The sequence below is a fragment of the Streptomyces sp. NPDC001880 genome (assembly GCF_053594575.1).
The window spans coordinates 1-115,343 of sequence record NZ_JBSFET010000015.1 but is presented as its reverse complement, the minus strand read 5'-3'; the positions used below and the strand labels follow the sequence as shown (position 1 = coordinate 115,343).

At 70.3% G+C, this 115,343-nt stretch carries 96 protein-coding genes and 2 pseudogenes (1 of these 98 running past the window's edge); 48 read left to right on the top strand and 50 right to left on the bottom strand.

The genetic code is table 11. From position 1 onward, the window contains the following. Positions 1 to 652: the 5' portion of a succinyl-diaminopimelate desuccinylase gene (gene dapE, locus ACWCQ6_RS12465; protein ID WP_451088229.1), read on the bottom strand. It extends 428 nt beyond the left edge of the window; 652 of the gene's 1,080 nt are visible here — the first part of the coding sequence; the start codon lies at positions 650 to 652; the stop codon falls past the left edge of the window. A gap of 61 nt (positions 653 to 713) precedes the next feature. Here dapE and ACWCQ6_RS12460 point away from each other — a divergent pair, with 61 nt between their 5' ends. Both ACWCQ6_RS12460 and ACWCQ6_RS12455 read left to right on the top strand, forming a co-directional pair. Beyond that, a complete protein-coding gene (locus ACWCQ6_RS12460; RefSeq protein ID WP_451088227.1) occupies positions 714 to 1,661 on the top strand; it encodes a hypothetical protein in 948 nt (315 codons plus the stop codon). A 299-nt stretch (positions 1,662 to 1,960) separates the two neighbouring features. Then, positions 1,961 to 2,371 (top strand): ATP-binding protein, encoded by a 411-nt coding sequence (locus ACWCQ6_RS12455; protein WP_451088225.1) that lies wholly within the window; start codon positions 1,961 to 1,963, stop codon positions 2,369 to 2,371. Positions 2,372 to 2,459: 88 nt separating this feature from the next. On the opposite strand, the gene ACWCQ6_RS12450 is transcribed toward ACWCQ6_RS12455, so the two are convergent. Next, the gene (locus tag ACWCQ6_RS12450) at positions 2,460 to 3,554 is read right to left on the bottom strand and encodes a bifunctional succinyldiaminopimelate transaminase/glutamate-prephenate aminotransferase (RefSeq protein ID WP_451088223.1); all 1,095 of its coding nucleotides are present in this window, start codon (positions 3,552 to 3,554) and stop codon (positions 2,460 to 2,462) included. A 151-nt stretch (positions 3,555 to 3,705) separates the two neighbouring features. After that, complete coding sequence (fdxA, locus tag ACWCQ6_RS12445; RefSeq protein WP_018956287.1) at positions 3,706 to 4,026, bottom strand: ferredoxin; 321 nt, start codon at positions 4,024 to 4,026, stop codon at positions 3,706 to 3,708. Between the two features lie 117 nt (positions 4,027 to 4,143). Between fdxA and ACWCQ6_RS12440 the strand changes: the two genes are divergently transcribed. The 6 genes and pseudogenes from ACWCQ6_RS12440 to ACWCQ6_RS12415 all read left to right on the top strand — a co-directional run. Further along, positions 4,144 to 5,145, top strand: coding sequence for a GNAT family N-acetyltransferase (locus ACWCQ6_RS12440; RefSeq protein ID WP_451088221.1), 1,002 nt, complete (start codon positions 4,144 to 4,146; stop codon positions 5,143 to 5,145). Between the two features lie 18 nt (positions 5,146 to 5,163). Continuing rightward, positions 5,164 to 6,012: a transglutaminase family protein gene (locus ACWCQ6_RS12435; RefSeq protein WP_451088219.1), complete on the top strand. Its 849-nt coding sequence runs from the start codon at positions 5,164 to 5,166 to the stop codon at positions 6,010 to 6,012. A 540-nt stretch (positions 6,013 to 6,552) separates the two neighbouring features. Beyond that, positions 6,553 to 7,470: a hypothetical protein gene (locus tag ACWCQ6_RS12430; RefSeq protein ID WP_451088217.1), complete on the top strand. Its 918-nt coding sequence runs from the start codon at positions 6,553 to 6,555 to the stop codon at positions 7,468 to 7,470. A 187-nt stretch (positions 7,471 to 7,657) separates the two neighbouring features. Next, positions 7,658 to 8,377, top strand: a complete 720-nt coding sequence (locus tag ACWCQ6_RS12425; RefSeq protein WP_451088215.1) for a class F sortase — start codon at positions 7,658 to 7,660, stop codon at positions 8,375 to 8,377. 120 nt (positions 8,378 to 8,497) lie between these two features. Further along, a complete protein-coding gene (locus ACWCQ6_RS12420; RefSeq protein WP_451088213.1) occupies positions 8,498 to 10,009 on the top strand; it encodes a VCBS repeat-containing protein in 1,512 nt (503 codons plus the stop codon). Between the two features lie 190 nt (positions 10,010 to 10,199). Further along, positions 10,200 to 10,378: pseudogene (locus tag ACWCQ6_RS12415) on the top strand (TetR/AcrR family transcriptional regulator); the annotation flags it as partial. Between the two features lie 79 nt (positions 10,379 to 10,457). On the opposite strand, the gene ACWCQ6_RS12410 reads toward ACWCQ6_RS12415, so the two are convergent. From ACWCQ6_RS12410 to ACWCQ6_RS12375, 8 genes are all read right to left on the bottom strand, one after another. Beyond that, on the bottom strand, positions 10,458 to 11,069 hold the full coding sequence (locus ACWCQ6_RS12410; RefSeq protein ID WP_451088211.1) for a response regulator: 612 nt from the start codon (positions 11,067 to 11,069) through the stop codon (positions 10,458 to 10,460). Beyond that, positions 11,066 to 12,262, bottom strand: a complete 1,197-nt coding sequence (locus ACWCQ6_RS12405) for a sensor histidine kinase (RefSeq protein ID WP_451088209.1) — start codon at positions 12,260 to 12,262, stop codon at positions 11,066 to 11,068. Before ACWCQ6_RS12405 ends, ACWCQ6_RS12410 begins: the two co-directional genes overlap by 4 nt. Then, entirely contained in the window at positions 12,259 to 13,014 is a 756-nt protein-coding gene (locus ACWCQ6_RS12400; protein WP_451088207.1) for an ABC transporter permease, read from the bottom strand. The genes ACWCQ6_RS12405 and ACWCQ6_RS12400 overlap by 4 nt, the downstream gene beginning before the upstream one ends. After that, positions 13,008 to 13,946: an ABC transporter ATP-binding protein gene (locus tag ACWCQ6_RS12395; RefSeq protein ID WP_451088205.1), complete on the bottom strand. Its 939-nt coding sequence runs from the start codon at positions 13,944 to 13,946 to the stop codon at positions 13,008 to 13,010. Before ACWCQ6_RS12395 ends, ACWCQ6_RS12400 begins: the two co-directional genes overlap by 7 nt. A gap of 170 nt (positions 13,947 to 14,116) precedes the next feature. Continuing rightward, on the bottom strand, positions 14,117 to 16,165 hold the full coding sequence (locus ACWCQ6_RS12390) for a peptidoglycan binding domain-containing protein (protein ID WP_451088203.1): 2,049 nt from the start codon (positions 16,163 to 16,165) through the stop codon (positions 14,117 to 14,119). Positions 16,166 to 16,504: 339 nt separating this feature from the next. Next, on the bottom strand, positions 16,505 to 16,942 hold the full coding sequence (locus tag ACWCQ6_RS12385; protein ID WP_451088201.1) for a DUF6113 family protein: 438 nt from the start codon (positions 16,940 to 16,942) through the stop codon (positions 16,505 to 16,507). Next, a complete protein-coding gene (gene mshB, locus ACWCQ6_RS12380) occupies positions 16,939 to 17,838 on the bottom strand; it encodes an N-acetyl-1-D-myo-inositol-2-amino-2-deoxy-alpha-D-glucopyranoside deacetylase (RefSeq protein ID WP_451088199.1) in 900 nt (299 codons plus the stop codon). The genes ACWCQ6_RS12385 and mshB overlap by 4 nt, the downstream gene beginning before the upstream one ends. Before the next feature lie 65 nt (positions 17,839 to 17,903). Next, a complete protein-coding gene (locus tag ACWCQ6_RS12375) occupies positions 17,904 to 18,098 on the bottom strand; it encodes a hypothetical protein (RefSeq protein ID WP_451088197.1) in 195 nt (64 codons plus the stop codon). 165 nt (positions 18,099 to 18,263) lie between these two features. On the opposite strand from ACWCQ6_RS12375, the gene ACWCQ6_RS12370 reads away from it, so the two are divergent. Beyond that, a complete protein-coding gene (locus ACWCQ6_RS12370; RefSeq protein ID WP_451088195.1) occupies positions 18,264 to 20,396 on the top strand; it encodes a prolyl oligopeptidase family serine peptidase in 2,133 nt (710 codons plus the stop codon). Between the two features lie 17 nt (positions 20,397 to 20,413). On the opposite strand, the gene ACWCQ6_RS12365 is transcribed toward ACWCQ6_RS12370, so the two are convergent. The 6 genes from ACWCQ6_RS12365 to ACWCQ6_RS12340 form a co-directional block, all read right to left on the bottom strand. Further along, a complete protein-coding gene (locus tag ACWCQ6_RS12365; protein WP_451088193.1) occupies positions 20,414 to 21,415 on the bottom strand; it encodes a hypothetical protein in 1,002 nt (333 codons plus the stop codon). Positions 21,416 to 21,595: 180 nt separating this feature from the next. Next, positions 21,596 to 22,861 (bottom strand): dipeptide ABC transporter ATP-binding protein, encoded by a 1,266-nt coding sequence (locus ACWCQ6_RS12360; RefSeq protein ID WP_451088191.1) that lies wholly within the window; start codon positions 22,859 to 22,861, stop codon positions 21,596 to 21,598. After that, positions 22,851 to 23,828 (bottom strand): ABC transporter ATP-binding protein, encoded by a 978-nt coding sequence (locus tag ACWCQ6_RS12355; protein ID WP_451088189.1) that lies wholly within the window; start codon positions 23,826 to 23,828, stop codon positions 22,851 to 22,853. The genes ACWCQ6_RS12360 and ACWCQ6_RS12355 overlap by 11 nt, the downstream gene beginning before the upstream one ends. A 13-nt stretch (positions 23,829 to 23,841) precedes the next feature. Continuing rightward, the gene (locus ACWCQ6_RS12350) at positions 23,842 to 24,816 is read right to left on the bottom strand and encodes an ABC transporter permease (protein ID WP_451088187.1); all 975 of its coding nucleotides are present in this window, start codon (positions 24,814 to 24,816) and stop codon (positions 23,842 to 23,844) included. After that, positions 24,809 to 25,732, bottom strand: a complete 924-nt coding sequence (locus ACWCQ6_RS12345; RefSeq protein ID WP_451088185.1) for an ABC transporter permease — start codon at positions 25,730 to 25,732, stop codon at positions 24,809 to 24,811. The genes ACWCQ6_RS12350 and ACWCQ6_RS12345 overlap by 8 nt, the downstream gene beginning before the upstream one ends. 199 nt (positions 25,733 to 25,931) lie before the next feature. Further along, positions 25,932 to 27,566 carry a peptide ABC transporter substrate-binding protein gene (locus ACWCQ6_RS12340; RefSeq protein ID WP_451088183.1) on the bottom strand — a complete coding sequence of 545 codons (1,635 nt, stop codon included), beginning with the start codon at positions 27,564 to 27,566 and terminating at the stop codon, positions 25,932 to 25,934. Positions 27,567 to 28,037: 471 nt separating this feature from the next. On the opposite strand from ACWCQ6_RS12340, the gene ACWCQ6_RS12335 reads away from it, so the two are divergent. The 5 genes from ACWCQ6_RS12335 (at position 28,038) to ACWCQ6_RS12315 (ending at position 34,138) form a co-directional block, all read left to right on the top strand. Then, entirely contained in the window at positions 28,038 to 29,066 is a 1,029-nt protein-coding gene (locus tag ACWCQ6_RS12335; RefSeq protein WP_451088181.1) for an ABC transporter permease, read from the top strand. 73 nt (positions 29,067 to 29,139) lie between these two features. Beyond that, positions 29,140 to 30,921 carry an ABC transporter substrate-binding protein gene (locus ACWCQ6_RS12330; RefSeq protein WP_451088179.1) on the top strand — a complete coding sequence of 594 codons (1,782 nt, stop codon included), beginning with the start codon at positions 29,140 to 29,142 and terminating at the stop codon, positions 30,919 to 30,921. An 87-nt stretch (positions 30,922 to 31,008) separates the two neighbouring features. Next, entirely contained in the window at positions 31,009 to 31,989 is a 981-nt protein-coding gene (locus ACWCQ6_RS12325) for an ABC transporter permease (RefSeq protein ID WP_451088177.1), read from the top strand. A 71-nt stretch (positions 31,990 to 32,060) separates the two neighbouring features. Then, positions 32,061 to 33,026: an ABC transporter ATP-binding protein gene (locus ACWCQ6_RS12320; RefSeq protein WP_451088253.1), complete on the top strand. Its 966-nt coding sequence runs from the start codon at positions 32,061 to 32,063 to the stop codon at positions 33,024 to 33,026. 26 nt (positions 33,027 to 33,052) lie between these two features. After that, positions 33,053 to 34,138, top strand: coding sequence for an ABC transporter ATP-binding protein (locus ACWCQ6_RS12315; protein ID WP_451088175.1), 1,086 nt, complete (start codon positions 33,053 to 33,055; stop codon positions 34,136 to 34,138). Positions 34,139 to 34,343: 205 nt separating this feature from the next. Here ACWCQ6_RS12315 and ACWCQ6_RS12310 read toward each other — a convergent pair whose 3' ends face one another. The 7 genes from ACWCQ6_RS12310 to ACWCQ6_RS12280 form a co-directional block, all read right to left on the bottom strand. Continuing rightward, positions 34,344 to 35,495: an ABC transporter ATP-binding protein gene (locus tag ACWCQ6_RS12310; RefSeq protein WP_451088173.1), complete on the bottom strand. Its 1,152-nt coding sequence runs from the start codon at positions 35,493 to 35,495 to the stop codon at positions 34,344 to 34,346. Then, on the bottom strand, positions 35,488 to 36,546 hold the full coding sequence (locus ACWCQ6_RS12305) for an ABC transporter ATP-binding protein (RefSeq protein WP_451088171.1): 1,059 nt from the start codon (positions 36,544 to 36,546) through the stop codon (positions 35,488 to 35,490). The genes ACWCQ6_RS12310 and ACWCQ6_RS12305 overlap by 8 nt, the downstream gene beginning before the upstream one ends. Before the next feature lie 14 nt (positions 36,547 to 36,560). Next, positions 36,561 to 37,514, bottom strand: coding sequence for an ABC transporter permease (locus tag ACWCQ6_RS12300; protein WP_451088169.1), 954 nt, complete (start codon positions 37,512 to 37,514; stop codon positions 36,561 to 36,563). After that, positions 37,507 to 38,433 carry an ABC transporter permease gene (locus ACWCQ6_RS12295; protein WP_451088167.1) on the bottom strand — a complete coding sequence of 309 codons (927 nt, stop codon included), beginning with the start codon at positions 38,431 to 38,433 and terminating at the stop codon, positions 37,507 to 37,509. Before ACWCQ6_RS12295 ends, ACWCQ6_RS12300 begins: the two co-directional genes overlap by 8 nt. Before the next feature lie 150 nt (positions 38,434 to 38,583). Next, positions 38,584 to 40,227, bottom strand: coding sequence for a peptide ABC transporter substrate-binding protein (locus tag ACWCQ6_RS12290; RefSeq protein WP_451088165.1), 1,644 nt, complete (start codon positions 40,225 to 40,227; stop codon positions 38,584 to 38,586). Between the two features lie 540 nt (positions 40,228 to 40,767). Next, positions 40,768 to 42,639 carry a translational GTPase TypA gene (gene typA / locus ACWCQ6_RS12285; RefSeq protein ID WP_397800397.1) on the bottom strand — a complete coding sequence of 624 codons (1,872 nt, stop codon included), beginning with the start codon at positions 42,637 to 42,639 and terminating at the stop codon, positions 40,768 to 40,770. 563 nt (positions 42,640 to 43,202) lie between these two features. Beyond that, entirely contained in the window at positions 43,203 to 45,641 is a 2,439-nt protein-coding gene (locus tag ACWCQ6_RS12280) for an ABC transporter family substrate-binding protein (RefSeq protein WP_451088163.1), read from the bottom strand. Positions 45,642 to 45,998: 357 nt separating this feature from the next. On the opposite strand from ACWCQ6_RS12280, the gene ACWCQ6_RS12275 reads away from it, so the two are divergent. Then, entirely contained in the window at positions 45,999 to 47,051 is a 1,053-nt protein-coding gene (locus ACWCQ6_RS12275) for a LacI family DNA-binding transcriptional regulator (protein WP_451088161.1), read from the top strand. 39 nt (positions 47,052 to 47,090) lie between these two features. Here the strand turns inward: ACWCQ6_RS12275 and ACWCQ6_RS12270 are convergent, their stop codons facing one another. Continuing rightward, a complete protein-coding gene (locus ACWCQ6_RS12270; RefSeq protein WP_451088159.1) occupies positions 47,091 to 48,083 on the bottom strand; it encodes an acetylxylan esterase in 993 nt (330 codons plus the stop codon). Between the two features lie 250 nt (positions 48,084 to 48,333). On the opposite strand from ACWCQ6_RS12270, the gene ACWCQ6_RS12265 reads away from it, so the two are divergent. From ACWCQ6_RS12265 to ACWCQ6_RS12250, 4 genes are all read left to right on the top strand, one after another. Continuing rightward, complete coding sequence (locus ACWCQ6_RS12265) at positions 48,334 to 49,584, top strand: sugar ABC transporter substrate-binding protein (RefSeq protein ID WP_451088157.1); 1,251 nt, start codon at positions 48,334 to 48,336, stop codon at positions 49,582 to 49,584. 5 nt (positions 49,585 to 49,589) lie between these two features. Next, complete coding sequence (locus ACWCQ6_RS12260; RefSeq protein WP_451088155.1) at positions 49,590 to 50,579, top strand: carbohydrate ABC transporter permease; 990 nt, start codon at positions 49,590 to 49,592, stop codon at positions 50,577 to 50,579. Continuing rightward, positions 50,576 to 51,484 carry a carbohydrate ABC transporter permease gene (locus ACWCQ6_RS12255; protein WP_451088153.1) on the top strand — a complete coding sequence of 303 codons (909 nt, stop codon included), beginning with the start codon at positions 50,576 to 50,578 and terminating at the stop codon, positions 51,482 to 51,484. Before ACWCQ6_RS12260 ends, ACWCQ6_RS12255 begins: the two co-directional genes overlap by 4 nt. 82 nt (positions 51,485 to 51,566) lie before the next feature. Beyond that, positions 51,567 to 52,769, top strand: a complete 1,203-nt coding sequence (locus ACWCQ6_RS12250) for a glycoside hydrolase family 1 protein (protein WP_451088151.1) — start codon at positions 51,567 to 51,569, stop codon at positions 52,767 to 52,769. A gap of 339 nt (positions 52,770 to 53,108) precedes the next feature. Here the strand turns inward: ACWCQ6_RS12250 and ACWCQ6_RS12245 are convergent, their stop codons facing one another. Then, a complete protein-coding gene (locus tag ACWCQ6_RS12245; RefSeq protein WP_451088149.1) occupies positions 53,109 to 53,276 on the bottom strand; it encodes a hypothetical protein in 168 nt (55 codons plus the stop codon). 24 nt (positions 53,277 to 53,300) lie between these two features. Between ACWCQ6_RS12245 and ACWCQ6_RS12240 the strand changes: the two genes are divergently transcribed. Both ACWCQ6_RS12240 and ACWCQ6_RS12235 read left to right on the top strand, forming a co-directional pair. Continuing rightward, entirely contained in the window at positions 53,301 to 55,394 is a 2,094-nt protein-coding gene (locus tag ACWCQ6_RS12240; protein WP_451088148.1) for a TPM domain-containing protein, read from the top strand. Positions 55,395 to 55,496: 102 nt separating this feature from the next. Further along, positions 55,497 to 56,210: a PspA/IM30 family protein gene (locus ACWCQ6_RS12235; protein WP_451088146.1), complete on the top strand. Its 714-nt coding sequence runs from the start codon at positions 55,497 to 55,499 to the stop codon at positions 56,208 to 56,210. Between the two features lie 28 nt (positions 56,211 to 56,238). Here the strand turns inward: ACWCQ6_RS12235 and ACWCQ6_RS12230 are convergent, their stop codons facing one another. From ACWCQ6_RS12230 to ACWCQ6_RS12205, 6 genes are all read right to left on the bottom strand, one after another. Beyond that, entirely contained in the window at positions 56,239 to 58,770 is a 2,532-nt protein-coding gene (locus ACWCQ6_RS12230) for a SpoIIE family protein phosphatase (protein WP_451088251.1), read from the bottom strand. Positions 58,771 to 58,963: 193 nt separating this feature from the next. Beyond that, positions 58,964 to 59,392: an ATP-binding protein gene (locus ACWCQ6_RS12225; RefSeq protein ID WP_451088144.1), complete on the bottom strand. Its 429-nt coding sequence runs from the start codon at positions 59,390 to 59,392 to the stop codon at positions 58,964 to 58,966. A gap of 420 nt (positions 59,393 to 59,812) precedes the next feature. Continuing rightward, positions 59,813 to 60,214: an NUDIX hydrolase gene (locus tag ACWCQ6_RS12220; RefSeq protein WP_451088249.1), complete on the bottom strand. Its 402-nt coding sequence runs from the start codon at positions 60,212 to 60,214 to the stop codon at positions 59,813 to 59,815. 142 nt (positions 60,215 to 60,356) lie between these two features. Then, positions 60,357 to 60,539, bottom strand: coding sequence for an SPOR domain-containing protein (locus ACWCQ6_RS12215; RefSeq protein ID WP_451088142.1), 183 nt, complete (start codon positions 60,537 to 60,539; stop codon positions 60,357 to 60,359). An 893-nt stretch (positions 60,540 to 61,432) separates the two neighbouring features. Further along, positions 61,433 to 62,185, bottom strand: coding sequence for a GntR family transcriptional regulator (locus ACWCQ6_RS12210; protein ID WP_451088140.1), 753 nt, complete (start codon positions 62,183 to 62,185; stop codon positions 61,433 to 61,435). 293 nt (positions 62,186 to 62,478) lie between these two features. After that, the gene (locus ACWCQ6_RS12205) at positions 62,479 to 64,065 is read right to left on the bottom strand and encodes a S8 family peptidase (protein ID WP_451088138.1); all 1,587 of its coding nucleotides are present in this window, start codon (positions 64,063 to 64,065) and stop codon (positions 62,479 to 62,481) included. 370 nt (positions 64,066 to 64,435) lie between these two features. On the opposite strand from ACWCQ6_RS12205, the gene ACWCQ6_RS12200 reads away from it, so the two are divergent. Then, on the top strand, positions 64,436 to 67,063 hold the full coding sequence (locus ACWCQ6_RS12200) for a discoidin domain-containing protein (protein WP_451088136.1): 2,628 nt from the start codon (positions 64,436 to 64,438) through the stop codon (positions 67,061 to 67,063). A 171-nt stretch (positions 67,064 to 67,234) separates the two neighbouring features. Here ACWCQ6_RS12200 and ACWCQ6_RS12195 read toward each other — a convergent pair whose 3' ends face one another. After that, a complete protein-coding gene (locus ACWCQ6_RS12195) occupies positions 67,235 to 68,122 on the bottom strand; it encodes a peptidoglycan recognition protein family protein (RefSeq protein WP_451088134.1) in 888 nt (295 codons plus the stop codon). Between the two features lie 219 nt (positions 68,123 to 68,341). Here ACWCQ6_RS12195 and ACWCQ6_RS12190 point away from each other — a divergent pair, with 219 nt between their 5' ends. The 5 genes from ACWCQ6_RS12190 to ACWCQ6_RS12170 all read left to right on the top strand — a co-directional run bounded on the left by ACWCQ6_RS12190 (position 68,342) and on the right by ACWCQ6_RS12170 (position 72,248). After that, positions 68,342 to 69,925 (top strand): SDR family oxidoreductase, encoded by a 1,584-nt coding sequence (locus ACWCQ6_RS12190; RefSeq protein ID WP_451088132.1) that lies wholly within the window; start codon positions 68,342 to 68,344, stop codon positions 69,923 to 69,925. Positions 69,926 to 70,210: 285 nt separating this feature from the next. Further along, positions 70,211 to 70,606: a type II toxin-antitoxin system RelE/ParE family toxin gene (locus ACWCQ6_RS12185; protein ID WP_451088130.1), complete on the top strand. Its 396-nt coding sequence runs from the start codon at positions 70,211 to 70,213 to the stop codon at positions 70,604 to 70,606. Beyond that, positions 70,603 to 70,920: a helix-turn-helix domain-containing protein gene (locus ACWCQ6_RS12180; RefSeq protein ID WP_451088128.1), complete on the top strand. Its 318-nt coding sequence runs from the start codon at positions 70,603 to 70,605 to the stop codon at positions 70,918 to 70,920. Before ACWCQ6_RS12185 ends, ACWCQ6_RS12180 begins: the two co-directional genes overlap by 4 nt. A 249-nt stretch (positions 70,921 to 71,169) precedes the next feature. Beyond that, complete coding sequence (locus ACWCQ6_RS12175) at positions 71,170 to 71,607, top strand: CPCC family cysteine-rich protein (RefSeq protein ID WP_451088126.1); 438 nt, start codon at positions 71,170 to 71,172, stop codon at positions 71,605 to 71,607. After that, entirely contained in the window at positions 71,604 to 72,248 is a 645-nt protein-coding gene (locus ACWCQ6_RS12170) for a HEAT repeat domain-containing protein (RefSeq protein WP_451088124.1), read from the top strand. The genes ACWCQ6_RS12175 and ACWCQ6_RS12170 overlap by 4 nt, the downstream gene beginning before the upstream one ends. 260 nt (positions 72,249 to 72,508) lie before the next feature. Here ACWCQ6_RS12170 and ychF read toward each other — a convergent pair whose 3' ends face one another. Continuing rightward, on the bottom strand, positions 72,509 to 73,597 hold the full coding sequence (ychF, locus tag ACWCQ6_RS12165; RefSeq protein ID WP_451088122.1) for a redox-regulated ATPase YchF: 1,089 nt from the start codon (positions 73,595 to 73,597) through the stop codon (positions 72,509 to 72,511). 274 nt (positions 73,598 to 73,871) lie between these two features. Between ychF and ACWCQ6_RS12160 the strand changes: the two genes are divergently transcribed. Beyond that, entirely contained in the window at positions 73,872 to 74,417 is a 546-nt protein-coding gene (locus tag ACWCQ6_RS12160) for a DUF6542 domain-containing protein (protein WP_451088247.1), read from the top strand. A 211-nt stretch (positions 74,418 to 74,628) separates the two neighbouring features. Here ACWCQ6_RS12160 and ppgK read toward each other — a convergent pair whose 3' ends face one another. Beyond that, positions 74,629 to 75,366: a polyphosphate--glucose phosphotransferase gene (gene ppgK, locus ACWCQ6_RS12155; protein ID WP_451088120.1), complete on the bottom strand. Its 738-nt coding sequence runs from the start codon at positions 75,364 to 75,366 to the stop codon at positions 74,629 to 74,631. 60 nt (positions 75,367 to 75,426) lie between these two features. Further along, positions 75,427 to 76,425 carry a 4-hydroxy-3-methylbut-2-enyl diphosphate reductase gene (locus ACWCQ6_RS12150; RefSeq protein WP_451088118.1) on the bottom strand — a complete coding sequence of 333 codons (999 nt, stop codon included), beginning with the start codon at positions 76,423 to 76,425 and terminating at the stop codon, positions 75,427 to 75,429. Positions 76,426 to 76,549: 124 nt separating this feature from the next. On the opposite strand from ACWCQ6_RS12150, the gene ACWCQ6_RS12145 reads away from it, so the two are divergent. From ACWCQ6_RS12145 to ACWCQ6_RS12130, 4 genes are all read left to right on the top strand, one after another. Next, entirely contained in the window at positions 76,550 to 77,929 is a 1,380-nt protein-coding gene (locus tag ACWCQ6_RS12145) for an APC family permease (RefSeq protein WP_451088116.1), read from the top strand. Positions 77,930 to 78,152: 223 nt separating this feature from the next. Then, positions 78,153 to 79,364: an exodeoxyribonuclease VII large subunit gene (gene xseA, locus ACWCQ6_RS12140; RefSeq protein WP_451088114.1), complete on the top strand. Its 1,212-nt coding sequence runs from the start codon at positions 78,153 to 78,155 to the stop codon at positions 79,362 to 79,364. Between the two features lie 79 nt (positions 79,365 to 79,443). Then, positions 79,444 to 79,707, top strand: coding sequence for an exodeoxyribonuclease VII small subunit (locus ACWCQ6_RS12135; RefSeq protein WP_451088112.1), 264 nt, complete (start codon positions 79,444 to 79,446; stop codon positions 79,705 to 79,707). A 160-nt stretch (positions 79,708 to 79,867) separates the two neighbouring features. Further along, on the top strand, positions 79,868 to 80,458 hold the full coding sequence (locus ACWCQ6_RS12130; protein ID WP_451088110.1) for a malonic semialdehyde reductase: 591 nt from the start codon (positions 79,868 to 79,870) through the stop codon (positions 80,456 to 80,458). Between the two features lie 102 nt (positions 80,459 to 80,560). Here ACWCQ6_RS12130 and ACWCQ6_RS12125 read toward each other — a convergent pair whose 3' ends face one another. Then, entirely contained in the window at positions 80,561 to 81,079 is a 519-nt protein-coding gene (locus tag ACWCQ6_RS12125; RefSeq protein ID WP_451088108.1) for a DUF4245 domain-containing protein, read from the bottom strand. Between the two features lie 141 nt (positions 81,080 to 81,220). On the opposite strand from ACWCQ6_RS12125, the gene glpX reads away from it, so the two are divergent. Further along, a complete protein-coding gene (gene glpX, locus ACWCQ6_RS12120) occupies positions 81,221 to 82,252 on the top strand; it encodes a class II fructose-bisphosphatase (protein ID WP_451088106.1) in 1,032 nt (343 codons plus the stop codon). 137 nt (positions 82,253 to 82,389) lie between these two features. Here the strand turns inward: glpX and ACWCQ6_RS12115 are convergent, their stop codons facing one another. Continuing rightward, the gene (locus ACWCQ6_RS12115) at positions 82,390 to 82,773 is read right to left on the bottom strand and encodes a WhiB family transcriptional regulator (protein ID WP_451088104.1); all 384 of its coding nucleotides are present in this window, start codon (positions 82,771 to 82,773) and stop codon (positions 82,390 to 82,392) included. Positions 82,774 to 83,030: 257 nt separating this feature from the next. Then, positions 83,031 to 83,699, bottom strand: a complete 669-nt coding sequence (locus tag ACWCQ6_RS12110) for a DUF1707 SHOCT-like domain-containing protein (RefSeq protein ID WP_451088102.1) — start codon at positions 83,697 to 83,699, stop codon at positions 83,031 to 83,033. A 352-nt stretch (positions 83,700 to 84,051) separates the two neighbouring features. Between ACWCQ6_RS12110 and ACWCQ6_RS12105 the strand changes: the two genes are divergently transcribed. Further along, positions 84,052 to 85,719: a fumarate hydratase gene (locus tag ACWCQ6_RS12105; protein ID WP_451088100.1), complete on the top strand. Its 1,668-nt coding sequence runs from the start codon at positions 84,052 to 84,054 to the stop codon at positions 85,717 to 85,719. Between the two features lie 79 nt (positions 85,720 to 85,798). Here the strand turns inward: ACWCQ6_RS12105 and ACWCQ6_RS12100 are convergent. Next, positions 85,799 to 85,927 (bottom strand): annotated as a pseudogene (locus tag ACWCQ6_RS12100) (LuxR C-terminal-related transcriptional regulator); the annotation flags it as partial. A 452-nt stretch (positions 85,928 to 86,379) separates the two neighbouring features. Here ACWCQ6_RS12100 and ACWCQ6_RS12095 point away from each other — a divergent pair. Further along, positions 86,380 to 87,681 (top strand): M18 family aminopeptidase, encoded by a 1,302-nt coding sequence (locus ACWCQ6_RS12095; RefSeq protein ID WP_451088098.1) that lies wholly within the window; start codon positions 86,380 to 86,382, stop codon positions 87,679 to 87,681. A 75-nt stretch (positions 87,682 to 87,756) separates the two neighbouring features. Here ACWCQ6_RS12095 and ACWCQ6_RS12090 read toward each other — a convergent pair whose 3' ends face one another. Beyond that, positions 87,757 to 89,286, bottom strand: coding sequence for a ricin-type beta-trefoil lectin domain protein (locus ACWCQ6_RS12090; RefSeq protein ID WP_451088096.1), 1,530 nt, complete (start codon positions 89,284 to 89,286; stop codon positions 87,757 to 87,759). Positions 89,287 to 89,392: 106 nt separating this feature from the next. On the opposite strand from ACWCQ6_RS12090, the gene ACWCQ6_RS12085 reads away from it, so the two are divergent. From ACWCQ6_RS12085 to ACWCQ6_RS12070, 4 genes are all read left to right on the top strand, one after another. After that, the gene (locus ACWCQ6_RS12085; RefSeq protein WP_451088094.1) at positions 89,393 to 90,817 is read left to right on the top strand and encodes a class II fumarate hydratase; all 1,425 of its coding nucleotides are present in this window, start codon (positions 89,393 to 89,395) and stop codon (positions 90,815 to 90,817) included. A 245-nt stretch (positions 90,818 to 91,062) separates the two neighbouring features. Next, positions 91,063 to 91,761 (top strand): cytidylyl-2-hydroxypropylphosphonate hydrolase, encoded by a 699-nt coding sequence (fomD, locus tag ACWCQ6_RS12080; RefSeq protein ID WP_451088092.1) that lies wholly within the window; start codon positions 91,063 to 91,065, stop codon positions 91,759 to 91,761. Between the two features lie 371 nt (positions 91,762 to 92,132). After that, positions 92,133 to 94,052, top strand: a complete 1,920-nt coding sequence (locus ACWCQ6_RS12075) for a SpoIIE family protein phosphatase (protein WP_451088090.1) — start codon at positions 92,133 to 92,135, stop codon at positions 94,050 to 94,052. A gap of 147 nt (positions 94,053 to 94,199) precedes the next feature. Then, a complete protein-coding gene (locus tag ACWCQ6_RS12070; protein ID WP_451088088.1) occupies positions 94,200 to 95,669 on the top strand; it encodes a catalase in 1,470 nt (489 codons plus the stop codon). A gap of 75 nt (positions 95,670 to 95,744) precedes the next feature. Here the strand turns inward: ACWCQ6_RS12070 and ACWCQ6_RS12065 are convergent, their stop codons facing one another. Further along, positions 95,745 to 98,012, bottom strand: a complete 2,268-nt coding sequence (locus ACWCQ6_RS12065) for a transglycosylase domain-containing protein (RefSeq protein ID WP_451088086.1) — start codon at positions 98,010 to 98,012, stop codon at positions 95,745 to 95,747. 221 nt (positions 98,013 to 98,233) lie between these two features. On the opposite strand from ACWCQ6_RS12065, the gene ACWCQ6_RS12060 reads away from it, so the two are divergent. The 5 genes from ACWCQ6_RS12060 to ACWCQ6_RS12040 all read left to right on the top strand — a co-directional run bounded on the left by ACWCQ6_RS12060 (position 98,234) and on the right by ACWCQ6_RS12040 (position 103,119). Continuing rightward, complete coding sequence (locus ACWCQ6_RS12060) at positions 98,234 to 99,205, top strand: SPFH domain-containing protein (protein ID WP_451088084.1); 972 nt, start codon at positions 98,234 to 98,236, stop codon at positions 99,203 to 99,205. Then, positions 99,202 to 99,447 (top strand): hypothetical protein, encoded by a 246-nt coding sequence (locus ACWCQ6_RS12055; protein ID WP_451088082.1) that lies wholly within the window; start codon positions 99,202 to 99,204, stop codon positions 99,445 to 99,447. The genes ACWCQ6_RS12060 and ACWCQ6_RS12055 overlap by 4 nt, the downstream gene beginning before the upstream one ends. Positions 99,448 to 99,515: 68 nt before the next feature. Beyond that, positions 99,516 to 100,040, top strand: a complete 525-nt coding sequence (locus tag ACWCQ6_RS12050; protein ID WP_451088080.1) for a PadR family transcriptional regulator — start codon at positions 99,516 to 99,518, stop codon at positions 100,038 to 100,040. Further along, entirely contained in the window at positions 100,037 to 100,723 is a 687-nt protein-coding gene (locus tag ACWCQ6_RS12045; RefSeq protein WP_451088078.1) for an ABC transporter ATP-binding protein, read from the top strand. The genes ACWCQ6_RS12050 and ACWCQ6_RS12045 overlap by 4 nt, the downstream gene beginning before the upstream one ends. Beyond that, positions 100,720 to 103,119: an ABC transporter permease gene (locus ACWCQ6_RS12040; RefSeq protein WP_451088076.1), complete on the top strand. Its 2,400-nt coding sequence runs from the start codon at positions 100,720 to 100,722 to the stop codon at positions 103,117 to 103,119. The genes ACWCQ6_RS12045 and ACWCQ6_RS12040 overlap by 4 nt, the downstream gene beginning before the upstream one ends. A 49-nt stretch (positions 103,120 to 103,168) precedes the next feature. Here ACWCQ6_RS12040 and ACWCQ6_RS12035 read toward each other — a convergent pair whose 3' ends face one another. Continuing rightward, positions 103,169 to 104,131: a hydrogen peroxide-inducible genes activator gene (locus tag ACWCQ6_RS12035; RefSeq protein WP_451088074.1), complete on the bottom strand. Its 963-nt coding sequence runs from the start codon at positions 104,129 to 104,131 to the stop codon at positions 103,169 to 103,171. Positions 104,132 to 104,262: 131 nt separating this feature from the next. Between ACWCQ6_RS12035 and ACWCQ6_RS12030 the strand changes: the two genes are divergently transcribed. Together ACWCQ6_RS12030 and ACWCQ6_RS12025 are read left to right on the top strand one after the other, a co-directional pair. Then, positions 104,263 to 104,817, top strand: coding sequence for a peroxiredoxin (locus ACWCQ6_RS12030; RefSeq protein WP_189542777.1), 555 nt, complete (start codon positions 104,263 to 104,265; stop codon positions 104,815 to 104,817). 12 nt (positions 104,818 to 104,829) lie between these two features. After that, entirely contained in the window at positions 104,830 to 105,363 is a 534-nt protein-coding gene (locus ACWCQ6_RS12025; RefSeq protein ID WP_451088071.1) for an alkyl hydroperoxide reductase, read from the top strand. A gap of 106 nt (positions 105,364 to 105,469) precedes the next feature. Here ACWCQ6_RS12025 and ACWCQ6_RS12020 read toward each other — a convergent pair whose 3' ends face one another. The 4 genes from ACWCQ6_RS12020 to ACWCQ6_RS12005 form a co-directional block, all read right to left on the bottom strand. Then, positions 105,470 to 106,939: an AI-2E family transporter gene (locus tag ACWCQ6_RS12020; protein WP_451088069.1), complete on the bottom strand. Its 1,470-nt coding sequence runs from the start codon at positions 106,937 to 106,939 to the stop codon at positions 105,470 to 105,472. 126 nt (positions 106,940 to 107,065) lie between these two features. Beyond that, the gene (locus ACWCQ6_RS12015; protein ID WP_451088067.1) at positions 107,066 to 107,770 is read right to left on the bottom strand and encodes an aggregation-promoting factor C-terminal-like domain-containing protein; all 705 of its coding nucleotides are present in this window, start codon (positions 107,768 to 107,770) and stop codon (positions 107,066 to 107,068) included. 390 nt (positions 107,771 to 108,160) lie between these two features. After that, on the bottom strand, positions 108,161 to 109,483 hold the full coding sequence (locus tag ACWCQ6_RS12010; RefSeq protein ID WP_451088065.1) for a PhoH family protein: 1,323 nt from the start codon (positions 109,481 to 109,483) through the stop codon (positions 108,161 to 108,163). 419 nt (positions 109,484 to 109,902) lie between these two features. Further along, complete coding sequence (locus ACWCQ6_RS12005) at positions 109,903 to 110,664, bottom strand: isoprenyl transferase (RefSeq protein ID WP_451088063.1); 762 nt, start codon at positions 110,662 to 110,664, stop codon at positions 109,903 to 109,905. Between the two features lie 200 nt (positions 110,665 to 110,864). Between ACWCQ6_RS12005 and mgrA the strand changes: the two genes are divergently transcribed. Beyond that, on the top strand, positions 110,865 to 111,905 hold the full coding sequence (gene mgrA, locus ACWCQ6_RS12000) for an L-glyceraldehyde 3-phosphate reductase (protein WP_451088061.1): 1,041 nt from the start codon (positions 110,865 to 110,867) through the stop codon (positions 111,903 to 111,905). A 512-nt stretch (positions 111,906 to 112,417) separates the two neighbouring features. Here mgrA and ACWCQ6_RS11995 read toward each other — a convergent pair. The 3 genes from ACWCQ6_RS11995 to ACWCQ6_RS11985 all read right to left on the bottom strand — a co-directional run bounded on the left by ACWCQ6_RS11995 (position 112,418) and on the right by ACWCQ6_RS11985 (position 114,716). After that, the gene (locus ACWCQ6_RS11995; RefSeq protein WP_451088059.1) at positions 112,418 to 112,876 is read right to left on the bottom strand and encodes a hypothetical protein; all 459 of its coding nucleotides are present in this window, start codon (positions 112,874 to 112,876) and stop codon (positions 112,418 to 112,420) included. A 190-nt stretch (positions 112,877 to 113,066) separates the two neighbouring features. Beyond that, positions 113,067 to 113,858 carry a class I SAM-dependent methyltransferase gene (locus ACWCQ6_RS11990; protein WP_451088057.1) on the bottom strand — a complete coding sequence of 264 codons (792 nt, stop codon included), beginning with the start codon at positions 113,856 to 113,858 and terminating at the stop codon, positions 113,067 to 113,069. 51 nt (positions 113,859 to 113,909) lie between these two features. After that, positions 113,910 to 114,716 (bottom strand): prepilin peptidase, encoded by an 807-nt coding sequence (locus tag ACWCQ6_RS11985; RefSeq protein ID WP_451088055.1) that lies wholly within the window; start codon positions 114,714 to 114,716, stop codon positions 113,910 to 113,912. A 104-nt stretch (positions 114,717 to 114,820) separates the two neighbouring features. On the opposite strand from ACWCQ6_RS11985, the gene ACWCQ6_RS11980 reads away from it, so the two are divergent. Further along, positions 114,821 to 115,189, top strand: coding sequence for a DUF192 domain-containing protein (locus ACWCQ6_RS11980; protein ID WP_451088053.1), 369 nt, complete (start codon positions 114,821 to 114,823; stop codon positions 115,187 to 115,189). Positions 115,190 to 115,343: the final 154 nt, after the last annotated feature.

Genomic DNA, 115,343 nt, shown 5'->3' with positions numbered 1-115,343 from the left:
GGCCGTCGATGACCGGACGGCGCGGTTCGTACGCGGCGAGGCGGGCCAGGATCGGGGCGGCGGCGTGGATGGCGTTGGACCCCATCCAGCCGCGCGCGGAGTGGGCCCGCTCCCCCTCGGTACGGAGGAAGACCCGCAGGGTGCCCTGGCAGCCGCCTTCGACCTCGGCGTCGGAGCCCTCCAGCAGGACCGCGAAGTCACCCGTCAGCCAGTCGGGGTGGGCGTCGGCGATGTGGCCGAGCCCGTTGAGGTGCGCGGCGACCTCTTCGTTGTCGTAGAAGACGAAGGTCAGGTCGCGGTTGGGCTCGGGCACGGTGGCGGCGATCCTCAGCTGGACGGCGACGCCCGACTTCATGTCGGAGCTGCCGCAGCCCCACAGCACCCCGTTGTCGTCGAGCCGGGACGGCACGTTGTCGGCGATCGGAACGGTGTCGATGTGCCCGGCGAGCACCACCCGCTCGGCGCGGCCCAGGTTCGTCCGGGCCACGACGTTGTTGCCGTGCCGGTCGACGGTCAGGTGCGGGAGGGTCCGCAGGGCCGCCTCGATCGCGTCCGCGAGGTCCTTCTCCTGACCGCTGACCGACGGGAAGTCGACGAGCCGGGCGGTGAGTGCCGGACCGTCCAGGGTGAGGTCAAGTGTGGTTTCGGGCATGACACCGACCCTAAGGGACAGGGCCCTCGGCTCCGGACGGGTACTCCAGTACGGTGGGCGCGTGCCCCGGACCGTCTCCCCCGCCCGCCGACACACCGGCCGCAGTCGCCTCCTGCGCATCGCCGTCGCCCTTGTCGTGCTCGCCGCGCTCGGCGGCTATCTGACTATTCAGTACATCACCGGCAACAAGATCATCGAAGGATGCATCGTGGAGTCGGCCGACGGTTCGGACGGCGAGGGCCGTACGTACCGGATGAGCCTGGAGCAGGCCGTCAACGCCGCGACGATCTCCGCGGTCGGCACCTCGCGGGGGATGCCGGAGCGGGCCGTGACGATCGCGCTGGCGACCGCGCTGCAGGAGTCCGGGCTGCGCAATATCGAGCACGGCGACCGGGATTCGCTGGGACTGTTCCAGCAGCGCCCCTCGCAGGGCTGGGGCACCGAGAAGCAGATCATGGATCCGGTCTACTCCGCCGGGGAGTTCTACCGGCATCTGGCCGAGGTCCCCGGCTACTCGCGGCTGCCGCTGACGGTCGCCGCGCAGCGGGTCCAGCGCAGCGGTTTCCCGCAGGCGTATGCGAAGCACGAGCCGGACGCGGCCCTGCTGGCAGCCGCGCTGACCGGTCGTACGCCCGCCTCGCTGAACTGCGCGCCGCCGCGGGCGACGGCGGCGAGCCCCGACGCGGCGAAGGTGCGGGCGGAGCTGGTGCGGGCCTTCGGCAAGGACGTACTGCCCGAGGTGACGACGGCGCCGGGGGACGGCAAGCCGGCGGCCGGCGCGGCGGCGTCGAGCACGGTCTCGGTGCCGGTCCCGGCGGCCCGGACGGCCGGGGACGACGGAGCGGCCCGGCGCGGCTGGGAGCTCGCGCACTGGGCGGTCGCGCAGTCCGAGGCGCTCGGGCTGGACGAGGTCTCGTACGCGGGCCGGGTCTGGGAGGCCGGGTCGGGCTGGCGGACGGAACGCAAGGATTCGAGCACCACCGACGTCCGGATCCAGCTCGCGCACTAGTTCAGGCGATCGCCCGCAGGTGCTATCCGGCCCGTTGCTAGCGCCCCCCTCGCGCGCCCCCTCGCGCGCCCCCTCCCGCCGCCCCCTTAGACACCTCAATTGCCTTGCGCAGAAAGGGAAGTGACGGCTCATTCACCTCCCCTGGAATGCCCTGTCCACCCGGGCCCTGCCGTCGCAGATCATGTGACGCATTACCGACTCTTTACCCTGGCCCACCGCAACCTCTCCCGCCCTTTCGACGGTTGTCATTGCGTCCGATCAACGGACAGACCTATTCCTCATCCCGTCGAAGGAGCATCATGTCCCTCCCCCTGACCCGCCGGATCGCCCGTGCCGCACTGCTGATCGCCGCGGGTGCGGCCCCCGTGGTCGGTGCGGCCGGAGCCGCGGGTGCCGCGGAGCTCCCGCAGACCCCGGAGCTCGGCGGGCTGACCACCGTCGACGGTTCCGGTCTCGGCAAGACGGTCGACAGCGCGTCCCGGCAGGGCACCAAGGCTGCGGGCGAGACCGGCGGCAAGATCGTCGGCACGACCCTCCCGGCCGCGGGCAAGACCGTCGGCAAGGCCGACGGCGCCGCCCCCACCGTGCAGAAGGCCGCGGACGGCGCCGCCGGCAGCGCGGGCGAGGTCCTCGGCGACGCCACCGGCGCCGCGACCCAGGGTGGCCTGCCCACCCAGAACCTGCCCACCAAGGGTCTGCCGCTCGGCTGATCCGGCCCGGCCACCGGCCGGAAGCACCACATACGCGCGGGGCCCCGGGAGTGCGCACTCCCGGGGCCCCGCGCGTGTACCGCCGCTCTCAGGACAGCCGCTTGACCGCTGCCGCCACCCGCTCGTCCGTGGCCGTGAACGCCACCCGTACGAAGCGGTCGCCGGCCGGTCCGTAGAAGTCGCCCGGCGCCACCAGGATGCCCAGCTCCGCCAGGTGCGCCACGGTCTCCCAGCACGGCTCGTCGCGCGTCGCCCACAGGTAGAGGCTCGCCTCGCTGTGCTCGATGCGGAAGCCGTGCGCCTCCAGCGCGGTGCGCAGGGCCGCGCGCCGCTCCGCGTACCGGGCCCGCTGCTCGGCGACGTGCTCGTCGTCGCCGAGCGCCGCGACCGTCGCCGCCTGGACCGGGGCGGGCGTCATCATGCCGCCGTGCTTGCGGATCAGCAGCAGTTCGCTCAGCACCGTCGGGTCGCCCGCGATGAACGCCGCGCGGTAGCCGGCCAGGTTGGAGCGCTTGGAGAGCGAGTGGACCGCGACGATGCCCTCGTACGTACCGCCGCAGACGTCCGGGTGCAGCACGGAGACCGGTTCGGCCTCCCAGCCCAGCTCCAGGTAGCACTCGTCGCTGAAGACCAGCACACCGTGCTCGCGGGCCCAGGCGACGATCCGGGTCAGCTCGTCCTTGGCCAGGACCCGGCCGGTCGGGTTGGACGGCGAGTTGAGCCAGAGCAGCTTCAGCCCGGCCGGGTCCAGCTCGGTCGGGTCGTCGTAGACGACGGGCTCGGCACCGCAGAGCCGGGCGCCCACCTCGTAGGTCGGGTAGGCGAGCCGCGGGTACGCCACCTTGTCGCCCGCGCCGAGTCCGAGCTGGGTCGGCAGCCAGGCCACCAGCTCCTTGGAGCCGACGACCGGCAGTACGTGGCCGTGCGTCACCCCGACCGCGCCGAGCCGCCGCTCCACCCACCCGGCGATCGCGTCACGAAGCTCGGTGGTCCCCCACACCGTCGGATAGCCGGGGCTGTCCGCCGCGGCGACGAGCGCCCGCCGGATCAGCTCGGGCACCGGGTCGACGGGGGTGCCGACGGACAGGTCCACGATGCCGTCGGGGTGGGCCGCAGCCGTCGACTTGTAGGGCGCGAGCTTGTCCCAGGGGAAGACCGGGAGACGGGAGGAGACTGCGGACACGGATCTCTGCTTTCTCGTACGGGGGTCACGCGGGAGACGCACGGGGTCGCGAGGGAGCCGCGGCCCGCTCGTCGCCCGGGTGCGAAAACGCCTCGGTCCCGCACGGCGACGAGCCGTACGGGACCGGGGCGGCGCACGTGCTGGCCGCTTGCTACTGGTTCTGCGGCGGCAGCGCGGCGATGAACGCGTGGTCGCGCTCGATCAGGCCCAGCTTGGAGGCACCACCGGGCGACCCGAGGTCGTCGAAGAACTCGACGTTCGCCTTGTAGTAGTCCTTCCACTCCTCCGGGGTGTCGTCCTCGTAGAAGATGGCCTCGACCGGGCACACCGGCTCACAGGCTCCACAGTCGACGCATTCGTCCGGGTGGATGTACAAGGACCGCTGGCCCTCGTAGATGCAGTCGACGGGGCACTCTTCGATGCAGGCCTTGTCCTTTACGTCGACACAAGGCTGCGCGATGACGTAGGTCACGCTGTCGTTCCTCCTCGGTAGGGCGTTGGCTCTCGCGCGGGAGCGCGGCGTCGTCGATGCCCGCCCCTAGTATCTCCGTTCCGGGGCACGAACCGAACAGGAGGGGCGTACAGACCTGTGGAATTCACCATCGGCGGACAACTCAGGGTCCGAATCACACCGGCTGACGTGGGCAAACGGGTATCAGTCCGGCGTGTGTGCGAGACCGACCCACAAGGAGCGAAGTTTGCCGACACGGTAGGGGTTCTCACATCATGGGACGACGGTGTGCTTTCGATCACACCGAAGAGCGGTGAATCCGTCCGGATCCCGGAGTCGGCACTGGTGGCGGGCAAGGTGGTGCCCGCGGCTCCGGCCCGGCGGCGCGGTCCGGCGGCCTCCTTCGAAGAGCTGGCGCCCGTCTGCGCCCGTGCCTGGCAGCCGGTGGAGAGCGAACCGCTGGGCGACTGGCGGCTGCGCGCGGCGCGGGGGTTCACCCGGCGCGCCAACTCCGTGCTGCCGCTCGGCGATCCGGGCGTCCCGCTCGACGAGGCGCTCGGGCACGTCCGGCAGTGGTACGGGGAACGGGACCTGCCCGCGTACATCCAGACCGCGACCGGCGCCGAGGGCACCCAGGAGCTGCTCTGTGCGGAGCTGGAGGAGCGCGGATGGCGCCGCGAGGTGACGGCGGAGGTGCGCACCGCCGGGCTCGCCCCGATCGGCGATCTGGACGCGGATGTGTCCCGGGTGCGGCTGAGCCGGGAGCTCGACGAGACCTGGCTCTCCCGCTACCAGCGCTTCGAGACCCCGGGCCCGCACGTCCTGGCGGTGCTGCGCGGCGGCCCCTCGGTGTGGTTCGCCTCGGTGCCCGGCGACAGCGAGGGCGCGGCGCCGGTCGCGATCGGGCGGTGCGTGGTGGACGGGCGGTGGGCCGGTTTCATGGCCGTCGAGGTCGATCCGGAGCACCGGCGCCGGGGGCTCGCCTCCGCCGTGATGACCGCGCTCGCCCGCAAGGCCCTGGAGGAGGGTGCGTCGGCGGCGTGGCTCCAGGTGGAGACGGACAACGAGGAGGCGCGGGCGCTGTACGAGGGCATGGGGTTCGCAGTCCATCACCTGTACCACCACTTCCGGTCTGCGTGACGGGGACGGACGGGCCCGATGAACCCTGAACCCGCTGAGCGCCCGGACCGGGACGAGCTGCACCGGCAGTTCGCCGAGGAGGCGCGCGCCGAGCGGCCGGACCTCGCGCTGCTCTGCCTGCTGCTGGGTGCGGTGGCCGATCCGGCGCTGGACGCGCACGGGATCGACGCGGCACAGATCGAACTGGACGAGCTGGCGGGCCGGCTTCCGTACGGGATTCGGGGCGGCCGGGCCTGGGCCTCGGCGCTGGCCGAACTGCTCGGCGAACGGTACGGCTTCGCGGGCTCGTCGGCGGACTACCAGCGGCTGGAGTCGTCGCTGCTGCACGAGGTGCTGCGCAGACGGCGCGGGCTGCCGATCCTGCTGTCCGTGGTGTGGATCGAGGTCGCACGGCGGGCGGGCGCTCCGGTGTACGGGGTGGCGCTGCCCGGCCATTTCGTCGTCGGTTTCGGCGATCCGGCCGAGCGGGTGCTGGCCGACCCCTTCGACGGGGGCCGGCCGATGACCGGGCAGGACGCCGAGCTGCTGGTGGCCGGGGCCACCGGGGAGCCGCTGGAGGAGTCGATACTTGAGCCCGCGCGGCCGCTGGAGATCGTGCTGCGGATCCTGAACAACATCAGGGCATGGGCGGCGACCCGCCCCGAGCACACCGATGTGGCGCTGTGGGCGGTGGACCTGTCGCTGCTGCTCCCCTCGCATCCCGCCGCTCTCCGTTACGAGCGCGCGCAGCTGCTCGTCCAGAGCGGGCAGTTCCTGCGCGGGGCGGTGGAGATGGAGGAGTACGCGGACGTGGTCGACCGGGTCGAGCCCGCGGCGGCGGAGGCGATCCGGCACCGGGCGAGGGCGGCCCGGGCGTTGCTGAACTGAGCGCCGTCCCGGAGCCGCCGCCCGTCCCCGCGTCACCGCCCCTCCCCGCCTGAGCCGGTCCTGCGCTCCGTCCGCAGCAGGCCTTGCAGACCGTGCCCGAGACCGGCCCGCCGGAATCGCCCCCACTCGCGGGCAGCGGCTCCCGGCCGACCCGGATCCGGGGCACCCGAGCGGGAGTCCGGCAGGCCACCGGACTCGCCCGACCGGCATACTGCACGGCATGCAACAACTACCTTTTCCACAAAGGCAGTTGATTGGATCCGGAACTCCGCCACAAGGCGCGCGACGACCGCGCCGCCACATGAAGGGGTCGGCAAACGGGTGGGGCCGCGCCGCCCAAACCTCGCACGTCACTGCGTGCAGTCCAACGGGTGATTATCGGCTCCACGCCACCCGAAGAGCCCACCGCGTAGCCCCAATGCTGCGTGCCCCGATGGCGCGGATCCGCATTTTGACTGACGGTGGATCACGTCGCCGCTGCGCCACCCTGAGTCGACATTCCGTCACTCTTCGCAGTTGCGGCGGAAGGAATGTGTTCAGATGCGCTCTGCCCGCACACTGTTCGCTTCGGCCGCTGTCACAGCGGTCCTTGCTATCACCGGCCCGTCCGCCTACGCCATGGTTGTGTCGGGCGACTCGGGCCACGACAACGGTTACTCGTCCTCGCACGGCGACGACGGCGGCTACGGCGGTCGCGGCGGCGACGACGGCGGCGGCTACGGCGGCCGTGGCGGCGACGACGGCGGCGACGACGGCGGCTACGGCGGTCGCGGCGGCGACGACGGCGGCTACGGCGGTCGTGGCGACGACGGCGGCGGCCGCGGCGGCGACGACGGCGGCGGCCGTGGCGGCGACGGCGGCCGCGGCGGCGACGGTCCGCGTGGCGGTGTCCACACCGGCGGCGGCTTCATGGCGACCGTGATCACCAGCGACGAGGGTGGTCGCGGTGGCGACGACGGCGGCCGCGGCGGCGACAGCGGCGGCCGCGGCGGCAACGAGGGCGGCGGTCGCGGCGGCGACGGCGGCGGCGACAGCGGCGGCCGCGGCGGCAACGAGGGCGGCGGTCGTGGCGGCGACGGCGGCGGCGACGGCGGTCGTGGCGGCGACGACGGTGGCCGTCCGAACGGCGGCGTCCGAGCCGGCGGTGGCTTCATGGCCAGCATCATCGCCGACGACGAGGGCGGACGCAGCGGCGACGAGGGTGGCGGTCGCGGCGGCGACCAAGGCGGACGCAGCGGCGACGAGGGTGGCGGACGCGGCGGCGACCAAGGCGGACGCAGCGGCGACGACGGCGGACGCGGCGGCGACCGGCCCAGTGGCGGCGTGCAAGCCGGTGGTGGTGGCATGGCGATGACCGGTGGCGGTCTGGCCGCCGGCTCGGCGCTGCTGCTCGGCGGCATCGGCGTCGGCGCGTACAAGCTGCGCCGCCGCCAGTCGACGGGTGGCGCGATGGTCTGACCAGGCCAGATCCAGCCGGTCGTTTCGCTGTCGCGGTCGCTGCCCCTCGGGGCGGCGGCCGCGGCGGCTGCGTTTCCCCCCAGATAAACCCCGGATAAGCCCCGGACCGGCCGCTCCGCTCCCCCGCTCCCCCCGTTCCCCTCCGCTCCTCCCCTCTCAACACCGCACAACCGAAAGGCACGTTCCCATGGCCGCCCCGCAGTCGACCGGCTCCACCCCCACCCGGCCTGCCCCCCGAACCACGCTGGGCCGCGCCCTGATGTGGCCCGCCGTGACAGCCGGGCTCGGCATGGTTCTCATCTACAACTCAGTCAGCACCTCGGTCGACGACAAGCCGCAGGCCGCGCCCGCCGCCGTCTCGTCCGCCACCCCCGAGATCCTCGGCTCCCATGCCGCCCCCGCCCCCGTCACCTCGTCGAAGGCCACCGTCGGCCCGGCGATGGCCCGTTCCGTCCCGCAACGGCTGCAGATCACGGACATCGCTGTCAACGCGCCGTTCACCGATCTGTCCCTCGGCCCCACCGGCCAGCTGAACGCGCCACCCCCCAACGACAAGAACCTGGTCGGCTGGTACAAGGACGGCGTGACCCCCGGCGAGCGCGGAGCCGCGATCCTGGCGGGCCATGTCGACACGATGACCGGTCCGGCCGTCTTCCTCCAGCTCCGGAACCTCAAGCCCGGAGCCAAGGTCGACATCACCCGCAAGGACGGCTCGGTCGCCACGTTCAAGGTCGACTCCGTCGAACAGTTCAGCAAGGCCAAGTTCCCGGACGACCGGGTCTACGCCGAGACCAACACCGCCCAGTTGCGCCTGATCACCTGCGGAGGCGCGTACAACAAGACCGCGAAGGACTACGAGGACAACGTGGTGGCCTTCGCGCATCTCGACTCCTTCAAAAAGGGCTGACCACCGGCACCCGTCGGCGGTGCGGCACAACCATCCGCCGGGCCGCGAGGTCGTACGGAGCAGTGCGGAAGCCGATTCCGTACTGCCCGGCTGGTCCCCCGCGCACCGGAGTTGATCGACGTGCCTGTTCTTTCCCAACGCCGCCGGCTGGCGATCGCGACCGGAATCGCCCTGGTCGCCGGAGCCGTGGCCGTTCCCACCGGCCATGCCGCCGCGCAGTCGTCCGCCCCTGCGGCGCAGCCGTCCGCCCAGGCAGCGAGCGCGCCGAGCAGCAAGCGACTGCGCGACGACTTCAACGGCGACGGCTACCCGGACGTGGCCGTGGGCGCTCCCATGGCCACCGTCGGCGGCTCGGAGGGGGCGGGCGCCGTGAGCGTCCTCTTCGGCGGCCCCGGCGGCCTGTCCTCCGCCCGCAAACAAGTACTGACCTGGCCGGACCGCTCGGGCATCAACAACCCGGGTGACGCTCGCTACGGCACGAACCTGCGCAGCGCCGATCTGAACAACGACGGTTACGCGGATCTCGTCGGCCGCCTCTGGGCGATCACCACCGACGGCGACCAAGGGACGGTGCTGGCCGTCAACTGGGGTGGGGCGTCCGGTCTTTCGAAGAACGCCACGATCCTGAAGCCCGTGCCCGGCGACCAGAGCGACGCCACCGGCGACCTGGACGTGGGTGACGTGGACGGTGACGGCATCGCCGACATCGCGGTGGGCGACGTACGGCGCGGCGGTCACGTCCTGCACGGCCCGATCAGCCGCACCGGCCAGTGGAGCAGGGTCGGTTCGTTCACGGTCGACGGCACGGCGGTCCTCGACACCTCGGAGATCGCCGTGGGTGACGTGAGCGGCGGCGGCGTGGGCGATCTGGTGATCCTCGGCTTCGGCCCGGACGACCCGTGGCAGCAGCACACGTACCTGCTGAAGGGCAGCCGCACCGGTTTCGCCGCCCCGGTCGAGATCAAGGACGCGGACGGCGCCGGCGTCGGCGGCACCGCCGTAGGCATCGCCGACCTGGACAAGGACGGCCACGGGGATGTCGTCATCGGGCGCGGCGACGAGTGGTCGGAACAGGACACCCCCGTGAAGAAGGGCGGCGCGCTCTTCATCTCGTACGGCGGCCCCGAGGGGCAGAGCACCGCCCGCAAGCCCGTCTGGATCAACCAGGACACCGAAGGCGTCTCGGGCACGGCCGAATTCCACGACCGGATGGGCTACAGCCTGGCGCTGGGCGACACGAACGGCGACGGCTACCCCGACATCGCCACGGGCCTGCCGAACGAGCGGATCAACGGCATCGCGGACGCAGGCCGGGTCCTGGTGTTCAAGGGCGGCCCCAAGGGCGTGAGCGGTGCGGGTTCCAAGGAGTTCGGCCAGTACACGGCCGGTGTTCCGGGTGTCGCCGAGGCGGGCGACCAGTTCGGCCAGGCACTCGCGCTGGGCGACTACGACGGCAAGGGCCGTACGGAGATGGTGGTCGGCGCCCCGACGGAGAACATCAGCAGGGGTGCCCTGTGGATCTTCGGTACGGATGCCACGGGCGTCATCGCCAAGGGTTCCGTCTCGTTCGGCGCGGCCACGATCGGCGCACCGACCGGCCCGTCCCGCTTCAGCGAGACACTGACGGACTGACACAACCGCCCGCCCGCCCGCCCGCCCGTCCTGGGGAGCATCGACCAGATCGCGCAGGACGACTCGCACGCGGTGACCGGGCTGATCTCCCCGCGTCCGCCGCAGCGACTCCGGCCGTGTCGCATCGGGGAGTTGGGCTGTAGCAACGCACCTGCATCGGACTCCGCAGTCCATTTCGAGGAGGCGGATCGTGCGCGGGGAGCTGACGGCAAAGGGAGGGCGACGCGGCGACGCATCGTCCAGGGGGCCTCGGCGGTGCTGCGGGAAAAGGGCGTCGCATCGGCGAGGCTGGACGACATCATGGCGCGGAGCAGCACCAGCAAGAGTCAACTGTTCCACTACTTCTCGGCCGGCAAGGACGAACTGCTCCGACCTGCCCGAGCACCTGCTCCAGCACACCTGGCTCGGCGAATTTCCCACCTGAGCCGGCCGTTCCGAACGGAGCGGGCTACAGCCAGCCCTTCTCGCGGGCGATGCGGACCGCCTCCGCGCGGTTGCGGGCGGCCAGTTTCTGGATGGCCGTGGAGAGGTAGTTGCGGACCGTTCCCTGGGAGAGGTGGAGCGCGGCGGCGATCTCCGCGTTGGTGGAGCCGTCTGCCGCCGTGCGCAGTACGTCGCGTTCGCGGTCGGTCAGGGGGCTGGCACCGTCGGCGAGGGCCGCTGCCGCGAGGGTGGGGTCGATGACTCGTTCGCCGGCGAGCACCTTCCTTACCGCTGCGGCCAGTTGGGAGGCCGGGGCGTCCTTCACCAGGAAGGCGTCGGCGCCCGATTCCATGGCCCGGCGCAGGTAGCCGGGGCGGCCGAAGGTGGTGACGACGACGACCTTCACGGCCGGGAGTTCGCGTTGCAGGGCCGCCGCCGCGTCGATGCCCGTCATGCCCGGCATCTCGATGTCCAGGAGCGCCACGTCGATGTCGTGCTCGTGGGCGGCGGCCAGCACCTCGTCGCCGCGGGCGACCTGGGCGACCACCTCGATGTCGGGTTCCAGACCGAGGAGTGCCGCGAGGGCCTCGCGCACCATGGACTGGTCCTCGGCGAGGAGGATTCTGATCATGCTCATTCCGTGGATCCTAGGCCGGAATCGAGCGGAACGGTCAGGGTCAGGGTGAAGCCTTTGCCCGGACCGGAAGCGGAGCGGGAGCCGGGGTTGCCCGTGGAGGTGATCAGTGTGCCGTCGACGGTGGCGAGGCGCTCGCCGATGCCGGTGAGACCGTTGCCCGGCTTGGTGCCCGAGGGGCCGACGCCGTCGTCCGAGACGGTGAGTTCGAGGACCTTGCCGTCCAGGGTCTGGCGCGGGGCGAGGGTGACCGTGCAGTGGCGGGCCCCACTGTGGCGCACGACGTTGGTGACGGCCTCCCGCAGCGCCCAGGCGAGCACCTCCTCCGGCTTCTCGGGGAGGTCGTCGGGGGAATCGGCCGGGACATCGGCGGTGATGCCCGCGGCGGCGAGTGCGGTGCGGGCGCCCGCGAGTTCGCCGGGGAGGGTCGGGCGGCGGTAGCCGGTGACCGCGCCGCGTACGTCGATCAGGGCCTGGCGGCTGACCTGTTCGATGTCCGCGACCTGGGCGGCCGCCTGTTCCGGGTGGTCGGGAAGCATCCGGCCCGCCAGCTCGCTCTTGAGCGTGATCAGGGAGAGCGAGTGGCCGAGCAGGTCGTGCAGATCGCGGGCGAGCCTGAGCCGTTCCTCGTTGGCGGCGAGCTGGGCGACGGTGGCGCGGGCCTCGCGCAGCTCGATCGTCGTACGGATCAGCTGCCTCACCCCCGTCATCGAGAAGCCGCCCAGCAGCGCGGGAAAGACCAGGGCGGTGATGATCTCGCGGGGGTGGTCGCCGGTCAGGCCCATGAGGACCATGACGCCCGTGACGGCGGGAATCAGCCAACGGGCCGTCCGCAGCGGCAGGGTGGCACCGACGGAGACCGCGACGTACACGAAGAGGACCAGCCACGAGGTGCCGAGCGACAGGGTGAGGGCGACGGACAGTGCGCCGAGGAAGGCGATCGCGGAGTGGACGAGACGGCGGTCCAGGGGCTCGGACGTGTGGCGGAAGACCAGGAGCAGATAGGACCCGACGAAGGTCAGCAGGCCGAGCGCGCCGAGCACCGTCGCCCACGGGGTGTGGTTGTCGTCGGTCAGGTCCTTGACCGGGGCACTCATGAACGCGAGCCAGATACCGATCCAGAGGAGCTTGATCCAGACCTGTTTGCGGTTCGTGGGCGGGCGTCCGATGCCCACGGACGTCTCGTCGTCGTTCACGCCTTCAAGGTGTCCTTCCGGTAGAGCCAGGCAGCGCCGCCGGCGAAGACCAGGAAGTAGGCACAGAGGATGGCGACATCCTTGGCATGCGGCGGACCGCCCATCTCGATCGCTTGGCCGAGAGAAGCGTACGCGTGTGTGGGAAGCCCCTCGGAAACGTTCTGGAGCCACTGCGGGAAGGTCGCGCTGGGCATCCACAGTCCGCCGAGGACCGAGAGCCCGAAGTAGACGATCATGGTGAGCGGGCGGACCGCGTCCCCACTGGCGAGGTAGCCGATGGCGACCCCGAGTGCGGCGAAGACCAGCGAACCGGCCCAGATGACCCCGGCCAGCGCGAACCACTGCCAGGTCTCCACCCGTACGTGCATGACGGCTGCGGCGACCAGGAAGACCACCACGATGCAGGGCAGGGTGACCACCGCCGCGCCGGCGATCTTCGCGAGGACGTAACCGCGGCCGGGCAGCGCGGTGAGCCGCAGCTGGCGGACCCAGCCCTTCTCGCGCTCCTTGGCGATGCGTTCGCTGTTGCCCATGAGGACGGCGGTCAGCGCGCCGAAGGAGGCCATCGAGACCATGAAGAAGGCCTGGAAGGTGAGATCGGTGTGCGGGATCCGGTCGGTGGTGTTCTGGGTGCTGGAGATCAGGAGGTAGATCACCGACGGGTGGATGACCGAGAAGAACATGAACTTCTTGTTCCGCAGGGTGCGGGTCACTTCGAGCCTGATGAGGGCCCACGAAAAGAAACTCAGCATGCGGTCCTGGCCTCCTCGGCCCCGGTGATGGCGACGAAAGCCTGTTCAAGGCCGAGTCCCGCGACTTCGAGTTCGCGCGGGTAGAGGCCGAGTCCGTAGACGGCGTGGACCGTCGCGTCGGCATCGTGCGACTGGATCCGGACCCGGTTGCCGGTGATGTCGAGCGTGGCGAGGAACGGCAGGCCGCGCAGGGCCGCCGCGTCGACCCGGCCCTCCAGCTCGAAGGAGATCCGGCGGGCTCCGGCCTTCGCCTTGATCTCGGCGGCGGTGCCGTCGGCGAGCAGGCGGCCCTTGTGGAGGACGAGGACGCGGTCGGCGATCGCGTCGGCCTCTTCGAGGTAGTGGGTGGCGAACAGGACGGTACGGCCCTGCTCGGCCTGCTCCCGCATGGTGGCCCAGAAGGCCTGGCGGGCGGTGACGTCCATGCCGGTGGTCGGCTCGTCGAGGACGATCAGGTCGTTGGCGCCCGCGGTGGCCAGCGCGAAGCGGACGCGCTGCTCCTGGCCGCCGGAGAGCTTGTTGACCATCCGGTCGGCGATCTGCGCGATACCGGCGCGGGAGAGCACCTCCGTCACCGGGTGGGGCCTGGGGTGCAGTTCGCAGGCGAGGCCGACCAGCTCCTTGACCGTGACGTCCTCCATCAGGCCGCCGGTCTGGAGCATCGCGCCGACGCGGCCGGCGGCGATGGCTTTCTGCGGGGTGGTGCCGAAGACCTGGACCGTGCCGGAGTCGGCGGTGCGCAGGCCCAGCAGCAGATCCAGGGTGGAGGACTTCCCGGCACCGTTCGGACCGAGGAGCGCCACCGTCTCGCCGGGGTGCAGGTCGAGCGAGAGCCCGTCGACGGCGCGTACCGCTCCGTATGCCTTGCTGACGTGTTCGAAACGGACCGCGGCGGTCTTCGCCCCGGTGGCCTCGGCGGCTGTCGTTGTCATGCGTCAAGCGTGGCCGAGAACGGGGTGAGCGCGGCAGGGCCGCGGGTCGTGGAAACGGGATGACAGATGTCATGCCGGGCGTATGACTCCGCTGCCGGGGGCCGTGTCCGCAAACGGCGCCGCCCCCGGCCGGGATGCGGTCGGGGGCGGTCGGTGCGGTGCGGCTGCGGTCAGCCGTTGCCGTCGAGGGGGATGGTGGCGGTCCGCTCGGCAGGGGTCTTCCCGAGCAGTGCGGTCTGCATGGCGTGTGCCACGTCGTCCGCGCCGAGCTGGTGCTTCTTGCCGTCACCCTTGGTGATCATGATGCCGTCGAAGACACCGTCGCAGAGGGTCTCGATGGCCTTCTTGTCGTAGTGCTCGACCAGCCTGCCGTTGACCGGCACCATCGAGAGGATCTGCGGCAGCGACTTGGCGGGGCCGAACTGGATCTGCTTGGCACCCGCCTTGATCGTGACCAGACCGGACATCGCGGGCTTCGCGAACTCCTTCATCGCCCGGTCCAGTTCGGCCTGGCCGATGGTGGGTTCGCGGGTGGTGACGGGCAGTTCGACGACCTTCGTCCGGCCGGTCTGCACCTGGGCACGGTACGCGTCGCGTACCGAGGTCATCGACTGGTTGACGTCCAGCGCCTTGCCCGGCTTCCCGGGTACCGCGACGGCCTTGCCCGGCTCGAACTTGATCGTGCCGTCGTTGGCCGAGCCGGAGACACCGGCCAGGTCCGTCAGCGCGACGCCGAGCTTCTCCTCGTCGACCGGGATCACCGGGTCGACGGCGCGCTTCTTGCCGAACAGGGAACCGATGACGGAGACCGGGTTGTAGTCGCTGCCCGCTGCCGAGCGCACGGTCTCCTGGCTGTCCAGGGCGAGCCCGGCCTTGTCCGGCGCGAGCTCGGTCTTCTTGCCGTCCACGGACAGCTGGAGGGGGGTCACGGCGCGCTTGCCGAGGGCGGCGTCCAGCTTTGTGACGCCCTCCTCCTTCGTGCCGCCGCCGATGTCGACGCCGAGGACGGTGGTGCCCTTGGGGACCTCGGAGTGGTTCATCAGCAGCCCGGCGCCGTACGCGACACCGAGCAGCCCGACGACACCGGCGCCGAGGAGGACCAGCTTGGAGCGGCCCTGCTTCTTCGCCGGAGCCGGAGCGGAGGTGGACGCGGGCTCGGGGCGCGGGGCCGACGCGGCGGCGGGGCCGCCGGGGCCCGCCGGTCCGGTGCCCATCGGGTCGCCCGGGACCCGGGACGCCGGATCGGGGCGACCGCCCGGGGGCGTGCCCGGGAACAGGGACGGCGGCCGGTTCTCCGACGGGACGACGGGGATGCCGCTGGTGAGCGTGTCACCGGAGACGTTGCCGCCGGGGCCGGAGGGTGCCGGGGCCGCGAACTGCGGCGTCAGCTCCGCCGTGTCGTCGGACATCCGCGGCGGGCCGCCGGGGGCACCGGTGCCCTGCGGGCCCGAGCCCATCGGGCCGGAGCCCGTGCCGCCCGGTCCCCCGAGGCTCGGCGTCAGGGACGAAGTGCCGGTGGCCGGGCCCGTGGTGGGCCCGGAGGGGCCCGGTGTACGCACTCCGAGGTTCGGCGTGGGACGCGGGCCACCGGACGCGGGGCCGCCGAAGTCGTCGGGGCGGGATGCGCCCTGGTCGCCCGTGCGCTGCGGACCGTCCGAGAAGTACGGCAGATCGGGGCGGGGCGGGGTGGGCGCGGCGGGCGCGGCACCCCTGATGCCCTCGGCGCCGCCGGCCGTGCCGCCACCGGCCGTCGTACCACCGGCGACCGAGGTGCTCGTGGGGGGCTTGCGCGGGGCGAACCAGTCGCTGCCGCTCTTCTCCCTGGCCGGCTTCTCGGCGGCCGGTTCCGCGGACTCGGTCCGGGCCTCGGCGGCCGGCGCGCTGTCCGGCCCGGCCGGCGCACCGTCCGTCGCGGGCGAACCGGGGCGCGGGATGGTGCTCGTGCGCTCGGCGTCGGCGTTGTCGGTGTCACCCACGGGCGTACGCATGACGACGGGCGGGATGGGACGCGAGCCCGGAATGTTGATCCGGATGCGCGTGGTCAGGGTCGTCTCGGTCTTCGGCTCCTCGGACCGAGACGGGTCCGCAGGCTCCGGGGCATCCTGCGAGGGGTGCAGCGACGGATACTGGCGGGATCCGTACGGCGGCGTCCCCGAGGGGTACGCGGCTCCTCCGCGCCCCTGGGGCCCGGAGGACGAACTGTCAGTTTCACGACTCAAAGCAGGTTCTCCCGATTGGCTCCGCCGCCCGTACTTCCCCCATGCCGCAGGCCTGGGGACGGCCAGAAGGGTGCTGGATGTCTTGGCCGGATCACGCAGCGGCGCCCGGCGCGTGCAGCTGCAGGGCGCCGGAGCGTCCTCATAGCGGAGCTATCAGGGCGTTTCGGTAACGCCGCAGATGTGCGTGCCAGGCGTCGCGAGCCCGGTCAAGATCTTCAGCACCCGGCTAGGCGCGCGAACCACCATACTGGCCGCCGCAGGCAGACACCTCGCGACCGGGGGAAACGGCTGTGCGACCACCGAACGGACAAGGGGCATTACAGGATCGGACATGGCACATTACTTGCCAGGTCGCCTGCTGTCGGCGCCCCGTTGGGGCGACCGCGACATGGTGGCACAGATCACAGCAGTGGCCATCCCGCCCAGCATGAAAAGAGTGAGGCCCAGTTCGTCGCCGAAGACATAGTCGCCTTCGGGGCGCCCACCGAGCAGAACAACGAGCGAAATCAGCCATCCCGCAGCGGGTGCCAGGGTGCCGAGCTGGGTGCCGAAGACCAGGCGTCCGCCGGAGAAGAGCGCGGCGGCGGCCACCAGCGCGAGCAGCAACCCGGCGGGGAACCACGCGGCTTGGACGAGAGCCCCGGCGATCCCGACGAGCGCGCCCAGCACGGCGAGGCCCGTATAGCCGGCGATCCGCCCGGGGTTGAGGGGCGCAGCGAGGCCGGTGGCCGCGACGTCCCTGGAGGGGCGCGGGGCGCCCTGCTTGCCGCCGCTCACCGCTCCGCCCCCGCCACGCCCGCGAACAGGTCGTCCTCCCGGACGCCTTGAGGGGCCCCGGATTCGCCGCGCACCAACTCGTAGCACTCGGTGGTGAAGACGGGCTGGCCCAGGTCGTTGGAGAGGGCGAAGAAGGGGCCCTCCACGGCGATCTGGGTGGCGTGGGCCCGCATCGCCGCGCTCTTGGCGGCGGCATGGGCCGCGCCGTCGATCTGCGCGGTGATCCTGGAGTCGTCGACCACGCCCGGTACGTCGTCGATGGCGGCGATGCCCAAGAAGGCGTCCGGCGCGGTGGCCCGGAGGCGGGCGAAGCCCTCCTCGGCGACCGTGCGGGGCACCCGGTTCCAGTAGATCTTGGCGATGCGGTGCGGGGCGCCGGACCCGGCGCGGTACGCGGGGTCGGCGGCGAGGTCCGCGGCGCGCATCGCGACGCGGTGCGCCTGGATGTGGTCGGGGTGTCCGTATCCGCCGTCGGGGTCGTAGGTGACCAGGACCTGCGGGCGCACCGAGCGGATGACCTCCACCAGGTGTCCGGCGGCGTCGTCCACGTCGGCGGCCCAGAAGGCGCCGGGGCGGTGGTTCTGCTCGGCGCCCATCATCCCGGAGTCGCGGAAGCGGCCGGGGCCGCCCAGGAGCCGGTGGTCGGTGACCCCCAGCTCCTTCATCGCCGCGTCGAGTTCGCCCCGGCGGTACGGGCCCAGGGTGTCGTCCCGGTCGGCCGCGAGATGGGCGAGGGAGGGCGGGATGACCTCGCCCTCCTCACCGAGTGTGCAGGTCACCAGGGTGACCTGGGCACCCTCGGCCACGTACTTGGCCATGGTGGCGCCGTTATTGATCGACTCGTCGTCGGGGTGCGCGTGCACCAGGAGGAGGCGCCGGGCGGGATGGTCCGTCATGGGACCACCCTACGAGCCGCGCGCACCGATCACCGCCCGCGCTCCTTTCGTCGACGAGCCGGGGCTCAGAAGTTGAGGCTTCCGATCATGCCCGCCACATTCGTGGTCAGGTTCGAGATGCTCGGCGCGATCGACGAGTCGGCAAGATAGAAACCCAGCAGTGCGCAGACCACCGCATGTCCGCCCTTCAGTCCGGATTTCCGGATCAGCAGGAAGACGACGATCGCCAGCAGCACCACCGCCGAAATCTTGAGTGCCACGGCGGTTCACCTCCATCGGTACGGTCGGGACGGGCAGCACACATGGAGCCAGCAGGTTCTTACCCACCGAGCGCTACGGATCATAACTATCCGTCGTAACGCATTGATCGGGGCACAGCAGCACGAGGGGCGCACGACCGGGCGGTCGGGGACTAGGTTCGACACATGACTTCGCAGCAGATTTCCTTTCCCCGCCAGCACGCCAGAACCATGCGGTTCACTCTCGGCGCCCCTCGGTCGTTCACCGTCTCCCCCGACGGGGAGCGGGTGATCTTCCTGCGGTCGGGCTCCGGTACGGACCGGTCGGGCCGGCTCTGGGTGCTCGACCTGCCGAAGGACGGGGCGCCGAACGAGCGGGTGGTAGCGGATCCCGAGGCCCTGCTGGGGGGTTCGGCGGAGCGGCTGTCGGCGCAGGAGCGGGCCCGCCGCGAGCGCAGCCGCGAGGGCTCCTCGGGGATCGTCGGCTACGCGGTCGACGCGGCGGCCGAGTTGGCCGCCTTCGCGCTCTCCGGGAAGGTGTACGTCGCCGAACTGCGCGCGGGTACGGCACGTGCGCTGCCCGTTCCGGGCCCGGCGATCGACCCGAGACCTTCACCGGACGGACGACACATCGCATATGTGTCCAAGGGCGCGCTGCGCGTCGTGGGCGCGGAGGGCGACGGGGACCGGGCGCTCGCCGAACCGGAGGCAAAGGACGTCTCGTACGGTCTCGCGGAGTTCATCGCGGCCGAGGAGATGCAGCGTTCCCGGGGCTTCTGGTGGTCGCCGGATTCGGACCGGCTGCTGGTCGCCCGGGTCGACGACAGCCCCGTGCGGCGTTGGTGGATCGCCGACCCCGCGCATCCGGACCGCAGGCCCGCCGAGGTCGCGTACCCGGCGGCGGGAACGCCCAACGCCGAGGTGCGGCTCTTCGTGCTCGGCCTGGACGGCACCCGTACCGAAGTCGTCTGGGACCGGGCACGCCACCCCTATCTGGCTCAGGTGCACTGGTCGTCGGACGGGGCGCCATTGCTGCTGGTGCAGTCCCGCGACCAGCGAAGCCACCTCTTCCTCGGGGTGGACACGGAGACCGGTTCGACGCGGACGGTTCATGCCGACGAGGACCCGGTCTGGCTGGAAATCTTCCCCGGGGTGCCCGCCTGGACCCCGGACGGACGGCTGGTGCGGATCGCGGACGAGGGCGGGGCGCGGGTGCTCGCGGTCGGCGACCGGCTGCTGACCGGGGCGCAGTTGCAGCTCCGGGCGGTGCTGGACATCGGTGAGTCGGACATCCTGGTGGCGGCCTCGGCCGGCGAGGAGGCGGCGGAACCGGAGATCGGCGAGACCCATGTCTACCGGGTCAACGAACTGGGCGTGGAGCGGGTCTCCGAAGGGGCCGGGGTGCACTCGGCGGTTCGCGCGGGCGCGGTGACGGTGCTGGTCAGCAGCGTCCCGGAGCGGCCGGGCGCCCGTGCCGAGGTGTTCCGGGACGGCAAGCCGGTCGCCACCGTGGCGAGCCATGCCGAGGAGCCGGTGCTCTCCGCGCGGGTGCGTCTCGCCGAGGGGGGCGCACGGCGAATTCCGTGCGCCGTTCTGCTCCCCGAGGGGTACAAGGAGTCGGACGGTCCGCTTCCGGTACTGATGGATCCGTACGGCGGACCGCACGGCCGCCGGGTGGTCGCCGCGCACAATCCGCATCTGACGTCGCAGTGGTTCGCGAACCAGGGCTTCGCGGTCGTGGTCGCGGACGGCCGGGGCACACCGGGGCGTTCGCCGGGCTGGGAGAAGGCGGTCAAGAACAATCTCGTGCTCTCCGTGGACGACCAGGTCGACGCGCTGCACGCCCTTGCGGACCGGTTCCCGCTGGACCTCGGCAAGGTCGCGATCCGCGGCTGGTCGTTCGGCGGGTATCTGGCGGCCCTGGCCGTGACCCGGCGGCCCGATGTCTTCCACGCGGCGGTGGTCGGCGCGCCGGTGACCGACCAGCGGCTCTATGACACCCACTACACCGAGCGTTATCTCGGCGACCCGGCAAAGCAGCCCGAGGTGTACGCGCACAACTCGGTGATCACGGACGAGGGTCTCTCGGAGGCCGCCGACCAGGTACGCCCGATGATGATCGTCCACGGTCTCGCGGACGACAACGTGGTGGTCGCGCACTCGCTCCGGCTGTCGTCGGCGCTGCTCTCGGCCGGGCGCCCGCACGAGGTGCTGCCGCTCAGCGGGGTGACGCACATGACACCGCAGGAGCAGGTGGCGGAGAACCTGCTGCTGCTCCAGGTCGACTTCCTGAAGCGGTCGTTGGGACTCGACGGCTGATCCGGCCGGCCTCCCCGTCACCAGCCGGGCGGCGGCTGGGACGGGGGCGGCGGCCCGAAGACGCCGGGCTGCGGATGGCCGTACCCCTGCCCGTAGCCCTGGCAGGGCAGGGGCGGGGGTGCGGCCGGGCCCGGCCGGGCCAGCGCCAGCAGCACCGCGGCTCCGGCGATCACCTCGAAGAAGCCGGTCAGCGCGGTGAGTTGCTCCTCGACGTGCAGGTCACCGAAGTGGTCCAGCAGCTCGTAGTGCACCGCGCGGACCACCCCCAGCACCCCGCCGAACAGCAGCAGAGCGGCGGCGATCAGGCCGAACGGCCGCGCGTGCACGGCGCGCGGGAGCCCGCTCACCCCCGCGAACAGGCAGAGCAGCGCCAGGACCGCCGAGAACCAGCCGGGCGGCGGGTCGATCAGCCCCTGCAGGACCCGGTCCCCGCCCACGAACCAGTCGGGGTAGATGTCGGGGATCCGCACCGCCTGGCGGATCTCCCAGGCGATCACGACCGCTCCCGCCGCACCGAGGAACAGGAAGGCGATCACGCCCGCGCCCTGCCCCGGCCGGGCCGGGAGGCGTTCGGAGAAGTCACGCGCGGGCCTGCGGCCGGCCGCCGCGGCGATGATCAGCGCGATGCCCGCCGCGAGCGCCACGAAGGCGCAGAGCAGGGCGCGGGTGCGCAGGTCGTCGGTGAACCGGGCGTTCATCCGGGGCTCGCCGATGTTCCAGAGCGCGGGCAGCCGCAGGACGATCGTGACCACTCCGGTCGCGACCAGCACCGCGGCGGCCGACGACGAGCGCAGGGCCGCGACGAAGGCGAAGAGATACACCACGAGCAGCACCACGTCGTACGCCGAGGTGGCGGGCAGCAGCGGGAGCCGCGCGTCGTAGTAGCCGGCCCAGTAGCGCCACAGCGCCCCGATGTCGTCGGCCGCCCTGATGTCCCGTACGAGCCAGCCCGCGACGATCAGCGCGAGCACGGCGCAGAGAACGGCACCGGTGACCCTTGCCCCCCGAGTGAGTATCACCCGAGCGATACTCCACCGTGCCTGTCCGCCGGACAAGGGGTTCACCGGCGTGGTGCTCGAACGGGCAACCGGCCGGGAGGACTTGGCGCCCTCCCGGCCGGTACACGGCACAGCGCGGCCGTACCCGGACATGCCGGCCGGTCCGTGTGCCGGACGTGGGACGGCCGGGTTGCCCCCGCGTCAACGTGCCCGGGTGCTCCCGGACGGGGCCGGCCCGTTCTCGCCGTTCTTCCCGTCCGAGCCGTCCTCCCCGTCCGAGCCGTCCTCCCCGTCCGAGCCGTCCTCCTCCGCCGCCGTCTCCCCCGGCGCCTCCAGCAGCCCCTCCGGCGGCACCACCTGCTTCTCCTCCGCGAAGTGGCAGGCCGAGTCGTGTCCGGCCGGCGATTCGGTCAGCCGGAAGACGGCCGGCACCGCCAGCAGCGGCACCTCCAGTTCGCACCGCTCCTGCGCCTTCCAGCACCGGGTGCGGAAGCGGCAGCCCGAGGGCGGGTTGGCGGGCGAGGGGACGTCGCCGTGCAGGATGATCCGCTCCCGGTGCTCGCGGGCCGCCGGGTCCGGCACCGGGACGGCGGAGAGCAGCGCCTGGGTGTACGGATGCGTGGGGTGGTCGTAGATCTGCTCGTCGGTGCCGATCTCGACGATCCGGCCCAGATACATCACCCCGACCCGGTCGGAGATGTGCCGGACGATCGAGAGGTCGTGCGCGATGAAGACGTAAGCGAGCCCGAACTCCGCCTGGAGCCGGTCCAGCAGGTTGACGACCTGTGCCTGTACGGAGACGTCGAGGGCGGAGACGGGTTCGTCGGCGACGATGATCTCGGGGTTCAGGGCCAGCCCGCGGGCGATGCCGATGCGCTGGCGCTGGCCGCCGGAGAACTGGTGCGGATAGCGGTTGATGTACTCCGGGTTGAGCCCGACCACGTCGAGCAGGTCCTGTACCTTGCGGCGCCGCTCCCCCTTCGGGGCCACCTCGGGGTGGATCTCGTACGGCTCCCCGATGATGTCGCCGACGGTCATGCGCGGGTTGAGCGAGGTGTACGGGTCCTGGAACACCATCTGGATGTTGCGGCGCACGGCCTTCAGGGCACGCCCCGACAGCTTGGTGATGTCCTCGCCCTTGTACCTGATCGCGCCGGCCGTCGGCTGTTCCAGATGCACCAGCATCTTCGCCACGGTCGACTTGCCGCAGCCGGACTCCCCCACGATGCCGAGCGTCTCGCCCGCCGCCAGGTCGAAGGAGACCCCGTCGACCGCCTTGACCGCGCCGATCTGCTTCTTGATCAGGATGCCCTGGGTCAGCGGGTAGTGCTTGACCAGATCGCGGACCTCCAGGATCGGCTCGCCGCGCCCCGTCGCGGCGGACCCGGCCCGTGACTCGGCGAGCGGCACGCGGGCCTTCCCGCCCTCTTCGCGCGCTTCCTCGCGCCCCGAGTGGTCAGCGTGCATCGAGCGTCTCCTTCCAGAAGTAGCAGGCGCTCTCGCGGTGCTCGGCCACCTCGAACAGCGGCGGCACCTCGCCCCGGCAGATCTCCTGGGCCATCGGGCAGCGCGGGTTGAAGGCGCAGCCGGGCGGGATGTGCAGCAGGTTGGGCGGCAGGCCCTTGATCGCGTACAGCTCCCGGCCCTTCTGGTCCAGGCGCGGGATCGACTGGAGCAGGCCCCTGGTGTACGGGTGGGCGGGCGCCCGGTAGATCTCGTGGACCGGGGCGGACTCGACGATCCGGCCCGCGTACATCACGGCGATCTTGTCGGCGACGTCCGCGACCACGCCCAGGTCGTGGGTGATCAGGATCAGGCCCATGTTCAGCTCGCGCTGGAGCTCGGCGAGCAGATCCATCACCTGGGCCTGGACGGTCACGTCGAGGGCGGTGGTGGGTTCGTCCGCGATGATCAGCGAGGGCTCCAGCGCCATCGCCATGGCGATCATGATGCGCTGGCGCATGCCGCCGGAGAACTGGTGAGGGTAGTTCCCGACGCGTTCCTTCGCCGCCGGGATGCGGACCCGGTCCATCAGCTCGACGGCCTTCAGCTTCGCGTCCTTGTGGGACATCCCGCGGTGCACGACGAACATCTCGCCGAGCTGTTCCCCCACGCTGAGCACGGGGTTGAGGGAGGAGAGCGCGTCCTGGAAGATCATGGCCATCTCCTGGCCGCGGATCTTCCTGCGCTCGTCCTTCTTCATCTTCAGCAGGTCGCGGTCCTTGAAGAGGATCTCGCCGCCGCTGATCCTTCCCGGGGGCATGTCGAGGATGCCCATGACGGCCTGGGCGGTGACGGACTTGCCGGAGCCGGACTCGCCGAGGACGGCCAGCGTCTCGCCCTCGGCCACCGAGTAGTTGACCCCGTTGACGGCCTTGGCGACACCCTCGCGGGTGTGGAACTCCACGTGCAGATCGCGCACTTCGAGCAACATGGCAGCGGGCTCCTCAGCGCAGCTTGGGGTCGAGGGCGTCGCGCACCGCGTCGCCGAGCATGATGAAGGCGAGCACGGTGACCGCCAGGGCTCCGGCGGGCCAGAGCAGCATGTGCGGGGCGTTGCGGATGTACTGGGACGCGGCGGAGATGTCGATGCCCCAGGAGACGGCCGGCGGTTTCAGGCCGACGCCGAGGAACGAGAGCGTCGCCTCCAGCGAGATGTACGTACCGAGCGCGATGGTGGCGACGACGATCACCGGCGCGATGGCGTTCGGGGTGATGTGGCGCAGCAGCAGCCGCGTGTTGGAGGCGCCGAGCGCCCGTGCCGCCTGTACGTAGTCGTTCTGTTTGGCGGTGATCACGGAGCCGCGGCCGATGCGGGCGATCTGCGGCCAGCCCAGCAGCACGATGAAGCCGATCACCGGCCAGACGGTGGAGCTGGGGACCACGGAGAGGAAGACCAGCCCGCCGAGGACCACCGGGATGCCGAAGAAGACATCGGTGACGCGGGAGAGGACCGCGTCCCCCCAGCCGCCGAAGAACCCGGCGAGGCCGCCGAGCAGGCCGCCGAGCAGGGTGACGCCGAGGGTGGAGCAGACGCCGACGGTCACCGAGTTCCGCGCTCCGTAGACGGTACGGGTGTAGACGTCGCAGCCCTGTCCGTCGAAGCCGAAGGGGTGTCCGGGCTGGGAGCCCTCCTGGGCCTTGCCCAGGTTGCAGTCGAGGGGGTCCTGATCGGCGATCAGGGACGGCCAGATCGAGATGATCACCAGGAAGAGGATGATCAGGGCCGAGATGATGAAGACCGGGTTGCGGCGCAGGTCCCGCCAGGCGTCGGACCACAGACTGCGCGGCTTCTCGGCGGGGCCGGTGCCCTGGGGGCCGCCCGGTGTCCTTTCGAGGGTCGTGCCCTCTTCCAGCGCGAGATCCATCACGCCTCCTGCTCCGGCCGATGAGATGGCCTCGTCCGGTGTCTGCTCAGGCATAGCGGATCCTCGGGTCGAGAACGGCGTACAGCAGATCGACGATCAGGTTCGCCGCCAGGAAGACGAGGACGAGGACGGTGACGAAGCCGACGACGGTCTGGGAGTTCTGGCGCAGGATGCCCTGGTAGAGCTGGTAGCCGACGCCGTGGATGTTGAAGATCCGCTCCGTGACGATCGCCCCGCCCATCAGGGCGCCCACGTCCGTGCCGATGAAGGTGACGACCGGGATCAGCGAGTTGCGCAGCAGGTGCCGGCTGACGACGCGGCGCCTGGGCAGCCCCTTGGCGACGGCGGTGCGGACGTAGTCGGCGCGGGCGTTCTCGGCGATCGAGGTCCGGGTGAGCCGGGTGACGTACGCCAGGGAGACCGAGGCGAGGACGAGCCCGGGTACCAGCAGCTCGTTGAAGGGTGCCTCCGGCGAGACGGAGGGTTTGATGATGCCCCACTGGACTCCGAGGAGGAGCTGGAGCAGCAGGCCGGTGACGAAGGTCGGGATGGAGATGACGACCAGGGTCAGGATGAGCACGGTGGTGTCGACGGGGCGGCCGCGGCGCAGACCGGTGACGACACCGAGGCTGATGCCGATGACGATCTCGAAGACGATCGCGACGACGGTGAGCCGGATCGTGATGGGGAAGGCGGTGGCCATCAGCTCGGTGACCTTCTGCCCGTTGAACGCGGTGCCGAAGTCGCCGGTGAAGACATTGCCCATGTAGGTGAGGTATTGCTGCCAGACGGGCTTGTCGAGGCCGAATTCCGAGCGGAGCTGGGCGGCGGTCGCCGGGTCGCACTGGCGGTCGCCGCAGAGACCCGCGATGGGGTCGCCCATCACATTCACCATGAGGAAGATCAGCAGCGTGGTGCCGAAGAAGACCGGGATCATCTGCAGCAGCCGCCGGATCACATAACGTCCCATGCAGGGCTCCGGGGGTCGCGGGGGCTGGGGTCTTTCATCTGGATCAGGCCGGGTCAGGGAGCCGGGGCACGCGAGCCCGGCCTGACCCGAACGAGAGGCCCTGGGGCTCGGTGCCGGGGAGTGACGTCGGGGGACGGGGAAACCGGGTGGCCGGTGCCAGGAACGCACCGGCCACCCGGCCGCAGGGCCTCTCGTCGGGTCACTTGACCTTGATCTGCTCGTACACCGGAACGCTGAACTGGTTCAGCGACACATTGGTGATCCGGTCCGAGTAGCCGGCGCTGCCGTTCTGGTACCAGAGCGGGATGACGGGCATCTGCTCGACCAGGACCTTCTCCGCGTCCTGGAAGGTCTTCACGGCCTTGGCCTTGTCGGACTCGGCGTTGGCCTTGTCGACGAGCCCGTCGAACTGCTGGTTGCTCCACTTGCCGTCGTTGGACGAGGCGTCCGTGTAGTACACGGGCTGGAGGAAGTTCTGGATGAGCGGGTAGTCCATCTGCCAGCCGGCCCGCCAGGCACCGGTCAGCTTCTGCTGCGAGACCTGGCTGCGGAAGTCGGCGAAGGTGCCGACCGGGGCGCCGACGCACGCCTTGTTGTTGCCCAGCGCCTTGTTGATGCTGTTGCAGACGGCGTCGACCCACTCCTTGTGGGAGCCGGTGTCACCGTTGTACGAGATCTTCAGCTGGCCGCCGGGGATGCCGCCGCCCTCCTGGATCAGCTTCTTGGCGTTCGCCGCGTTGTACTCGCAGGGCGCGCCGCACAGCCCCTTCTTGAAGCCGCCTTCCGTACCGAGGACCGGGGAGGTCCAGTCGGAGGCGGGGGTGCGGGTCTTCTGGAAGATCTGATCGGTGATCTGCTGGCGGTTGATCGCCATCGACAGGCCCTGGCGGACCTTGATGCCGCCGGGGGTGTCCCACTTCTTGTCGTAGAAGGGGAAGGCGAGGGTCTGGATGATGCCGGCGGGGGTGTTGATGTACCGGTCCCCGAGGTCCGCCTTGACGTTCTTCAGCTGGGAGGCGGGCACGTCGTCGACGAGATCGAGGTTGCCGGCCGTCAGATCCGTGTAGGCGGTGTTGTTGTCGGTGTAGACCTTGAGGTCGATGCCGCCGTTCTGCGCCTTGTCGTCCCCGGGGTACTTGTCCCACTTGCGCAGGCTCATCGACGAGCCCTTGGTGTACTTGTCGACGGTGTACGGGCCGTTGCCGATCGGCTTGGACACCCAGGCGGCGTGGTCGGTGAAGAAGGCCTGGGGAAGCGGGGCGAAGGCCGGGTAGCCGAGGGTGTCGGGCCACAGGGAGAACTTCTGCGACAGCTTGACCGTGAACGTCCTGCCGTCGACGACCTCGAGGCCGGAGAGCTTGTCGGCCGTGGCACTGCCGGTGTCGGGGTGGACCTTGTCGTAGCCGTCGATGTAACCGAAGAAGTAGGCGTTCTTCTGATTGTTCTTCAGCAGGGCGCCGTAGTTCCAGGCGTCCACGAACGACTTGGCGGTGACCTTCTCGCCGTTGCTGAAGGTCCAGCCGTCCTTCACGGTGACCGTGAAGTTCTGGTTGTCCTTGGTCTCGATCTTCTCGGCGAGCATGTTGGTGGCCGCGCCGGTCTTCGGGTCGTACCTCTTGAGCCCCCGGAAAATCATGTCGAGGACCTTGCCGCCCTGCACCTCATTGGTGTTCGCGGGTTCGAGCGGGTTCTGCGGGTCACCCCAGGAAGAGCTCACGATTCCGTTCGCCCCACCGCCGCCACCGCCGCTGCTGCCCCCGCCGCCGCATGCCGTCGCCGCCAGGGCGACGACCACCGCACATGCGGCCCACTTGGCCTGTGTGGCTCCGCGCATGAAGTGCCTCCTCGTAGTGCTCCGCCTTACGTAGGGTCAAATATCACCTCATCACGGACATCACGCACATTTACTCCACCCATTCGGGCGCGTCGGAGCCGATTCGAGTGGCACTTCGCGGGCGGAGGAGATCCGGACGAGGGTCTGGCAGACACCGGAGCGATAACGGCCATGCATCGAATACGCATCGACCGCGAGCCGGCCTGATCGGATGTACGAATTCCGAGACAGCAGCGCCCGCATATCGGACTCATTGCCGGACTTCACCCGTTAAGTCGCGAACACGCCTTCGAAAAAGCCAAACGGAAGCAAAGCTACGCCCCTGCAAAGGTCATGAACTGGTCAAGTTTCCAAAGAGCACACCAAGGGCGTCGGACATTCATTGACCCTGCATGAATTGCGTTGAAAAAGTCCGGGTAGCCCGTAGGTGTTGCCCTGCGGAGTCCTTCGACCCTCCGGGCCAGGAGCACCATGACGATTCCAACGCCGCAAGCCGCCACCCCTGTTGAGGTGGAGGACGCGAAGCCGCAGCCCGCAGCGGGCCCGTCCGCGACCAAGGGCGGCGACGGCCGCTCTCCGGGCAAGATGGCCTGGCTGCGCTTCAAGCGCGACCGTACGGGCGTGATTTCGGCCTATGTGGTCATCTTCTTCTTCGTGATCGGCATCTGTGCGCCGCTGATCGCGAAGCTGTACGGCAAGGACCCGTACACGACGTACGGGCAGAACGAACCCGGTCTGCTGGACGACTTCGGCTCTCCGATGCTGCCCAACGGCGGCATCAGCGGCGACTTCTGGTTCGGCATCGAACCCAGCCTCGGTCGGGACGTCTTCACCTTCCTGCTCTACGGGATCCGCAACTCCCTGCTCATCGCCGCGGCAACCACCTTGCTGGTGACGGTGATCGGCATCGCCGTCGGCATCACCGCGGGCTACCTGGGCGGCAAGACCGACTACCTCGTGGGCCGGGTCATCGACATCCTGCTGGCCTTCCCCTCCACGCTCTTCTTCATCGCCTTCTGGCCGGTACTGCTCTCGATCCTGGTCTCCCCGGAGGAGAACACCCCGGTCTGGCTGACCGTCGTCAGCCTCATCTCGGTCATGACCGCCTTCGGCTGGGCGTCCATCGCACGACTGCTGCGCGGCGAGGTACTCGCCCTGCGCGAGCGCGAGTTCGTCGAGGCGGCGAGGGTGACCGGCGCGTCCCCGGCGCGGATCATCTTCAAGGAACTGCTGCCCAACCTCTGGACGCCGATCCTCATCCAGGCCACTCTCGCGCTGCCCGCCTACGTCACGGCGGAGGCGGGCCTCGCCTTCCTCGGCGTGGGTCTCACCGACCCGACACCCGACTGGGGCGTGATGATCCAGCGCGGATCGGACGTCTACCAGCAGGACATCACCTTCATGCTCTTCCCCGGCCTCTCGATGGTGATCTTCGTCATCGCCTTCAACCTGCTGGGCGACTCGGTGCGTGACGCACTGGACCCGAAGACCAAGCGCTGAACCGCACTTCCTCCGGTGGGCGACGGGGCCCACCGGAACGATCGTTTCTCTCCCTCGACCAGAGCAGGAAGCCATGTCCCTTTCCCGCAGAAACTTCGTCATCGCCACGTCGGTCGCGGCCGGCGGTTCGATGGTCCTCTCCGCGTGCAGCAGCGGCAGCACGGCCAAGAAGAGCGGCGGCGCCGGACACGGCGGTGCCGACAAGTACACCGGCTCGGTCGTGGTCGGCACGAAGGCCGACTCCACGGGTCCGGCCGCCGAGGTACCGGGCGCGAAGAAGGGCGGCACGATCCGCGGCCTCGCCCCGGACGACTTCTCGCACCTGGACCCGCAGCGCATCTACTTCTCGTGGAACTCCGCGATCGGTGACCTCTTCATCCGCGCCCTGACCGGATACAAGATCGCGGCGGACGGCTCGATGAAGCTGGTCGGCGACCTCGCCACCGACGCGGGCACCATGTCCGACGGCGGCAAGACCTGGACCTTCACCCTGAAGGACGGTCTGAAGTGGGAGGACGGCAAGGAACTCACCATCGATGACGTGCGCCACGGCATCGAGCGCGGCTTCGCCAGCTTCACCACCGAGGGCGCCGGCTACACCCAGACCGCGCTGACCGGAACGGCCGACTTCCGCTCGAAGTACAAGGGCCCGTTCGGCGGCAAGCACCTCGACTCGATCGTGACCGACGCCAAGGCGAAGACGATCACCTTCAAGCTGGCCGAGGCCCGCCCGGACCTCAACTTCACCCTGGCGATGACCTCCTACGGAGCCGTCCCGGTCAAGGGCGACACCAAGGACAAGTACGACAAGGACCCGGTCAGCTGCGGCCCGTACCGCATCAAGGCGCACTCCATCGACAAGTCGATGACGCTGGTGCGCAACCCCCACTGGGACCCCAACACGGACTCGATCCGCAACGCGTACCCGGACAGCTTCGTCTACGAGTTCGGCCCCGAGGCCCTCCAGGCCGCCGACCGCCTGATCGCCAACGACGGCGACGACCAGTACGCGGTCATGGCGTACAGCGGTGTCCCGGCCGAGCGCATCCAGAAGGTCCTCACCGACCCCGAGCTGAAGAAGCGCACCTTCAACGGCCTGCTGAGCGGCATCTACTACTACGCGATCAACACCAAGCGGATCACGGACCTGAAGGTCCGTCAGGCGATCATCCACGCCTGGCCGCTGGAGCAGATCCGCAAGATCTACGGTGGCCCCTCGTCCGGTGACTACGCGACGTCCATCCTCAGCCCCGACATCGTCGGCTACGCCAAGGACGACGTCTACGGCAAGCTGAAGAAGCCGCAGGGCGACCCGGAGGCGGCGAAGAAGCTGCTGAAGGAGGCCGGCAAGGAGGGCCAGAAGGTCGTCTACGCCTTCCCCACCAGCAACATCTACAACAAGACCAAGGTCGTCATCGAGAACGCCCTCAAGGCGGCCGGTTTCACCCCGGTCATGAAGCCGCTGGACTCCACCAGCTACTACGACCAGATCCAGCAGATCGACAACCAGTTCGACGTGATGTGGTTCGGCTGGTCCCCGGACTGGCCGACCGGCTACACGCTGGTGCAGCCGCTGTTCGACGGCGGCACCGTCGCCAACGGCGCCAACAACATCTCGCAGCTGAACGTCGACTGGGTCAACGAGGCGATCAAGAAGAACGTCACCATCGCCGACCCGGCGGAGGCCGGCAAGGCCTGGGCCGCCCTGGACAAGCGGATCATGACGGAGCAGGCGCCGATCATCCCCGAGACGTTCCAGCGCCGCTTCTACCTCTACGGCGAGAAGGTCGGCGGCGCGATGTTCCACCCGCTGTGGTCCTCGGCCGTCTTCTACAAGCTGTTCGTGAAGGCCTGACGCCGACACTCCCGGGGCGGGGCGCCCGCGTGGCGCCCCGCCCGCTCCTCTCCCCCTCGTCGGCGCCTGCCAGGGAAATCCATCGCCATGTTCCGCTTCCTCATACGCCGGGCAATCGGCGCACTGGTCATCCTGCTGATCATCAGTGTCATCACTTTCGTCCTCTTCTATGTCGCGCCCCGCGACCCAGCTCGTGTGGCCTGCGGCAAGGTGTGCACACCCGAGACGCTGGAGCTGGTCAGGCGCAACCTCGGCATCGCCGATCCGCTGCCCGTGCAGTACTGGCACTGGCTCCAGGGCGTGTTCGTCGGCCGGGACTACACCTCCTTCGGAAACTGCCCGGCCCCGTGCCTGGGCTACTCCTTCCACAACCGTGAGCCGGTCGTCGGCACCATCCTGGACCGCCTCCCCACGACGCTCTCCCTCTCCGTCGGCAGCGCGGTCGTCTTCGTGGTCTTCGGTGTGGGCACCGGCATGCTCGCCGCGGTCAAGCAGGGCAAGGCGCTGGACAAGATCGCTTCCTCGGCGTCGCTGATCTTCTCCTCGATGCAGATCTACATCGTCGGTGTGATCGCCATGTACTACCTCGCGGACCAGTGGCACATCCTGAGCCGCCCCAAGGAGGTCCCCTTCTCCGAGGACCCGGCCGGCTGGTTCTCCGGGCTGCTGCTGCCCTGGCTGGTGCTGGCGCTGATCTTCACCGCCAACTACACCCGTATGGCCCGCTCCCAGCTCGTGGAGAGTCTGAGCGAGGACTATGTGCGCACCGCACGCGCCAAGGGCCTCTCCCGCCGGACGGTGTTCTTCAGATTCGCCTGGCGCGGCGCCATGGGCCCGATCGTCACCATCTTCGGTCTCGACATCGGCCTCCTCCTGGGCGGCGCGATCATCACCGAGAAGACCTTCGGGCTGCACGGCATCGGCGCCCTCTCGGTCAAGGCCGTCTCCGACAACGACCTCCCGCTGATCCTCGGTGTGGTCCTGATCGCGGCAGCGGCGATCGTCGTCTTCAACATCATCGTCGACGCCGTCTACGCCCTCATCGACCCGCGCGTCCGCCTCGCCTAGGGAGAGATCCAGTGAGCACCCCCTTCCTCTCCGTACGTGATCTGCGCGTGCACTTCTCCACCGAAGACGGCATGGTCAAGGCCGTCGACGGGCTGTCCTTCGACATCGAGAAGGGCAAGACGCTCGGCATCGTCGGCGAGTCCGGTTCCGGCAAGTCCGTCACCAACCTGACCATCCTCGGCCTGCACCACCCCGACCACACCGAGATCGAGGGCGAGATCCTGCTCGACGGGCAGGATCTGCTGACCGCCTCGGAGCGTGAGCTGGAGCGGCTGCGCGGCAACAAGATGGCCATGATCTTCCAGGACTCGCTGGCCTCGCTCTCGCCGTACCACACCATCGGCAGGCAGATCGGCGAGACGTACCGCAAGCACACCGGCGCCTCCAAGCGGGAGTCCAGGGCGCGGGCCGTCGAGATGCTCACCAAGGTGGGCATCCCGCAGCCCGATCTGCGGGTGGACGACTATCCGCACCAGTTCTCCGGCGGCATGCGCCAGCGCGCGATGATCGCCATGGCGCTGGTCTGCGACCCGGAACTGCTGATCGCGGACGAGCCGACCACCGCGCTGGACGTCACCGTGCAGGCCCAGATCATGGACCTGCTCAAGGACCTCCAGCAGGAGACCGGCACCTCGATCATCTTCATCACCCACGACCTCGGCGTCATCGCCGACATCGCGGACGACGTGCTGGTGATGTACGGCGGCCGCTGCGTCGAGCGCGGTACGAAGAAGGAGGTGCTGCGGACGCCCCGGCACCCGTACACCTGGGGGCTGCTGGGTTCCATGCCGAGCCTGGACGGCCCGGTCGACGTGCCGCTGTCGCCGATCCCCGGCTCCCCGCCGAGCCTCCTCAACCCGCCGAGCGGCTGCCGCTTCCACCCCCGGTGCTCGTTCACCGAGCAGGTCGGCGGCGGGCGCTGCGCGAGCGAACAGCCGTCGCTGGAGCTCACCGCCGGACGCGGCGCCGCCTGCCACCTCACCGCCGAGCAGCGCGCCGAGTTCTTCGCAGACTTCGCCGGCACCCGGCCCAACTGACGTACAAGAGACGGGACTTCCCCACCATGAGCAGCAAAGATCCCCTCCTGGAAGTCTCCGGACTCACCAAGCACTTCCCGATCAAGGGCGGCTTCCCGATCCGGCGGACGGTCGGCGCGGTCCAGGCCGTCGACGGGCTGGACTTCAGCGTGGCCGAGGGCGAGAGCCTGGGCCTGGTCGGCGAGTCCGGCTGCGGCAAGTCGACCACGGGCCGGCTGATCACCCGGCTCCTGGAGCCGACGGCGGGCACGATCTCGTACCGCGGGCAGGACATCACCCATGCCACGCGCAAGGAGCTGGCCCCGGTCCGCTCCGAGATCCAGATGATCTTCCAGGACCCGTACGCCTCACTGAACCCGCGGCAGACCGTCGGCAAGATCATCACCGCGCCGATGGAGATCAACGACATCAACCCCGCCGGCGGCCGTGAGGCGCGGGTGCGGGAGCTGCTGGAGACCGTCGGGCTCAACCCGGAGCACTACAACCGCTTCCCGCACGAGTTCTCCGGCGGTCAGCGCCAGCGCATCGGGGTGGCCCGCGCCCTTGCCCTGGAGCCGAAGCTGATCGTGGCCGACGAGCCGGTCTCGGCGCTGGACGTGTCGATCCAGGCGCAGGTGGTGAACCTGCTGCAGAAGCTGCAGAAGGAACTCGGCATCGCGTTCCTGTTCATCGCCCACGACCTGGCGATCGTGCGTCACTTCTCGCAGCGCGTCGCGGTCATGTACCTCGGCAAGATCGTGGAGATCGCCGACCGCGAGGACCTGTACGGCAACCCGCGTCACCCGTACACCCGGGCGCTGCTCTCGGCCGTGCCCGAGGCGACCGCCGACGACACCCCGGCCCGGGAGCGCATCCGCCTGTCCGGTGACGTGCCGTCCCCGGTCAACCCTCCGTCGGGCTGCCGCTTCCGTACGCGGTGCTGGAAGGCCACGGACAAGTGCGCGAGCGAGGCCCCGCCGCTGGTGCGGGTGGAGGGCAGCCGGGAAGGCCATCTGACGGCCTGCCACTACCCGGAGGACACGCAGACCGTCCCGGCCGTCCCGAAGGCCCGTGACGCCTCTTCGGGGCCGAAGCTCGACAAGACCGCCGAAGACCCCGAGGCCGGGGCCTGACGCCCCTGCCCCGGCCTCCGGGACGCCCCGCGGACAGGGACCCGATCGGTCCGTGGACGCGGGGCTCCCCGATCCCGAGGAACCGAGCACGTGAGCCCATTGACCCGAGCCACCTGCGCGCCGGTTCCGGGAAAAGGAAGAAGCGCCCGGAACCGATCGGTTCCGGGCGCTTCCGCGTCATACGAGACGTGTCACACGGGCCGTCCTACGAAGCCGCGCCGACCACGTCCTTCTCCTCGGCGAAGTGGCAGGCCGACTCGTGCGCCGCGGGGCTGTCCGAGCCCTTGAAGCGCTCGGGAACGGCCAGCAGCGGCAGCTCCGTGGAGCACTTGTCCTGGGCCTTCCAGCAACGGGTACGGAAGCGGCAGCCCGACGGCGGGTTCGCCGGCGACGGGACGTCACCGGTCAGGATGATCCGCTCGCCGCGCTCACGGGCCTCGGGGTCCGGGACCGGGACCGCCGACAGCAGCGCCTGGGTGTAGGGGTGCGTCGGGTGGTCGTAGATCTCCTCGTCCGTACCGATCTCGGCCATCTTGCCGAGGTACATCACACCGACCCGGTCGGAGATGTGCCGGACGATCGACAGGTCGTGCGCGATGAAGACATAGGAGAGGTTGAACTCGTCCTGGAGCTTCTCCATCAGGTTGATGACCTGCGCCTGCACCGACACGTCGAGCGCGGAGACCGGCTCGTCGCAGATGATGATCTCCGGGTTGAGCGCGAGGCCGCGGGCGATGCCGATGCGCTGGCGCTGGCCGCCGGAGAACTGGTGCGGATAGCGGTTGATGTACTCCGGGTTGAGGCCGACGACGTCCAGCAGCTCCTGGACCTTGGCCCGCCGGTCACCCTTCGGGGCCACCTCGGGGTGGATGTCGAAGGGCTCGCCGATGATGTCGCCGACCGTCATGCGCGGGTTCAGCGAGGTGTACGGGTCCTGGAACACCATCTGGATGTTCCGGCGGACCGCCTTCAGCGCGCGGCCGGACAGCCGGGTGATGTCCTGGCCCTTGTAGAAGACCTCGCCGGAGGTGGCCGTCTCCAGCGCCATCAGCAGGCGCGCGACCGTGGACTTGCCACAGCCGGACTCGCCGACGATGCCGAGCGTCTCGCCCTGGTAGAGGTCGAAGGAGACCCCGTCCACGGCCTTGACCGCGCCGACCTGGCGCTTGAAGAGGATGCCCTGGCTCAGCGGGAAGTGCTTGACCAGATTGCGCACCTGGAGGATCGGCTCGCCGCGCTCCACCGGGGCTTCGATGGCAGCGACCGCGGCCGTCTCGTCCTTGGCGTCGACCGCCACGACATCGGTGACGTTCGGGGTGGCGTCCATGGAACCGTCCGTCTTGTCGTGCTCAGCCATGGATCGTCTCCTTCCAGAAGTGGCAGGCGCTGCCGCGTCCGGGCAGTTCGCTGCCGTCCTGCTCGGAGACCGGCACCAGGGCCGGAATCTCCGTGCGGCAGATGTCCTCCGCCTTGGGGCAGCGGGGGTTGAAGGCGCAGCCGGACGGAATCTTGAGCAGGTTGGGCGGCAGGCCCTTGATCGCGTAGAGCTCCTGGCCCTTCTGGTCGAGCCGCGGGATCGAGTCGAGCAGGCCGCGGGTGTACGGGTGCGCGGGCCGCTTGTAGAGCTCGTGCACCGGTGCCGTCTCGACGATCCGGCCGGCGTACATGACCGCGATCTTGTCCGCGACGTCGGCGACGACGCCGAGGTCGTGGGTGATCAGGATCAGACCCATGTTGAACTCGGTCTGGAGCTCCTTGAGCAGGTCCATGACCTGGGCCTGGACCGTCACGTCGAGCGCGGTGGTCGGCTCGTCCGCGATGATCAGGTCCGGCTCCAGCGCCAGTGCCATGGCGATCATGATGCGCTGGCGCATACCGCCGGAGAACTGGTGCGGATAGTCGCTGACCCGCTGCTTGGCGGCGGGGATCTTGACCCGCTCCATCAGCTCGATGGCCTTGAGCTTGGCTTCCTTCTTGGAGAGTCCCTGGTGGACACGGAACATCTCGCCGAGCTGGTAGCCGACCGAGAGCACGGGGTTGAGCGAGGAGAGCGCGTCCTGGAAGATCATCGCGATCTTCTGGCCGCGGATCTTCCGCCGCTCCTCGTTGCTCATGGTGAGCATGTCCTGGCCGCGGTACAGGATCTGGCCCTGCGGGATCTTGCCGGGCGGCATGTCGAGAATGCCCATGATCGCCTGAGCGGTCACGGACTTGCCGGAACCGGACTCACCGAGCACGGCCAGGGTCTCGCCCGAGTCCACGCGGTAGTTCACGCCGTTGACGGCCTTGGCGACACCGTCACGCGTGTGGAACTCCACGTGCAGGTCGCGCACTTCGAGGAGCGGTGCGTCGTCCGACCCCCCGGCGCGGGGCGCCGGGATGTCTGCTGTCTTGTCCATGATGGTCACGTCGTACGCCCTCCTCAGCGCAGCTTCGGGTCGAGGGCGTCGCGTACCGCGTCGCCGAGCATGATGAACGCGAAGACCGTGAGGCTGAGCATTCCTGCCGGGAACAGCAGCGCATGCGGGTTGTCCCGGATGGCCTGGCTGCCCTCGGCGATGTCGATGCCCCACGAGATCGTCGGGTCCGCGAGCCCGAGCCCGAGGAACGAGAGCGTCGCCTCGGCCGAGATGTACCCGCCGAGCGCGATGGTGGCCACGACGATCGTCGGGGCGAGCGCGTTCGGCAGTACGTGCCGGAAGAGGATCCGCGAGGTGCCGGCGCCGAGCGCGCGTGCCGCCGTCACGTAGTCCGCCTGCTTGGCGGTGATGACGGAGGACCGCATCACACGGCAGATCGAGGTCCAGCCCAGGAAGGCCAGGGCCAGGATCACCACGTACACCTTGCGGTCGGTGAAGGCGTTCAGGACGACCATCGCACCGAGCAGGAAGGGGATACCGAAGAAGATGTCGGTGATCCGGGAGATGACCGAGTCGAGCCAGCCGCCGAAGTAACCGGCGAGCATGCCCAGCAGGCCGCCGATCAGGGTGACCACGACGGTGACGCCGACGCCGACCATGATCGAGGCGCGGGTGCCGTAGATGACACGGGCGTAGATCGAACGTCCCTGACCGTCGTAACCGAACCAGTCGGGCTGGAAGAAGTGCGTCAGCTCCGGCTTGGTCAGGAAGTGGTTGGTCAGGTCGCCGTCGCGCGGGTCCGCACTGGTGAACAGCCCCGGGAACGCCGCGATGACCAGCAGGAGCAGCAGCAGGATCGAGGAGATCCAGAACATCGGGCGGTGACGCAGGTCGAACCACGCGTCGCCCCAGAGGCTGCGCGGCTTGTCCTGGGCCTTGCCGGTGGCGGCCGAGGGAGCGGCGGTGGCGTCCACCACCGCTTCGGTCTCGGTCTGGGTCTTGGTCGCGTCAGGCATAACGGATCCTCGGGTCCAGGACCGCGTACAGCAGGTCGACGAGCAGGTTGATCACAAGGATGACGAGGACGAAGACCGTGACAACGCCGACGATCGTCGAACCCTCGCGCTGCTGCAGCGCCTTGAAGAGCAGGTTCCCGACACCCTGGACGTTGAAGATGCCCTCGGTGACGACCGCGCCGCCGATGAATCCGCCGACGTCCGTACCGAGGAAGGTGACGACCGGGATCAGCGAGTTGCGCAGCAGGTGGACGCCGACGATGCGGCGCCGCGGCAGGCCCTTGGCCATGGCGGTGCGCATGTAGTCGGCGCGCAGGTTCTCCGCGAACGTCGTGCGGGTCAGCCGTGCCACGTACGCCATGGAGAGCATGGCGAGTACGAAGCCCGGCAGGAACAACTGCGTGAAGTCGGTGGAGTCCTGGACGTTCGGTGCCACCCAGCCGAGCTGGTCCGCGAGGACGAAGCGGGCGAGGTAGCCGAGCACGAACACCGGGATCGAGATGACGATCAGGGTGAAGATCAGCACGCCGGTGTCGGCGGCCTTGCCGGCCCGCAGGCCCGCCCAGGCGCCGAGCCCGATGCCGACGACGATCTCGATGAGCATCGCCACGGCGGTCAGCCGCAGCGTCACCGGGAAGGACTCGGACATCTCGTCGATGACCTCGCGGCCACCGAAGGTCTTGCCGAAGTCGCCCTGGAAGAGATTGCCCATGTAGTCGACGTACTGCTTCCACAGGGGCTGGTCGAGTCCGAACTCATGGCGCAACGACGCGACCTGTGCGGGGTCTGCCGCCTTGTCTCCCCACATCGCCCGGATTGGGTCGCCGGGAAGGATGTGGACCATGAGGAAAATAATCAGAGTGGTCCCGATGAATACCGGGATCATCTGGAGCAGTCGCCTTGCGACGTAGCGCCCCATCATGCCTCCATGCCGTGAGGGGTCGGCGATGGCCGTCTCAGAGTGGTCTCCGCCGCGGGGTGTGGGGGGAGAGCCCCGGGGCCTACGCCTACGGGCCGGTTCCGCCGCCCTCTGAGAGGAACGGCGGAACCGGCCGTCGGATCCCGATGGTTACTTCTTGGCCTTCACCTGGACGTCGGTGAAGATCGGGTCACCGTCCTGGCCGTAGACGATCTTGCCGTAGACGTTGTTGGACTGGCCCGAGTTGTTCTTGTAGAACCACAGCGGGATGGCCGGCATGTCGTTCTTCAGGAGCTGCTCGGCCTCCTGGTACATCTCGACGGTCTCGTCGAGCGTCTTGGCCTTGTCGGCCTTCGCCGCGAGGGCGTCGAACTCCTTGTTGGAGTAGCCCGAGGTGTTACCGGCGGCGGTGGTGCCGTACAGGTCGCGCATGAAGTTCGAGTTGACCGGGTAGTCGAGCACCCAGCCACCGCGGTACATGGACTTGACCTGCTTGTTGTCGCGGGCGTTCAGGTCCGCCTGGAAGTCCGGCTTGGAGTCGCCGACGCACTCGACGCCGGTGGCCTTGCGGATGCTGTTGCAGACCGCGTCGACCCACGGCTTGTGGGACTGGTCGGCGTTGAACTGGATCGAGATCTTGTTGCCCGGGACGCCGCCACCCTCCTTGATGAGGGCCTTGGCCTTGGCCGGGTCGTACTTCACGATGTCGCCGAGGGCGCCGGGCTTGTAGCCGAGCACACCGCGGGCGACGAACGAGTCGGCCGGGGTACGGGTGCCGTGCAGCACGGTCTTGGTGATCGTGTCACGGTCGATGGCCATCGACAGACCCTGGATGACCTTGGGGTCGATGTCCTTGAACTGCTTGGTGTAGAACGCCGGGACGATCGACTGCACCGCGGAGTACTCGGCGTCGATGGCACGGTCGCCGAGGTCCTGCTTGTAGCTGGTCAGCGACGTCGTCGGGATCTGCTCGATCCAGTCGAGGTTGTCCGAGCGCAGGTCGGAGTAGGCGGCGTCGGCGGTGGTGTAGTTCTTGAAGTCGATGCCACCGTTCTTGGCCTTGTTCGGGCCCTGGTAACCGTCGAACTTCCGGACCTTGATCAGCTTCTTGTGGTCCCACGAGACGAACTTGTAGGGGCCGTTGCCGATCGGCTTCTGGCCGGCGGCGGCCGGGTCCTTGAAGAAGGACTCGGGCAGCGGCGCCCAGACGTCGTAACCCAGCTTGTACGCGAAGTACGAGACCGGGCCGGTCAGGGTGATGGTGAAGGTGTTCTCGTCGACGACCTTCAGACCGGACATCTTGTCGGCCTTCGGCTTGCCCTTCGCCGGGTGGACGTCCTCGTAGCCCTTGATGTCCTGGAACCAGCTGGAGTTGGTCTGGTTGTTCTTGACGTTGGCCGACCAGTTCCAGGAGTCCACGTAGGACTTGGAGGTGACCGTGGTGCCGTCGTGGAACTTCCAGCCCGGCTTGAGCTTGACGGTCCACACGGACGAGTCGGCGTTGGGCGTCACGGACTCGGCGTTGACGTACGTGAGCTTGCCGGTGCCGGGCTCGTAGTCGACCAGGCCGGAGAAGATGGTGCGCAGGACACGGCTGCCCTGGCTCTCCTTGGCGTTGGCCGGCTGCAGCGGGTTCTGCGGCTCACCGAGCTGGGCGGTCAGGATCCCGTTCGGGTCCGCCTTGCCCGACTTCATGCCGCTGTCGCTGTCCTTGTCGCCACCACCACAGGCGGTCGCAGCCAGGGCGATGATGGCCGCTCCCGCGACCCACTTGGCGCTCTTGGCACCACGCATGGGTTTTCCTCCTCATGAGTCCACTTTTGACTACAAGAAGGGCACTGGAGTGATACACCGACACCCCTGACGGCGATCGTTCAGTGCCCCTAGTGTGCTCGTGAGTCGGCACTCCCCACAGTGCGTGACCCATTGACCCGAGCTCAACGGAGCCAACTATTAAGTACGACCGGGCTGTAAACCACACTTAAGGGGTCTCGTTTTGACAACATCGAGGAAGCTCGATTGCCCGAAATCCGGACAAAGTGATCTCAGACAGACACGCTCGAAACGGACCGTTAACGCAGCTTTCGGAGAGCGACGATCGATATGCGGACGGATCACCGAAGAAAACCACTGGACAGGCGCCTGATCGTCCCTCTTGACAACGAGCCTTCTGTTCCACGCGGTTGCTGAAGCAACACCGGATGCGAGTCCGGCTGCGAAACCGTGCGCCCGGACGACCCCCGGACCCTCGCACGACGGGGCCCGGCTCCCCGTCAACTGACGGAGGGCCGGGCCCCGTTGCTCATTCGGGCGCGCCCGGCGCCCGGAGCCGGATCAGCGCTTGGCGCGCGACGCGGCGCGACCGCGCTCCTTCTGGTCGAGGACGACCTTGCGGATACGGACCGTCTCCGGGGTCACCTCGATGCACTCGTCCTCGCGGCAGAACTCCAGGGACTGCTCCAGGGAGAGCTTGCGGGCCGGCACCACGTTCTCCGTGGTGTCGGCGGAAGCCGCACGCATGTTGGTGAGCTTCTTCTCCTTGGTGATGTTCACGTCCATGTCGTCGGCGCGGGAGTTCTCGCCGATGATCATGCCCTCGTAGACCTCGGTGCCGGCCTCGGTGAAGATGACACCGCGCTCCTGGAGGTTGACCATGGCGAACGGCGTCACGGAACCCGCGCGGTCGGCGACCAGCGAGCCGTTGTGACGGGTGCGCAGCTCGCCGAACCACGGCTCGTGGCCCTCGAAGATGGAGTGCGCGATGCCCGTGCCGCGGGTCTGCGTCAGGAACTCCGTACGGAAGCCGATGAGGCCGCGGGACGGAACGATCCACTCCATGCGGACCCAGCCCGAACCGTGGTTCGTCATGGTCTCCATGCGGCCCTTGCGGGTCGCCATCAGCTGGGTGATCGCGCCGAGGTGCTCCTCGGGGGAGTCGATCGTCATGCGCTCGATCGGCTCGTGCGTCTTGCCGTCGATCTGCTTGGTGACGACCTCCGGCTTGCCGACCGTGAGCTCGAAGCCCTCGCGGCGCATCTGCTCGACGAGGATGGCCAGCGCGAGCTCACCGCGGCCCTGGACCTCCCAGGCGTCGGGGCGCTCGGTGTCCAGGACGCGGAGCGAGACGTTACCGATCAGCTCGCGGTCCAGGCGGTCCTTCACCTGGCGGGCGGTGACCTTGTGGCCCTTGCCGCCCTTGCCGACCAGCGGCGAGGTGTTGGTACCGATGGTCATCGAGATGGCCGGCTCGTCGACCGTGATCAGCGGCAGCGCGATCGGGTTCTCGGGGTCGGCCAGGGTCTCACCGATCATGATGTCCGGGATACCGGCGATGGCGCAGATGTCACCCGGGCCCGCCTTCTCGGCCGGCTTGCGGGTGAGCGCCTCGGTCATCAGGAGCTCGGTGATGCGGACGTTGGACATCGTGCCGTCGCGCTTGATCCAGGTGACGGTCTGGCCCTTGCGCAGCTCGCCCTGCTCGACGCGGCAGAGCGCGATACGGCCGAGGAAGTTGTCGGCGTCCAGGTTGGTGACGTGGGCCTGGAGCGGGGCGTCCTCGTCGTACTCCGGGGCCGGGACGTGCGCCAGGACCGTGGAGAAGAACGGCTCCAGGTTGTCGCTGTCGGCCGGGACGGTGCCGTCCTCCGGCTTGGTCAGCGAGGCGACGCCGTCACGGGCGCAGGCGTAGACGATCGGGAACTCGATCTGGTCCTCGTCCGCGTCCAGGTCCAGGAAGAGGTCGTACGTCTCGTCGACGACCTCGGCGATCCGGGAGTCGGGGCGGTCCGTCTTGTTGATGCAGAGGATGACCGGCATCTTCGCGGCGAGCGCCTTGCGCAGCACGAAGCGGGTCTGCGGAAGCGGGCCCTCGGAGGCGTCGACCAGGAGCACGACCGCGTCCACCATCGACAGACCGCGCTCGACCTCGCCGCCGAAGTCGGCGTGGCCGGGGGTGTCGATGATGTTGATCGTGATCGGGTCCCCGCCGTCCTTGGGGTGATACTTCACCGCCGTGTTCTTGGCGAGGATCGTGATGCCCTTCTCACGCTCCAGGTCGTTCGAGTCCATCATGCGTTCGTCGAGGTTCTCGGCGGCGTGCGCGGCGAAGGCGCCGGCCTGCCTGAGCATGGCGTCGACCAGCGTGGTCTTGCCGTGGTCGACGTGGGCGACGATGGCTACGTTACGGATGTCGTGGCGCGTGGGCATGGGTGGCTTGCGCTTCTCTCGGATCGTGGGATCAGGCGTCTAAGTCGGTCTCAAGTCCTCGTACGCCCGCCGGGCGGACACGCCACGGCTCGTCCAATGGTACGGGGCTGGCGCCGCAGCGGCTTCCCCGGCAAGATTTACCGGCCTCGCGACAGGCCTCCTCCCGGGTGCGCCGAGCCGGCGCGGACGGCGGTCGCACCGGGCACCGACGAGCACGGCCGCGTCGGTGGGAGTGCGCGTCCGCCCCGTGTTCGCGTTCCCGCGTCCGCCTCGCGTTTCCGCCCGGGTGGCCGGTTCTTCCGGTGGATTTCACCGGTGGCACCGGGCCCGGCAGGCGGCGGAGGCGGACGCGGATCGCGCGGCTCCGGAGGTGGGGCTCCGAAGCGGAATCTCCGAGAGAACCGGAGTAGGGGCTCCGGGGTGGGGGCTCGGAGGTGGGGGGATTGAGCGGCCACCCGAGTCCACGGGCAGAAGCGACCTTGCCCGCCGGGCAATCCGGCGGGCAAGGGATTTGAGCCAGTTCTGAGCTTCCGGCGCTGTTCTGACCTGCTGGTTCTTCTCCGCTACCGCAGCTTCTCGTCCGCCGTGTGCCTCTGCTGGTTCGCCGGGGCTCCGGCGGCCCGCGAGGACTTGAATCCGATGTCCTGGTAGCGGGGTGCCCCGAATCCGAAGGCGCCGACGTTCACCAGCTTCTTGTCCGCCGCCACGAGCTGCGGGCGCTGGTAGAGCGGAATCGATGCTGCGGCGGCCCAGATCCGGGCGTCGGCCTGCTTCATCAGATCCCGGGCGGCGCCCTCGTCCAGCTCCGAGATCGCCCGGTCGAAGAGCTGGTCGATGTGGTCCGTGCCGACGCGGGTGTAGTTCTGCTCGACCAGCAGCGAGCCGTCGGTGGCGGGCACCGGCTTGGCGAAGATCGGACGGTTGTCGGTCGCCGGGTAGGCGGTCGCGGGCCAGGAGTACAGGGCCAGGTCGTAGTTGCCGGAGGCGATGTGGTCGTTGAAGTAGCTCTCGTCGGGGACCTTGGTGATCTCCGCACGGATGCCGACCGAATCGAGCATCGCCGCGATCTTGTCCCCGACGCTGCGCAGCGGCGCCGACCCGGGACCGGACGGCAGGACGAAGCGCAGGGTCAGCGGCTTGCCGTCCTTGCCGAGCGGCCCGCGGCGTCCGTCGGCTCCCCGGGCGGGGGCCGCGGTGCCCGCGGGGGCGTACGCACCGGCGGCGCCGTCCGGCCGCTGGTCCTGGGCGGACATCCGGGAGGGGACGTCCTTTGACGTGCCGGACTCGGAGAGGTGTCCGGCCTGGCGCAGCAGGGCGGAGCTGTGGAACGCGGCGGCGGGGGCGGGGGCGAGTACGTGGGTGGTGGCGGCGCCGCCCGCCGGGTCGCCGTCGCCGGGCTCGCCGTCGGCGCCGGTGATGTGCAGGCCGTCGTCGGAGGCGGGCTCGCGCCGGTCCGCGCCGTCGCCGGACTTGTCGTCCGTGCTGCCCGCCTTCCCGGCCGTCGCGCCCGTCCCCTTCTTCTCCTCGTCCTTACCGCCCTTCTTCTCCTCGTCCTTACCGCCCTTCTTCTCCTCGTCCTTACTGCTCTTCTTGCCGGCCTCGCTGCCCGCCTCGGTGCCGTCCGACTTGCTGACCGCGCCCTCCGGCGTCCAGCCCGCGTCGGCCAGCAGCGCCTGCGCCTCCTCGGTGTCCTGGCCGCCGAGGAGGTCGCTGTTGTCCTCGTACGCGGGTTGTCCGGCCAGGGCCAGGTGGCTGCCGAGCGGCCGGGCGGGCAGGCCGAGCGGCCCCAGCACGGTGTCGACGAGCTCCTGGCGGTTCAGGGCACGGGCGACCGCGCGGCGCACCCGGTCGTCGGCGAGCGGCCCGGACTCGCCGTTCAGCGCGAGCTGGGTGTAGGCGGGCTCCAGCGACTTGCGCACCACGTAGGCGCTCAGCCCGCCCTGCTCGGCGGCGTACGCCTCGGCGGCGGCCCGGCTCTTCTCCCTGGCCGCCTGCGCGGCGGCCGCCTCCTCGGCGTTCGAGCCGTGTGCCACGGCCCAGGAGCGCAGGGCGGCGGCCGGATCGCTCGCGGCGCCGGGCCCCTGGGCGAGCGGCTGCCCGTTCGCGCCCTTGCCGCCGGTCGCCTGCGCGATCCGGTGCGCCGCCGCGGCGTCGATGTCGGCCACGTCGACCTTGCCCGCGGCCAGCGCCTCGGTCCGGTCCTGCGGCGCGACGGCCCGGAAGACCAGCGAGTCGAGCTTGGCCGGGCTGCCCCACCAGCGCGGGTTGCGGACGAGGGTGACCTCGCCCGTCTTCTTGTCCACCCCGCCCAGCCGGAAGGGGCCGGCGGTGGCCTTGAGGGTGGTCCGGGCTCCGTCGTTGAAGGCGTCCGGGGAGCCGGTCACCTCCTTCGGGTACAGCGGGGAGAACAGCGAGCGCCAGTCCGCGTACGGCTTGGCGAAGGTGACCCGTACCTCCCGCTCGCCGGCGCCGCGCTCGATCTTCTCGATGCGGTCGTAACCGGCGTTGCGGGCGGTCCAGAACGCCGAGTCCCTGCCGCTCAGCGCCCGCCACTGGGCGGCGAAGTCGGACGCCCCGATCTGCCGTCCGTCGCTCCACACCGCCTGCTGGTCGAGCCGGTAGAGCACCACCTGCCTGGGCTCGCTCTCGACCACCTTCGCGGACTCCAGGTAGTCCGGGTTCAGCTGCGGTCTGCCGCCGGCGTCCAGCGGGAAGAGCGTCGGCAGCAGGGCGCCGGTGATCCGGGTGGTGGAGCTGTCGGCGTCCGCCTGGAAGGCGTTGAGGGTGGCGGGCACGGAGTCGATCGCCCAGTCGACCGTGCCGCCCTCGGCGACCAGGTCACGGCCGGTGACCGCGATGTCCTGGGGGGAGGTCCCGGCGGCCGGGCCGCCGTCGCCGGAGCTGCAGCCCGCCAGCACGGGGAGCGTCAGCACACCCGCCGTGAGGAGCGCGAGGGAGCGGCGCTTTCGGGCCGTCCCCCGCGGGACGCCGACGTGGGACATGGCTGATACCTCCGGGGCCGGCCCGACCCACCCATCAGCGGGTGTGCCAGATTGTGCGTTTTGGTGGCATTTGCAGTTGATCACACTGCTTCCGTCCATCCACTGAAGGCGCCCCCGCGCGAGAGACGGCGCAGACACGGCGCGACCGGCCCCGAACCTCACCCTCGCGGCGCAACGGCCCCGGCTGCCGCGCCGCACGAGCGATGTGCAGGACACCGTGCAGGTTGCCTGTCTTCCCGCTGGATGGTCTTGCCCGTCGCGCGGCGCGCGATCTAGGGTGAATGCGCTTTCAGAAGAGGGTCGGCACATGCAGCAGCAGGTGCTTCGGTACAGAAGAAGAAGCGGACGGTCGGTCGAGTGAGCGCCCCAACGGTGTACGACGTCGCCGAGCGGTCGGGCGTCTCCATTGCCACGGTCTCGCGGGTCTACCGCACCCCCGATTCGGTACGCGCCCAGACCCGTGAGCGGGTCCTCGAAGCCGCCCGCCAGCTCGGTTACGTACCCAGTGGGAACGCCCGGGGCCTGGCCAGCCGGACCACCGGCGTGCTCGGTCTCTGCTTCCCCGACATGGCCGACCCCGACGCCGAGGCCGACGCGGAGGCGGACAGCGACGCCGACGACGCGGTGATGCTCTACTCCGACCAGATCATCCGCGGCATGGAGCGGGCGGCGCGCCGGCACGGTTACGCGCTGCTGATCGCCGCCTCGCTGGAGGGCGGACCGGAGAGCGTCGCGAAGGTCGCGGGGCGGGTCGACGGTTTCGCCGTGCTGGCGCAGACCGTGCCGACCGAGGACCTCGAAGTGATATCGCGCCGGCTCCCGGTGGTGATGATCGCCGGCCCCCGCGAGATCGACCACCTCGACCACATCGTCGTCGCGAACGCCGACGGCGAGCGCGAACTGGCCCGCCACCTGATCGAGGACCACGGGCTGCGCAGGCTCGCCTTCGTCGGCGGCGAGGTCGAGTCGCCGGACGCCGAGGCGCGGTTCCACGGCTTCCGGCAGGCATGTCGCGACGCCGGGCTCCCGGTGCCGGACGAGCCCGATCTGCGGGCCGCGATGATGACGCAGGCCGAGGGCGCGCGGGCCGCGGAGGCCCTGCTCGACCGGCCCGGCGAACGGCCGCAGGGGGTGCTCTTCGCCAACGACCAGATGGCGGTCGGCGCGCTGCGCGCACTGGAGCGGCGCGGGGTGCGGGTGCCCGAGGACATCGCGGTGACCGGCTTCGACGGGATTCCGCTGAGCCGGATCGTCCAGCCGCCGCTGACGACCGTGCGCCAGCCGATCCGCCGGCTCGGCGAGCAGGCGGTGGAGCTGCTGGTGCAGCGGCTGCGCGACAGCGGCGGCGAGCCGGTGTCGCGCATGCTTCCCGTCTCCCTGATCCGGCGCGCCAGCTGCGGCTGCGGCTGACGGGGGGCCGGCCCGTCCGCGCCGGCCCCGTACCGCCTCTCAGGCCCGGCCCAGCCGCTCCATGAAGAACCGCTGCCGGGCCGCCCGGAGCTCCGCCACCTCCGCCGCCGTGCCCTCGTACTCGAAGTGCCCCGCGTTCAGCACCAGCAGCTCGTGCTCACCGGCCAGCGCGTTGTGCACGGCGAACTGCCCCGGCGGCGGCACCGAGGGGTCGAAGAGCGCCGCGGCCACCAGCGTGGGCGTCTCCAGCCGCGTCGCGGCCGTGGCGGCGTCGAAGTACGGCAGCACCTCGGTGACCTCGGGGTGGCCGAGGCGGTACTCCCGCACCGCCTCCCCGCTGCCGATGCACGGCAGGGTGAGCCGGAGCGGGTGGTTGCCGAAGGTGGGCACCGTCAGCTGACCGGCCCCGAAACGGTCGTCCCAGGGCAGCGCCAGCGCGCCGAGCCCGCCGCCGAAGCTCTCCCCGTGGTACCCGAGCCCCGGGCCGCCCTCCCCCGGCGCCAGTTCCGGCACCAGTTCGCACAGCGCCGACGCCGCGCACCACAGGTCCGCCACGCAGTCGCCGATGACATAGGTGTCGCGCGACTCGATGCCGTGCAGCACATGCGCGGCGGACACGTCCGGGATGCCCGGGTGCAGTCCGCGCGACTTCATGCCCCGTACGCACGGCAGGATCGCGGCGGCCCGGGGAAGCGGCAGCGGCACGTCGGGGCCCGGCCCCTCGCGGCCGCCGTAGCCGTGTCCGATGACGAATCCGTACTCCGCCGGCCCCTCGACGGGCAGTGCCACCCAGCCTCCGAGCCGCACCCCGCCCACCGAGGTGAAGGTCACACCGTGGATCCGTACCCCGTCGCGCTCCTCCTCCGGTGGCCCGAGCTCCGGCTCCGTGGCGACCTTGCGGGCCTCCTCGTAGCGGCCCTGCCAGAAGGCGTCGAAGTCGTCCGGAGCGGCGGGAGCGGGAACGTCCAGCAGATCCTGGAGCGTGCGCCCGTACGCGGGGTCGAAGGGGAAATCGTGTTCGAACGAAGCCATGGCCCCGACCGTATCGGCCCCGTCCGCAGCGGTACAGGCCGTTGATCATGGAGCCCTGAGCGAAATCGGTCACATCATCCACAATTTCGCAAACAACACACTTACCGTGCCAAGTTGAACATTCAGATGTCCAGCACGTTGCACGAGTGTGACCTAGCACCCTCTTGCGGATTCCTGAATCTCTGCCGCAGAGTGATGTATGCGCTTACAGGCAGCGCATACATCCGGATTGCTCGAGGAGGAGCCCTCCATGTCCCGCACCGCCAGAAACGCCTCGATCGGTATCGCAGTCACGGCTGCGCTCACTCTCGGTCTCACCGCGTGCGGCAGCTCCGGAGGCGACGACGTCGCCGCGGACAAGAAGCAGACGCTCACCGTCTGGGCCATGGGGGCCGAGGGCGAGAAGCTCACGGATGTGGCCAAGGAGTACGAGAAGGCCAACCCGAACATCGACGTCAAGGTGACTCCGGTCGGCTGGGACGTCGCCCACCAGAAGCTGGTCTCCGCGGCCGCCGCCGGCACGCTGCCGGACGTGGCGCAGATGGGCGGCAGCTACATGGGCGAGTTCGCCGAGCTCGGTGTGCTGGAGCCGGTCGACACCAAGGTCTTCGACGAGAAGGACTTCTTCCCGGCCGGCTGGGAGCAGGGCGAGGTCGACGGCAAGGCGTACGGCGTGCCGTGGTACGTCGACACCCGCGTCCTCTACTACCGCACCGACCTGGCCGAGAAGGCCGGCATCACCGAGGCTCCGACCAACTGGAAGGAGATGAAGGACCTCGCCACGGCCTACCAGGAGAAGGCCGGAACCAAGTGGGGCCTGTCCATCCAGCCCAGCGGTCTGGACACGGTGCAGAACTTCTACTCCTTCCTGTACTCGGCCGGCGGCGAGATCATCAACGACAAGGGCGAGGTCGTCATCGACAGCCCCGAGGCCGTCAAGGCGCTCAAGGAGTACGGCTCGTACTTCGACAAGGGCCTCGCCAACAAGTCCGTGCAGCCCGGTTACGACGTGGTGAAGGACTTCGGCAACGGCCGCGTCCCGATGTTCTTCGGCGGCCCCTGGCACGTCACCCTGCTGAACGAGGGCCAGCCGCAGCTCAAGGGCAAGTGGGCGGTGGCCAACGTGCCCGCCGACAAGTCCTCCGTCTCCATGGCCGGCGGTTCCTCCCTGGTGATCTCCAAGGACAGCAAGCACAAGGCCGCCGCCACCGAGTTCATCAAGTACCTGACGGACACCAAGGGCCAGGCCGACTGGTACAAGCGCACCAAGGACCTGCCGGCCAACACCGCCGCCTGGACCTCCGGCGACCTCGCCGACGACGAAAACCTCCAGGTGTTCAAGAAGCAGATGGACACCGCCAAGTCGTCCCCGTCGCTGTCCAACTGGACCGAAATCACTGACAAGGTCGACCAGGCCATCGCCAAGGTGACCCAGGGCAAGGCGTCCGCCGAGGACGCGCTCAAGACGGCCCAGACCCAAATCGAAGGCCTCGTGAAGTAGGAGTCATGCGCACCATGACCTCAAAGGCCGCGCAGACGGCCAAGGTGCAGGCCGGGCCGGGGGCCTCCGGGTCCCCGGCCGCCGGGCCCGCGGGTCGCCGGCGCCGAGGCAAGTCCATGGGCGTGCAGAACCTGGCCGGCTGGCTGTTCTCCACTCCCTTCCTCGTCCTGTTCCTCGTCTTCATGGCGTTCCCGATCGTCGCGACGCTGGCGATGAGCTTCACCGACTTCGGGCTGCGCAATGTCACGAACCCGCTGGACGCGAACTTCGTCGGCTTCGAGAACTACGTCAATCTGTTCAGCGACGAAAAGTTCCTCAAGGCGCTGTTCAACACGGCGTACTTCGTGGTGATCGGCGTACCGCTGACGATCCTTCTCGGGCTGGTCGTCGCCGTACTGCTGAACAACGGCATCGACCGGGCGCGGACCTTCTTCCGCGTCGGCTTCTACGCCCCGGTGGTCACGAGCATCGTCGCCGTCGCCGTGGTCTGGCGGTTCGTGCTCGACCCGGTCGACGGGCTCGTCGCGGGGCTCTTCTCCGAACTGGGCCTCACCTCACCCGACTTCCTGGGCTCCGAGACGCTCGCCATGCCCTCATTGATCGCCATGGCGGTCTGGCGCAACCTCGGCACGGTCATGGTGCTCTTCATCGCGGGTCTGCAGGCCATCCCCACCGAGGTGCGGGAGGCCGCGCGGCTGGACGGTGCCAGTACCTGGCAGGAGTTCAGGGGCATCACCGTGCCCCTGCTGCGGCCCACGATGCTCTACGCGACAGTGATCACGACCATCGGTTACCTCAATGTCTTCGAGGAGCCGTTCGTGATGACCCAGGGCGGTCCCTCGGACTCCACGCTCACCGTCTCGCTGGACATGTACCGCGAGGGCTTCAACTTCTTCCACATGGGCTATGCGAGTGCCATGGCGTATGTCCTCTTCGTAGTGATCATGGGCATCACGGTGCTGCAGCTCCGACTGCTGAAGGACAACACGAAATGAGCGCCACCAGTGCACCGGGCGCCGTCTCGACGGCGCCGTCGAAAAAGCCCGGGGACACGCCGGCGTCCGAGCCGAAGAAGACCCGCAGCCTGCGGCGTCCCCTCGTCTACGTGCTGCTCTCGATCGGCCTGCTGATCATGTCGGCGCCGTTCCTGTGGATGGCCCTCTCGGCCTTCAAGACGCCGCAGGAGCTGTCGGCCAGCCCGCCCGTGTGGATCCCGACCGAGTGGACCCTGGAGAACTTCCGGGAGCTGCTCGACAAGCTCGATCTGCCGCTGTACTTCATGAACTCGGTGATCGTGGCGCTGCTGGTCACCGTCTCGAACCTGGTGTTCTGCTCGATGCTCGGCTACGCCCTGGCCAAGCTGAACTTCGTCGGCCGCAACAAGATCTTCGGCCTGGTCCTCGGCGCCCTGATGGTGCCCGGCAACCTGATGCTGCTGCCGCTGTTCGTGCTGATGAGCAAGCTCCAGCTGATCGACTCGTACGCCGCTCTGGTGCTGCCGTTCGCTGCCGGGGCCTTCGGGGTCTTCCTGATGCGGCAGTTCATGCAGTCGATCCCGGACGAGCTGCTGGAAGCGGCCCGGATGGACGGCGCCGGCGAGTGGTACATCTTCTGGCGCATCGTGATGCCGCTGGTGAAGCCCGCCCTGGCGACGCTGTCGATCTTCACGTTCCTGGGCTCCTGGAACAACTTCGTCTGGCCGCTCGTCGCGACCAACGACCCCGACAAGTACACCCTGCCGGTCGCACTGGCCACCTTCGCCACCGACCCCAACAAGGCGGGCGGCTCCAACGGCGTGCTGATGGCCGGTTCCCTGCTGGTCGTCCTGCCCGTCCTGGTCCTGTTCATCGCGCTCCAGCGGCACTTCACCCAGGGCATCGCCACGGCCGGCATGAAGTAGGGCCGGGCCCACCGAAACGTACGAGGCCACGGCCCCACAACCCGTCGGCCACACCCCTTCATCACCAGAAAGACAGTTTGCGATGACGCATACCCAGGTCCCGTTCCCCGAAGGCTTCCTGTGGGGCGCCTCCACGGCCGCCCACCAGATCGAGGGCAACAACATCAACTGCGACTGGTGGGTCAAGGAGCACGCCGCGGGCACCCACATCCAGGAGCCCAGCCTGGACGCCTGCGACAGCTACCACCGCTGGCACGAGGACATGGACGTGCTGGCCGGTCTGGGCTTCACCGACTACCGGTTCTCCATCGAATGGGCGCGCATCGAGCCGGTCGAGGGCACCTTCTCCCGGGCCGAGATCGCCCACTACCGCCGCATGGTCGAGGGCGCCATCGAGCGCGGCCTGCGCCCCATGATCACCCTGCACCACTTCACCGTGCCGCAGTGGTTCGAGGCGCGTGGCGGCTGGACCGCCGAGGGCGCGACCGAGCTCTTCGCCCGCTACGTCGCGGCCTGCGCGCCGGTGATCGCCGAGGGCGTCAGCCACGTCTGCACCATCAACGAGCCGAACATGATCGCCGTGATGGCCGGCCAGGCCAAGCGGGGCGACAACAGCTTCCCGCCCGCCGGACTGCCGACCCCCGACGACGAGACCACCGAGGCCGTCATCGCCGCGCACCACGCGGCCGTCGAGCAGGTCCGCGCGATCAACCCGGACATCAAGGTCGGCTGGACCATCGCCAACCAGGTCTACCAGGCCCTGCCCGGCGCCGATGAGGTCACCGCGGCCTACCGTCACCCCCGCGAGGACGTCTTCATCGAGGCCGCCCGCGGCGACGACTGGATCGGTGTGCAGTCCTACACCCGGACCAAGATCGGCACCGACGGCCCGATACCCACCCCCGAGGGCGCCGAGCGCACCCTCACGCAGTGGGAGTACTACCCCTCCGCGGTCGGCTACGCGCTGCGCCACACCGCCGAGGTGCTGGGCAACGGCATCCCGCTCATCGTGACCGAGAACGGCATCGCGACCGACGACGACAGCCGCCGCGTCGACTACTACACCGGCGCCCTCAACGAGGTCGCCTCCGCGATCCAGGACGGCCTGAACATCCAGGGCTACCTGGCCTGGAGCGCGCTCGACAACTACGAGTGGGGCTCCTACAAGCCCACCTTCGGCCTGATCGGCTGGGACCCGGAGACCTTCGAGCGTCTGCCCAAGCCGTCCGCCGTCTGGCTGGGCGAGATGGGCCGCACGCGGGCGCTGCCGCGCATCGCCGACTGACCTCGGCACCCCGGGCCGACGACCTCGGCTCCCCCCGACCGGGAGCGACCTGACAGCTCCCGCCCGTACGGGAACCGGCGACACCTGACGGACGCCGGTTCCCGTACAGCAGGGTCTTTTGGCCCTGTGCCCGCGTGCGGCGCCGTTCGTGTCCTGCCCTGCTCACGAGCGGCGGCGCACGCGGGTGCCGTACACAGCACGTAGTGGCGTACCGGCCCGGGGCGGAGCGCTCGGGGCCCGGCCCCGGCCCGGTACGCCGCTGCCCGGTTCCCGGTCCGCGCAGTTCCGGTCCGCTCAGTTCCGGTCCGCTCAGTTCCGGTCCGCGCAGTTCCGGCCGGCTCAGTTCCAGCCCGCACGGTACGCCGCCCAGTCGCCGTCCCTCGCGGCGAAGTCGACGTAGAGCGCGACCCCGACCCGGTCCGCCGGACAGGCCCCGGCCGTACGAAGGGCATCATGGCGCACCGCCCGGGAGCGGGGGCCGGGTCGCGGGTCACGGAGGGTGGACATAGCCTCACAAAGGTGATCCCGCTCGTGAGCCGTACCCGGATATCCGTACCGGGCCGGGCCCTTCTCGCTGCGCTGCTGACGGTGTGCTGGCTGGTCCTTCCCGCAGCGCCTGCCGTCCGCGCCGACGATCCCGTCCCGCTGTCCCGGGACGGGCAGATCACCGACAAGGTGGGGGCGCTCGGCGACCGCAGGGACGAGGTGCGCGCCGCACTCGACCGGCTGTACGAGGAGCGCCGCGTCCAGCTCTTCGTCGTGTACGTGCGGGACTTCTCCGGACGGTCCGCGCAGAGCTGGGCCGATGCGACGGCCGACCGCAACGGCCTCGGCCGCGACGACGTCCTGCTCGCCGTCGCCACCCACGACCGGCAGTACGCGTACACCGTCGAGCAGGGCTCCCGGCTCACCGACGCACAACTCGCCGACGTGGGGCGCACGGCGATCGAGCCCGCGCTCCGGGAGAACGACTGGGCCGGTGCGGCAATCGGCGCGGCGAACGGCTACTCCGCCGTGCTGACCGGCAAGGCCGTCCCCACTCCGAACATCACCCCCGGTGTCGCCGATCCCGGAACCGGCGGCTCCGGCGGGACGAGCTCCGGGGACCTGATCCTTCCGTTGGTCGTCGTGGGCGGGGCGGCAGCGGCGGCCGGCTATGCGTACACCCGGCGCAGGCGGCGCGCCACGACCCGTACCACGCCCGGCGCGCAGGGCTGGGGGCCCGCTTCCGCCGGGCCGGGCGGCTCGCCCGCGCCGACTCCGCTGCCGGAGCTGGACGCCCGCGCGAAGGAGGCGCTGGTGGAGACGGACGACGCGGTCCGCACCAGTGAGGAGGAACTGGGGTTCGCCACCGCGCAGTTCGGCGAGGAGGCGACGGCCCCGTTCGCCCAGGCCCTCGGGTACGCGAAGGGCGAGCTGACGGCCGCGTTCCGGCTTCGCCAGCAGCTGGACGACGCCTTTCCCGAGGACGACGCGGACAGGCGCCGGATGCTGGACGAGATCATCGGCCGCTGCACGGGCGCGAGCTCCCGCCTGGACGCCGTTTCCGAGGACTTCGACCGGCTGCGCGCCCTGGAGCGCGACGCCCCGCAGGCCCTGGCCACCGCCGAGGCGGCGTTCCGGGCGCTGGCCGGGCGGGTGTCCGCGGCCGAGGCCGCCCTGGCCGCGATGCGCGAACGGTACGCGCGCTCCGCGTCCGTGTCCGCCGCCGGTGACATCGAGCAGGCCAAGGACCGGCTGCTGTTCGCCACGTCGAGCCTGAACCGGGCCCGGCAGTCGGTGGACGGCGCGGACCACTCGGCGGCGGCGGTGTACATCCGGGCCACCGAGGGCGCCGTAGACCAGGCGACCACCCTCGTCGACGCCGTGGACCGGCGGACCCGGGAACTCGCGGAGGCGGCGGACCGGCTGCCCGGTGCCCTCACCGAGACGGAGACCGACCTGGCCGACGCGGGCGGGCTGCTCGAAGGCACCGGCGAGGGTGCGCCGACCGCGGATCTGCGGGGCCGGATCGCCCGCGCGCAGTCGGTGCTCGGCGATGTGCGGGAAGAGGTGCGGGCCGGTCCGTACGACCCGATCGACGCGCTGCGCCGGGTGGAGGAGGCGGACGCGGCGCTCGACGCGGCGCTGGCCGGCGTCCGCGAGCGGGAAGAGGGCGACCGGCGGGCGCTCTCCCTCCTGGACGGGGCGATGCTCACCGCCCGTTCGGCGATCGCCGCCGCGGCCGACTACATCTCCACGAACCGGGGGGCGGTGGGCAGCCAGGCCCGGACCCGCCTGGCGGAGGCCCAGCGGCGGCTGGAGCGGTCCCGCGAGCTGGCCGGGGCCGGGGATCCGCAGGGCGCGCTGGCCGAGGCGCAGCAGGCGGACTCGCTGGCGGGCCTGGCCCGGAGCCTGGCCGAGCAGGACGTGCGGTCGTACGGGAGCGGTCCGGGCGGCACCCGGGCAGGGGGCGGCGGGACGGGCGGCGCGGTGCTCGGCGGGATCATCCTCGGCGGGCTGCTGGGCGGGGGCGGTCGGGGTGGCGGGGGTTACGGAGGCGGGTTCGGCGGCGGGGGCGGCGGGCCCGGCAGCTTCGGCGGCGGGGGCACGCGCGGCCGGCGCGGTGGCGGCGGCCGTTTCTGAGCCACCGGCACGGGCACCGGCCCAAGGCTTCATCCACAGGGAACGCATACGGAAATCCACCCGGAGAACCGCACGCGTACAGGGAGAGACAAGGAGAGGTCCATGACCAAGCAGACCATTCTCGGCCGTGTCACCCAGCTGGCGAAGGCCAACATCAACGCGCTGCTCGATCAGGCCGAGGATCCGCAGAAGATGCTGGACCAGCTGATCCGCGAGTACACGGCCAACATTTCGGAGGCCGAGCAGGCGGTCGCCGCGACCATCGGCAATCTGCGGCTGATGGAGCAGGACCACCAGGAGGACGTGGAGGCGGCGAAGGAGTGGGGCGGCAAGGCGCTCGCCGCGAGCCGCAAGGCCGACGAGCTGCGGGCGGCCGGGTCGGGCGCGGAGGCGGACAAGTTCGACAACCTGGCCAAGGTCGCGCTCGGCCGTCAGCTCCGGTCGGAGAAGGAGGCGAGTACGGCGGAGCCGGTCATCGCCGCGCAGACCGAGGTGGTGGACCGGCTGAAGTCCGGCCTGGACCAGATGAAGAGCAAACTGTCGGAGCTGAAGTCCAAGCGCGACGAGCTGGTGGCACGCGCCAAGTCAGCCGAGGCGCAGAACCGGATGATGGACTCCGTCAAGAGCATCGATGTGCTCGACCCGACCAGTGAGCTCAGCCGTTTCGAGGACAAGGTGCGGCGCGAGGAGGCGCGGGCGCTGGGCAAGCAGGAGCTGGCCGCATCGTCCCTGGACGCCCAGTTCGAGCAGCTGGACGGCCTGGGCGACAGCGCCGAGGTCGATGCCCGGCTGGCGGCGCTGAAGTCGGCCTCGTGACCGCTGCCGGTCGGGCCCCGGCGGCGGCTCAGTACATGCTCAGCAGTTGCTCGACCGTGAGTTCGGCGGTGGGCTCCCCGTCGGGGAGGGCCAGTTCGAACCAGACGGTCTTGCCGCGCGGCGTCCGCCTCGACCCCCACGCCACGCTCAGCAGCCCGACCAGCTGGAGTCCGCGCCCGCCCTCGTCGGTGTCGCGGGCCCGCCGCCGCCGGGGCTGGACGAGTCCGGAGTCCCACACCTCGCACACCAGGGTGCGGTCGCGCAGCAGCCTGAGCCGGATCTCGCCCTCCCCGTACCGCAGGGCATTGGTGACCAGCTCGCTGACCAGTAGTTCGGTGGTGTCCACCTGGTCGTCCAGGCCCCAGGCCAGCAGCCGGCCACGGGCCAGTTCGCGGGCGCGGCCGACGGAGCGGGGCTCGCGGGGCAGCTGCCAGTCGCCGACCGCGTCGGCCGGCAGTCCCTGGACACGGGCCATCAACAGGGCGATGTCGTCCTCGCCGTGCCGGGTGTCGAGGGTGGTCAGCACGTGGTCGCAGAGGTCCTCGACCGGTCGGTGCGGATCGACGAGCGCTCCGCGCAGGGCGTCGAGCCCCTCGTCCAGCGGTTGGTCGCGGGACTCGACGAGCCCGTCCGTGTAGAGGGCGAGTACGGAGCCCTCCTTCAGCTCGACCTCGACCTCCTCGAAGGGCTCGCCGCCGACGCCGAGCGGCATTCCGGGCGGGACGTCGAGCAGTTGGGCGGCCTCGCCGGGTTCGCCCACGGCGGGCGGGAGGTGGCCCGCGTTGGCGAAGGTGCACTGCCGGGTGACCGGGTCGTAGACCGCGTACACACAGGTCGCCAGATAGACCTCGGAGAGGTCCGCCTCGCGGGACTTGTGGGCGGCCCGCGAGGGCCACTGGGAGCCGCCGCCGGAGGCGTTGCCCCCGCCGGGGGTGCCGAGTCCGCGGGCGACCTCGTCGAGCGCGGCGAGCACCTCGGCGGGTTCCAGGTCCAGGAGGGCCAGGGTCCGTACGGCGGTGCGCAGTTCGCCCATGGCCACGGCGGCCCGCAGCCCGCGGCCCATCACGTCGCCGACGACGAGGGCGGTGCGGTGGCCGGGGAGTTCGATCACGTCGAACCAGTCGCCGCCCACTTCGGTGGCCGTGTTGCCGGGGAGGTAGCGGCAGGCGATGTCGAGGCCGGCGGCGACGGGGTCGCCGGGTGGCAGGAGGCTGCGCTGGAGGATCAGCGCGCGCTCGTGCTCGCGCCGGTACAGGCGGGCGTTGTCGATGCAGACCGCGGCGCGGGCGGCGAGCTCGGTCGCCAGGGCCCGGTCCCGCTCGCCGAAGGGTTCGCTGCCCTTCGTACGGGAGAACTGCACGAGGCCGACCACCGTGTCGTGGGCGACCATCGGCACGGCGAGCGTGGACTGGACGAAGCCGCGGTCGTCGCCGGGCACGTCCTCGACACGGCCGGTGCGCAGGGCGATGGCGCACGGCGAGCCGAACGAGAAGCGGTGCACGGAGCCGAGCTCGGGCGAGCCGGTGTCCGCGGCGATGTCGGGCAGGGCGTCCGACACCGCGCTGGCCAGGGCCACGCGGCGCAGTTCGGCAGAGGTGCCGACGGATTCCTGACGGAGTGAATCCCAGCTGCCCGGTGGTGCGTCGTCGCCGGTGAGCAGCCCCTGGTAGAGGTCGACGGAGGCGAGGTCGCAGAAGCCGGGCACGGCGACGTCGAGGAGTTCGCGGGCGGTGGTCTCCAGGTCGAGGGAGTTGCCGATGCGGGCGCTGGCCTCGTTGAGCAGGGCGAGGTTGCGGCGGGCGCTGGCGGCCTCGCGGGCGGCGATGTGCCTGCGGGTGACGTCGGTGGCCAGTCCGGCGACGCCGATGGGGCGGCCGGAGCCGCTGTGCACGCGGTAGAGGTTCATGGACCAGTGGCGGCTGCCGGGTTCGCCGGGTGCGGTGCCGATGACCTGGAGATCGGTGACGGAGGTCCCGGTCTCCAGGACGCGCTCGATGGTGGCGGTGAGCCGGTCGGCCTCGGGGCCGGAGAGGTAGTCCTCGACCGTGCGGCCTCGGTGGTCCTCGGCCCGGCCGCCGAAGACGGTGGCGAAACGCTGGTTGGCGCGGATGACCGAGAGGTCCGTACCGAACAGCACGAAGCCGAAGGGAGATTGGCCGAATATGGCCTGTGAGGCGGCGAGGTCCGTCTCGATGTGGCGCAGGGCCCGGACGTCCACGACGATGCAGAGCGCGGCCCGTTCGCCGCTCGCCGTCTCGCTCGGCATCACATAGATCTCGGCGAGCCCGCGCACGCGGTCCTCGCCCGGTATCCGGAAGGGGACGAGGCCCGTCCACTCCTTGCCGTCGAGGATCTCGCCGACTCGGCGGCGGCCTTCGGTGCGCAGTTCGGCGGGCATGAATGCCTCGACCGGATCCATGCCCACCGCTCTGGCCGCGGCAACGCCGAAGAGGCCGGCTGCCCGGCGGCTCCACTGCTCGATCAGGCCATCGGGGCCGATCGAGAAGGAGGCGACCCTGATGTAGTCATAGATCGAGCCAGGCGGGCTGCTCTGCCACACGATCCCGCCCGCTGTCCCAGGTATTTCGCTCACGCGACCGTCCCCTCCAGCTCACACACCGGACCGGTCCTGCCCGCAGTATTCAGTACTCCGGCCCCAACCGACACGGCGTTCACGATCACAGCACGGTCTCAGTACCTTTCAGCCAGCTTCTGGCCGACCCCTGGTGATCGCTGTCCGTCCCACCCCACTCCTAACCAGGCAGGGCCAGCTCGAACCACACGGTCTTGCCGGTCTTTCCCCGCCTGGTCCCCCAGCGGCGGGCCGAACACGCCACCAGCTGCATTCCCCTGCCCCCTTCGTCCTCGGGTCCAGCCATGCGTTCGGTGGGCGGATCCGGAAGCGGATCGGAGACTTCCACGAGCAGTCCGGGGTGGGCGGCGGGGCCGTCGCCGTTGGAATGAGGGCGCACCAGACGTACGCCGATGGGGCCCGATGTATACCGCATCGAGTTGGTCACCAACTCGCTGACCAGCAGAACCGTCACATCCCCGACGACCGCGTCGAGCCCCCAGGCACTCAACTTCTCATGGACGGCGTGCCGCGCGGATCGCGCAGCGCCCGGCCTGGCCGCAAAGGTCCATTCGGCGCAGTCGCCTTCACTGTCGATCACGCCGATCACTTCCCAGGGCCAGCAGCGGGGAACACCCTGTTTACAAGGCTTATTAAGCACATACCCGATATTCGGGATGAACTACCGCCAGGAACGACACGTGGGGCGTACGGGTGTATGACCGCGCACACGAACAGATGTGCACCAGGAGAAGGGGCGCACGAGCCGATCGGCACGCGCCGCCGCCACAGTGTTTGCCCCGCTCAACCACCTCCCCGGCGCCCCATCGCGCGCCGGTGTTCCGACAGAGCCGCACGGCGACCGCTCCGGGCTCCGAAGTCACGGTGGGCCGTACGCTGCTGACGCGTGCCCACCGGCTGCGGTGGAAAGCCGACGGCCGGGCGGATCAGCGGCGCCCGGCAACGGCCGTGGTGAAGTACCCGGACCCGCGCACCGCTTGGCAGCGCGGAAACCGCGTAGGGGGCCGGATCAGACCAGCGTGCCCGCGGCCTTGAGGTCGTCGAAGAGCAGCTGGTCGACCGGCGGGACGAGCGCCCGGTCGGCGTAGGAGAACCACGCGATCTCCTCGATCTCACTGCTGACGGCCAGCGTTCCCCGGTACTCGCCCGCGTAGCAGCTCATGCGCACGACCACGCCGTCCGGATGGCCGTGCGCCTGCGCCTCGTAGGTGCCCATGTGGGAGACGGTCGCCGGGAGGATGGCCACGGCGAGCTCCTCCTCGACCTCGCGCAGCAGGGTCTGCAGGTCGGTCTCCGCGCCCTCCCGCTTGCCGCCGGGGATGTAGAAGACGTCCTTGCCCCGTGGCCGCGCGCAGAGGACCCTGCCGTTCTCCACCCGCACCCATGCCACCGTGTCGATCAGGACCGACATCACTCCGCCTTCGTTCATGCTGCAACCCGGACGGACGAACCTTAGCGAGGCGGGGCGGCCGGCCCGGCGGACGCACGCCCGGTCACGGGCCGGAGCACGACCGCCGCCCCGCCGTACTCCCCACCGTCGCCCCGGGGCCGCCCTACGGCCGGGTGCTCTGCCCGGCCTGCTCCACCCAGTAGAGCTGCTCGTGCCCGCGCTCATCGAGCTTGTCGGCCATCTTCTGGGCCTCGCCCTGCGTGGCATACCTGCCGACGCGGTAGCGATTGCCGTTGTCGTCCTGCCTTATCACCAGCCACGGAAGAGCGGCCGCGCTGTCGCTCATCGCGTCCCTCCCCAGCATCGCGCCCCTCCCTCGAACGTCGTGCACGTCACTAAAGATCCCCAGGAAACCGCAGTACGCATATGCCCGAGCGTACGCCTGACCTTCACTCAACGGATAAGTAATTACACAAAGAGGCACCGATCCGGTTGACGAGAGGGGGCGCACCCGGCTGGATGCGCCCCTGCGCCCTGGCGTCCGGCATCGCTGCCCCGTCTCCGGCGCCGCCTCGCGCACCGTCGGCACCGGCATCAGGACGGGAGCCGGCCGACGGCTCTTTGCGGCAAGACGCCCCCGCACTCCGCGCCCAGCGAGCAGCGCAACAAGCAAATCCGCCCGGACCGCGCGAGGCAGTCCGCGATGAAGGCCGAGAAGGCTTCGGCCCGGCGGCCGAAGAGCCCGACGAGGGCCGGGATTATGACGGCCGAGGCGATCACCGTCGCACCGGATCCGGCCGGGTTCGCCGCGCACGGACAGGCCCGGAGGCGATCCTGCCGCATGCCGCGCCCGCGGCCGTGGCGGGCGACCAGCGCCGGAAGGAGTGCGGCGCGCAGCGGGAGGAGCAGTCCTCCCGCCCCTTGCCGGCGGCGAGCTTCGCGCAAGTGCGGGCGGGGGCCGGGGCATCCATGGTCGGGACCTCGGCCTCCGCTGCCCCCGGAGCCCGGTGCGGCCGGTGACTGCGGAGCCCGGCCGGCACCCCGGCCGTCCTCGGCGCGGCTGCCTCCGTCATCGACGACTTCCCGTCCGTCGTCCGTCGTCCGGTGTGCGGGTACGGGCCGGACGAAAGGATCGGGACATGACAACCTCATGCAGTCGACGATCGCCCGTCGGCTACGGGAACCGGCCGGGCCTCAACGTGTCGTCCCCGACGCCGGACGGCGCTCTTCGCGCACCGGTCACCGGACCGGGAGATGGTAGGCGACCCGGAAGCGGTCGGCGGGCACCACCACGTCCGCCGTCTCGACCGGGCGGCCCGAGGCGTAGTACGTCCGCTCGATCACCATCACCACGTGTCCCGGCACACCACCGAGCGCCAGGAGCTCCTCCGCCAGCCCCGGGCGCGCGCCGACCTGCTCGGCCACGTTGTCCACGACGACATCGATCGCGGCCATCCGCTCGACCACCCCGCAGCCGCCCAACGGGCCCTCCTCCGGCAGCATCACCGGCGTACGCCCCGTCACGGCGAGCGGCTCCCAGGAGGTGGAGAGCATCATCGGCTCCCCTGCCTCGCGGAAGGTGTACCTCGTGCGCATCACCCGGTCGCCGGGCTCGATGCCCAGGCGCTCGGCGATCTCCGCGCTCGCCCCTTCCTGTTCACTGCGGGACTCCCACGTCCCGTGCACCCCGTCCGCCGTCTGCTCCTGGCGGAACGGACTGGCGCCGGCCGCGGACCGGTAGCCGGAGCGGGCGATCCGCCGCGGGACGGGGCGCTCGCGCACATAGGTGCCGGAACCCGAGCGCCCCTCCACCAGGCCCTCGGCCATCAGCACCTTCCGCGCCTCCAGCGCGACGGTGTCCGAGACTCCGTACTCCTCGCGGATACGGGCCTGCGAAGGCAGGCGCGTATGCGGCGGCAGCGAACCGTTGACGATCTTCTCCCTCAGATCGCTTGCAACGCGCAAATACGCGGGCTGCTCACCGAAAGTCACAGGCCACTCCCAACAGATTGACAGTCTGCAACAGACTGACAACCGTCGGTTGTGTACCGCAAGCGGAGGCCAAAGATTCACTCAAAGTGGTGACTTGCCCTCCCCTCACGCATATCCGGCCGTCGGCCACCAGAGGGGTCTCAGCTCTTCGCACGCACCGCCCCCTCCTCCGGTTCACCTCAACCGCGAATACTCCCCGCACGGAAGCGGGGCAGCCGCCGAAGCAGCCGCCCCGCCTGTTCAACGCGTCACGGACGCGGTGTCATCAAGACCGCGCGATCAGAACCGCCTCATCAGAACTGCAGGCCCCAGGAGTTGAGCTTCCCGGTGTCCGCCGCCGCGTTGTCCCTGACCCGCAGCTTCCAGGTGCCGTTGGCCACCTCCGAGGAGGCGTTCACCGAGTAGGTGGTGTTCACGTTGTCGGTGCTGCCGCCGCTCCCGTAGGCCTTCAGGTTGTACACCGAACCGTCGGGCGCGACCAGGTCGATCCTCAGGTCGCCGCTGTAGGTGTGCGTGATGTTCACGGGCACGCTCAGCGTGGCCGGCGCGTTGCCGGTGACACCGGTGACGGTGATCGGCGACTCGACGGTGGAGTTGTCGCTGATGGTGTAGCTCGTCGTGTTCTCGAACTTCTTGCCGCCCGGCGGGGTGCCGGAGCCGCTGCCGACGTTCAGCAGGCGGTTCGGCGAACCCGTGCCCGGGTTGGTCACCACTGAGGTGCTGGCCGCGGCGACCAGTCCGGCGGAGACCTGGGCCGGGCTTTCGCTCGGGTGGTCGGCCAGATAGAGGGCCGCGGCGCCGGCCACGTGCGGGCTCGCCATCGACGTACCGGAGATCGTGTTGGTGGCGCTGTCGCTGGTGTTCCAGGCCGAGGTGATCGAGGAGCCGGGGCCGAAGATGTCCAGCACGCTGCCGTAGTTGGAGAAGCTGGAGCGGGCGTCGGTGCTGGTGGTGGAGCCGACCGTGATGGCCTCGGTGACCCGCGCCGGGGACTTCGTGGAGGCGTCGGTCGACTCGTTGCCCGCGGCGACGGCGTAGGTGATGCCGGACGCGATGGACTTGCGCACCGCGGCGTCGAGCACCGAGTCCGCGCCGCCGCCCAGGCTCATGTTGGCCACCGCGGGCTTGACGGCGTTCGCCGTCACCCAGTCGATGCCCGCGACGACCTGCTCGGTCGTGCCGGAGCCGCTGTTGTCGAGGACCCGGACGGCAACGATCTTCGCCTTCTTGGCCACGCCGTACGCCGACCCGGCGACGGTGCCCGCCACATGGGTCCCGTGGCCGTGGCCGTCCTGCGCGGTGTTGTCGTTGTCGATGGCGTCGTAGCCGTACGAGGCCCGGCCGCCGAAGTCGCTGTGGGAGATCCGCACACCGGTGTCGATGACGTACGCGGTGACACCCTCACCGCCCTTGTCGGGGTAGGTGTAACTCTGGTTCAGCGGAAGGGACTTCTGGTCGATCCGGTCGAGTCCCCAGGAGGGCGGCGAGGGCTGGGTTCCGGTGACCCGGAAGGTCCGGTTCTGCACCACGGACTCGACGGCCGGGTCGGCGGCGAACTTCTTCGCCTGGCTCTCCGAGAGCTCCACCGCGTAGCCGTTGACGGCCGCACGGTAGGTCCTCTTGATCTCGGCGCCGTACTCCTTGGCGAGCGCCCTGCCCTTCGCGGAACCCGCGTCGGCCTCCGACTCGTCGAGCGTGACGATGTAGCTGCCGCTGATGGTGCCCGGGGCACCCGCGTTCTGGATCCGCCCTTCCACCGCCTGCCCGGACGCCGAGGCGGGGAACACCGCGGCACCGGAGAGCGCGAGGGCCGCTCCGGCTATGACACTCGCCGCGGCGAGTCTTCGGCGTGCGTGGGGGGTGTGACGCGTCACTGACATGTGGGGGGTCCTCCTCGATTGCGGTGCTCTGGTGGGGGGTTGTGCGTGATGTCGAGACGGAGCAGGAGCGCAAAGGCATGGGCATGACAATCGATTCCCGAGGGTTCCGCGCTGCCCACGACCCTGCCGACAGCGAAAGATTGACTGATTCTTGGGAATCGCACAAGGGTGCACCGGGCTCTGCAATACCGTCGCCACGGGGCGGCCACACGCCTGTCATGCTGACGGGCACGCCTGCATACGTCTGTCCGCAGGACGGCACAGCGGACGACAGGCGCCCACGCCCACCGCGCCCCGCTGCCGCTCGATCAGCCGATCACCCCGCGCGCCGCGCCCCGCCACGCGGCGCGCGCTTCCCTACCTTCGTACGGTGAGCCCCTCGCGCAGCCTTCTCCTCACGTCCTTCGCGTCCCTGGCCGCAGGCGCCCTGATCGTGCCTCCGGGCCCCGCCTCGTACGCGGCGGCGCCCCCTTCCGCTCCCGCCGCGGCGGCCACCGCCTGCGGCCGGGACACCGATCCCGCCTGGGCGCCGACCTCCACCCGGTTCGGCGAGGCGGCCGGATACGACCCCTACACCGGCAACGGGTACCTGGGCCACCGGGTGCCCGCCGCGGGCGCCGGATACGCCGCATCCGCTGAGAAGACCGGCTGGCCGCTGTTCACCCCGCGCTACGACGGAGCGTTCGTCTCGGGCCTGTTCGGGCGCGACAAGAACCTCGCCGCCGGCCGCGAGGTGGTCGCCGCGCTGCCGAGCTGGACGAACCTCGACGTACGCGTCGGCGACGAGACCTACGGCTCCGACACGCCCGGCGGCCGGATCTCGCACTACCGCCAGACGCTCTTCCTGCGCTGCGGACTGGTGCGTACGTCGCTGCGCTGGACCACGGACGACGGGCACGCCACCGACCTGACGTACGAGGTGCTGGCCGACCGCGCCGATGTGCACACCGGCGCCGTACGGCTGCGCATGACACCGCACTGGAACGGCACCGCGACGATCACCGGCCGCCTGGACCCGAGGGGCGCGCGCCGGCTCGATCTCGACGACGACGGAACGTTCCGCACCCAGGGCACCGGGATCAAGGGCGCGATCTTCCAGACCGTGCGCTCCGCGGGGCCGGGGGCCGGGGCAACCGTCGCGGCGCGGAGCACGCACCGGGTGCGCGACGGGCGTACGTACACCTTCGAGAAGTACGTCGGCATCGACACCGCGCTCACCTCCCCCGCGCCCCGCGCCTCCGCGCGCGAGGCCTCCCGGCGCGCGGCCCGGCGCGGCTGGTCCGGGGTGCTCGCGGCGAACGCGGCCGCCTGGCAGCGGGATTGGGCGGCCGACATCTCCGTGCCGAGCAGTCCCGAACTCCAGAAGTGGCTGCGGGCGGCACAGTACGGGCTGCTGGCGTCCACCCGGTCCGGCTCCCGCGACAGCATCGCACCGGCCGGTCTGACCAGCGACAACTACGCCGGACTGGTGTTCTGGGACGCCGAGACCTGGATGTACCCGGGGCTGCTCGCCACCCGCCCCGAGCTGGCCCGTCCGGTCGTCGAGTACCGCTACCGCACCCGCGAGGCCGCCCGCGCCAACGCCCGGAAGCTGGGGTTCGAGGGCCTGTTCTATCCGTGGACGAGCGCGAGCGGCGGCGATCTGTGGTCCGAGTGCCAGAGCTGGAACCCCCCGCACTGCCTCACCCAGAACCACCTCCAGGGCGATGTCTCGCTGGCCGTCTGGCAGTACTACCTGGCGACCGGGGACCGCGACTGGCTGGCCCGGCGCGGCTGGCCGCTGCTGGAGGGGATCGCCGAATTCTGGGTCTCGCGGGCCACCGCCGACGACGACGGCGGCTACTCGGTGAAGGAGATCGCGGGCCCCGACGAGTACAGCAACGGCGTCACCGACGGGGTCTTCACCAACGCGGTCGCGGCCACCGCGCTGCGCAACGCCACCCGCGCGGCGCGACTGCTGGGACACCCCGCACCGCCCGAGTGGGCGCGGGTCGCGGACGGCCTGCGCATTCCGTACGACCCGGTGCGCAAGATCTTCCTCCAGTACGCGGGCTACGACGGCTCGACGATCAAGCAGGCCGACACGGTGCTGCTGATCCATCCGCTGGAGTGGCCGATGGAGCCGGGCGCCGCCGCGTCCACGCTCAACTACTACGCGGCGCGCACCGACCCGGACGGCCCGGCGATGACCGACTCGGTCCACGCGATCGACGCGGCTGCGATCGGGGAGCCCGGCTGCGCGACGTACACCTATCTCGAACGCGCCGTACGCCCGTTCATGCGCGGCCCGTACGCCCTGTTCAGCGAGGCCAGGGGCGCGAAGGCGGGCGCCCGGGACCCCTTGTCGGGCTTCCCCGCCGAGGACTTCCTCACCGGCAAGGGCGGGTTCCTCCAGGTCTTCACGCACGGCCTGACGGGGCTGCGGCTGCGGGAGGACGGGGTGCGCCTCGATCCGCTGCTGCCGCCGCAGCTGGGACGCGGCGTCACACTGAAGGGCCTGCACTACCGGGGCCGTACGTACGACCTCGCGATCGGCCCCCTGACGACGACGGTACGGCTGACCTCCGGCGCCCCCTTCACCGTCCACTCCCCCATCGGCCCCCGTCTGCTCGCCCGTACGCTCACTCTCCCCACCCGCCGCCCGGACCTGGCCAGGACCACCGACGCGGCCCGCTGCCGCCCGGCGACGGCGACCTCGGAGTCCCCCGGCCTGTACGCGGCCGGCGCGGTGGACGGCAGCCCGGCCACCACCTGGTCCCCGGACGGCGCGACGGGCGCGCTGACGGTGGATCTGGGGCGCGCGGCCGCGGTGACCTCGGCCGAACCGGAGTGGACGCAGGTGCGGCCGTCCTCGTACGTCCTGGAGACATCGGCCGACGGCACGCACTGGCAGCCGTACCGTGCGGGCGGCAGGGCCCGCCTGGTACGGCTGACGATGACCTCCAAGGATGCACAGAAGCCCGCAGGCGTAAGGGAACTGAGGGTGACTCAGCCATGACCGCGAGGCCCGCACGGGTCGGCCGCGGGCGCGGAGCCTGTGGCCGAAGCCGTGGTACGGGCCGAGCAGCACGCCACCGCTGCGACGACAGCCTCGCCCACCGCCGCGACGAGCGCCGTCGCCCTGCGGAGCCGAGGGCCCCGGTGGGCGCGCGCCGCCTCCGGCGGACCGTCAGTGGCTGCCGGGGTGGGCGCTCCCCGGGCTCGCGGTGAGGCGGGCGACCGGGACCGCCCGTGGGTTCCTGCTCTGGATGTCCGCGGCGAGTTTCCGGATCGCGGGGAGCCGTGCGAACAGTGCCTCCCCGGGGCAGTTGGTGGCGAAGCCGTCCCGGTGGCCGGAGATGGCGTCGAACTCGGCCGATGTGCCCTTGGCGTAGCGGCTATTGCCGTTCGTGGACGTGAGCCGCACCTTGCCGGTGGGGTCGACCCCGCCCAGCCCGAGCTTCCACGCGGCGAGGGTAGCGATCGCACGCTCCATGACGGCCGGCACCGGCGTCCCCTGCCCGAACGTGCCGACGGCCGCGATCCCTGTGGTGCCCCGGTTGAACCCGAGGGTGTGGGAGCCGACGACGGGCCGGTCGGCGCCGCCGGCGCGGCCTTCGTAGATGGTGCCGCACTTGTCGACAAGGAAGTTGTAGCCGAGGTCGCCCCAACTCCGGTCGCGTGTCTGACCGGTGTACAGATTGCGCAGGGTACCGGGGACGTCCGCGCAGTCGTAGCCGTTGGGTGTGTCGGTGTGATGGATGAAGACCGCCTTGACCCCTCCCGCGTAGTGCGCATGGCTGTCGCGGATGGTCTCGTCGGCCCGCCACTGCGCACGCGACACGATCGCGGGCCGGGGCACCATGCGGGGCAGCGCCATCGAGGCCGCCCCGAGGGCCGGGAACGGCCGGCCGGCGTCGGCGGCGGGCTGAGCGGTCGCTCCGGACCACCACGTGGAAGGTACCCGTTCGGGGGCGGTGTGCCGTACGGTCCGGACCGCTGTCACACCGGCAGGTGCCGCCAGCAGGGGTAGCGCCATGGGGACCGTGATCCACAGCGCTGTTCGGTACAGACGCACAGGAAGAACCTTCTTCGTCTTTCGCCTTCGTCATTTCGCCGGGATGCCGACGGAAGCACGTATTCCCACAGCTTTGCGGCGCCCTTTCCGCCGCGCGCGCCGGGTTAGTGCAGACAGCCGAGCACGACGACATGCCGGGAAGTTGGCCTCCCGCATGCGGATTTCGGCCATGATCGGTTGATATGGGGTCTGTCGGGGCGAGCACATGGAGGCACGGTCGTGGGCACGGAGGGACAGCGGAACGGGGACACGGAACGGTTGCACTGCCTGGTCACCGGGGCGTCCGGGTACATCGGCGGGCGTCTGGTCCCGGAACTGCTGCGAGCGGGCCACCGGGTGCGGTGTCTGGCCCGCACCCCCCGCAAACTCCGTGACCACCCCTGGGCCGGGGACGCCGAGACGGTGCGGGGCGACGTGACGGACGCGGGCTCGGTCGCCGCGGCCATGCGGGGGATCGACGTGGCGTACTACCTGGTGCACGCCCTCGGCACCGGCTCCGCCTTCGAGGACACCGACCGCCGTGCGGCCCGTGTCTTCGCCGAGCAGGCACACTCCGCCGGCGTACGGCGGATCGTCTATCTGGGCGGGCTCACCCCACCGGAGGTACCGACCGGGTCGCTCTCCCCGCATCTGCGCTCCCGGGCCGAGGTCGGGCAGATCTTCCTCGACTCACCGGTGCCCGCCACCGTGCTGCGGGCAGCCGTCGTCATCGGCTCGGGATCGGCGTCCTTCGAGATGCTGCGCTATCTGACCGAGCGGCTGCCGGTCATGGTCACCCCCAGTTGGGTGCACACCCGTACCCAGCCCATCGGGGTACGCGACGTCCTGCGCTATCTCGTCGGCTCGGCCACCATGCCGGAGGGCGTCGACCGGGCATTCGACATCGGCGGGCCCGACATCCTCACGTACCGGGAGATGATGTGCCGTTACGCCGCCGTCGCCGGACTGCCCCGGCGGCTCATCGTCCCGGTTCCGGTGCTCACGCCGTGGCTGTCCAGCCACTGGGTCGGCCTCGTCACCCCGGTGCCCGCCTCCCTGGCCCGGCCGCTGACGGAGTCACTGCGCCACGAGGTCGTCTGCCAGGAGCACGACATCGCCCGGTATGTGCCCGACCCCCCGGGCCTGCCGCTGCCGTTCGACGAGGCACTGGCCCTGGCGCTGCGACGGGTGCGTGAGGCCCAGGTCGCCACCCGCTGGTCGTCCGCGGCCCTGCCGGGAGCGCCCAGCGATCCGCTGCCCACGGACCCGGACTGGGCCGGAGGCAGCCTCTACCAGGACGAACGCCGGCTGTCGGTCGACGCGTCCCCGAAGGCCCTGTGGCAGGTGATCGAGGGAATCGGCGGTGACAACGGCTGGTACTCCTTTCCGCTCGCCTGGGCGGTCAGGGGATGGCTGGACCGGTTCGTCGGCGGTGTGGGACTCCGCCGCGGGCGACGCGACGCCGAGCACCTGCGGGTCGGGGACTCGCTGGACTTCTGGCGGGTCGAGGAGATCGAGCCCGGACGGCTGCTGCGGCTGCGCGCCGAGATGCGGCTGCCGGGCCTCGCATGGCTGGAGATGTACGCCGAGACCGGCCCCGATGGCCGTACCCGCTACCGGCAACGAGCACTGTTCCACCCGCACGGCCTGCTGGGCCACGCCTACTGGTGGTCCGTCTCCCCGTTCCACGCCGTGGTCTTCGGCGGCATGGCCCGCAACATCACCCAGGCCGCCGCCAAGGGAATGAGCGCACACCGCCCCTCACCGCACCCCGGCCGCACCCGACCGCCCCGCCCCGCCCCGGGCGATGAGCCTCCCGCCTGACGAAGGAGGCGAGGCAGGCGCATCCAGCACGGATCCAGCACGGGATCGACGAAGGGGTTTGGGCCCCCAGGAGCCCAGACCCCTTCTGACCAGCGAGTTTGCCACGTCAGCGACGTGGTGTTGTTTCCTCCGCTCACACGTTGAAGCGGAACTCCACCACAAGCTTCTGACCTGCGGAGATGCGGGCGCGCCCCAGCACCATCCCAGCATGGGAACAAGTCCACGAGGTACCAGGACAATCACCACCGAATCCACCGGCCGGGGCTGCTCAAGCGCGGCGTACGCATGTATAGCCATCGCTATACTGCAAACGTGGCACAGAACGAGTGGGACATCCTCGTCACTGACGAGGTCCTCGAGTGGATCAACGGCCTCGATCCCGCGACGCACACCCGCGTGGTGCAGGCCCTCGACGCCCTCGCCGAAGGCGGCCCGGGCCTGGGTCGGCCCCTTGTGGACACCATCTCGGGTTCCACCATTCAAAACCTTAAGGAACTGCGCCCGGGAACGGTGCGCGTTCTCTTTGCGTTCGACCCGTGGCGGTCGAGCATCCTGCTGGTAGCCGGAGACAAGCGCGACCGCTGGAACGAGTGGTACGACGATGCCATTCCGCTCGCCGAACAGCGCTACACCGCCTATCTGAAGTCCCGCGCCGAAGAGGAAGAGGAGGACGCACGATGACCGGATACACCCGCTGGCAGGACATCCGTACCGAGCATGTCGCCCGAGCCGGCGGCGAGGAGGTCGTAGCCGAGGGCAAGAGGGAACTCCTCGCCAAGGTGCTCGGCCACCGACTCGCCGAGATCCGCAGGTCCCGTAACCTCACCCAGGATCAGGTGGCCGAGCGGATGGGCATCACCAAGGGCCGCGTCTCCCAGATCGAGCAAGGGCACATCTCCGGCCAGGAAGTCCTCACCCGCTACGCTGCCGCCCTCGGCGGGCAACTGCACCAGGCGATCTACTTCGACAATGGCGACATCGCGGCAATCGCCTGACCCTACCCGTACCGCCGGCCGGCTCGGCGAAGACGCCCCGCCCACGCAACGGCAGCGGCACCGTAGCGAGTTCACACCTCCCCGTTTACTTGCTGCCCTTGTCAGCTGCGCTGTAGAGACTCGGTTGTCGCCTCCGCTCCCATGCCGCCCCGGAACCCGCACCGCCCTTGGCGATTTCTCCGTTGGCGTGCGTTGGGTCCCGACGGTCCCTTACGGGTGTCCTGCGGACTGTCTGCGGACTGGCCGGGTGTGCCGAGGCACGGAAATCCATGGCACACCGGTCGGACCGTCAACGAGACTGCGCAGGTGAACCACCGCTACCCCTGTCCCTGCTGCGGGCACCGCGTGCTCGCAGACATGCCTGGCTCCTTCGAGATCTGCCCGGTCTGTTTCTGGGAGGACGACGGGGTCCAGTTCCGCTGGCCGACCATGGCCGGCGGAGCGAACAAGATCTCCCTGATCGAGGCCCAGCGCAACTACCAGGACTTCGGCGCCTGCAACCAGCACAGCCGACAGTACGTCAGCCCTCCGGCCGAGGACGAGCCGCTCGACCCCGCCTGGCGCCCCATCGACCTGACACGCGACTCCTTCGAGGACTGGGAAGCCGAGGACCGCGCCCCGTGGCCCGACGACCGCTCGACTCTCTACTGGTGGCTCCCCACTTTCTGGCGCCGGGACCACCCATGACCGCCCACATCGAGAGACTCATCCAGCAGCTCGACGACTCGACCGGCCCGTCGTACGACGCCCGCGCCGAACTGATCGACATCGACTCCGACGCCATCCCCGCCATCATCGACGGGCTGCCCTCCCTCGGCGGCTTCGGGCAGCTGACCGCCATCGAGGTCTTCGAAGAGGTGGCGGACCCACGCTGCGGCCCCGCTCTGATCGCCCTCCTGCGCAGCGACGACTCCACCGTCCGGGAATGGGCGGCGACGGCCCTGGCGAGCCTGAAGATCGACGGCGCGGTCGAGCCCGTGCGCCGCGCCTATCGCGCCTGCCTGGAACGGGCGACGCCACCGGACTGGAGCGAGCCGGAAGGCATCCGCTGGGCCCTGACCGAACTCGGCGCACGCACTCCTGTCGTCCCGCCGCTCACCGCGCGCCTACGAGCCACCACGGCGGACGACGCCCCTGGCTGGCCCTCGGCCCACTTCACCGAGATCATCAACGACCTGGCCGACCACGCCCAGGTGATCCTCTACTCCCAGTTCTGGCGGGTGGACGCCGACCGCACGGACGGCGTCTCCGGCACCGGCCTGGACTGGGAACTCGACTGGACCGCGCCGTGGGAGCACCTGGTCGAAGAGAACTACGTCCGCCCTTAGCCGGCGTACTCGCACGCTCGGACGAGGCCTCGGTAGCCGACTTCGCGCGCGTACTTGCCACCTCCGCCATCCTGGCAGCAGCCACCGATCCGCATCATTGAACAATGATGACAGGCATGCACGTCGCGCTCTCGGAATGACAGAAGCGCATCCGATGGTCGGCGCCGACACGCACTGGTCGCAGCATCGCGCGGACTGCTGCGGACAGCAAGCCTCCCTGACTTGCGTCGTCGCAGGTCAGGGAGGCTCTGAAGTCTTGCTCAGACGTTGAAGCGGAACTCCACCACGTCCCCGTCCTGCATCACATAGTCCTTGCCCTCCATGCGGGCCTTGCCCTTGGCGCGGGCCTCGGCGACCGAGCCGGTTTCGACGAGGTCCTCGAAGGAGACGATCTCCGCCTTGATGAAGCCCTTCTGGAAGTCGGTGTGGATCACACCGGCCGCCTCGGGGGCCGTGGCGCCCTTCTTGATCGTCCAGGCACGGGCTTCCTTCGGGCCTGCCGTGAGGTAGGTCTGCAGGCCCAGGGTGTCGAAGCCGACGCGGCCGAGGGTGGCGAGGCCGGGTTCTTCCTGGCCCATGGACTGGAGGAGCTCAAGGGCCTCGTCGTCGTCGAGCTCGATCAGTTCGGACTCGATCTTGGCGTTGAGGAAGATCGCCTCGGCGGGGGCGACCAGGGCGCGCTGCTCGTTCTTGAAGTCCTCGTCGACCAGCTCGTCCTCGTCGACGTTGAAGACGTAGAGGAAGGGCTTGGTGGTCAGGAGGTGCAGCTCGTGGAGGAGCTTGCCCTTCTCGGTGCCCGCGGTGATGCCCGCGGCGAAGAGGGTCTGGCCCGACTCCAGGATCTTCTGGGCCTCCTCGACCGCGGCGAGGACCGCGACCTTCTCCTTCTGGAGGCGGGACTCCTTGGTGAGGCGCGGGACGGCCTTCTCGATGGACTGGAGGTCGGCGAGGATCAGCTCGGTGTTGATCGTCTCGATGTCGTCCTTGGGCGAGACCTTGCCGTCGACGTGGACGACGTTCTCGTCCTTGAAGGCACGGATGACCTGGCAGATCGCATCGGACTCGCGGATGTTCGCGAGGAACTTGTTGCCCAGGCCCTCACCCTCCGAGGCGCCGCGGACGATGCCGGCGATGTCGACGAAGTCGACCGTCGCGGGCAGCAGCCGCTGGGAGCCGAAGATCTCGGCCAGCTTGTTCAGGCGGGCGTCCGGGACGCCGACGACGCCGACGTTCGGCTCGATCGTGGCGAACGGGTAGTTGGCCGCCAACACGTCGTTCTTGGTCAGGGCGTTGAACAGGGTCGACTTGCCGACATTCGGCAGGCCGACGATTCCGATCGTGAGCGACACGTTGGCGACTTCCTGAGGAGTGAGGCGGTGGGCGGGAACGCTGCGGGCCCGGGTGGGCCGATTCTCCAGTTTACGGGCGGGGGCAACCGGGTACCCACGGGTCCGGCCGGGGGCCGATCCGGTTCCCGTTCGGCCGTGTGGCATCGAACTCATCCCCTAGGTCGCCCAAAGGGCGTGTCCCGCACCTGTTTCCTCCCGCCCGGCGACCTACGTTGTCCCGGTGGAGCAGCACAGGACACGTCCCCCGCAGCGCAGGCAGTCTCGTCAGGCCCCGCTGTCCCCTCAGGGCACCATCGAGGAGACCGCGGCCGTATACCGGGTGGTGAGCACGCCGGAGGGCCGCTCCCGTCCCGTGCCGCCCGTCGTGCTCGCGCTGCGCAGACTGCCCAATCCCCGGCTGACCGGCATCGGGGCCGGGCTCTTCGCCGCTGCCGCGATGTTCGTGATCGCCTGCCTCGACCGGCTGGCCCTCGACGGTTCGCCGGTGGTGTTCGGGGTGCTGTTCCTGCCGGTCTGCGCGCTGACCGCGCTGTGGGTGCGGCCCGCGGACCTGGTGACCGCGCCGATCATCGTGCCGATCGCGTTCGCCGTCGGAGTCGTACCGATCGCCGGTGGTACGAGCGGCGTCGGCGGCCGGATCATGGCGGTCGTCACCGCGCTCGCCGTGCACGCCGGATGGCTGTACGGCGGGACGCTCATCGCCGGGCTCATCGCGACCGTACGGAAGGTACGGCTGATGCGTCAGCGGCAGCGCCGCACGCCGCTCGCCACGCAGACGGCACGCCCCTCCTCCCAGGGGCCGCGCCGCCCACGGCGGTGAAGAGCAGCCCCTGAGGGCTGTCCCGCAGGCCCCGGCGGGCGCGCGACGACAGCTGCTTCCCCAAGCTCTCGGCTGCGCTCGGCAGGGGAGACCCCACTCCTCGCCGCGCCGCCGGGAGTTCGCGTGCGCCCGGTATGCGGATGTCCCTCGGCCTTGCGATGCACCGCATCCGACGCCGCGCGCTGATCCACCGGGGCCTGCGCGACAGCCCTCAGCGGCCCGCGGCCGCCATTGCCGCGCCCACGATGCCCGCGTTGTTCTGCAGCTCCGCCGGCACCATCTCGGCCCGTACGTGCTCGATCAGGGGCAGGAACTTGTCGGCCTTGCGGCTGACCCCGCCGCCGATGATGAAGAGGTCGGGCGTGAACAGCATCTCCACATGGGTCAGGTACTTCTGCACCCGGTGCGCCCAGTGGTGCCAGCTCAGGTCCTCGTCCTCCTTGGCCTTGGTGGAGGCGTGCTTCTCCGCGTCGTGGCCGTTCAGCTCCAGATGGCCCAGTTCGGTGTTGGGCACGAGCCGCCCGTCGACGAAGAGGGCGCTGCCGATGCCCGTACCGAGCGTCAGCATGATCACGGTGCCCTTGCGGCCCCGGCCCGCGCCGAACGTCATCTCGGCGACACCGGCCGCGTCCGCGTCGTTCAGCACGGTGACCGGGAGGTTCAGCCGGTCACTGAGAAGGCGGCGGGCGTCCGCGTCGACCCAGCCCTTGTCGACATTGGCCGCGGTACGGGTGACACCTCCGGTGACGACGCCCGGGAAGGTGACGCCGACCGGGCCGGACCAGTCGAAGTGGCCGACGACCTCGGCCACGCACTCGACCACGTCCTCGGGCGTGGCCGGGTGCGGTGTCAGTACTTTGTGGCGCTCCTGCGCCAGGTCTCCGCGGTCCAGGTCCACGGGAGCGCCCTTGATCCCGGATCCGCCGATGTCCACGCCGAAGATCTGCATGCAGTCCACGGTACGGGCAGGCGGCCCGGCCCACTGCCCAGAACGCCCCGATGCCCGGGGCTACTTCTCCGAGTTCTCCGAGAGCGCTGCGGCCTCTGCGCGCAGATCACGGCGGAGCTCCTTGGGCAGCGAGAAGGTGATGGACTCCTCGGCCGCCTTCACGATCTCCACGTCCTCGAAACCGCGCTCGGCCAGCCAGGCCAGGACGCCGTCGACCAGAACCTCGGGAACCGACGCCCCGGAGGTGACGCCGACCGTGGAGACACCCTCCAGCCAGGCCTCGTCGATCTCTTCGGCGAAGTCGACCAGATGGGCGTCGTTCGCGCCGGCGCCGAGGGCGACCTCGACCAGACGGACCGAGTTGGAGGAGTTCTTGGAGCCGACGACGATCACCAGGTCGGCATCCTCGCCCATCTGCTTCACCGCGGTCTGGCGGTTCTGCGTGGCGTAGCAGATGTCGTCGCTGGGCGGCGAGATCAGGAGCGGGAACTTCTCCTTGAGCGCGCCGACCGTCTCCATCGTCTCGTCGACGGAGAGCGTGGTCTGGGAGAGCCAGACGACCTTGGACGGGTCGCGCACCTCGACACCGGCGACATCCTCGGGGCCGTCGACCAGCGTGATGTGGTCGGGGGCCTCGCCGGAGGTGCCGATGACCTCCTCGTGGCCCTCGTGGCCGATCAGGAGGATGTCGAAGTCGTCCTGCGCGAAGCGGACGGCTTCCTTGTGGACCTTGGTGACCAGGGGGCAGGTCGCGTCGATGGTGGCGAGCTTCCGCTCGGCCGCCTCCTGGTGCACGGTCGGCGCGACGCCGTGCGCGGAGAACATCACGATCGAGCCCTCGGGGACCTGAGCCGTCTCCTCGACGAAGATCGCGCCCTTCTTCTCAAGCGTCTGTACGACGTACTTGTTGTGGACGATCTCGTGGCGTACGTACACCGGGGAGCCGTACTGCTCCAGGGCTTTCTCCACGGCGATCACGGCACGGTCCACGCCCGCGCAGTAGCCACGGGGAGCGGCGAGCAGGACGCGGCGAGGTGTCGTAGCAGTCATGCGACCCATCGTAAGGCCGAGTCGAACGCGCGGAAGATCGGCCGGATGGCGAGACTGATCCGTACGCGGTCTGGCGGGACTGATCCGTACGCGGTCCGGCAGGACTGGTCCGCACGCGACCCAGGGAGGGCTCATGCCGGAGAGCGGGAGCGGTGGCGGGGTCGTGGAGGTGGCGGGGTCGCACCAGGAGGTCGGGAGGCTGCGGCGGACGCTCGGCTTCCGGGATCTGGTGGTCTACGGGCTCCTGTTCATCGCGCCGATGGCGCCCGTCGGGGTGTTCGGCACGCTCGACGCGAAGTCGAACGGTGCCGTCGCGCTGGTCTATGTGGTGGCGACGGTGGTGATGGCGTTCACGGCGTTCAGCTACGCCCAGATGGTGCGGGTCGCCCCGCTGGCGGGTTCGGTCTTCGCTTACGCCCGCAAGGGGCTCGGGGAGGGGGCGGGGTTCATCGCCGGGTGGATGGCGATGCTCGACTATCTGCTGATCCCGGCGGTCGCCTATCTCTTCTCCGGGATCGCGCTGAACGCGCTGGTGCCGTCGGTGTCGCGGTGGGTGTGGACGGCGCTCGCGGTCGTCGTCACCACCCTGCTCAATCTCTGGGGCGTGCGGGCCGCCGCCCGGGTCGGTTTCGCGGTGCTGGCGATGGAGATCGTGGTGCTGCTGGTGTTCCTGGTGTCGGCGGTGGTGGTTCTCGTACGGGACGGGGCGCAGCGCGGCTGGCTGAGCCCGCTCACCGGTGATTCCGGCTTCTCCGCGACGGCGGTGCTGGGGGCGGTGTCGGTGGCCGTGCTGTCGTATCTGGGCTTCGACGCGATCGCCACGTTCGCGGAGGAGGTGAGCGGGGGCTCGGCGAAGGTGGCGCGGGCGCTGCTGTTCTGTCTGGTGCTCACGGGTGTGCTGTTCGTGGCGCAGACGTATCTGGCGGCGCTGCTCGAACCGATGACGTCGGCGGAGCTGGCCGCCGACCCGGCCGCGCAGGGGTCGGCGTTCTACGACACTGTGGACTCGGCGGTCGGGAGCTGGCTGCACGATCTGGTGGCGGTGAGCAAGGCGATCGGGGCGGCGTTCGCGGCGCTGGCCGGGCAGGCCGCCGCGGGCCGGCTGCTCTTCGCGATGGCCAGGGAGCGGCGGCTGCCCCGGGTGCTCGCCGGCATCGACCCGCGGTCCGGGGTGCCGCGGGCCGCGATTCTGCTGTCCGCGACGGTGACGCTGGTCGCCGCGGTGTGGGCGGCCCGGCGCGCCGACGGACTGGACCATCTGGTGTCGGTCGTCGACATCGGCGCGCTGACGGCCTTCGTGCTCCTGCACGCGTCGGTGGTCGGCTGGTTCGCCGTACGCCGGATGGAGGGGCCGCCGAGCTGGTGGCGGCATGTGCTGGTGCCGGTGGTGGGTGCGGGGGTGCTGATCGCGGTGATCTTGGAGGCGACCTGGAGCGCCCAGGTGGTGGGGGTGTGCTGGTTCGGCGTGGGGCTGGTGGTGCTGGCGTTGCAATGGGGGCGCCGTACGGCCTGAGCGGGGAGCGACCCGGCCCGAGCGGGGCGAGGCTGGTGGTGCTGGCGTTGCAATGGGGGCGGCGTACGGCCTGAGCGGGGAGCGACCCGGCCCGAGCGGGGCGAGGCTGGTGGTGCCGGCGTCGCAGTGGGGGCGCCGTACGGCCTGAGCGGGAAGTGACCCGGCCCGAGCGGCGTTCGTCATGGCCGCCCGATTGTCGGTGGGGGCGGATACGCTCGCTCGCATGGCTCTCCAAACGTCCGCGGAAGCTCCGCTGCCCGTAGGTGAAGTGTCGCGGCTCATCGGGGGCTGGATCGACCGGCTCGGCGCGGTCTGGGTCGAGGGGCAGATCACCCAGCTGTCGCGGCGGCCGGGTGCCGGGGTGGTGTTCCTGACGCTGCGCGACCCCTCGCAGGACATCTCGGTGAGCGTGACGTGCTTCCGGCAGGTCTTCGACCGGATCGCGGATGTGGTGACGGAGGGGGCGCGGGTCGTCGTCCTGGCCAAGCCCGAGTGGTACGCGCCGCGCGGCCAGCTGTCCCTGCGGGCCACGGAGATACGGCCGGTCGGCATCGGCGAGCTGCTGGTCCGGCTGGAGCGGCTGAAGAAGTCGCTGGCCTCCGAGGGGCTCTTCGCGCTCGACCGGAAGAAGCCGCTGCCGTTCCTGCCGCAGCTGATCGGCCTGGTCTGCGGGCGGGCGTCGGCGGCCGAGCGCGATGTGCTGGAGAACGCCCGGCGGCGGTGGCCAGCGGTCCGCTTCGAGGTGCGCAATGCGGCGGTGCAGGGTGTGCACGCGGTGAATCAGGTGGTCCAGGCGGTGAAGGAGCTGGACGACCTCCCGGATGTCGACGTGATCGTGGTGGCCCGGGGCGGCGGCAGCGTGGAGGACCTGCTGCCGTTCTCGGACGAGCAGCTGATCCGGACGGTGGCCGCCTGCCGTACGCCAGTGGTGTCGGCGATCGGCCATGAGCCGGACTCACCGCTGCTCGACCTGGTCGCGGACCTGCGCGCCTCCACGCCGACGGACGCGGCGAAGAAGGTCGTGCCGGACGTGGGCGAGGAGCTGGACCGGGTGGGGCAGCTGCGCGACCGTGCGCTGCGGACGGTACGGGGGCTGCTGGACCGCGAGGAGCGGGGGCTGGCACACGCCCTGGGCCGGCCGTCGATGGAGCATCCCCAGCGGATGGTGGACGAGCGCGCGTCGGAGATCGACGCGCTGACCGGGCGGAGCCGGCGGGTGCTGGGGCATCTGCTGGACCGGGCGGATTCGGAGCTCGCCCACACCCGGGCGCGGGTGGTCGCCCTGTCACCGGCGGCGACGCTGGAGCGCGGCTACGCGGTGCTGCAACGGGCCGACGGCCATGTCGTACGGAGTCCCGAGGACGCGGGGGCGCCGGGCGAGGTGCTCCGGGCCCGGGTCTCGGGCGGCGAGTTCGCCGTACGGGTCGGCGAGTGACCGCACCCGCGGGCGCACCCGCAGATGTGGACGGACGAGGTCAATGGCCCCCGGTGGGCCGGAACGTAGGGTGGGAAGCATGACGGACGACGCGACTACGGCGGCTGGTGCCACGGGCACGCTCGGCTACGAGCAGGCCCGCGACGAGCTGATCGAGGTGGTGCGCCGCCTGGAGGCGGGCGGTACGACGCTGGAGGAGTCGCTCGCGCTCTGGGAGCGGGGCGAGGAGCTGGCGAAGGTGTGCCGGCACTGGCTGGAAGGCGCGCGCGCCCGGCTGGACGCCGCTCTGGCGGGCCCGGCCGACTCCCTGGAGAGCGGCGGCACCACGGCCGACAACGGCTGAGACCGCCGCTGACGGCTTTCCGGGACCGCTGTCGGCAAGGATCGGGATCGCTGTGGGACGAGTCACTCCGTCCAATTTTAGTTGAAAGTTAACCTACCTCTCGGTTACCGTGATCCGCGTTGCTCGATCCACGTGTACGTCCGGAAGGTATTACGCACCGATGTCCCTCGCTCTTGACGCTGCCGCCCAGGACCTCCTCTTCCGTGAGGCCCGCACCGCCAACACCTTCACCGACGAGCCGGTGACCGATGAGCAGGTCCAGGCGATCTACGACCTGGTCAAGTACGGGCCGACCGCGTTCAACCAGTCGCCGCTGCGCGTCGTCCTGGTCCGCTCCGACGACGCCCGCGCCCGTCTGGTGAAGCACATGGCCGAGGGCAATCAGCCGAAGACCTCGACCGCCCCGCTGGTCGCGATCCTGGCCACCGACAACGAGTTCCACGAGGAGCTCCCGGCCCTGATGCCGCACTTCCCGCAGGCCAAGGACGCGTTCTTCTCCGAGCGCCCGGTCCGCGAGTCGGCCGCCTCGCTGAACGGCGCGCTGCAGGCCGCCTACTTCATCATCGGCGTCCGCGCCGCCGGCCTGGCCGCGGGCCCGATGACCGGCTACGACGCCGCGGGCATCGAGAAGGAGTTCCTGGACGGCGACCACAACGTGCTGATGGTCGTCAACATCGGCAGGCCGGGCGAGGACGCCTGGTTCCCGCGTCTGCCGCGCCTCGCCTACGACGAGGTCGTCACGACCGTCTGACCCTCGCCACGCGCATGCGGAAGACCCTGGAGCACCGAGTGCTCCAGGGTCTTGCGCATGCGGGCCGCAGGGGCGCCGGGACGGCACGCCCCGGCGGCGGCGTCAGGACGTCTTGAGTGCGGCGGCCATCTCCGCCAGCCGCTCCGGCGAGGCGGAACCCGTGACCACCGTGGTCGCGTCCTTGTCGTGGCGCACGAGGGCGTCGTACTTCGGCCCCTCCCAGTGCTGCCAGGTCTCGCCCGCGACCTGCCGCGTACGCCCGGTGTTCTTGGCGTCCTGGCTGACCTCGGTCACGTACTTCTTCGCCGGGGACGTGGACTGCTCCACCGCGACGTACTTGCCCTCCGGGTCGAGGAAGCCCAGGTGCCAGCTGTTGCCCGCCTTGCGGTCGTAGCTGACCGAGGTCGGCTTCCACTTCTCGGTCAGTCCGTCCGGCGCGGCCACGGGGTACGGCGCCGCGCGCCGGGCCGTCTGGAGCTCCACCCGGTAGTCGACCGCCTCGACCGGGTTGGCGTTCCCGCCGTGCGGAACGAAGATATAAACAACCCCTGCCGCGGCGGAGACGACCACCATCGACAGGAACATGTCCCGCACCGTCTGCTTGCCTCGCTTGCTAGCCACGGGTCCATGGTCGCATTAGCCCCGATGGGCCCGACCCGGGGGCAGCCGCTCAAAAGTGACCCGGTCTGCTCATTTTGTCGACCTGACGATAGAGTCGCAGCACCCTCTTCCGGTCGTCGCCGTACAGAAAGGTGCGCTCCGATGTCCGAGCATCATCTGCCGTCTCAGCTCGAGGTCTCCCCCGAGGCCCCCGACCGCAACCTTGCCCTGGAACTGGTCCGGGTCACCGAGGCCGCCGCCATGGCGGCCGGACGCTGGGTGGGCCGTGGCGACAAGATCGGCGCCGACGGCGCCGCCGTGAAGGCCATGCGGACCCTCGTCTCCACCGTCTCGATGAACGGCGTCGTCGTCATCGGCGAGGGCGAGAAGGACGAAGCCCCCATGCTGTTCAACGGCGAGCGCGTCGGTGACGGCACCGGCCCCGAGGTCGACATCGCCGTGGACCCGATCGACGGCACGACCCTGAACGCCAAGGGCATGCCGAACGCGATCGCCGTGCTGGCCGCCGCGGACCGCGGCGCCATGTTCGACCCGTCGGCCGTCTTCTACATGGACAAGCTGGTCACCGGCCCCGAGGCCGCCGACTTCGTCGACATCAACGCCCCCGTCTCGGTGAACATCCGCCGTGTCGCGAAGGCGAAGAACTCCGCCCCCGAAGATGTCACCGTCGTCGTCCTCGACCGCCCGCGCCACGAGGGCATAGTCAAGGAGATCCGCGAGACCGGCGCCCGGATCAAGTTCATCTCCGACGGCGATGTCGCGGGCTCGATCATGGCCGCCCGCGAGGGGACCGGCGTCGACCTGCTGATGGGCATCGGCGGCACCCCCGAGGGCATCATCTCGGCCTGCGCCATAAAGTGCCTCGGCGGTGTCATCCAGGGCAGGCTCTGGCCCAAGGACGAGGCCGAGCGCCAGCGCGCGCTGGACGCCGGGCACGACCTGGACCGGGTGCTGTCCACCGACGACCTGGTCAGCGGCGACAACGTGTTCTTCGTCGCGACCGGCATCACGGACGGTGAGCTGATGCGCGGTGTGCGCTACCGCGCGGAAACGGCGACCACCGAGTCGATCGTCATGCGGTCCAAGTCCGGCACCATCCGGAAGATCGACTCCACGCACCGGCTCTCGAAGCTGCGCGCCTACAGCGCGATCGACTTCGACCGCGCGAAGTAGGCCCGGCAGCGCAAGAGGCGGAACGCGAAGAGGCGCCCCCCGTGTGCGGTGGGGGCGCCTCTTCGCGTAGCCGTCGGGGCAGTGCCCGCGATTGCGGGCCGTACGGACCCGGGCCGCTCCCGGGCCGCCGGGGGCGGTCAGCCCGCCGCAGCGATGCGGCCCGTCGCGCCGGCGGACGCGGACGAGGTCTTGAGCTCCATCTCGCGCCGTCTGCGACGGGCGAGCACCACACGGCGCTCGGCGGCGGTGAGCCCGCCCCACACCCCGTACGGCTCCGGCTGCACGAGCGCGTGCTCCTGGCATTCGATCATCACCGGGCAGCGCGCGCAGACCCGCTTCGCGGACTCCTCGCGCGCGAGTCTGGCAGCAGTCGGCTCCTTCGAAGGGGCGAAGAACAGCCCGGCCTCGTCCCGGCGGCACACCGCCTCCGAGTGCCAGGGGCCGGCCTGGTCCTCCCGCGCGGGGGTGCGCTGGGGAGGAACGGCAGCGACCTGCAGGGGCTGATGCGGCAGTTGCAGCACGGTCTACTCCTGACGACGGCTTCGCGAGCGAGAGACGATGCAGCATTCCCTACCCGCTGTGCGCGTGCCCATGCACTGAGTGGCCCTCGGTTCCAGGGCGCCGAATTCCCGTCGACCGGGAATTTGGCTTGTTTTCGAAGGGGTTAGCCGAGGCCGGTCGGGTTTCGCAAAAGTTTCCGCGAGTTCTCGCGGTTGTCGCGAGCGCGAGAGAGAGCGCGGCGCGGAGTACGGCGAAGTGCGCACCGAAGAGCACGCCCCTATCCGAGGTATTTGCGCAGCCGGTCCTGGAGATCCGCGATGAACTTCCCCCGCTTGGGCTTCGCCTCGACACTGCCGAACACGGAATAGCCGTTGACGACGACCACCGGCGCTTCGGGGTCCGCGGATTCCAGTGTGGTGACTTCGAAATTACCGAAGATGCCCGTGCCGCTGCCGCGCAGCGAGATGTTCTCGGGGACCTTGACGTCCACACTCCCGAACACGGAAGTCGCGTTGATGACGGTGAGTCTCTGACCGAAAAGCGCCTCGGTCAGATCGATCTCCACGCTGCCGAAGAGCGCGAAGGCGTTCGTACGGCCGCCGACCCGCCAGCGACCCTTGCGGGTCGAGCTGCTGAAGATCGCCACCAGGTTGTCCGCGGGGCCCGTGGGGCTGTCGTGGCCGTGGGCGCCGGGGGCGGCCGGGCGGGCGGTGCCCGCCGGACCGGGCAGATCCCGTACCAGCGGCTCCAGCTCGCCGACGGTCTTGGCACGGTAGACCGCGTCGACCCGCTCGGCGTGTTCGTCGGCGGTGAGCCGGCCCTCGGCCATGGCTTCGCGCAGGATGTCCGCGATCCGGTCACGGTCCGCGTCGGAGGCACGGATACCGGCCGGGGCCGTCGGGGGCGCCGGTTGCTGGGGCTGCTGGGGCTGCTTTTCGAGGTCCACCGGCCCAGGTTACCCAAACGCGATAGATCGCGACTAGGGCCTGTCCGGCGGATCAGGGTCGGACAGGGCGCGGCGTCCGGTGCGGTGCCTCGCGAGGCGCCGGAGCGTCTTGACAGCGGAGCTGTTCGGACGTTTCGGCAACGCCGCGAGGCGCCGTGCCAGACGCCGCGGCCCGGCCATGGTCCGCCGGACAGGCCCTCCTGGTGGCTGTGCCGCCCCCGCCGCGCGGGCGGCCCCGGGCGGCCGGACTGAGCCTTACCTCACAACTTCGGCGCCTCTGCGGCGTTCTACCCTGGTGGATGCGCTGCCCGAGGGAGGTCAGCCACCGTCTGCCGAGTGAGGAATGGCCGTAATGCCAGAGTTTGCGTACTCCGATCTGCTCCCCCTGGGCGAGGACACCACGCCGTACCGCCTGGTGACCTCCGAGGGTGTCTCCACCTTCGAGGCCGACGGTCGTACGTTCCTCAAGGTCGCTCCGGAGGCGCTGCGCACTCTGGCCGCCGAGGCCATGCACGACATCTCGCACTATCTGCGCCCCGCCCACCTGGCGCAACTGCGGCGGATCGTGGACGACCCGGAGGCGTCGTCGAACGACAAGTTCGTCGCGCTCGACCTGCTGAAGAACGCGAACATCGCCGCGGCGGGCGTGCTGCCGATGTGCCAGGACACCGGCACCGCGATCGTGATGGGCAAGCGCGGGCAGAACGTCCTCACCGAGGGTGGTGACGAGGAGGCGCTGTCGCACGGCATCTTCGACGCCTACACCAAGCTCAACCTCCGCTATTCGCAGATGGCTCCGCTCACCATGTGGGAGGAGAAGAACACCGGCTCGAACCTGCCCGCCCAGATCGAGCTGTACGCCACCGACGGCGGCGCGTACAAGTTCCTCTTCATGGCGAAGGGCGGCGGCTCGGCCAACAAGTCGTTCCTCTTCCAGGAGACCAAGGCCGTGCTGAACGAGGCCTCCATGATGAAGTTCCTGGAGGAGAAGATCCGTTCGCTGGGGACGGCCGCCTGCCCGCCGTACCACCTGGCGATCGTCGTCGGCGGTACGTCGGCCGAGTTCGCGCTCAAGACCGCGAAGTACGCCTCCGCGCACTACCTCGACGAGCTGCCGGCCGAGGGCTCCCCCACCGGCCACGGCTTCCGGGACAAGGAGCTGGAGGAGAAGGTCTTCGAGCTGACGCAGAAGATCGGTATCGGCGCCCAGTTCGGCGGCAAGTACTTCTGCCACGACGTACGCGTCGTCCGCCTCCCCCGGCACGGCGCCTCGCTGCCCGTCGCGATCGCCGTCTCCTGCTCGGCTGACCGCCAGGCCACCGCGAAGATCACCGCCGAGGGCGTGTTCCTGGAGCAGCTGGAGAAGGACCCGGCCCGCTTCCTCCCGGACACCACCGACGAGCACCTCGACGAGTCGGGCGACGTGGTGAAGATCGACCTCAACCGGCCGATGGACGAGATCCTCGCCGAGCTGACCAAGTACCCGGTCAAGACCCGGCTCTCGCTGACCGGCCCGCTGGTCGTGGCCCGCGACATCGCGCACGCCAAGATCAAGGAGCGGCTGGACGCGGGCGAGGAGATGCCGCAGTACCTGAAGGACCACCCGGTCTACTACGCGGGCCCGGCGAAGACGCCCGAGGGGTACGCCTCCGGCTCCTTCGGCCCGACGACGGCCGGCCGCATGGACAGCTATGTCGCGCAGTTCCAGGCGGCGGGCGGCTCCAAGGTGATGCTCGCCAAGGGCAACCGGTCCAAGCAGGTCACCGACGCGTGCGACGCGCACGGCGGTTTCTACCTCGGCTCGATCGGCGGCCCGGCGGCCCGGCTCGCGCAGGACTGCATCAAGAAGGTCGAGGTCATCGAGTACGAGGAGCTCGGCATGGAAGCGGTCTGGAGGATCGAGGTCGAGGACTTCCCCGCGTTCATCGTCGTCGACGACAAGGGCAACGACTTCTTCACCGAGCCCGCCCCTGCGCCGACGTTCACCAGCATTCCGGTGCGGGGCCCGGGTCTCGCCTGACCTGCCGCCCCGCACGGGGCACGGATGACATCACGGCCCCGCAGGGCGTTTCGGCCGGAGCGCTCCCGCGGGGCCGTTCTCATGCCTCCAGCAGGCCCGATGTCGCGACCAGACAGCCGAGTTGGGCCCGGCTGTTGCTGCCCAGCTGCTCGGAGACCCTGCGCACGTGCTGGGCGACGCTGCGGCGGCTCATGCCGAGGCGCCGGGCGGGCGGCCGTCGTGGTCGCGGTGGTGTTCCTCGTCAGGGTGTCCGGGCCGCGCGGGCGGGCAGGTGTCCCCGCCCGCTCCGGCGCCGGTCACGACGGGCCGGTGCGGTGACGGAGGACGGGACGCCCGGGGTTCGCGTACGGCGTTATTCAGCCAATCTTGCGGCGGTCGGTGAGGGGTCGGGTGCCCGGCGCGCCGTCCCGCACGCTCCCGGTGCGCCCCCGCCCGCCACGGAGCCCGCCCTCGGGGCGGCTGCTCCGCCGGCGCCGCTTTCACGCAGCGGGCCGCGCGACGGGCTTGCGTCGTACCGGGCCGCTTTGGTGGGTTGTCGGACGTTCCCGAAGCACGCCGCTCCCCGCCTCGAACACCTCCCGCACCGCACCGCACCGCACCCGGCGGACCGGCGCGGGTTCCTCCACCCTCACCGTCGAACACCGGAAAGGCGGACGCCGAATGACGCCGCTTCCCCACCGCAGCCACAGCGACGACCTGCTGTCCTTCATCAGCACCAGCCCTTCCCCGTACCACGCGGTGGCCAGTGCCGCCCAGCGCCTGGAGAAGGCCGGCTTCCGCGAACTGCGGGGCACGGACGACTGGACGGGCACGACCGGCGGCAGCTTCGTCGCCCGCGGCGGTGCGCTGATCGCCTGGTACGTCCCCGAGGGCGCCCCGGCGCACACCCCCTTCCGGATCGTCGGCGCCCACACCGATTCCCCGAATCTGCGGGTCAAGCCCGCCCCCGACACCGCCTCCGCGGGCTGGCGGCAGATCGGTGTGGAGATCTACGGCGGCGTTCCGCTGAACACCTGGCTCGACCGCGATCTCGGCATCTCCGGGCGGCTCGCGCTGCGCACCCCGGGCGGCGGCACCGGCTCCCGGCTCGTCCTGATCGACGAACCCCTTCTGCGGGTGCCCCAGTTGGCCATCCACCTGGACCGCACGGTCAACGAGGGGCTCTCGCTCGACCGGCAGCGCCACCTCGCCCCGGTGTGGGCGCTCGGCGAGCGCGAGGAGGGTGCGCTGCTGCACCGGGTCGCGGCGGCCGCCGAGGTGGAGCCGGACGAGGTACTCGGCTGGGACCTGATGCTGCACGACGTCCAGCCGCCCGGATACCTGGGCGCGGACCGGGAGTTCGTGGTGTCGGCGCGGCTGGACAACCTGGTGTCCGTGCACGCGGGCGTCACAGCCCTGGCGGGTGCGGCGAGTGCGGACGAGGCGCCCTCGTACATCCCCGTGCTGGCCGCCTTCGACCACGAGGAGGTCGGCAGCGGTTCGGAGACAGGTGCCCAGGGTCCGCTGCTGGAGCGGGTCCTGGGCCGCTCGGTCACCGCCCGCGGCGGCAGCCCGGAGGACTGGTCGCGGGCCCTGTCCGGTGCCTTCTGCGTCTCCGCCGACATGTCCCACGCGGTGCACCCCAACTACGCGGAGCGGCACGACCCGGAGCACCGTCCGCTGCCGAACGGCGGCCCCGCGCTCAAGGTCAACGTCAACCAGCGGTACGCCACCGACAGCACCGGCATGGCGGTGTTCGCGGCGGCGTGCGAGCGGGCCGACGTGCCGTGGCAGCCCTTTGTCTCCAACAACGCGATGCCGTGCGGCACCTCGATCGGCCCGATCACCGGGGCCCGGCTGGGGGTACCGACGGTCGACGTGGGGGTGCCGGGGCTCTCCATGCACTCGTCGCGCGAGCTGTGCGGGGCGGACGACCCCGGTCATCTGGCCGCCGCGCTGGGCGCGTTCATGACGTCCGGCTGACCTGCGCCGAACAGCCCGGAGGGGCGGAGCGGTCTCGGTCGCCCCGCCCCTCCACGCGCTGGTGGAACGGTCCCGCTACGCGAACCGCTGCTGCGCGCCGCCGTCGCAGCTCTGCAGCTTCAGCGGCTCCTTCGCACCGGCCAGCGTCAGGCACAGCCCGGTCGAGGCCGCCGGGCGCAGGGTGCCCGACTGCTTGACGAACTGCTGGTTGGCCCCGCCCGAGCAGTTGTACAGGATGAGCGTGGCGCCCGCCTTGTAGTCGGCGCCCGGCACGTCCAGGCACCGGTCGTGGCTCAGCGCCGTACGGAGGGTCTTGGTGCCGGAGTCGTACCACCAGCCCTGGTTGCGGCCGCCGTGGCAGTCCCAGCCGCCGACCTTCGTGTCATTGCGGGTCACCGAGCCGGGGACGTCCATACAGGTGCCCGTGGCCTCGTTCTTCAGGGGCTGGAACAGGTCGTCCCACGCCCCGGCCCGCAGGACCGGGTTTCCGGTGCTCGCCGGGTCGGCGCAGCCGGCCTCGCGCAGGTTCGAGTTGTAGATCTGGGTCAGGCAGGACGCGAAGGCGCCGTGGCCTCGCGCGTTCGGGTGGTAGGACTGCCGCACGGAGTTGGAGTCCGGCGGGAAGTGCCCGAGGTCGATGTAGAGGCCGCGGGCCCAGGTGGACTCGCTGCAGACCTCGTGCCCGTGGAAGAGCCGGGAGTTGTCGAGGTAGACGGCCCCGGTGTCCGAGGCGACCTTGCGCATGCCGCGCTCGAAGGCGGGCACGGCGGCGTTGCGGCCCCAGGAGGCGTCGGAGTCGTATCCGGCGCAGCCCCCGGGAAGCTTCCCGGGGAAGTCCGGGTTGTCGTAGAAGTCCGGGCCGATGGGGCTCGGGTAGCCCATGACCACGAGCTTGTAGTCGCTGTCGGCGTAGCCCGCCCCGGACATGACGGTCCTCAGGTCGCGCACCGTCTTCTCGACCTTGGGGACGAGCGCGTCGACGCGCGCCTGCCAGCCGCCCTCGTACTTGGGCTGGCAGGTGCCCTGGGAGAGCACCCAGCGCGTGACGCAGTCCGTCATGACCGGGCCGAACTGGAGGTCGTCGTTGGCGCCCGCGACGAGCACGATCATCTTGATGCGGGTGTTGCGTGCCTTGATGGCGAGGTTGTCGCTCTGCACCAGCTCGTCGGCGTACTGCTTCGAGCCGCCGATCTCGATGTTGCCGGTGTACGCGCCGGAGCAGGAGACGTTGTACGTGACGTCCGCCGGGATGCCGGTGCGGTGGATGGCGGAGTCGGGCGAGCGGTGGCACCAGTTGTCGGGGCCGTTGGTGCCGGCCTCGTACGTGCCGACGCCCTCGCCGGAGATCTCGCTGTCGCCGAGCGAGATCAGCCCGGTCTTGCGCTGGGCGAGCGGGCGCTCGGCCGGGTCGCCGTACAGCTGGGTGGCCTCGGCGGCGCGGATGGCCTCCAGTTCGGGCGACAGGGGGGTGGATGCGGTAGTGCTGGAGCCGGACCGGTCCGTCGCGCCGGCCGGTCCTGCGGCGGCGGCCATGCCGCCGAGTGCCGCCGCCATGGCCGCGGCGGCCGCGACCGTACAGCGAAGTCTGTGCCTGGTGCGCCTCATTGCGCCTCCCCGGGTTGTGGTTACCCCCGGTATTTACTGGTCGGTAGGCGACTTGGGAATAGACAGAACAAGACAAGTGCTCAACTTTTTCAGGAGGTTGAACGAGATGGACGAGTCACAGGCCGGCGCACGGACCCCCGCGGGCTCCACGGATTTCCGCATCGAGCACGATTCGATGGGCGAGGTGAGGGTGCCTGCGAACGCCAAGTGGCGGGCCCAGACGCAGCGCGCGGTGGAGAACTTCCCGGTCTCCGGGCAGCGCCTGGAACGGGCCCACATCGAGGCCCTGGCCAGGATCAAGGCCGCCGCCGCCAAGGTGAACGCCGAGCTGAAGGTGCTCGACCCGGAGATCGCCGCGGCCATCCAGGAGGCCGCCGCCGAGGTCGCCGAGGGGCGCTGGGACGACCACTTCCCGGTCGATGTCTTCCAGACCGGCTCGGGCACCTCGTCCAACATGAACACCAACGAGGTGGTGGCCACGCTCGCCACCGAGCGCCTGGGCCGCGAGGTCCATCCGAACGACCACGTCAACGCCTCGCAGTCGTCCAACGACGTCTTCCCGTCCTCCATCCACATCGCCGCTACGGCGGCGGTCACCGGCGACCTGATCCCGGCGCTGGACCATCTGGCCTCCGCCCTGGAGCGCAAGTCCGCCGAGTTCGCGACGGTCGTGAAGTCGGGGCGTACGCATCTGATGGACGCCACGCCCGTCACCCTCGGCCAGGAGTTCGGCGGCTACGCGGCACAGGTCAGGTACGGGGTCGAGCGGCTGCGCGCCTCCCTCCCCCGCCTCGCCGAGCTGCCCCTGGGCGGCACGGCCGTGGGCACCGGCATCAACACGCCGCCCGGCTTCTCCGCCGCCGTCATCGCCGAGGTCGCCCGCACCACCGGGCTGCCGCTGACGGAGGCCCGGGACCACTTCGAGGCGCAGGGCGCGCGGGACGGCCTCGTGGAGACCTCGGGCCAGCTGCGTACCATCGCCGTCTCGCTCACCAAGATCTCCAACGATCTGCGCTGGATGGCGTCCGGACCGCGCACCGGACTCGCCGAGATCGGCCTCCCCGACCTCCAGCCGGGCTCGTCGATCATGCCGGGGAAGGTGAACCCCGTCGTCCCCGAGGCCGTGCTGATGGTCGCCGCCCAGGTGACGGGGAACGACGCGACGGTCGCCACGGCGGGCGCGGCGGGCAACTTCGAGCTGAACGTGATGCTTCCGGTCATCGCGAAGAACCTGCTGGAGTCGGTCCGGCTGCTGGCCAACGTCTCCCGGCTGCTCGCGGACCGCACGGTCGACGGGATCACGGCGAACGTGGAACGGGCCAGGGAGTACGCCGAGTCCTCGCCCTCCGTCGTCACGCCGCTGAACAAGTACATCGGCTACGAGGAGGCGGCGAAGGTCGCCAAGAAGTCCCTGGCGCAGCGCCGGACCATTCGCGAGGTGGTCCTGGAGTCGGGGTACGTCGAGCGCGGCGACCTCACCGTGGAGCAGCTCGACGAGGCCCTGGACGTGCTGCGCATGACCCACCCGTGACCCGCACGGCAGCCGCGGGGTTCGGCCCCTCCAAGAGGCTGTCGGGTGGCCTCCGGCCGGGCGGCCACGCCCTGGCGCGCACGCTTCCCGCGTTGTCATGGGCCGACGACGCTCCTTCCCCGAGCTCTCGGCTCCGCTTGAGCAGGGGAGGCCCCGTCCACCCCCTCCTCCGCCTTGGAATCGCACGTGCCGGACCGCGTCCGCATTCCGATCCGAGGTCACCCGACACCCTCTAAGATCCGTCCATGGCAGGTACTGGAGACATCGAGCACTGGGCGCCGGGTGATCAGATCCTGTGGCGCTACCGCCGCAACGGCGCGTCGGCCGGGTCCGGGGCGCCGGAGCACGCCCCGGACCCGTTCCACATCTGCCGCCCCGTCACCGTCGTCCAGGACACCGACGAGCTGCTCGCGGTGTGGGTGGCGCCCGGCACCGAGTGCGTGAAGCCGGTGCTGGCCGACGGCGGCGACGTGCGCGCCGAGCCGCTCGCCACCCGCTACACCGCCCCGCGCACCACCGTCCGCTCCCCCTGGCTGGGCAACGGCGTGCTGAAGCTCGCCCGGCCCGGCGACCCCTGGTCCGTCTGGCTGTTCTGGGAGCCGGTCTGGCAGTTCCGCAGCTGGTACGTGAATCTGGAGGAACCGCACACCCGCTGGCAGGGCGGCGTCGACTCCGAGGATCACTTTCTCGACATCTCCGTCTACCCCGACCGCAGCTGGGTCTGGCGCGACGAGGACGAGTTCGCCATGGCGCAGCGGGCCGGTCTGATGCCCCCGCAGACCGCCCAGCGGGTGCGGGAGGCGGGCCGGGACGCCGTCGAACTGATTCAGCAGTGGGGCGCCCCGTTCCGCGACGGCTGGGAGAACTGGCGGCCCGATCCACAATGGCGGGTTCCCGCGCTTCCGGATGACTGGGACCGCACCCCCTCGCATATGCCGTCGTGAGACCCTTGATGCACCCCAGGGGGGCAAACGTAGGATCGTCCTCCGGAGTGCCGCTCCACTCCAACCGGAAGGCGCGGCAATGGACCTGACCACAAGTCACCGCACGAGCACCACGCACTGAATGAGCCACATGAGCCACGTCAGTCGTATGAATCGTATGAACCACTACGAGGGGGTGGAGACGTGCTCGCTGTTGCCCGCCCCGTCGCCGGAAACGTTGTCACCGACCCACGCCGCAAGCATCAGGTTTCAGCCCCTCGTTCCGGGGCATCCGGTGACAGCCGTTGTTATCGCCGCTCCTGCCGGGGCACAGTAACGCCCCAACTGGTGATTGCCTCATACAACCGGCCCGGACGGACGGAACCCCACGCGTGACGGAGCACCCCACCTCCCACGAAGGCCGGCAGCCTCTCGCCGCCCGGCCGCAGGAACGCACCCGGCCGCGGCAGCAGGACGCCGCGCCGGCCGTTTCCCCTGCCGCCGCGATCCCCAACCCTGCCCTGGCGCCGGGATCGGGAGCCGGCCCCGCGGCGAGCAACGGCCCCGCAGGACTCGATCCGCAGGCCGCGGTCCGTCGCGAGGGCGACCGGCTGCGCTTTGTCGGGGCCGCCACCCGGCGGATCGCCCGCGGCATCGACCTGGACGAGATCGTGCTCGGCCTGTGCCGGGCCAGTGTGCCCACGTTCTCCGACGCCATACTGGTCTACCTGCGCGACCCGCTCCCGGTCGGCGACGAGCGGCCGGTCTCTCCCTTCGTGCTGCGGCTGCGCCGGTCCGACCGGCTGCGGCTGAACGAGGAGGAGACGGAGAGCGCGCCGGAGACCGAGCGCCTGCGGCTGCCGGTCATCGATCCGCACGGCGACCTGACGCCCGCGGCCGAGCTGTGCGAGGTCCGTTCGGGCGGCGCGCTGGCCGAGGTGCTGCGCGGGGTGCGGCCGGTCTTCGGGGACTCCGCGGCGGCCCGTGCCGCGCTGCCCGAGCTGCTCGGCGCCGGCCGGACCGTACCCACCGGACACCGCGCGATCCTCGCCCCGCTGCGCGGCCGTCGGCGGGTGATCGGCGCCGCCGTCTTCCTCCGCGGAACGGAGCGGCCGCCCTTCGAGTCCAACGACCTGCTGGTCGCGGCCCAGTTGGCGACGCACACCGCGCTCGGCATCGACAAGGCCGTGCTGTACGGGCGCGAGGCGTACATCGCCGACGAGCTCCAGCGCACCATGCTGCCCGACTCGCTGCCGCAGCCGACCGGCGTCCGGCTCGCCTCCCGCTATCTGCCGGCCGCCGAGACGGCCCGGGTCGGCGGCGACTGGTACGACGCGATCCCACTGCCCGGGAGCAGGGTCGCCCTGGTCGTCGGCGATGTCATGGGCCACTCCATGACGTCCGCGGCGATCATGGGGCAGCTGCGCACCACCGCGCAGACCCTCGCCGGGCTCGACCTGCCGCCGCAGGAGGTGCTGCACCACCTCGACGAGCAGGCGCAGCGGCTCGGCAGCGACCGCATGGCGACCTGCCTGTACGCGGTGTACGACCCGGTGGCGCACCGGATCACCATCGCCAACGCCGGGCATCCGCCGCCCGTCCTGCTCCATCTGGGCGGCCGTGCGGAGGTGCTGCGGGTGCCGCCGGGCGCCCCGATCGGTGTCGGCGGGGTGGACTTCGAGGCCGTCGAGCTGGACGCGCCCGCGGGCGCCACGCTGCTGCTGTACACGGACGGTCTGGTGGAGTCCCGGCTGCGGGACGTCTGGACCGGGATCGAGCAGCTGCGCGAGCGGCTCGCCGCCACCGCCCGGCTGACCGGCCCGGACCACTCGCCGCCGCTGGAGGCGCTGTGCGACGACGTCCTGGACATGCTCGGTCCGGGCGACCGGGACGACGACATCGCGCTGCTCGCCGCCCGGTTCGGCGGAATCGCGCCGAGCGACGTCGCGTACTGGCACCTCGAACCGGAGGAGACCGCGCCGGGCCGGGCCCGCAGGCTGGCCCGCCGCGCGCTCGGCCGCTGGGGTCTCGACGACCTCTCCGACGCGGTGGAGCTGCTGGTCAGCGAGGTGGTGACCAACGCGGTGCGTTACGCGGAGCGACCGGTGACGCTGCGGCTGCTGCGTACCGACACCCTGCGCTGCGAGGTCGGCGACGACTCCCCGCAGCTGCCCCGGCAGCGCCGGGCGCGTGACATGGACGAGGGCGGTCGTGGCCTGTTCCTGGTGAACCGGCTGGCCAGACGGTGGGGGGCGACGCGCCTTTCGACCGGCAAGGTGGTCTGGTTCGAGATGCCGACGCGGGGCCAGTAACAGGGCCGGGTGAAAGGGTCCGGAACGGGCACGGGGCAGAGCCCTGTACGCAGGGTAGCGAAATGTTGCCGACCTCCTGTCGGCGGGTTTGACTTCAGTCGTGAACGAGACGACCTGACCGAAACCCCCACCGACGGGAGGACGCTCGTGTCCGAGGAACCCAAGACCAGGAACACCCCCTACACCACGAACAACGCCGGAATCCCGGTGGAGAGCGACGAGCACTCGCTCACTGTCGGAGCCGACGGACCGATCCTGCTCCAGGACCACTACCTCATCGAGAAGATGGCCCAGTTCAACCGTGAACGGGTCCCCGAACGGGTGGTCCACGCCAAGGGATCCGGCGCGTACGGCACCTTCAGGGTGACCAATGACGTCAGCCAGTTCACCAAGGCCGACCTCTTCCAGCCGGGCAAGCAGACCGCCATGCTCGCCCGCTTCTCCACGGTCGCCGGCGAGCAGGGCTCCCCGGACACCTGGCGCGACCCCCGCGGATTCGCGCTGAAGTTCTACACGGAGCAGGGCAACTACGACATGGTCGGCAACAACACGCCGATCTTCTTCGTGCGTGACCCGATGAAGTTCCAGGACTTCATCCGCTCGCAGAAGCGCCGTCCGGACAGCGCGGTGCGCGACCACGACATGCAGTGGGACTTCTGGACCCTGTCCCCCGAGTCCGCCCACATGGTGACGTGGCTGATGGGCGACCGGGGCATCCCCAAGACGTACCGCAACATGAACGGCTACAGCTCGCACACCTACATGTGGATCAACGCGGGCGGCGAGCGGTTCTGGGTGAAGTACCGCTTCAAGACCGACCAGGGCATCGACTTCTACACGCAGGACGAGGCCGACCGGATGGCCGGTGTGGACGGTGACGTCCACCGCCGCGACCTGTTCGAGGCGATCAAGCGCGGTGACCACCCGAGCTGGACGCTCTACGTCCAGGTGATGCCGTTCGACGACGCGCCGGACTATCGGTTCAACCCGTTCGACCTCACGAAGGTGTGGCCGCACGGCGACTACCCGGAGATCGAGGTCGGCCGGATGACGCTCGACGAGAACCCGGAGGACTTCTTCGTCCACATCGAGCAGGCGTCCTTCGAGCCGTCGAACCTGGTGCCCGGCATCGGTCCGTCGCCCGACAAGATGCTGCTCGGCCGGCTCTTCTCGTACCCGGACACCCACCGGTACCGGATCGGCCCGAACTACGCGCAGCTGCCCCCGAACCGCCCGCGGTTCGGCCGGAACTCGTATGCGAAGGACGGCCCGATGCGGTACGAGCCGGCTCGTACGGGAGCGGTCTACGCACCGAACTCGTACGGCGGTCCGGCCGCGGACACCGAACGCTACGGCGACCCGGCGGGCTGGGCCACGGCGGGCGAGATGGTGCACGAGGCGTACAAGCTGCACCGCGAGGACGACGACTGGGGCCAGGCGGGCACGATGGTGCGCAAGGTCCTGGACGACGCGGCCCGCGAGCGGCTGGTGTCGAACATTTCCGGCCATCTACTGGACGGTGTGAGCGCCCCGGTCCTGGAGCGCGCGCTGCAGTACTGGCGCAACGTGGACAAGGACCTCGGCGACCGGATCGCCAAGAAGGTCAACGGCGGCTGACGCACGGGAATCGCATCAGGGGCGGTGCCGGCCGGCACCGCCCCTGACTCATGCGTTCACCGCCGCCTCAGGCGCTCACCGCGCGGATGGAGCGTCGTTGCCGCTGTTGTTGCCGTTTCCGTCGCCCGGTTTGCCGCCGCCCCCGCCGCCGCCCCCGCCGCCGCCCGGCACGCCCGGGGACTGGCTCGCCGGCGGCACATCCGGCGACTGGCTCGCCGGCGGCACGTCCGGGGACTGGCTCGACGTCGGCACGTCCGGCGACTTGCTCGCGCTCTGCGAGGGCAGGTCCGGCGACTTGGACGGGGTGGTGTCGGTGCTCGCCGACTGCGAGGGGGACATCGACGGTGTGGTCGGTACGGTGACCTCGCCGCTCTCGACGTCCTCCAGGTCGAACCGGGCGCTGGAGCCGCCGCCCAGCGCGCCGAGGGTGTAGTCCGCCCAGATCTGCGCCGGGAAGCCACCACCGTTGGCCCGGCCGGAGTTGGCCGTGCCGGTCAGGCTGACCTGGCCGCCGCCCTCCTTGGGCGATTCACCGAAGAGCGCGACGACCGTGGTGAGCTCCGGGGTGTAGCCGGCGAACCAGGCCGACTTGTTGTTCTCCGACGTACCGGTCTTGCCCGCCGCATCGTACGCCGTGGTGTTGGCCGCCCGGCCGGAGCCGTCGTCGACCACACCGGTCAGGACGGAGGTCACGGTGTCGGCGGACTTGCGGCTGATCACCTGGCTGCCGATGCCCTCGACCGGCTCGACCGACCGCTCACGGTGCTCGGCCGACTTCACGATGAACGGGTTGACCTTCTTGCCGTGGTTGTCGAGCGTGGCGTACGCGCCCGCCATGTCCCAGGTCGAGGCGTTCATCGTGCCGAGCGTGATGGCGGGGCGCTCGGGGAAGTTCTTGTCCGGTACGCCGAGGTCGAGCGCGGTCTTCTTCACCGCGGCCGGACCGACGTCGACGACCATCTGCGCGAAGGCCGAGTTGATCGACGCGTTCATCGCCTTCTGCACGGTGACGTCGCCGTAGCTCCGGTCGTCCTCGTTCTCCGGGGCGAACGGGGTGTCGCTGCCCACCACGGGCCGCTTGCTGGTGCCGTCGTAGACGGTGTTGACGCCGATCAGGTCGCCGTCCTGGGTCTTCGACTCGTTCTCCAGCGCGGAGGCGAACACCAGCGGCTTGAAGGTGGAGGCGGGCTGGTAGTCCTGGCGCGTGGCGTTGGAGTAGTAGTGCTTGACGTAGTCCACCCCGCCGTACATCGCGACGACGGCGCCGGTCTTCGGGTCCACCGAGGTGGCACCGGCCTGGACGGTCGCGTCGACCTTGTTGTTCTCGCGGTCCAGCTTGGACTCCAGCTGGCGGTCGACGGACTGCTCCAGCGCCTTCTGGCGCTTCTTGTCGATGTTGAGCGTGAAGGTCCAGCCGCCGGCCTGCCGCATCTCTTCCGTGATGCCCTGCTTTTCCAGCTCCATGTTGGCCGCCTCGACGAGGTAGCCGGTCTGGCCCTCCAAGCCCTTGGCGGGCTTGGGCTTGTCCGGGACCGGGAACTCGAGTTTGTCGCGCTCGGCCTGGTCGAGCCAGTGCATCTCGACCATGTTGTCGAGCGTGTAGTTCCAGCGGTCCTCGACGAGCTTCTTGCCGGTATCCGTCGCGTACGCCCAGTCGTACTGGCCGGGGGCCTGGAGCAGCGAGGCCAGGTAGGCGCCCTGGGAGACGTTGAGGTCCTTGGCATCGACCCCGTAGTACGCCTGCGCCGCAGCCTGGATCCCGTCCGCCTGGCGTCCGTAGAACGCGGTGTTCATGTAGCCGGCGAGGATCTCGCTCTTGCCGTACTTCTGCTCGACCTTGAGGGAGATCACCAGTTCCTTGAGCTTGCGGCTGATCGTCTGGTCCGGAGTCAGGTAGTAGTTCTTCACGTACTGCTGGGTGATGGTCGAGCCGCCCTGCTTGCCCTTGCCGCTGAGGGTGTTGAAAAGGCCGCGCGCCATGCCCTTCAGATCGACGCCGTGGTCGTCGTAGAACGACTTGTTCTCGGCGGCGACGAAGGCGTGCTGTACATCCTTGGGGACCTCGGCGAGGTCCACGATCTGGCGGTTGACCCCCTGACCGGTCCGGGTGAGCACTGTGCCGTCGCTGTACTGGTAGACATTGCTCTGCCGCTCGGCCCGGGCGTTGGCCTCCGGTATGTCCACGTACATGTAGAGCGCGACGAAGGCGCCCATGCCCAGCAGGCAGAGCCCGAAGAAGGCACCCAGCATCTTCTTCCAGGTGAAGAGTCTGCGTATGCCGCCCCTCTTCGCGGCCCGCCGCGCTCCGCGCCGCTGGGCTCGTCGCGCATCCGCTCGACCCATCGCTGTGTTGCTCCTGTTTCTCTGCTCGACCAGATCAGCTCAGCCCGGCCAGCTAACACCGTTGGCAAGGCCGTAAAGCAAGCGATGCGGTCTTTTCCGGACGTGACAATCAGCACCCGCTCTCAAGGGAACCGACTCATGAAGGATGCCCAAGGTTGCTAGAGCGGGTAATCTGTAATCACATTGCTAGCACCGAGTCAGTCTTCGAAACGGGGGATTCCATGCCCGACCACGGCAATCCGCACGATGTGGCCACCCTGGCCGCCGACCTCACGCCCGACGCCCCGCAGATGCCCGAACCGCAGGTGAGGGAGGTGACGGCGCACAGCATCCCCGGCGGTCTCGGCCTGCTGCTGACCGTGCTGGGGGTGATCGCCGGCATCGGCCTCGCGATCATCGGCGGCGTCATCGCCTCGAACGGGAACCCCGGCCCGGGCGTCCCGGTCTGCATCTTCGGGGTCCTGCTCGTCATCGCCTCGTTCTTCTGCATGACGGGTGTGAAGATGGTCGCACCGGGCGAGGCCCGGGTGATCCAGCTCTTCGGCCGCTACGTCGGCACGATCCGCACCGACGGGCTGCGCTGGATCAACCCGCTCACCAGCAGCCGGAAGATCTCCACCCGGGTCCGCAACCACGAGACCGCGGTCCTGAAGGTCAACGACGCCTACGGCAACCCGATCGAGCTCGCGGCGATCGTCGTCTGGAAGGTCGAGGACACCGCGCAGGCGCTCTTCGAGGTCGACGACTTCCTGGAGTTCGTCGCCACCCAGACCGAGGCGGCCGTCCGGCACATCGCGATCGAGTACCCGTACGACGCCCACGAGGAGGGCGGCCTCTCGCTGCGCGGCAACGCGGAGGAGATCACCGAGAAGCTGGCCGTGGAGCTCACCGCCCGGGTGCAGGCCGCCGGCGTACGGATCATCGAATCGCGCTTCAGCCATCTCGCGTACGCCCCCGAGATCGCCTCCGCGATGCTCCAGCGCCAGCAGGCCGGCGCGGTGGTCGCGGCCCGGCAGCAGATCGTCGAGGGCGCGGTCGGCATGGTCGAGATGGCGCTCACCCGGATCGCCGAGCAGGACATCGTCGAGCTCGACGCGGAGCGCAAGGCGTCCATGGTCAGCAATCTGATGGTGGTGCTGTGCGGTGACCGCGCGGCGCAGCCGGTCCTGAACACGGGCACTCTTTACCAGTGACCGAACAGACCCCGGCCCGCCGGACCCCGCCGCGGCGCAAGCAGATGCTGCTGCGGCTGGATCCGGCGGTGCACGACGCGCTGGCCCGCTGGGCCTCCGACGAACTGCGCAGCGCGAACGCCCAGATCGAGTTCCTGCTGCGCAGGGCGCTGGCGGAGGCGGGCCGCCTGCCGGGCACGGCGCGGCCGATCCCCCGCCGGGGGCGCCCCCCGAAGGACGCGCCGGGCCCGTCCGACGACTGAACACCGGGATCCCGGGGCGGTGACCTGGGTATACACCAGGGGTATACACGCCGTGTACAGTGCTCGGCATGTCTATCGGCCACACCCTGCTCGGACTCCTGGAGTCCGGCCCCCGCCACGGCTACGACCTCAAGCGCGCGTTCGACGAGAAGTTCGGCCACGACCGCCCCCTGCACTACGGCCAGGTCTACTCGACCATGTCCCGGCTGCTCAAGAACGGCCTCGTCGAGGTCCACGGCGTGGAGAGCGGCGGCGGCCCCGAGCGCAAGCGGTACGCCATCACCGAGGCCGGGATCACCGATGTCGGCACCTGGCTCGCGCAGCCGGAGAAGCCCGAGCCGTACCTCCAGTCGACGCTCTACACCAAGGTCGTCCTGGCCCTGCTCACCGGCCGCAGCGCCGAGGCGCTGCTGGACACCCAGCGCACCGAGCACCTGCGCCTCATGCGCATCCTCACCGACCGCAAGCGCAAGGGCGACCTCGCCGATCAACTGATCTGCGACCACGCGCTCTTCCACCTCGAAGCCGATCTGCGCTGGCTGGAACTGACCGCCGCCCGGCTCGACCGTCTCGCCGCGGCGGTGGGCGCGTGATCCCCACCGGCTCCCTGCTCAGCGCCGAAGGCCTGTACAAGACATACGGCCGGACGCCCGCGCTCGACGGCGCCTCGTTCTCCATCCACCCCGGTGAGGTCGTCGCCGTGATGGGCCCCTCCGGCTCCGGCAAGTCGACCCTGCTGCACTGCCTCGCCGGGATCGTCACGCCCGACCGGGGCACGATCACCTACGCGGGCCGCGAGCTCTCCGCCATGTCGGACGCCGAGCGCAGCGCCCTGCGCCGCACCGAGTTCGGCTTCGTCTTCCAGTTCGGCCAGCTCGTCCCGGAGCTGACCTGTGTGGAGAACGTCGCCCTGCCGCTCCGCCTGGCCGGCGCCAAGCGCAAGGAGGCCGAGCGCGCCGCCCGCCACTGGATGGAGCGCCTGGAGGTCGACGACGTGACCGCCAAGCGCCCCGGCGAGGTCTCCGGCGGCCAGGGCCAGCGCGTCGCCGTGGCCCGCGCGCTGGCCGCCTCGCCGAAGGTGATCTTCGCGGACGAGCCGACCGGCGCCCTGGACTCCCTCAACGGCGAGCGGGTCATGGAACTGCTCACCGAGGCGGCCCGGTCCACCAACACCGCCGTGGTCCTGGTGACCCACGAGGCGCGGGTCGCCGCGTACTCCGACCGCGACGTCACCGTGCGCGACGGCCGGACCCGCGACCTGGAGCACGCCGTATGACCCTGCTCGACCACAAGAACGCGCCGGCCGCGGCCCCGCCGGGGCCCACCCCGCCCACCGGCGTCGCCGCCTGGCTCCGCGACCTCGGTCTCGGCATCCGGTTCGCCGCAGGCGGCGGGCGCGAGGGCTGGGTGCGCACGGTACTGACCGCCGTCGGTGTCGGTCTCGGCGTGGCGCTGCTCCTGACCGCCGCCTCCGCGCCGCATCTGCTCCAGGAGCGCTCCGCGCGCAGCCAGGCCCGCGCCGAGAGCGTCGTCCCCGGCGGGCCGGACGCGCAGGCCGAGAAGTCCGACACCTCGGTGCTCCGGATCGACGCGGAGACCGAGTACCGCGGCCGCACGGTCGAGGGCTGGCTGATGCGCGCGGACGGCACGCGCCCGGTCGTCCCGCCGGGCGTCGCGCGCTTCCCCGGCGCGGACGAGATGGTGGTCTCCCCCGCGCTGAAGGAGCTGCTGGACTCCTCGGAGGGCAGCCTCCTCAGGGAACGGCTGCCGTACCGGATCACCGGCACGATCGCCGACTCCGGCCTGGTCTCGCCCAGGGACCTGGTCTACTACGCGGGCAGCGACACCCTGACCCCCGCCAACGGCGGTCACCGGATCGCCGGTTACGGGGATCCGGGCGAGGGCGAGGAGATGCCGCCCGTTCTCATCGTGCTGATCATCATGATCTGCGTGGTGCTGCTGGTGCCGGTCGCGATCTTCATCGTGACGGCGGTGCGGTTCGGCGGCGACCGCCGCGACCGCCGGCTCGCCGCGCTGCGCCTGGTCGGCACGGACATCCGGATGACCCGTCGGATCGCGGCCGGCGAGGCCGTGTTCGGGGCGCTCCTCGGGCTGCTGACCGGTGTGGTGCTCTTCCTGGTGGGGCGTCGCTTCGTCGGCCGGATCGAGGTGTGGGGCGTCAGCGTCTTCCCGTCCGACCTGGTGCCCGACCTCCGGCTGACGGCGCTGGTCGTCGTCGCCGTTCCGCTGACGGCGATGGTGGTCACGCTGGCCGCCCTGCGCTCGGTGGTGATCGAGCCGCTCGGCGTCGTACGGGGCGGCCGGTCCCGCAGGCGCCGGTTCTGGTGGCGGCTGGTGATGCCGGTCGCGGGCCTGGCCGTGCTCGGCCTGACCGGCAAGGTCGACGAGTCCTCCCCGGTCGATCCGTACCCGATCGCGGGTGGTGCCGTACTGGTCCTGGTCGGGCTCGCGCTGCTGCTGCCCTGGCTGCTGGAGGCGTGCGTGAACCGCCTGCACGGCGGTCCGGTGCCCTGGCAGCTGGCCACCCGCAGGCTCCAGCTGAGCAGCGGAGCGGCCGCCCGTGCGGTCAGCGGCATCACGGTCGCGGTCGCGGGCGCGGTGGCGCTGCAGATGCTGTTCGCCGCGGTGGGCGACGAGTTCACCAGGATGACCGGGCAGGACCCGTCGCGGGCCCAGTTCTACACGTTCTCCGAGAAGGTCAGCGCGGAGGCGGCCACCCGGACCATCAAGGAGTTCGAGGCCACCAAGGGGGTGGAAGCCGTCATCGGCAAGGTCGAGGTGTCTGTCACCCGGCCCGGCACGTACGCGGAGGACGACATCCAGCCCATCACCAGTCTGACCGTCGGTGACTGCGGGACCCTGCGCGAACTGGCCCGGATCGACTCCTGCAAGGACGGCGACACCTTCGTGGTCCACCCCAGGAACGACAAGGAGCTGTCCGACTGGGTCGACCAGACGGCCCGCAAGGGCAAGGAGGTCGAGATCGGCGACGCCTCCGGCGGCAAGGCGATGCGGTGGACCCTGCCCGCCGACTCCCCGACGGTCGTCGCCCGCCACGATCCGCTGGGCGAGGACTCCTGGGGCATCATGGCCACCACCGGCGCGGTCGACCCGAGCACCCTGCCGGGCGCGATCACCCAGTCGCAGATCCGGGTCGACGAGAGCGTCGAGGACGTCGCGGAGTACGTACGCAACACCGCTGCCAGGCTCGACCCCGCGATGCGGGTCGCGTCCCTCACGTCGGAGGTGCGTGACGAGAAGTACGCCAGTGTGCAGCGCGGTCTCCAGGTCGGTGCGACCGCGACGCTGCTGCTGATCGCCGCCGCGATGCTGGTCGCCCAGCTGGAGCAGCTGCGCGAGCGCAAGCGGCTGCTCTCGGTGCTGGTCGCCTTCGGCATCCGGCGGTCCACCCTCGCCTGGTCGGTGCTCTGGCAGACCGCCGTGCCGGTGGTCATCGGGCTGACAGTGGCCGTGGCGGGCGGGCTCGGCCTGGGCGCGGCGCTGATCACCATGCTCGACAAGGAGGTCACCGACTGGTGGCTGTTCCTGCCGATGACCGGCGCGGGTGCGGCGCTGATCCTGCTGGTCACGCTGGTGTCGCTGCCGCCGCTGTGGCGCATGATGCGCCCGGACGGCCTGCGTACGGAGTGACGGAGCAAGGGGTGCGGTCCCGCCGGGACCGCACCCCCTTCCGCCGCTCTCAGTCGCTTCGCGAGGTCACCCGGACCGGCAGCGTCGCCATCGCCTCCCGCAGCGCCGCCGCGAACTCCTCGAACTCCTCGTGGCGCGCCGCCCCCGTCCGCATCGCCAGCGCCACCCGCCTCGACGGGGCCGGCTCCGCGAAGTACCCGGTGGCCAGCGCCTCGTTGCGGCCGGTCTCGACCGTCACCGCCGTCCGCGGCAACAGCGTCACACCGAGCCCGCCGGCCACCAGCTGGACCAGCGTGGAGAGCCCGGCCGCGGTCGTGGTGACCGGTGCCCCCTCCGTGCGGCCCGCCTCCCGGCAGATGTCCAGCGCCTGGTCGCGCAGGCAGTGCCCCTCGTCCAGCAGCAGCAGCGGCAGCTCGCGCAGCGCGTCGCGCGGAATGTCGGCGCGCCCGCCCAGCCAGTGGTCCTTCTCCATCACCAGCACGAAGTCCTCGTCGAAGAGCGGGAGTTCAGTCACCCCGGGCACCCCGAGCGGCACCGCGAGCAGCAGCAGGTCCAGCCGCCCCGCGGCCAGCCCCTCCAGCAGCGAGGAGGTCTGCTCCTCGTGCACCTGGAGGTCGAGCTCCGGGTAGCGCTCGTGGACCAGCCGCAGCACGGTCGGCAGCAGGTACGGGGCGACGGTCGGTATCACACCGAGCCTGAGCACCCCGGTGAACGGCGCCCGGACCGCCTCGGCCTCCTCCATCAGCTCGCCGACGGCCTCCAGCACCACCCGGGCCCGCACCGCGAGCCGCTCCCCGGCCGGCGACAGCAGCACTTTGCGCGTCGTACGCTCGATGAGCTGGACACCCAGTGCCTCCTCCAGCGCCGACACCGCCCCGGAGAGCGCCGGCTGACTCATCCCGATTGCTGCCGCCGCGTCCCTGAAGTGCAGGTACTCCGCGACGGCCACGAAGGCGCGCAGCTGCGAGAGGCTGGGTTGTTTGGGTCGATTACCTGGATTGCCCTGGGCCACTGATAGGCACCTCCGATCATCACGACCGAGTGTAGCTATTTCCGCGATCAATGCGCCCTGTGCCAAGCTGGGCTCCGTCCAACCCTCAGGAAAACCCCCAACAGGGAATTCCTACGCTGCAAGGAGTGCACGTGCTCACTGTCGGTGACAAGTTCCCCGAGTTCGACCTGACTGCTTGTGTCTCGCTGGAGAGCGGCAAGGAGTTCGAGCAGATCAACCACAAGACCTACGAGGGCAAGTGGAAGATCGTCTTCGCGTGGCCGAAGGACTTCACCTTCGTGTGCCCCACCGAGATCGCCGCGTTCGGCAAGCTGAACGACGAGTTCGCCGACCGTGACGCCCAGATCCTCGGCTTCTCCGGTGACTCCGAGTTCGTGCACCACGCCTGGCGCAAGGACCACCCGGACCTGACCGACCTGCCCTTCCCCATGATGGCCGACTCGAAGCACGAGCTCATGCGCGACCTCGGCATCGAGGGCGAGGACGGCTTCGCCCAGCGCGCCGTCTTCATCGTCGACCAGAACAACGAGATCCAGTTCACGATGGTGACCGCCGGTTCCGTGGGCCGTAACCCCAAGGAGGTCCTGCGGGTCCTGGACGCCCTGCAGACCGACGAGCTGTGCCCGTGCAACTGGACCAAGGGCGAGAACACCCTCGACCCGGTCGCCCTCCTCGCGGGCGAGTGAGCTGACAGCGACATGGCACTCGACGAACTGAAAGCCGCCGTTCCGGACTTCGCCAAGGACCTGAAGCTGAACCTCGGTTCGGTCATCGGGAACAGCGAGCTCCCGCAGCAGCAGCTCTGGGGCACCGTCCTCGCCTGCGCGATCGCCTCGCGCTCGCCGAAGGTGCTGCGCGAGCTGGAGCCGGAGGCCAAGGCCAACCTCTCCGCGGAGGCGTACACCGCCGCGAAGTCGGCCGCCGCCATCATGGCGATGAACAACGTCTTCTACCGGACCCGGCACCTGCTGTCGGACCCCGAGTACGGGACGCTCCGGGCGGGTCTGCGGATGAACGTCATCGGCAAGCCCGGCGTGGAGAAGATCGACTTCGAGCTGTGGTCGCTCGCCGTCTCCGCGATCAACGGCTGCGGCCAGTGCCTGGACTCCCACGAGCAGGTGCTGCGCAAGGCCGGCGTGGAGCGTGAGACCATTCAGGAAGCCGTCAAGATCGCCTCGGTGATCCAGGCGGTCGGCGTGACCCTCGACGCCGAGGCCGTGCTCGCCGAATAGGACCAGCAGTACCCCTTGTACGAGAAGGGCCCCGGGACGACCGACCGTCCCCGGGGCCCTTCTCTTCTCCGCATTCTGCCCGTGGGCCTGCTCCGTGCCCGTGGGCCTACGTGCCGACGCCGTTCTTCTTGGTGTCCCCGCTCTTCTTGGTGTCCCCGCCGGCGCGGTCCTCGTCGTCGCCGTGGTCGATGTCCTCGGGCGGCGATCCCGGCGCGGGCGTCGGAGCGACGTCGAGGGCGGTCGCCCCGCGTGGGGACGGCGCGTAACGCAGCGCCTGTTCCTGTCCGTAAGCCCGCAGATAGCCGACCACCGTGTTGGTGACCGCGACCAGCGGCACGGCGACGACCGCGCCGCCGATGCCGGCGACCATGCCGCCCGCGGCGACCGAGAGGACGACGGCGAGCGGATGCACCCGCACCGCGCGCCCCAGGATGAACGGCTGGAGCACATGGCCCTCGATCTGCTGCACCGCGAGCACCACCGCCAGCACCATGAGGGCGGTGAACACGCCCTGGGTGACCAGCGCGACGACCACCGCCAGTGCCCCGGAGATCACGGCGCCGACCAGCGGGATGAAGGCGAAGAGGAAGATGAAGACGGCCAGCGGCACCGCCATCGGCACATCGAGGAAGAAGATCCCGAGTCCGATGAAGATCGCGTCGATCAGCGCCACGAGGACGGTGCCCCGCACATAGGCGGTCAGCGTCCGCCAGGCGCGCGGCCCGGCGCCCGCGACACCCGGCCGGGCCTGGGCCGGCACCAGCTTCAGCATCCAGTGCCAGATGCGCCTCCCGTCGTACAGCAGGAAGAGCGTCGAGAACATCGCCAGCAGCATCCCGGTGAGGACCTCCGCCATCACGGTGACGCCCTGCAGCCCGGCGGTGGTGATCTGCTCGGTATTGGTGCCGATGGTGTCGCTGAGGTTCTGCGCGACATCGTTGATCTGCTGCTCGGTGACGTGGAAGGGGCTGTCGAGCAGCCAGTTCTTCAGATCCTCGATACCCGTGCGCACCTTGTCGGAGAGGGTGTCGATGTTGTCCATGACCTGCCAGACCACGAACCAGCCGACCAGGCCCATGATGACGAAGCCCAGGATCGCCGTGACGGCGGTGGCCAGGCCGCGCGGCAGCCCGTAGTTCCTCAGCCGGGCGACGGTCGGTTGCAGCATCGCGGTGACGAGCAGCGCGGCGACGAAGGCCAGGACCACCAGCTGCACGGCGCTGATGACCTGCATCAGCACCCAGAGGCTGCCCGCCAGGACGAGCAGCCGCCAGCCCGCCTCGGCCGCGACCCGCATCCCCCAGGGAATCGCCGCGACCGGATCGGGCCGGGCGGCGACCGAGGGGGCGTACGAGGGCGGCGGCGGCACATGGTCGGACCCGGCACCGCGCCGGGCCTCCTCACCCGGAACGGCTCCGGACGGAACGGCTCCCGCGGGCGCGGCGGAGGCGGTCACCGGCAGCTCGGTCCGCACGGTCCCGTCCCCCTCGGCCTCGGCCCGGCGCTGCTCCAGCCGATCGCCCAGGTCGGTCAGTTCGGCGCCCAGCCGGCCGAGCCACCCCGGAAGTCCCGACATGATGGTTCCCCTTCCCCCGTTTTCTCTCCCCGCCGCTCCCCGCCGGGCCGACCGTACATGCACGAAGCCCCTCACCGTAGGACGGCGAGGGGCTCTGCGCGGTTGAAACCGGAACCTTGGCAGGTTCTAGTACCAGTGGTTGGCCTGCCAGAAGGACCAGGCACCGCACGGGCTTCCGTAGCGGCCATCCATGTAGCTGAGGCCCCACTTGATCTGGGTGGCCGGGTTGGTCTGCCAGTCGGCACCGGCGGACGACATCTTCGAGCCCGGCAGTGCCTGGACGAGGCCGTAGGCACCGGAAGACGGGTTGCTCGCCCGGTAGTTCCAGGTCGACTCGTGGTTCACGATGTTGCTGAAGCACTGGAACTGGTCGGCGGGCACCATCTGACGCGCCATCGCCTGGACCTCGGCCACGGTGTACGAGCCCTGCGTGGCGAAGGAGGAGGCGCTGCGGACCGAGGAGCGGCTGGCGCGCTCGGCTGCTTCCTTCTTCTCCTTGCGCTCCTGCTCCAGCCTGTCCTCGGCCGCCGCCTTCTTCGACTTGGCGTCCTTGGCGGCCTGGATGCGGGCCGCTTCCTCCACGGACTTCTTCGCCGCGGCGTCGGCCGCGGACGCCTGGGCGTCGGCCTGCTGCGTCAGCGAGGCGGTCTGCACCTGGGCCTGCTGGCCCGCGGGGATGTCTGCGAGCAGCGTGGTGTCGGCTGCGGTCGCCTCGAAGTTGGTGTCGTCGGCAGCGGGAGTGCTGCCCGAAGCAACGCCAACGACGGCGCCAACGGTGGTTACGGCGGTGGCGGATGCCACGGCGAACCCCCGGACCGAGATCCGGCTCACACGGTGTCCTTCCAGCATCGCCCGCTTAGGTGACCTCGCGGACGCAATCGTGCCCCTGGCGCTGGCCTCCCTACTGCTTGGGTCACGGGAGGCACGGACCCGGTGGGCGACTCCCCGGAGGGAGCGCCGCGTGGTACTCGCGGGCGGCATACGGACGTCGATTGTTGAGTTGTGTAGTGCGTGGCACCTGTGGAGGTGCGGGTGTGCCGTATGCGGGGCCTGACGGAAGCAAGACTTTGCCGGAACGGCACGCCGGGAAGCAATTCTCCGTTGCGTGTGAAAGCTCACACCTCGTTTGGAGCAAGTGATTTTCGGAAATGGCGCCGCAACACGGTGCCGCCCGGCTAAGCTACTGCGCTCGCCGGGCGGCACCAACTGTCGTAACCCGTATCAGATCTGGCCTTCCTCCAGCATTTCGGTCACCAGGGCGGCGATGTGCGAGCGCTCGGAGCGGGTGAGGGTGACATGCGCGAAGAGCGGATGTCCCTTCAGTTTCTCGACCACGGCGACGACTCCGTCGTACCGGCCGACCCTGAGGTTGTCCCGCTGGGCCACGTCATGCGTGAGCACCACGCGGGAATTCGCCCCGACCCGGGACAACACGGTCAGCAGTACGTTCCGTTCGAGTGACTGGGCCTCGTCGACGATCACGAAGGCGTCGTGGAGCGAGCGGCCCCGGATGTGGGTGAGCGGCAGGATCTCCAGCATCCCGCGCCCCAGCACCTCCTCGATGACCTCGCGCCCCGCGACCGCAGAGAGCGTGTCGAAGACGGCCTGCGCCCAGGGGCTCATCTTCTCGGCCTCGGTGCCCGGGAGGTAGCCCAGCTCCTGCCCGCCGACCGCGTACAGCGGGCGGAAGACCATCACCTTCCGGTGCTGCCTGCGCTCCAGGACGGCTTCGAGTCCGGCGCAGAGCGCCAGCGCCGACTTGCCGGTGCCGGCCCGGCCGCCCAGCGACACGATGCCGACGTCCTGGTCGAGGAGCAGATCGAGGGCGATGCGCTGTTCGGCGCTGCGGCCGTGGATACCGAAGACCTCCCGGTCGCCGCGCACCAGGCGCACATTGCCCTCGGCGGTGACCCGGCCGAGCGCCTTGCCACGCTCGGACTGGAGGACCAGTCCGGTGTGCACGGGCAGTTCGGAGGCTTCGGGAACGTACAGCGTCTCCTCTCCGTAGAGCAGATCCACCTGCTCGCCGCCGAGGGAGAGCTCCGACATTCCCGTCCAGCCGGAGTCGGTGATGGCGAGCTCGGCGCGGTACTCCTCCGCGAGGAGGCCGACCGAGGACGCTTTGATGCGCAGGGGCAGGTCCTTGGAGACGACCGTGACGTCGTACCCCTCGGCCTGGAGGTTGCGCGCGACCGCGAGGATCCGTGAGTCGTTGTCCCCCAACCGGTAGCCGGCCGGCAGTACGCCGGGGTCGGAATGGTTGAGTTCGACGCGCAGCGTCCCGCCCAGGTCCCCGAGCGGGATCGGGGCGTCGAGCCGGCCGTACCGGACCCGGAGGTCGTCCAGCAGGCGCAGGGCCTGCCGGGCGAAGTAGCCGAGCTCCGGGTGATGCCGTTTGGCCTCCAGCTCCGTGACCACGACGATCGGGAGCACGACTTCGTGCTCGTCGAACCGGGCCATGGCGTTGGGATCGGCCAGCAGGACGCTGGTGTCGAGAACATAGGTGCGCCTGTCGAGCATGCGGCGCTTCGTGCTGGTCACCACGGAAGGACGTACCCCCTCGGACGAGGTTGGGGTGCGACGGCGTCGCGGAGCATCCCAATGGGAGAGGACTGACCGGGCTTGGGCCCCGATGCGCGGGCCGGGCACCGGCCCTCCGCGTCGGCCGTGCTGTTCGTACGGTCCTTCGTGTGCAAAGGGCCTCCCGGGCGAGCGGACTCCATGCCGCTCACTTGGACACGACGTCCGCCTGGTTCCTGACCGGACATCGACCTGTCAGGGGTATTCCCTCGAACACGCGAAGCCATGCCGCCCTGGGCAGGTGGGTGAGCCGAGAGGTGCGCCCCGTGCACATGAGGTATGGCCCGCACCGCGCGGTCCCGCCCCCGATCGCCGGACGGACCGGGAATGATCGCCGGACGGGCCGGAGACAGGGGGCGGGCCCCGGGGGAGTCCGCGGAGGGTCAGCCGCCGTAGCGGCGGCCCCGGGCCGCGTAGTCGCGCAGCGCGCGGAGAAAGTCGACCTTGCGGAAGGCCGGCCAGAAGACATCGCAGAAGTAGTACTCGGAGTGCGCCGTCTGCCAGAGCATGAAGCCGGACAGCCGCTGCTCGCCGCTGGTGCGGATGACCAGGTCCGGATCGGGCTGGCCCCGGGTGTAGAGGTGCTCGGAGATCATGTCGGTGGAGACGATCTCCGCCAGGTCCTCGAACGAGGTCCCCTTGGCGGAGTGGTCCAGCAGCAGCGAGCGGACCGCGTCGGCGATCTCCTGGCGTCCGCCGTAGCCGACGGCGACGTTGACCAGTATTCCGTCGACACCGACCGTGGCCTGCTCGGCCTCCTTGAGCACCGTCTGCGTGTGGGCGGGCAGCAGGTCGAGGGTGCCGACGTGGTGGACCCGCCAGCGGCCGTCCGCCGCGAGGTCGCGCACGGTGTTCTCGATGATCCCGAGGAGCGGCTTCAGCTCGGACTCGGGGCGGTCGAAGTTGTCCGTGGAGAGCAGCCAGAGCGTGACGACTTCCACATCCGTCTCGCTGCACCAGCCGAGCAGGTCCTTGATCTTGTCCGCTCCGGCCTGGTGCCCCTGCGCGGCCGTGCCGCCGGACGCCTTCGCCCAGCGCCGGTTTCCGTCGAGGATGACGCCGATGTGCTTGGGCACCTGGGTGTGGTCGAGGCGGGCCTCCACCCGGCGCGCGTAGAGCCCGTACACCAGGTCGCGCAAGTTCACTGAGTTCACCTCTCGGTTTCCGTGCGGGCCCGCCCGCCCCATTGCCCGGGGTCCGGGGCCGTCCCCTGGGGATCGCCGCACTGGTCCACGGAGTCCGTCGCCCCGCCGTGCGGTGGCATTCCCCGAAGCCGCCACATTACTGCGCAGGCGGGTCACCGGCCCAACCCGGCCTGTCACAAGTCCGTGATAAGCAGAGAAACGTGACTGAATCTCCTCTCTACTACCGGGCCGCCGGTTCGCGCTACGACTCCATGGAGTACCGCCGCACCGGCCGCAGCGGTCTCAAGCTCCCCGCCGTCTCCCTCGGTCTCTGGCACAACTTCGGCGACGACCGCACCCTGGACTCCCAGCGGGCGATCCTGCGCCGCGCCTTCGACCTCGGGGTGACCCACTTCGATCTGGCCAACAACTACGGGCCGCCGCCCGGCTCCGCCGAGCTCAATTTCGGCAAGCTCTTCCGCCAGGACTTCGCCCCGTACCGGGACGAGCTGATCATCTCCACCAAGGCCGGCTACGAGATGCACCCCGGCCCGTACGGCGAATGGGGCTCCCGCAAGTACCTGCTGTCGTCGCTCGACGCCTCGCTGAACCGCATGGGGCTGGACTACGTCGACATCTTCTACTCCCACCGCTTCGACCCGGAGACTCCGCTGGAGGAGACGATGGGGGCGCTGGCCTCCGCCGTCCAGCAGGGCAAGGCGCTGTACGTGGGGGTGTCCTCGTACAACGCGGAGCAGACCGCCGAGGCGGCCGGGCTGCTCCGGGAGATGGGTGTACCGGCGCTGATCCACCAGCCGTCCTACTCGATGATCAACCGCTGGATCGAGGACGACGACCTGCTCGACACCCTGGAGACGGCCGGCATGGGCTGCATCTCCTTCGTGCCGCTCGCCCAGGGGCTGCTCACCGGGAAGTACCTGGCGGGCATCCCGGAGGGCTCCCGCGCCACCCAGGGCAAGTCCCTGGATCCCGGTCTGCTCTCGGACGAGGTGGTGCGCCGGCTGAACGGGCTGAACGACATCGCCGGCCGGCGCGGTCAGTCGCTCGCCCAGCTGGCGCTGTGCTGGGTGCTGCGCGACAGCCGCATGACGTCCGCCCTGATCGGCGCGTCGAGCGTGAGGCAGCTGGAGGAGAACGTCGCGGCGCTCGCCGGACAGCCGTTGACCGCCGAGGAGTTGAAGGAGATCGACGCCTTCGCCGTGGACACCGCGGGCACCAACATCTGGGCCGGACGGGGCTGACGAAGAGGCTGCCGCGGGGGCCGGTACACGGCCGTCGTTGCGGCCGACAAAAAACGGGCCGGTCCGTGGGGGGGGATACGGACCGGCCCGAGGGGGGGTTTCCACCATAACCCTTCGTAAGTGATGCTGCGCGCCACGCCACTCCACAATCACTCTGCGAATTCACCGGACTCCGTTGCGCGCAGGCGTCCGGTTGACGCCCCGCCGGCCTCTCAGTGGCCGCCGACCGGCTTCACACAGCCCGTTCCTTCGAGGTACCTGCCGTGCGCCTCGGCCGTGACCAGCCCGTTGACCACGCCGTCCAGCGCGCCCTCCACGCAGATCGTGCCGAGGCCGAGGACGAAGGTGTTGCGGTGCGGGCCGAAGGTACCGGTGGTGATGGCCCCGGGGGCGTAGCCCAGGTCGGCGAGGGCCGCCCGGATCCGGGGCTCGGTGGGCTTCGCACGCGGAGCCGGCGGTGGGCGCGGTGACGGTGGGGGCTCACCTGCAGGACGGATGCGCAGGGCGCGCGCTCAGGTGGTGGCCGGTGCGCCGCGGTGGCCCCGGGTGAAGCGGATCGCCACGGTGTCGCCGCCGACGACCACGAAGCTGCCGCCCTGGCAGCGGATGACGGCCTCGCGGACCTGGCCGTTCTCGTCCCCGCGCTCCTCGGTGCGGGTGACCGTCCAGCCGCCGTCGGGCGGCTGCGGCAGGGTCGGCACGGTGCCGAACTCCCACTGCCCCGACGGAACGCACCACTCGGGCAGCCGCGGCCAGGCGCCCGGCCCGACGCGCAGGGCCCCGTCGAAGGCACAGGTCAAAAGCACCGACTGGCCGTCGGCCAGCAGGAATTCGACCGCCTCCGGCTCCCCCAGCAGTCCCTCCGGACGGTAGAAGACACCGAGCACCCCGGTGATCCGTGCGCCTCTGAGCCAGTCGGCCCGCCTCTGCCGCGGGACCCGCGGTGCGTCCTCTTCGTTCCCCACCCTCATGTGCCGGATCCTTCCCAGGAGTTCACTGCCCAGGGTCGCATCCTCCGGCCGTGAGCGGGGGCGTACGGCTCAGAGGCTGTCGGGTGACCTTCGATCGGAGGGCGGACGCGGTCTGGTGCGTGCGATTCCAAGGCGCCGGAAACGTGCGTGCCAGACCGCGTCCGCCCGGCCAGAGGTACCCGACAGGCTCTCAGGGCCGGGCGTCCGGTTTGCGGGCCTCGATCAGGAATCGGGTGGTGTGGGCGACGAACGGCCCCTCGGTCTCGATCAGATGGTGCAGCTCGGCCAGGCGTGGCCGGTACTCCTCGACGGTGAAGCCCGGCACCATCCAGATCACCTTGCGCAGGAAGTAGACGACGGCGCCGATGTCGAAGAACTCGGTGCGCAGGGTCTCCGCCCGCAGAGCGACGACGTCCAGCCCGGCGGCCTCGGCCGCAGCCCGTGCCTGCTCGGGGTCGCGGGAGCCGCGCACCTCGGGGGGCTGCGGGCCGAGGAAGTACTCGACGAGCTCGAAGACGCTGGCCGGGCCGACCTGTTGGGAGAAGTACGTGCCGCCGGGGGCGAGCACCCGCGCGATCTCCGTCCACCAGGTGGTCACCGGGTGCCGGCTGACCACCAGGTCGAAGGCGTTGTCGCCGAAGGGCAGCGGCGGCTCGTCCTGATCGGCGACCACGGCCACGCCGAGCGGGTGCAGGAGTGCGGTGGCGCGGGCGATGTTCGGCGGCCAGGCCTCGGTGGCGACGGTGAGCGGCGGCAGCTTCGGTACGGAGGCGAGGACCTCGCCGCCGCCGGTCTGGATGTCGAGCGCGGCCCCGGCCCGCCCCATGCGGTCCGCCATGGCACGGGCGTAGCCCCAGGAGGGGCGCTGTTCGGTGGCCCGGCCGTCGAGCCAGGAGAAGTCCCAGCCGTCGACGGAGACGGTGGCCGCCTCCGTGACGAGGGCTTCGAAACGTGCGCGTTCTGCTTCGGCTGCTGCGGACATGCGGGCATGGTGTCAGCGGGGTGCCGGGGGCGCGACCGAATTGCGGCGGGGTCAGGCGGCCAGGGCGCCGAGCAGCATGCCCAGCAGCGCGCCCGTGATCATGAACGGGCCGAACGGGATGCCGGTCTTGCGTCCGGCCCGCTTCAGGACCATCAGCCCGAACCCGTACGCCGCGCCGAGCAGGAACCCGGCAAAGCCTCCGGCGAACACCACGGCCCAGCCGTACCAGCCGAGGGCCATGCCCAGCGACAGGGCGAGCTTGACGTCCCCGAAGCCCATTCCGTTCGGGTTGATGACGAAGAGCAGGAAGTAGAAGCCGCCGAGCGCGGCACCGCCGAGCAGGGCGGACAGCCAGGATCCGGCGTGCTCGGGGAGCAGCGCGGCGGCGCCGAGGAGTACGGCGAGGGCTCCGGCGGCGGGCAGGGTCAGCCGGTCGGGCAGCCGATGGACACGGCGGTCGACGGTCGCCAGGAGTACGGCAACGGGTGCCAGCAGCAGCCAGACGGCCAGTTCGGGGCGGAGTCCGGTGGCCGCCGCGAGGACCGCGCAGGAGAGCGCGGTGACGACGGGGACGAGGACGCCGGGGGCGTAGCGCGTGACGGGCGGTGTGCGGTGCGTTCCGCCGTCCGGGTCTCCCGGCGCGGCGCCCGGGGTGGTGGTCACCGGCGCCGCCGCGCACCGGGCGCACTTGGTGGAGCCGAGCCAGCCGCGGGCGGCCCCGGTCAGGGCGTGGCCCTCGGGGCAGGCGTCGCGCCAGGGGTCCTCCGGTTCGACGGAGAACCGGTAGGCGGCGCGCGGGACCAGCAGTCCGGCCGCTGCGCCCCAGAGTGCGGCGAGCACTGTCAGCATGACGTCCACGGAGCCGACCCTAGGCGGGGGCCGGCGCATGGGTCATGGGTCCTGGGGCCCACTGCGTACTGTTCCGGACCCAGCGGCCGTCACCTGGCGCTACCTTCATGGCCATGGCTCAATGGCGCAATGGCAACGGCACGTTGACGGTCACCGACGGACAGGGTGGGCAGGGGGAGGAGATACCGCTGCGGATCGCGGCCTCTTACCGGGCCCGGAGCCGCGGGCTGCTCGGGCAGGACGGGATCGACGGGGCCCTCCTGATCACCCCGTGCGGGAGTGTGCACAGCTTCCGGATGCGGTTCACCATCGATGTGGCGTATCTGGACCGGAAGTTCAAGGTCGTGGCGGTCCACACGATGAAGCCCGGCCGGCTGGGCATGCCCCGGCTGCGGGCCCGGCATGTGGTCGAGGCGGAGGCCGGGGCGATGGAGAAGTGGGGGATCCGGCCGGGGGTCCGGGTGGCGATCGTCCAGAGCTGAGGGCTGTCCCGTAATCCCCGGCGGGCGCACAACGACAGCCAGGGCGTGTTCCGGAAGTGGCGTCGTCCGCCCGGAGGGCGGGGTCGGGGGCGTCCGGTGCGTGCGCTCGCAAGGTGGACAGTGGGAAGGTGCGGGCCCGTGGGGCGACTGGAGA

Coding starts and splice junctions, on each gene's coding strand:
- ACWCQ6_RS12455 (WP_451088225.1), top strand. CDS start 1,961: ATGTCCCTCCCCCTGACCCGCCGGATCGCCCGTGCCGCACTGCTGATC.
- ACWCQ6_RS12435 (WP_451088219.1), top strand. CDS start 5,164: ATGAACCCTGAACCCGCTGAGCGCCCGGACCGGGACGAGCTGCACCGG.
- ACWCQ6_RS12430 (WP_451088217.1), top strand. CDS start 6,553: ATGCGCTCTGCCCGCACACTGTTCGCTTCGGCCGCTGTCACAGCGGTC.
- ACWCQ6_RS12425 (WP_451088215.1), top strand. CDS start 7,658: ATGGCCGCCCCGCAGTCGACCGGCTCCACCCCCACCCGGCCTGCCCCC.
- ACWCQ6_RS12410 (WP_451088211.1), bottom strand. CDS start 11,069: ATGAGCATGATCAGAATCCTCCTCGCCGAGGACCAGTCCATGGTGCGC.
- ACWCQ6_RS12400 (WP_451088207.1), bottom strand. CDS start 13,014: ATGCTGAGTTTCTTTTCGTGGGCCCTCATCAGGCTCGAAGTGACCCGC.
- ACWCQ6_RS12395 (WP_451088205.1), bottom strand. CDS start 13,946: ATGACAACGACAGCCGCCGAGGCCACCGGGGCGAAGACCGCCGCGGTC.
- mshB (WP_451088199.1), bottom strand. CDS start 17,838: ATGACGGACCATCCCGCCCGGCGCCTCCTCCTGGTGCACGCGCACCCC.
- ACWCQ6_RS12370 (WP_451088195.1), top strand. CDS start 18,264: ATGACTTCGCAGCAGATTTCCTTTCCCCGCCAGCACGCCAGAACCATG.
- ACWCQ6_RS12360 (WP_451088191.1), bottom strand. CDS start 22,861: ATGCACGCTGACCACTCGGGGCGCGAGGAAGCGCGCGAAGAGGGCGGG.
- ACWCQ6_RS12355 (WP_451088189.1), bottom strand. CDS start 23,828: ATGTTGCTCGAAGTGCGCGATCTGCACGTGGAGTTCCACACCCGCGAG.
- ACWCQ6_RS12350 (WP_451088187.1), bottom strand. CDS start 24,816: ATGCCTGAGCAGACACCGGACGAGGCCATCTCATCGGCCGGAGCAGGA.
- ACWCQ6_RS12345 (WP_451088185.1), bottom strand. CDS start 25,732: ATGGGACGTTATGTGATCCGGCGGCTGCTGCAGATGATCCCGGTCTTC.
- ACWCQ6_RS12340 (WP_451088183.1), bottom strand. CDS start 27,566: ATGCGCGGAGCCACACAGGCCAAGTGGGCCGCATGTGCGGTGGTCGTC.
- ACWCQ6_RS12335 (WP_451088181.1), top strand. CDS start 28,038: ATGACGATTCCAACGCCGCAAGCCGCCACCCCTGTTGAGGTGGAGGAC.
- ACWCQ6_RS12330 (WP_451088179.1), top strand. CDS start 29,140: ATGTCCCTTTCCCGCAGAAACTTCGTCATCGCCACGTCGGTCGCGGCC.
- ACWCQ6_RS12325 (WP_451088177.1), top strand. CDS start 31,009: ATGTTCCGCTTCCTCATACGCCGGGCAATCGGCGCACTGGTCATCCTG.
- ACWCQ6_RS12320 (WP_451088253.1), top strand. CDS start 32,061: ATGGTCAAGGCCGTCGACGGGCTGTCCTTCGACATCGAGAAGGGCAAG.
- ACWCQ6_RS12315 (WP_451088175.1), top strand. CDS start 33,053: ATGAGCAGCAAAGATCCCCTCCTGGAAGTCTCCGGACTCACCAAGCAC.
- ACWCQ6_RS12310 (WP_451088173.1), bottom strand. CDS start 35,495: ATGGCTGAGCACGACAAGACGGACGGTTCCATGGACGCCACCCCGAAC.
- ACWCQ6_RS12300 (WP_451088169.1), bottom strand. CDS start 37,514: ATGCCTGACGCGACCAAGACCCAGACCGAGACCGAAGCGGTGGTGGAC.
- ACWCQ6_RS12295 (WP_451088167.1), bottom strand. CDS start 38,433: ATGGGGCGCTACGTCGCAAGGCGACTGCTCCAGATGATCCCGGTATTC.
- ACWCQ6_RS12290 (WP_451088165.1), bottom strand. CDS start 40,227: ATGCGTGGTGCCAAGAGCGCCAAGTGGGTCGCGGGAGCGGCCATCATC.
- typA (WP_397800397.1), bottom strand. CDS start 42,639: ATGCCCACGCGCCACGACATCCGTAACGTAGCCATCGTCGCCCACGTC.
- ACWCQ6_RS12280 (WP_451088163.1), bottom strand. CDS start 45,641: ATGTCCCACGTCGGCGTCCCGCGGGGGACGGCCCGAAAGCGCCGCTCC.
- ACWCQ6_RS12270 (WP_451088159.1), bottom strand. CDS start 48,083: ATGGCTTCGTTCGAACACGATTTCCCCTTCGACCCCGCGTACGGGCGC.
- ACWCQ6_RS12265 (WP_451088157.1), top strand. CDS start 48,334: ATGTCCCGCACCGCCAGAAACGCCTCGATCGGTATCGCAGTCACGGCT.
- ACWCQ6_RS12260 (WP_451088155.1), top strand. CDS start 49,590: ATGCGCACCATGACCTCAAAGGCCGCGCAGACGGCCAAGGTGCAGGCC.
- ACWCQ6_RS12255 (WP_451088153.1), top strand. CDS start 50,576: ATGAGCGCCACCAGTGCACCGGGCGCCGTCTCGACGGCGCCGTCGAAA.
- ACWCQ6_RS12250 (WP_451088151.1), top strand. CDS start 51,567: ATGACGCATACCCAGGTCCCGTTCCCCGAAGGCTTCCTGTGGGGCGCC.
- ACWCQ6_RS12245 (WP_451088149.1), bottom strand. CDS start 53,276: ATGTCCACCCTCCGTGACCCGCGACCCGGCCCCCGCTCCCGGGCGGTG.
- ACWCQ6_RS12235 (WP_451088146.1), top strand. CDS start 55,497: ATGACCAAGCAGACCATTCTCGGCCGTGTCACCCAGCTGGCGAAGGCC.
- ACWCQ6_RS12220 (WP_451088249.1), bottom strand. CDS start 60,214: ATGTCGGTCCTGATCGACACGGTGGCATGGGTGCGGGTGGAGAACGGC.
- ACWCQ6_RS12215 (WP_451088142.1), bottom strand. CDS start 60,539: ATGAGCGACAGCGCGGCCGCTCTTCCGTGGCTGGTGATAAGGCAGGAC.
- ACWCQ6_RS12205 (WP_451088138.1), bottom strand. CDS start 64,065: ATGTCAGTGACGCGTCACACCCCCCACGCACGCCGAAGACTCGCCGCG.
- ACWCQ6_RS12185 (WP_451088130.1), top strand. CDS start 70,211: ATGTATAGCCATCGCTATACTGCAAACGTGGCACAGAACGAGTGGGAC.
- ACWCQ6_RS12180 (WP_451088128.1), top strand. CDS start 70,603: ATGACCGGATACACCCGCTGGCAGGACATCCGTACCGAGCATGTCGCC.
- ACWCQ6_RS12170 (WP_451088124.1), top strand. CDS start 71,604: ATGACCGCCCACATCGAGAGACTCATCCAGCAGCTCGACGACTCGACC.
- ppgK (WP_451088120.1), bottom strand. CDS start 75,366: ATGCAGATCTTCGGCGTGGACATCGGCGGATCCGGGATCAAGGGCGCT.
- ACWCQ6_RS12150 (WP_451088118.1), bottom strand. CDS start 76,425: ATGGGTCGCATGACTGCTACGACACCTCGCCGCGTCCTGCTCGCCGCT.
- ACWCQ6_RS12145 (WP_451088116.1), top strand. CDS start 76,550: ATGCCGGAGAGCGGGAGCGGTGGCGGGGTCGTGGAGGTGGCGGGGTCG.
- xseA (WP_451088114.1), top strand. CDS start 78,153: ATGGCTCTCCAAACGTCCGCGGAAGCTCCGCTGCCCGTAGGTGAAGTG.
- ACWCQ6_RS12135 (WP_451088112.1), top strand. CDS start 79,444: ATGACGGACGACGCGACTACGGCGGCTGGTGCCACGGGCACGCTCGGC.
- ACWCQ6_RS12130 (WP_451088110.1), top strand. CDS start 79,868: ATGTCCCTCGCTCTTGACGCTGCCGCCCAGGACCTCCTCTTCCGTGAG.
- glpX (WP_451088106.1), top strand. CDS start 81,221: ATGTCCGAGCATCATCTGCCGTCTCAGCTCGAGGTCTCCCCCGAGGCC.
- ACWCQ6_RS12105 (WP_451088100.1), top strand. CDS start 84,052: ATGCCAGAGTTTGCGTACTCCGATCTGCTCCCCCTGGGCGAGGACACC.
- ACWCQ6_RS12095 (WP_451088098.1), top strand. CDS start 86,380: ATGACGCCGCTTCCCCACCGCAGCCACAGCGACGACCTGCTGTCCTTC.
- ACWCQ6_RS12090 (WP_451088096.1), bottom strand. CDS start 89,286: ATGAGGCGCACCAGGCACAGACTTCGCTGTACGGTCGCGGCCGCCGCG.
- ACWCQ6_RS12085 (WP_451088094.1), top strand. CDS start 89,393: ATGGACGAGTCACAGGCCGGCGCACGGACCCCCGCGGGCTCCACGGAT.
- fomD (WP_451088092.1), top strand. CDS start 91,063: ATGGCAGGTACTGGAGACATCGAGCACTGGGCGCCGGGTGATCAGATC.
- ACWCQ6_RS12065 (WP_451088086.1), bottom strand. CDS start 98,012: ATGGGTCGAGCGGATGCGCGACGAGCCCAGCGGCGCGGAGCGCGGCGG.
- ACWCQ6_RS12060 (WP_451088084.1), top strand. CDS start 98,234: ATGCCCGACCACGGCAATCCGCACGATGTGGCCACCCTGGCCGCCGAC.
- ACWCQ6_RS12050 (WP_451088080.1), top strand. CDS start 99,516: ATGTCTATCGGCCACACCCTGCTCGGACTCCTGGAGTCCGGCCCCCGC.
- ACWCQ6_RS12040 (WP_451088076.1), top strand. CDS start 100,720: ATGACCCTGCTCGACCACAAGAACGCGCCGGCCGCGGCCCCGCCGGGG.
- ACWCQ6_RS12025 (WP_451088071.1), top strand. CDS start 104,830: ATGGCACTCGACGAACTGAAAGCCGCCGTTCCGGACTTCGCCAAGGAC.
- ACWCQ6_RS12020 (WP_451088069.1), bottom strand. CDS start 106,939: ATGTCGGGACTTCCGGGGTGGCTCGGCCGGCTGGGCGCCGAACTGACC.
- ACWCQ6_RS11995 (WP_451088059.1), bottom strand. CDS start 112,876: ATGAGGGTGGGGAACGAAGAGGACGCACCGCGGGTCCCGCGGCAGAGG.
- ACWCQ6_RS11990 (WP_451088057.1), bottom strand. CDS start 113,858: ATGTCCGCAGCAGCCGAAGCAGAACGCGCACGTTTCGAAGCCCTCGTC.
- ACWCQ6_RS11980 (WP_451088053.1), top strand. CDS start 114,821: ATGGCTCAATGGCGCAATGGCAACGGCACGTTGACGGTCACCGACGGA.